Annotated in this window: 98 protein-coding genes and 1 tRNA gene (2 of these 99 cut by a window edge); 60 read left to right on the forward strand and 39 right to left on the reverse strand. The window is 68.5% G+C overall.

From position 1 onward, the window contains the following. The 6 genes from ABTV68_RS03760 to ABTV68_RS03785 form a co-directional block, all read right to left on the reverse strand. A protein-coding gene (locus ABTV68_RS03760; protein ID WP_433676288.1) for a carbohydrate ABC transporter permease crosses the window boundary here: on the reverse strand, window positions 1-730 show its 5' portion. It extends 221 nt beyond the left edge of the window; 730 of the gene's 951 nt are visible here — the first part of the coding sequence; the start codon lies at window positions 728-730; its stop codon lies beyond the left edge, outside the window. Window position 731: 1 nt separating this feature from the next. Continuing rightward, entirely contained in the window at window positions 732-1637 is a 906-nt protein-coding gene (locus ABTV68_RS03765) for a phosphodiesterase (RefSeq protein WP_433676289.1), read from the reverse strand. Between the two features lie 23 nt (window positions 1638-1660). Continuing rightward, window positions 1661-2413: a tyrosine-protein phosphatase gene (locus ABTV68_RS03770; RefSeq protein WP_433676290.1), complete on the reverse strand. Its 753-nt coding sequence runs from the start codon at window positions 2411-2413 to the stop codon at window positions 1661-1663. Next, window positions 2410-3756 (reverse strand): ABC transporter substrate-binding protein, encoded by a 1347-nt coding sequence (locus tag ABTV68_RS03775; protein ID WP_433676291.1) that lies wholly within the window; start codon window positions 3754-3756, stop codon window positions 2410-2412. Before ABTV68_RS03775 ends, ABTV68_RS03770 begins: the two co-directional genes overlap by 4 nt. 25 nt (window positions 3757-3781) lie before the next feature. Continuing rightward, complete coding sequence (locus tag ABTV68_RS03780; protein ID WP_433676292.1) at window positions 3782-4918, reverse strand: ABC transporter ATP-binding protein; 1137 nt, start codon at window positions 4916-4918, stop codon at window positions 3782-3784. A gap of 128 nt (window positions 4919-5046) precedes the next feature. Then, window positions 5047-5952 carry a MurR/RpiR family transcriptional regulator gene (locus tag ABTV68_RS03785; RefSeq protein WP_433676293.1) on the reverse strand — a complete coding sequence of 302 codons (906 nt, stop codon included), beginning with the start codon at window positions 5950-5952 and terminating at the stop codon, window positions 5047-5049. 237 nt (window positions 5953-6189) lie between these two features. Between ABTV68_RS03785 and ABTV68_RS03790 the strand changes: the two genes are divergently transcribed. The 4 genes from ABTV68_RS03790 to ABTV68_RS03805 all read left to right on the forward strand — a co-directional run bounded on the left by ABTV68_RS03790 (window position 6190) and on the right by ABTV68_RS03805 (window position 9135). Next, window positions 6190-6567: a hypothetical protein gene (locus ABTV68_RS03790; RefSeq protein WP_433676294.1), complete on the forward strand. Its 378-nt coding sequence runs from the start codon at window positions 6190-6192 to the stop codon at window positions 6565-6567. 188 nt (window positions 6568-6755) lie between these two features. Continuing rightward, complete coding sequence (sigJ, locus tag ABTV68_RS03795) at window positions 6756-7712, forward strand: RNA polymerase sigma factor SigJ (RefSeq protein WP_433676295.1); 957 nt, start codon at window positions 6756-6758, stop codon at window positions 7710-7712. 95 nt (window positions 7713-7807) lie between these two features. Continuing rightward, window positions 7808-8560 (forward strand): SDR family oxidoreductase, encoded by a 753-nt coding sequence (locus tag ABTV68_RS03800; RefSeq protein WP_433676296.1) that lies wholly within the window; start codon window positions 7808-7810, stop codon window positions 8558-8560. A 110-nt stretch (window positions 8561-8670) separates the two neighbouring features. Then, on the forward strand, window positions 8671-9135 hold the full coding sequence (locus tag ABTV68_RS03805; protein WP_433676297.1) for a hypothetical protein: 465 nt from the start codon (window positions 8671-8673) through the stop codon (window positions 9133-9135). A 158-nt stretch (window positions 9136-9293) separates the two neighbouring features. Here ABTV68_RS03805 and ABTV68_RS03810 read toward each other — a convergent pair whose 3' ends face one another. Continuing rightward, window positions 9294-10031 carry an SDR family oxidoreductase gene (locus tag ABTV68_RS03810; RefSeq protein ID WP_433676298.1) on the reverse strand — a complete coding sequence of 246 codons (738 nt, stop codon included), beginning with the start codon at window positions 10029-10031 and terminating at the stop codon, window positions 9294-9296. A gap of 310 nt (window positions 10032-10341) precedes the next feature. Further along, window positions 10342-11235 (reverse strand): TolB family protein, encoded by an 894-nt coding sequence (locus ABTV68_RS03815; RefSeq protein ID WP_433676299.1) that lies wholly within the window; start codon window positions 11233-11235, stop codon window positions 10342-10344. Between the two features lie 279 nt (window positions 11236-11514). On the opposite strand from ABTV68_RS03815, the gene ABTV68_RS03820 reads away from it, so the two are divergent. After that, entirely contained in the window at window positions 11515-18741 is a 7227-nt protein-coding gene (locus ABTV68_RS03820; protein ID WP_433676300.1) for a hypothetical protein, read from the forward strand. A 60-nt stretch (window positions 18742-18801) separates the two neighbouring features. On the opposite strand, the gene ABTV68_RS03825 is transcribed toward ABTV68_RS03820, so the two are convergent. After that, the gene (locus tag ABTV68_RS03825) at window positions 18802-19845 is read right to left on the reverse strand and encodes an NAD(P)-dependent alcohol dehydrogenase (RefSeq protein WP_433676301.1); all 1044 of its coding nucleotides are present in this window, start codon (window positions 19843-19845) and stop codon (window positions 18802-18804) included. Window positions 19846-19945: 100 nt separating this feature from the next. Continuing rightward, window positions 19946-21496 (reverse strand): DHA2 family efflux MFS transporter permease subunit, encoded by a 1551-nt coding sequence (locus tag ABTV68_RS03830; protein WP_433676302.1) that lies wholly within the window; start codon window positions 21494-21496, stop codon window positions 19946-19948. Window positions 21497-21660: 164 nt separating this feature from the next. Here ABTV68_RS03830 and ABTV68_RS03835 point away from each other — a divergent pair, with 164 nt between their 5' ends. Continuing rightward, window positions 21661-22110 (forward strand): MarR family winged helix-turn-helix transcriptional regulator, encoded by a 450-nt coding sequence (locus tag ABTV68_RS03835; RefSeq protein ID WP_433676303.1) that lies wholly within the window; start codon window positions 21661-21663, stop codon window positions 22108-22110. Window positions 22111-22112: 2 nt separating this feature from the next. On the opposite strand, the gene ABTV68_RS03840 is transcribed toward ABTV68_RS03835, so the two are convergent. Then, the gene (locus ABTV68_RS03840; RefSeq protein WP_433676304.1) at window positions 22113-22790 is read right to left on the reverse strand and encodes an NUDIX domain-containing protein; all 678 of its coding nucleotides are present in this window, start codon (window positions 22788-22790) and stop codon (window positions 22113-22115) included. A 49-nt stretch (window positions 22791-22839) separates the two neighbouring features. Between ABTV68_RS03840 and ABTV68_RS03845 the strand changes: the two genes are divergently transcribed. After that, window positions 22840-23592: a DeoR/GlpR family DNA-binding transcription regulator gene (locus tag ABTV68_RS03845; protein ID WP_433676305.1), complete on the forward strand. Its 753-nt coding sequence runs from the start codon at window positions 22840-22842 to the stop codon at window positions 23590-23592. A 25-nt stretch (window positions 23593-23617) separates the two neighbouring features. Next, entirely contained in the window at window positions 23618-24478 is an 861-nt protein-coding gene (locus ABTV68_RS03850) for a PhzF family phenazine biosynthesis protein (protein ID WP_433676306.1), read from the forward strand. A 184-nt stretch (window positions 24479-24662) separates the two neighbouring features. Here ABTV68_RS03850 and ABTV68_RS03855 read toward each other — a convergent pair whose 3' ends face one another. After that, on the reverse strand, window positions 24663-26636 hold the full coding sequence (locus ABTV68_RS03855) for a hypothetical protein (protein WP_433676307.1): 1974 nt from the start codon (window positions 26634-26636) through the stop codon (window positions 24663-24665). Window positions 26637-26718: 82 nt separating this feature from the next. On the opposite strand from ABTV68_RS03855, the gene ABTV68_RS03860 reads away from it, so the two are divergent. After that, entirely contained in the window at window positions 26719-27144 is a 426-nt protein-coding gene (locus ABTV68_RS03860) for a hypothetical protein (protein ID WP_433676308.1), read from the forward strand. Here the strand turns inward: ABTV68_RS03860 and ABTV68_RS03865 are convergent, their stop codons facing one another. Then, entirely contained in the window at window positions 27145-27990 is an 846-nt protein-coding gene (locus ABTV68_RS03865; protein WP_433676309.1) for a LysR substrate-binding domain-containing protein, read from the reverse strand. A gap of 85 nt (window positions 27991-28075) precedes the next feature. On the opposite strand from ABTV68_RS03865, the gene ABTV68_RS03870 reads away from it, so the two are divergent. The 3 genes from ABTV68_RS03870 to ABTV68_RS03880 all read left to right on the forward strand — a co-directional run bounded on the left by ABTV68_RS03870 (window position 28076) and on the right by ABTV68_RS03880 (window position 32421). After that, on the forward strand, window positions 28076-29410 hold the full coding sequence (locus ABTV68_RS03870; RefSeq protein WP_433676310.1) for an MFS transporter: 1335 nt from the start codon (window positions 28076-28078) through the stop codon (window positions 29408-29410). 200 nt (window positions 29411-29610) lie between these two features. Further along, window positions 29611-30411, forward strand: a complete 801-nt coding sequence (locus ABTV68_RS03875; RefSeq protein ID WP_433676311.1) for an SDR family NAD(P)-dependent oxidoreductase — start codon at window positions 29611-29613, stop codon at window positions 30409-30411. Between the two features lie 267 nt (window positions 30412-30678). Further along, window positions 30679-32421: a DEAD/DEAH box helicase gene (locus ABTV68_RS03880; protein ID WP_433676312.1), complete on the forward strand. Its 1743-nt coding sequence runs from the start codon at window positions 30679-30681 to the stop codon at window positions 32419-32421. Between the two features lie 801 nt (window positions 32422-33222). Here the strand turns inward: ABTV68_RS03880 and ABTV68_RS03885 are convergent. The 3 genes from ABTV68_RS03885 to ABTV68_RS03895 all read right to left on the reverse strand — a co-directional run bounded on the left by ABTV68_RS03885 (window position 33223) and on the right by ABTV68_RS03895 (window position 38736). Continuing rightward, window positions 33223-35418 carry an acyltransferase gene (locus ABTV68_RS03885; RefSeq protein ID WP_433676313.1) on the reverse strand — a complete coding sequence of 732 codons (2196 nt, stop codon included), beginning with the start codon at window positions 35416-35418 and terminating at the stop codon, window positions 33223-33225. A gap of 277 nt (window positions 35419-35695) precedes the next feature. Continuing rightward, window positions 35696-36811, reverse strand: coding sequence for a substrate-binding domain-containing protein (locus tag ABTV68_RS03890; protein WP_433676314.1), 1116 nt, complete (start codon window positions 36809-36811; stop codon window positions 35696-35698). Then, a complete protein-coding gene (locus tag ABTV68_RS03895) occupies window positions 36808-38736 on the reverse strand; it encodes a heparinase II/III domain-containing protein (protein WP_433676315.1) in 1929 nt (642 codons plus the stop codon). The genes ABTV68_RS03890 and ABTV68_RS03895 overlap by 4 nt, the downstream gene beginning before the upstream one ends. Before the next feature lie 191 nt (window positions 38737-38927). Here ABTV68_RS03895 and ABTV68_RS03900 point away from each other — a divergent pair, with 191 nt between their 5' ends. From ABTV68_RS03900 to ABTV68_RS03955, 12 genes are all read left to right on the forward strand, one after another. Next, the gene (locus ABTV68_RS03900; protein WP_433676316.1) at window positions 38928-40886 is read left to right on the forward strand and encodes a DUF2264 domain-containing protein; all 1959 of its coding nucleotides are present in this window, start codon (window positions 38928-38930) and stop codon (window positions 40884-40886) included. 56 nt (window positions 40887-40942) lie between these two features. Further along, window positions 40943-42271, forward strand: a complete 1329-nt coding sequence (locus tag ABTV68_RS03905) for an extracellular solute-binding protein (RefSeq protein WP_433676317.1) — start codon at window positions 40943-40945, stop codon at window positions 42269-42271. 70 nt (window positions 42272-42341) lie between these two features. Beyond that, window positions 42342-43280 (forward strand): carbohydrate ABC transporter permease, encoded by a 939-nt coding sequence (locus ABTV68_RS03910; RefSeq protein ID WP_433676318.1) that lies wholly within the window; start codon window positions 42342-42344, stop codon window positions 43278-43280. Further along, window positions 43280-44182: a carbohydrate ABC transporter permease gene (locus ABTV68_RS03915; protein ID WP_433676319.1), complete on the forward strand. Its 903-nt coding sequence runs from the start codon at window positions 43280-43282 to the stop codon at window positions 44180-44182. Before ABTV68_RS03910 ends, ABTV68_RS03915 begins: the two co-directional genes overlap by 1 nt. 2 nt (window positions 44183-44184) lie before the next feature. Further along, window positions 44185-44859 carry a ferredoxin-NADPH reductase gene (locus ABTV68_RS03920; protein ID WP_433676320.1) on the forward strand — a complete coding sequence of 225 codons (675 nt, stop codon included), beginning with the start codon at window positions 44185-44187 and terminating at the stop codon, window positions 44857-44859. A 42-nt stretch (window positions 44860-44901) separates the two neighbouring features. Continuing rightward, window positions 44902-46083, forward strand: a complete 1182-nt coding sequence (locus ABTV68_RS03925) for a glycoside hydrolase family 88 protein (protein ID WP_433676321.1) — start codon at window positions 44902-44904, stop codon at window positions 46081-46083. Between the two features lie 4 nt (window positions 46084-46087). Further along, window positions 46088-47008 carry a fumarylacetoacetate hydrolase family protein gene (locus ABTV68_RS03930; protein WP_433676322.1) on the forward strand — a complete coding sequence of 307 codons (921 nt, stop codon included), beginning with the start codon at window positions 46088-46090 and terminating at the stop codon, window positions 47006-47008. Next, window positions 47005-47769: a 2-dehydro-3-deoxy-D-gluconate 5-dehydrogenase KduD gene (gene kduD, locus ABTV68_RS03935; protein ID WP_433676323.1), complete on the forward strand. Its 765-nt coding sequence runs from the start codon at window positions 47005-47007 to the stop codon at window positions 47767-47769. Before ABTV68_RS03930 ends, kduD begins: the two co-directional genes overlap by 4 nt. Before the next feature lie 32 nt (window positions 47770-47801). Beyond that, window positions 47802-48632 (forward strand): 5-dehydro-4-deoxy-D-glucuronate isomerase, encoded by an 831-nt coding sequence (gene kduI / locus ABTV68_RS03940; RefSeq protein ID WP_433676324.1) that lies wholly within the window; start codon window positions 47802-47804, stop codon window positions 48630-48632. Then, on the forward strand, window positions 48629-50554 hold the full coding sequence (locus ABTV68_RS03945) for a glycoside hydrolase family 35 protein (RefSeq protein ID WP_433676325.1): 1926 nt from the start codon (window positions 48629-48631) through the stop codon (window positions 50552-50554). The genes kduI and ABTV68_RS03945 overlap by 4 nt, the downstream gene beginning before the upstream one ends. Before the next feature lie 237 nt (window positions 50555-50791). Next, a complete protein-coding gene (locus tag ABTV68_RS03950; RefSeq protein WP_433676326.1) occupies window positions 50792-51271 on the forward strand; it encodes a hypothetical protein in 480 nt (159 codons plus the stop codon). An 89-nt stretch (window positions 51272-51360) separates the two neighbouring features. After that, window positions 51361-52221, forward strand: coding sequence for a sulfurtransferase (locus ABTV68_RS03955; RefSeq protein WP_433676327.1), 861 nt, complete (start codon window positions 51361-51363; stop codon window positions 52219-52221). A gap of 87 nt (window positions 52222-52308) precedes the next feature. Here ABTV68_RS03955 and ABTV68_RS03960 read toward each other — a convergent pair whose 3' ends face one another. The 4 genes from ABTV68_RS03960 to ABTV68_RS03975 all read right to left on the reverse strand — a co-directional run bounded on the left by ABTV68_RS03960 (window position 52309) and on the right by ABTV68_RS03975 (window position 59678). Then, complete coding sequence (locus tag ABTV68_RS03960) at window positions 52309-52704, reverse strand: VOC family protein (protein WP_433676328.1); 396 nt, start codon at window positions 52702-52704, stop codon at window positions 52309-52311. A gap of 4 nt (window positions 52705-52708) precedes the next feature. Beyond that, window positions 52709-53704 (reverse strand): permease prefix domain 1-containing protein, encoded by a 996-nt coding sequence (locus ABTV68_RS03965; RefSeq protein ID WP_433676329.1) that lies wholly within the window; start codon window positions 53702-53704, stop codon window positions 52709-52711. A 1-nt stretch (window position 53705) separates the two neighbouring features. Continuing rightward, window positions 53706-54095 (reverse strand): PadR family transcriptional regulator, encoded by a 390-nt coding sequence (locus tag ABTV68_RS03970; RefSeq protein ID WP_433676330.1) that lies wholly within the window; start codon window positions 54093-54095, stop codon window positions 53706-53708. Window positions 54096-54245: 150 nt separating this feature from the next. Then, window positions 54246-59678 (reverse strand): fibronectin type III domain-containing protein, encoded by a 5433-nt coding sequence (locus ABTV68_RS03975; RefSeq protein WP_433676331.1) that lies wholly within the window; start codon window positions 59676-59678, stop codon window positions 54246-54248. A 164-nt stretch (window positions 59679-59842) separates the two neighbouring features. Here ABTV68_RS03975 and ABTV68_RS03980 point away from each other — a divergent pair, with 164 nt between their 5' ends. The 8 genes from ABTV68_RS03980 (at window position 59843) to ABTV68_RS04015 (ending at window position 68679) form a co-directional block, all read left to right on the forward strand. Next, window positions 59843-60937 (forward strand): substrate-binding domain-containing protein, encoded by a 1095-nt coding sequence (locus ABTV68_RS03980; protein WP_433676332.1) that lies wholly within the window; start codon window positions 59843-59845, stop codon window positions 60935-60937. 299 nt (window positions 60938-61236) lie between these two features. Further along, a complete protein-coding gene (locus ABTV68_RS03985; protein WP_433676333.1) occupies window positions 61237-62883 on the forward strand; it encodes a TIGR04028 family ABC transporter substrate-binding protein in 1647 nt (548 codons plus the stop codon). A gap of 5 nt (window positions 62884-62888) precedes the next feature. Beyond that, a complete protein-coding gene (locus ABTV68_RS03990) occupies window positions 62889-63863 on the forward strand; it encodes an ABC transporter permease (protein WP_433676334.1) in 975 nt (324 codons plus the stop codon). Then, on the forward strand, window positions 63860-64771 hold the full coding sequence (locus tag ABTV68_RS03995) for an ABC transporter permease (RefSeq protein ID WP_433676335.1): 912 nt from the start codon (window positions 63860-63862) through the stop codon (window positions 64769-64771). The genes ABTV68_RS03990 and ABTV68_RS03995 overlap by 4 nt, the downstream gene beginning before the upstream one ends. Next, window positions 64768-66426: a dipeptide ABC transporter ATP-binding protein gene (locus tag ABTV68_RS04000; protein ID WP_433676336.1), complete on the forward strand. Its 1659-nt coding sequence runs from the start codon at window positions 64768-64770 to the stop codon at window positions 66424-66426. The genes ABTV68_RS03995 and ABTV68_RS04000 overlap by 4 nt, the downstream gene beginning before the upstream one ends. Further along, complete coding sequence (locus ABTV68_RS04005) at window positions 66423-67448, forward strand: putative FMN-dependent luciferase-like monooxygenase (RefSeq protein WP_433676337.1); 1026 nt, start codon at window positions 66423-66425, stop codon at window positions 67446-67448. The genes ABTV68_RS04000 and ABTV68_RS04005 overlap by 4 nt, the downstream gene beginning before the upstream one ends. After that, entirely contained in the window at window positions 67445-68077 is a 633-nt protein-coding gene (locus tag ABTV68_RS04010; protein WP_433676338.1) for a CMD domain protein, read from the forward strand. The genes ABTV68_RS04005 and ABTV68_RS04010 overlap by 4 nt, the downstream gene beginning before the upstream one ends. Next, on the forward strand, window positions 68074-68679 hold the full coding sequence (locus ABTV68_RS04015) for an alkylhydroperoxidase domain protein (RefSeq protein ID WP_433676339.1): 606 nt from the start codon (window positions 68074-68076) through the stop codon (window positions 68677-68679). Before ABTV68_RS04010 ends, ABTV68_RS04015 begins: the two co-directional genes overlap by 4 nt. A 177-nt stretch (window positions 68680-68856) precedes the next feature. Here the strand turns inward: ABTV68_RS04015 and ABTV68_RS04020 are convergent, their stop codons facing one another. The 3 genes from ABTV68_RS04020 to ABTV68_RS04030 all read right to left on the reverse strand — a co-directional run bounded on the left by ABTV68_RS04020 (window position 68857) and on the right by ABTV68_RS04030 (window position 70565). Continuing rightward, window positions 68857-69216 (reverse strand): hypothetical protein, encoded by a 360-nt coding sequence (locus ABTV68_RS04020; protein WP_433676340.1) that lies wholly within the window; start codon window positions 69214-69216, stop codon window positions 68857-68859. 107 nt (window positions 69217-69323) lie between these two features. Then, window positions 69324-69950, reverse strand: a complete 627-nt coding sequence (locus tag ABTV68_RS04025) for a GTP pyrophosphokinase (RefSeq protein ID WP_433677538.1) — start codon at window positions 69948-69950, stop codon at window positions 69324-69326. 228 nt (window positions 69951-70178) lie between these two features. Next, window positions 70179-70565, reverse strand: a complete 387-nt coding sequence (locus ABTV68_RS04030; RefSeq protein WP_433676341.1) for a DUF3054 domain-containing protein — start codon at window positions 70563-70565, stop codon at window positions 70179-70181. A gap of 91 nt (window positions 70566-70656) precedes the next feature. Here ABTV68_RS04030 and ABTV68_RS04035 point away from each other — a divergent pair, with 91 nt between their 5' ends. The 4 genes from ABTV68_RS04035 to ABTV68_RS04050 all read left to right on the forward strand — a co-directional run bounded on the left by ABTV68_RS04035 (window position 70657) and on the right by ABTV68_RS04050 (window position 74197). Continuing rightward, complete coding sequence (locus ABTV68_RS04035) at window positions 70657-71625, forward strand: helix-turn-helix domain-containing protein (RefSeq protein ID WP_433676342.1); 969 nt, start codon at window positions 70657-70659, stop codon at window positions 71623-71625. A 69-nt stretch (window positions 71626-71694) separates the two neighbouring features. Next, complete coding sequence (locus ABTV68_RS04040) at window positions 71695-72111, forward strand: GreA/GreB family elongation factor (protein WP_433676343.1); 417 nt, start codon at window positions 71695-71697, stop codon at window positions 72109-72111. A gap of 320 nt (window positions 72112-72431) precedes the next feature. Then, window positions 72432-73778 (forward strand): NADP-specific glutamate dehydrogenase, encoded by a 1347-nt coding sequence (gene gdhA / locus ABTV68_RS04045; protein WP_433676344.1) that lies wholly within the window; start codon window positions 72432-72434, stop codon window positions 73776-73778. Between the two features lie 98 nt (window positions 73779-73876). Beyond that, on the forward strand, window positions 73877-74197 hold the full coding sequence (locus tag ABTV68_RS04050) for a hypothetical protein (protein WP_433676345.1): 321 nt from the start codon (window positions 73877-73879) through the stop codon (window positions 74195-74197). 34 nt (window positions 74198-74231) lie between these two features. On the opposite strand, the gene ABTV68_RS04055 is transcribed toward ABTV68_RS04050, so the two are convergent. Both ABTV68_RS04055 and purU read right to left on the reverse strand, forming a co-directional pair. Further along, complete coding sequence (locus tag ABTV68_RS04055; RefSeq protein WP_433676346.1) at window positions 74232-74645, reverse strand: hypothetical protein; 414 nt, start codon at window positions 74643-74645, stop codon at window positions 74232-74234. 43 nt (window positions 74646-74688) lie between these two features. Next, a complete protein-coding gene (gene purU, locus ABTV68_RS04060; protein ID WP_433676347.1) occupies window positions 74689-75540 on the reverse strand; it encodes a formyltetrahydrofolate deformylase in 852 nt (283 codons plus the stop codon). Between the two features lie 434 nt (window positions 75541-75974). Here purU and ABTV68_RS04065 point away from each other — a divergent pair, with 434 nt between their 5' ends. Further along, window positions 75975-76466 (forward strand): glutaminase, encoded by a 492-nt coding sequence (locus tag ABTV68_RS04065; RefSeq protein ID WP_433676348.1) that lies wholly within the window; start codon window positions 75975-75977, stop codon window positions 76464-76466. A 95-nt stretch (window positions 76467-76561) separates the two neighbouring features. Here ABTV68_RS04065 and ABTV68_RS04070 read toward each other — a convergent pair whose 3' ends face one another. The 4 genes from ABTV68_RS04070 to ABTV68_RS04085 form a co-directional block, all read right to left on the reverse strand. After that, window positions 76562-77359 carry a LysR substrate-binding domain-containing protein gene (locus ABTV68_RS04070; RefSeq protein WP_433676349.1) on the reverse strand — a complete coding sequence of 266 codons (798 nt, stop codon included), beginning with the start codon at window positions 77357-77359 and terminating at the stop codon, window positions 76562-76564. Window positions 77360-77542: 183 nt separating this feature from the next. Then, window positions 77543-77950, reverse strand: coding sequence for a transferase (locus ABTV68_RS04075; RefSeq protein ID WP_433676350.1), 408 nt, complete (start codon window positions 77948-77950; stop codon window positions 77543-77545). A 134-nt stretch (window positions 77951-78084) separates the two neighbouring features. After that, window positions 78085-78861 carry a DNA-formamidopyrimidine glycosylase family protein gene (locus tag ABTV68_RS04080; protein WP_433676351.1) on the reverse strand — a complete coding sequence of 259 codons (777 nt, stop codon included), beginning with the start codon at window positions 78859-78861 and terminating at the stop codon, window positions 78085-78087. Next, on the reverse strand, window positions 78854-83413 hold the full coding sequence (locus ABTV68_RS04085; protein ID WP_433676352.1) for an ATP-dependent helicase: 4560 nt from the start codon (window positions 83411-83413) through the stop codon (window positions 78854-78856). Before ABTV68_RS04085 ends, ABTV68_RS04080 begins: the two co-directional genes overlap by 8 nt. A gap of 151 nt (window positions 83414-83564) precedes the next feature. Between ABTV68_RS04085 and ABTV68_RS04090 the strand changes: the two genes are divergently transcribed. The 7 genes from ABTV68_RS04090 to ABTV68_RS04120 all read left to right on the forward strand — a co-directional run bounded on the left by ABTV68_RS04090 (window position 83565) and on the right by ABTV68_RS04120 (window position 89860). Beyond that, complete coding sequence (locus ABTV68_RS04090) at window positions 83565-84110, forward strand: hypothetical protein (protein WP_433676353.1); 546 nt, start codon at window positions 83565-83567, stop codon at window positions 84108-84110. Continuing rightward, the gene (locus tag ABTV68_RS04095; RefSeq protein WP_433676354.1) at window positions 84111-84314 is read left to right on the forward strand and encodes a hypothetical protein; all 204 of its coding nucleotides are present in this window, start codon (window positions 84111-84113) and stop codon (window positions 84312-84314) included. Window positions 84315-84399: 85 nt separating this feature from the next. After that, window positions 84400-84981 carry a DUF4956 domain-containing protein gene (locus ABTV68_RS04100; protein WP_433676355.1) on the forward strand — a complete coding sequence of 194 codons (582 nt, stop codon included), beginning with the start codon at window positions 84400-84402 and terminating at the stop codon, window positions 84979-84981. Further along, the gene (locus tag ABTV68_RS04105) at window positions 84978-85742 is read left to right on the forward strand and encodes a polyphosphate polymerase domain-containing protein (RefSeq protein WP_433676356.1); all 765 of its coding nucleotides are present in this window, start codon (window positions 84978-84980) and stop codon (window positions 85740-85742) included. Before ABTV68_RS04100 ends, ABTV68_RS04105 begins: the two co-directional genes overlap by 4 nt. Window positions 85743-85952: 210 nt before the next feature. After that, entirely contained in the window at window positions 85953-86987 is a 1035-nt protein-coding gene (locus ABTV68_RS04110) for a phosphodiester glycosidase family protein (RefSeq protein WP_433676357.1), read from the forward strand. Continuing rightward, entirely contained in the window at window positions 86984-88078 is a 1095-nt protein-coding gene (locus ABTV68_RS04115; protein ID WP_433676358.1) for a GtrA family protein, read from the forward strand. Before ABTV68_RS04110 ends, ABTV68_RS04115 begins: the two co-directional genes overlap by 4 nt. Before the next feature lie 24 nt (window positions 88079-88102). Next, entirely contained in the window at window positions 88103-89860 is a 1758-nt protein-coding gene (locus ABTV68_RS04120) for a carbohydrate-binding domain-containing protein (RefSeq protein ID WP_433676359.1), read from the forward strand. Between the two features lie 382 nt (window positions 89861-90242). Here the strand turns inward: ABTV68_RS04120 and ABTV68_RS04125 are convergent, their stop codons facing one another. Continuing rightward, complete coding sequence (locus tag ABTV68_RS04125; protein ID WP_433676360.1) at window positions 90243-90917, reverse strand: SDR family NAD(P)-dependent oxidoreductase; 675 nt, start codon at window positions 90915-90917, stop codon at window positions 90243-90245. A 120-nt stretch (window positions 90918-91037) separates the two neighbouring features. Between ABTV68_RS04125 and ABTV68_RS04130 the strand changes: the two genes are divergently transcribed. Next, complete coding sequence (locus ABTV68_RS04130; protein ID WP_433676361.1) at window positions 91038-91280, forward strand: hypothetical protein; 243 nt, start codon at window positions 91038-91040, stop codon at window positions 91278-91280. Window positions 91281-91547: 267 nt separating this feature from the next. On the opposite strand, the gene ABTV68_RS04135 is transcribed toward ABTV68_RS04130, so the two are convergent. Both ABTV68_RS04135 and ABTV68_RS04140 read right to left on the reverse strand, forming a co-directional pair. Further along, window positions 91548-93146, reverse strand: a complete 1599-nt coding sequence (locus ABTV68_RS04135) for an ABC-F family ATP-binding cassette domain-containing protein (RefSeq protein ID WP_433676362.1) — start codon at window positions 93144-93146, stop codon at window positions 91548-91550. Between the two features lie 293 nt (window positions 93147-93439). Continuing rightward, on the reverse strand, window positions 93440-94069 hold the full coding sequence (locus ABTV68_RS04140) for an alpha/beta hydrolase (protein ID WP_433676363.1): 630 nt from the start codon (window positions 94067-94069) through the stop codon (window positions 93440-93442). A gap of 62 nt (window positions 94070-94131) precedes the next feature. Between ABTV68_RS04140 and ABTV68_RS04145 the strand changes: the two genes are divergently transcribed. Beyond that, entirely contained in the window at window positions 94132-94746 is a 615-nt protein-coding gene (locus tag ABTV68_RS04145) for an NUDIX hydrolase family protein (protein ID WP_433676364.1), read from the forward strand. A gap of 106 nt (window positions 94747-94852) precedes the next feature. Here ABTV68_RS04145 and ABTV68_RS04150 read toward each other — a convergent pair whose 3' ends face one another. Continuing rightward, the gene (locus ABTV68_RS04150) at window positions 94853-95923 is read right to left on the reverse strand and encodes a threonine aldolase family protein (RefSeq protein ID WP_433676365.1); all 1071 of its coding nucleotides are present in this window, start codon (window positions 95921-95923) and stop codon (window positions 94853-94855) included. Window positions 95924-95988: 65 nt separating this feature from the next. Here ABTV68_RS04150 and ABTV68_RS04155 point away from each other — a divergent pair, with 65 nt between their 5' ends. Then, window positions 95989-96432 carry a YdeI/OmpD-associated family protein gene (locus ABTV68_RS04155; protein ID WP_433676366.1) on the forward strand — a complete coding sequence of 148 codons (444 nt, stop codon included), beginning with the start codon at window positions 95989-95991 and terminating at the stop codon, window positions 96430-96432. Between the two features lie 3 nt (window positions 96433-96435). Next, complete coding sequence (locus tag ABTV68_RS04160) at window positions 96436-97368, forward strand: phosphotransferase (protein WP_433676367.1); 933 nt, start codon at window positions 96436-96438, stop codon at window positions 97366-97368. A gap of 1 nt (window position 97369) precedes the next feature. Here the strand turns inward: ABTV68_RS04160 and ABTV68_RS04165 are convergent, their stop codons facing one another. Beyond that, window positions 97370-98209, reverse strand: coding sequence for an SDR family NAD(P)-dependent oxidoreductase (locus ABTV68_RS04165; RefSeq protein WP_433676368.1), 840 nt, complete (start codon window positions 98207-98209; stop codon window positions 97370-97372). A gap of 164 nt (window positions 98210-98373) precedes the next feature. Here ABTV68_RS04165 and ABTV68_RS04170 point away from each other — a divergent pair, with 164 nt between their 5' ends. The 5 genes from ABTV68_RS04170 (at window position 98374) to ABTV68_RS04190 (ending at window position 101201) form a co-directional block, all read left to right on the forward strand. Further along, the gene (locus ABTV68_RS04170; RefSeq protein WP_433676369.1) at window positions 98374-98982 is read left to right on the forward strand and encodes an asparagine synthase; all 609 of its coding nucleotides are present in this window, start codon (window positions 98374-98376) and stop codon (window positions 98980-98982) included. A gap of 116 nt (window positions 98983-99098) precedes the next feature. Beyond that, window positions 99099-99171: transfer RNA gene (locus ABTV68_RS04175), tRNA-Arg, on the forward strand. A gap of 109 nt (window positions 99172-99280) precedes the next feature. Continuing rightward, complete coding sequence (locus ABTV68_RS04180; RefSeq protein WP_433676370.1) at window positions 99281-99607, forward strand: hypothetical protein; 327 nt, start codon at window positions 99281-99283, stop codon at window positions 99605-99607. Further along, a complete protein-coding gene (locus tag ABTV68_RS04185; RefSeq protein WP_433676371.1) occupies window positions 99604-100773 on the forward strand; it encodes a DUF6973 domain-containing protein in 1170 nt (389 codons plus the stop codon). The genes ABTV68_RS04180 and ABTV68_RS04185 overlap by 4 nt, the downstream gene beginning before the upstream one ends. Then, window positions 100764-101201 carry a hypothetical protein gene (locus tag ABTV68_RS04190; RefSeq protein WP_433676372.1) on the forward strand — a complete coding sequence of 146 codons (438 nt, stop codon included), beginning with the start codon at window positions 100764-100766 and terminating at the stop codon, window positions 101199-101201. Before ABTV68_RS04185 ends, ABTV68_RS04190 begins: the two co-directional genes overlap by 10 nt. A 5-nt stretch (window positions 101202-101206) precedes the next feature. On the opposite strand, the gene ABTV68_RS04195 is transcribed toward ABTV68_RS04190, so the two are convergent. Further along, window positions 101207-101857, reverse strand: coding sequence for a TetR/AcrR family transcriptional regulator (locus ABTV68_RS04195; protein ID WP_433676373.1), 651 nt, complete (start codon window positions 101855-101857; stop codon window positions 101207-101209). A gap of 68 nt (window positions 101858-101925) precedes the next feature. Between ABTV68_RS04195 and ABTV68_RS04200 the strand changes: the two genes are divergently transcribed. Together ABTV68_RS04200 and ABTV68_RS04205 are read left to right on the forward strand one after the other, a co-directional pair. Next, window positions 101926-103299 carry an MFS transporter gene (locus ABTV68_RS04200; protein WP_433676374.1) on the forward strand — a complete coding sequence of 458 codons (1374 nt, stop codon included), beginning with the start codon at window positions 101926-101928 and terminating at the stop codon, window positions 103297-103299. Between the two features lie 63 nt (window positions 103300-103362). Next, window positions 103363-104103, forward strand: coding sequence for an SDR family oxidoreductase (locus ABTV68_RS04205; RefSeq protein WP_433676375.1), 741 nt, complete (start codon window positions 103363-103365; stop codon window positions 104101-104103). A 22-nt stretch (window positions 104104-104125) separates the two neighbouring features. Here ABTV68_RS04205 and ABTV68_RS04210 read toward each other — a convergent pair whose 3' ends face one another. Together ABTV68_RS04210 and pgi are read right to left on the reverse strand one after the other, a co-directional pair. Further along, window positions 104126-104803, reverse strand: a complete 678-nt coding sequence (locus ABTV68_RS04210) for a TetR/AcrR family transcriptional regulator (protein ID WP_433676376.1) — start codon at window positions 104801-104803, stop codon at window positions 104126-104128. An 80-nt stretch (window positions 104804-104883) separates the two neighbouring features. Then, window positions 104884-106566 carry a glucose-6-phosphate isomerase gene (pgi, locus tag ABTV68_RS04215; RefSeq protein ID WP_433676377.1) on the reverse strand — a complete coding sequence of 561 codons (1683 nt, stop codon included), beginning with the start codon at window positions 106564-106566 and terminating at the stop codon, window positions 104884-104886. Window positions 106567-106649: 83 nt separating this feature from the next. Between pgi and ABTV68_RS04220 the strand changes: the two genes are divergently transcribed. The 3 genes from ABTV68_RS04220 to ABTV68_RS04230 all read left to right on the forward strand — a co-directional run bounded on the left by ABTV68_RS04220 (window position 106650) and on the right by ABTV68_RS04230 (window position 109773). Next, window positions 106650-108137: an L-serine ammonia-lyase, iron-sulfur-dependent, subunit alpha gene (locus ABTV68_RS04220; protein ID WP_433676378.1), complete on the forward strand. Its 1488-nt coding sequence runs from the start codon at window positions 106650-106652 to the stop codon at window positions 108135-108137. Window positions 108138-108283: 146 nt separating this feature from the next. Beyond that, window positions 108284-109042, forward strand: coding sequence for an ABC transporter ATP-binding protein (locus ABTV68_RS04225; RefSeq protein ID WP_433676379.1), 759 nt, complete (start codon window positions 108284-108286; stop codon window positions 109040-109042). Beyond that, the gene (locus tag ABTV68_RS04230; protein ID WP_433676380.1) at window positions 109039-109773 is read left to right on the forward strand and encodes an ABC transporter permease; all 735 of its coding nucleotides are present in this window, start codon (window positions 109039-109041) and stop codon (window positions 109771-109773) included. The genes ABTV68_RS04225 and ABTV68_RS04230 overlap by 4 nt, the downstream gene beginning before the upstream one ends. A 146-nt stretch (window positions 109774-109919) precedes the next feature. Here ABTV68_RS04230 and ABTV68_RS04235 read toward each other — a convergent pair whose 3' ends face one another. Next, window positions 109920-111536 (reverse strand): SPFH domain-containing protein, encoded by a 1617-nt coding sequence (locus ABTV68_RS04235; RefSeq protein WP_433676381.1) that lies wholly within the window; start codon window positions 111534-111536, stop codon window positions 109920-109922. Window positions 111537-111638: 102 nt separating this feature from the next. Between ABTV68_RS04235 and ABTV68_RS04240 the strand changes: the two genes are divergently transcribed. Next, window positions 111639-112640 carry a DUF2804 domain-containing protein gene (locus ABTV68_RS04240; RefSeq protein ID WP_433676382.1) on the forward strand — a complete coding sequence of 334 codons (1002 nt, stop codon included), beginning with the start codon at window positions 111639-111641 and terminating at the stop codon, window positions 112638-112640. A 5-nt stretch (window positions 112641-112645) separates the two neighbouring features. Here ABTV68_RS04240 and ABTV68_RS04245 read toward each other — a convergent pair whose 3' ends face one another. Further along, window positions 112646-113083, reverse strand: coding sequence for a MarR family winged helix-turn-helix transcriptional regulator (locus ABTV68_RS04245; RefSeq protein WP_433676383.1), 438 nt, complete (start codon window positions 113081-113083; stop codon window positions 112646-112648). A 65-nt stretch (window positions 113084-113148) separates the two neighbouring features. Here ABTV68_RS04245 and ABTV68_RS04250 point away from each other — a divergent pair, with 65 nt between their 5' ends. Beyond that, window positions 113149-114681, forward strand: partial view of a DUF2207 family protein gene (locus ABTV68_RS04250; protein ID WP_433676384.1) — the 5' portion only. Its footprint extends 258 nt past the window's final position; the window shows 1533 of its 1791 coding nt (coding positions 1-1533); the start codon lies at window positions 113149-113151; its stop codon lies off the right edge, out of view.

Raw genomic sequence — 114681 nt, forward strand, 5'->3', positions numbered from 1 at the left:
GGATCGTCATGAGCGCGAGGAACACGATGGTCGGCGACAGCAGCGGCATCGTGATCGTTCGCGTGATCCGGGCGAAACCGGCACCGTCCAGCGATGCGGCCTGACCGTACTCCGGGCTGATCCCGGCGAAGCCTGCGGCGACCACCAGCACGCCGAAACCGAGCATCTGCCAGCCGACGATCACGATGACCGCCCAGATCGCCGTGGCCGGATCGCGGAACACGTTGGGCATGTCGATGCCGAACTGGGCCATCACCGTGGCGAAGGCGCCCTGCTCGGCGAACAGCCACCGCCACACCGCGCTGGTGGCGACCGGCGTGATGAGGAACGGCACGAAGATCAGTGCCTGGTAGATCGTGCGCGCCCGCCCCTGTACCTGCCGCGACACGAGAGCGATCACGATCGGCAGCACCAGGGAGAACACGAGGAACGCGCCGATGTAGACGACCGTGTTGATGATGGCGGTGTGCAGCTCGGGCAGCTGCACCACCTCGGCGTAGTTGTCCAGGCCGACGAAGGTCTTCGGGCTGGTGGGCAGCAGATTCCAGTCGTAGAACGACAGCGCGAAGGTCTGCACCAGCGGGCTGTAGGTCCACAGCAGCAGGAAAGCCACGCCGGGCAGCACGTAGAGGTAGGGCAGCAGCGTCCGAGGACGGAGGCGGCGCCGCGACTGCGACACCGCCTCCACCGGGACCGCCGCCGCTTTGGGGGCGGTGACGGTGACGAACATGTCAGCTCTGCAGCGACGCGTTCGCGGCTTCGAGGCGCTCTTCGGCGCTCATCTTCATGAACCCCTCAAGCATCTCCGGCGTCATCTCGTACACGGTCGGGAACTGTCCGATCGGCACGATCGAGTGCAGCACGCGGTCGCCGTAGACGTGCACGAGGTTGTACGACTGCGCGCCGTCCTGCCCGCGCGCGCCCGGGTAGGCAACCGTGAGGTCCTGCGTGTAGCAGGTGGCCGAGGCGACCGACACCGGCACTCCCGCGAACATGCTGTTCGTGGAGTAGTGCAGGTGACCGCCGAGGATGCCACGGACATCCGTTCCGCGGATCACCTCGGCGAGGCGATCCTGGTCCTTCAGCTCGACGAGGGCCAGCAGGCCGAGCGGGCTCGGCACTGGCGGGTGGTGCAGTGCGATGAGCGTGCCATCGGGAGCGGGGGTGGAGAGGACGTCGGCGAGCCAGGCCAGCTGCTCGTCGCTGATCTCGCCGTGGTGGTGGCCGGGGACCGTGGAGTCCAGGGCGATGATGCGGAGGCCATTGATGTCGAAGACGCGGTCGACCGGTTCGCTGTCGTCGCCGTCCTGATCCAGCAGCCCGCGACGGAAGGCCACGCGCTCATCGTGGTTGCCCATGACCCAGATCACCTGGGCGCCGAGTGCCTCCGCCGCCGGCCCGACCAGCGCACGCAGCCGTGCGTAGGCGTCGTCGCGGCCCGTGTCGGCGAGGTCGCCGGTGAAGACGATCGCCTCGGGGCGGGTGTTCGAACGCGCGAAGCCCTCGAACAGTTCGGCGAGATTCCTGTCCGAGTCGATGCGCTCGTGCAGCAGCTCGCCATCACCCACGAAGTGCGTGTCGGAGAGGTGGAGGATGAAGTGGTCGGGGGCGGGGAACTGCCCGTCGAAAGCGTTCATGTTCGTGTCCTGTTCTGGAGTTCTCAGCCGACCAGGAACGCGGTGAGGCGCTCCAGTTCGGCGGTGGTCAGTCCCTGCGCGAGCAGGTAGTCGCGCATCGATCCGTGTTCGCGATCGATCCGCTCGAGGAGGGCTGCGAGCACGGGGGCCGGGCTCGCCGTGATGAGCTCGACCACTTCGGCCGGCAGCTCCGCGGCACCGGCACCGTGCTGCGCCAGCATGGCGGTGGTCCACTCGCCGCGGAGGTTGTCCGCGGTCTGCGCGTAGTCGGCCACGACCTCGTCGCGATCGACACCCGCCGCGCTCAGCGCGAAGGCGATCACCAGGCCGGTGCGGTCCTTGCCTGCGGTGCAGTGCACGAGCACGGCCTCATCGTCGGCGGCCTCGGCGATCACGCGGATCGCGGCCACGAGGTTCGCGCCGCGCTCATCGACCATGTGGTCGTAGATCGGTGCGAGGCCGATGCTGAGGTCGAGCTGCGCCGTCGGCGCAGCCTCGTCGAACACCGGGAGGTGGTGCACGGTGAGGTCGAGCCCGTCCACGTTGCTCGGTGCCGCACCCAGCTCCGTCGAGCCGCGGAGATCGACGATGTGCGAGATACCGAGGTCGCGAAGCAGCGCGCGGCCGTCCGCATTCAGCAGGTGCAGCGCATCGGACCGGAACAGGCGTCCCCAGCGGGAGCTGCTCGCTCCGGCGGTGTAGCCGCCGGTGTCGCGGAGGTTGTAGACGCCGGGGGTCTCGTAGCGGCGGATGCCGCTCTGCTGTGCGGTGGTCACTTGATCAGTCCCTGCGCGCGCTCGGCGGCAGCCTGCATCGTCGCCGCCGGGTCCTTGCCGAAGAAGATGGACTCCTCGATGGCGGTGGCGAGCACCGTATCGACCTGCGCGTAGCTGTCGCCCGGGTAGGACACCCACGGCTGCAGGTCGTCGAGCTGCTGCAGGTTGGGCTTCACGAGCGGGTTGGCTTCGACCCACTCGTACAGCGGGCCGCCCTCCTCCGTCATCGTGTTCCGCAGCGGCAGGTAGCCGATGCCGGTGGAGATCGTCTCGTAGGCGTGCGGGCTGGTCATCCACTGGATGAGCTCCCAGGCCGCGGCCTGCTTCTTCGCGTCGGTGGAGAAGATGGCGAGGAACGATCCCGAGTTCGTGGGAATCACGTCCTTGTCGCCGAACGCGGGGAGCGTGCGGGCATCCAGCGTCCAGCCGGCCGCCTTCGCGCCGCCCATGAACGCGCTCTGCAGCGCGGAGGTGTTGACGTGGATCGCGGTCTTGCCCTGCGCGAACGCCTCGTACATCGACGCGCTGTCCTGGTTGGCGAGCACACCGGCATCGAACATGTCACGGAACGTCTGGACCGTGTCGACCGCGGCGTCCGAGCCGAACTCGATCGTGCTGCGATCGTCGCTGAGCACCTGTGCTCCGTTGGATCGGAACAGGCCCTGCATGCACCAGTTGCCGCCGGTGACCGTGCACGAGATGCTCACGGACGGACCACCCGTGCTCGCGCTGATCTTCTGGCCGGCGGCCTCGATGGCGTCCCAGGTGGACAGGTCGATCGTCTTCGGGTCGAGTCCCGCCTGCTCGAACAGCGACTCGTTGATCCACAGCACCGGCGTGGAGAACACGTACGGGATGCCGTAGGTGGCACCGTCCCAGTCCGCGAGCACGCGGGCGCGCTCGTGATACGGGTACTCGCCGCCGAACTCGTCGTCGAGACCCTGCTCGCCGACGAGAGCGGTGAGGTTCTGCGCGCCGAGCGTGGTGGCGGCGAAGTCCAGCTCGTTGAAGGTGAGCTGGGCGACATCCGGGGCGCCGCCGGCGAGCAGCTGCTGCTGCACGCTGCCCGCGGTGGACGTGGAACTGGAGGGCTGGGCGTTCACCGTGATGTTCGGGTGCTCTGCCATGAACTCGTCGATCAGACCGGTGATGGTGTCGCTCCAGGCACCGGCCTGAGCGAGGTTGTAGGACTCGAAGGTGATGGTCACCTTGTCGTCAGGGGTGAGCGTGGCCATGCTGCCGGCGGAGTCGACCGCGGAGGCGGTGCCCGCACAGCCGGCGAGTGCCGCCAGGGCGAGGACGGCGACACCGGCGAAACCGGCGCGACGGATACGGTTGTTCATCGTTTCTCTCTCGTGGGGGTGGGGGTTAGGAGACGAGGGCGGGTTCGGGGGAGCGGGTCGTGGCGTCGATGGGTTCGGTGACCCACTCGAGGCGGCGACCGCTGGAGCGCTCGAAGAGGTGGACGTGCTCGGCATCGGCGCGCAGCGTCAGCTCGGTGCCCGCGGCGACGCGGACATCCCGCGAGGTTCGCACGTGCACGCGGCCGGTGCCGGTGGTGCAGGTCAGGATCTGCTCGCCGCCGAGGTTCTCGACGATGTCGACGGTGACGGCCAGGCGCACGCCGCCGCGCCGCCCGTCCTCTGCTGCGATCTCCAGGTGCTCGGGGCGGATGCCGAGCACCACGTCGATCGGATCGGTCGAGCCCTCCCACAGATCGCCCGCCAGGTTCGGTGCGGTGACGGCGACGCGTCCGTCCTCGGACACGACCTGAGCGTCGAGCAGGTTCATGGCGGGGCTGCCGAGGAACCCGGCCACGAACACCGACTCGGGACGGTCGTAGACGTCCTCCGGGGTGCCGTACTGCTCGATCCGACCAGCGTTGAGCACCACGATCTTGGTGGCCATGGTCATCGCCTCGACCTGGTCGTGGGTGACGTAGACGAAGGTGGCGCCGAGACGCCGATGCAGCGCGGTGAGCTCCTGACGGGTCTGCGTGCGCAGCTTCGCGTCGAGGTTCGACAGCGGCTCGTCCATCAGGAACGCCTTCGGGTTGCGCACGAGCGCGCGACCGACGGCCACCCGCTGGCGCTGACCTCCCGAGAGCTCCTTCGGCTTGCGGTCGAGGAGGTGATCGATCTCGAGAGAGGCAGCCACATCCTGCACGCGGTCGGCGATCTCCGTCGCGCTCAGCTTCTGCACGCGCAGCGGGAACGCCAGGTTCTTGCGGACGCTCAGGTGCGGGTAGAGCGCGTAGCTCTGGAACACCATCGCGAGGTCGCGCTTCTTCGAGGGCAGCTCGGTGATGTCCTCGTCGTCCAGCAGAATGCGTCCGGTGGTCGGTTCGAGCAGGCCCGCGATCATGCGCAGCAGGGTCGTCTTTCCGCAGCCCGACGGGCCGAGCAGGACCAGGAAGTCGCCGTCGTCGATGTCCAGGGTGATGTCGCGGACCGCGGTGGTGCTCGTGAAGCTGCGTCCGATCCCGCGGAGCTGAATGGTGCCCATGGGTCGCCTCCCGCAAGCGATCCAGCGGCGGGACCTTCCCGCGTAATTCGCTTACCTAGGAAGCTTCTTCAGTGAAAGTAAATTGCGAGAGAACGTGAGGACAACGGCGCGCGCTCCGCGGGGAAACGTTATGACACGGTCGTGGCGGAGTCGTCGTCCGGGTCGCTCGGCTCGGCGACGATGGCACCCAGCTCATCGCGGATGGCCCAGCGCGCGCGTTCCGCGTCGTCGCCGTCCATGCGATCAGCGACGGCCAGCTGCAGCACCGACAGCAGCAGATACTGCACCAGCCCGGCACCCACCGCGCCCTGATCCCAGCTCTGGAACCGCGCGCCGCCGACCAGCAGGATGTCGGAGTGCTCCGCGAGGGCGGAGCGGGAGAAGCTGGTCACCCCGATCACCGTGGCACCGGCTTCCACGGCTGCGGCCGCCGCCGCCAGGGTGACGGCGTTGCCGCCGCTGGAGCTGACGACGATGCAGACGTCGCCCGGGCGCAGGACGCGCGCCGTGAGCTGCTGTGAGACGCCGTCGACGGGAGCTTCGCACGGTCGGCCGTTGATCGTCAGCTTCAGGGCGATCGCCTGTGCTGCCGGCCCGGAGGCGCCGGTGCCGACCAGCAGCACCCGCGGCGCGGCGACGATCGCGTCGGCCGCGGCCTCGAACGCGGCGACATCGACGGAGGCGAGCGAGGTGCGGAGGATGTCACCGGCACCTTCCGCGATGCTGTGCAGCCACCCCGCAGTCCCCGCCTCACGCGATCGTGTCGCACGGGCGGCCGCTCCGAGATCGCGCACGAGCAGCATCCGCAGGTGCTGGAAGCCCTGGAACCCGAGGGCCTGGCAGGTCCGGCTCACCGTGGCGGCAGACGTGTCGGCGGCTGCCGCGAGGTCGGCACCGGACATCTCGGCGACCTCTTCTGGGCGTTCCGCGCAGATGCGCGCGACCCGCTGCGCGCTCGGGATGAGCGAGGGCAGGACGGAGAGGATGTGGTCGATGGTGCCGCCGATCGACGGCTCCGCGGTGCGCGCGTTCATAAGGGACATCTATCACGTGCGGGTGCACGGATCGCGACGCCGAGGTGACGCGGTGATGCGGTGGCGCGGACGGCGATGGCGTCGTCAATCCATGATCGTGCGGCGAATCGATGAGAGATCCCCCATTTCGGTCCTGGATTCAGCCCATCATCATGCATTCACGACGGCCACCCGCGCGGGCGGACGCACGACGGCCGCGCGCGGTGACGGTGTCAACCCCTGCACTAGGGTGAGGGCATGTCGGCGGTGAGCGCACCAGTGCAGGGGAGTAAGCGAACGGCTCGCTTCGTCGGACGCTCGATCGCGGGGTCGCTGCTGTTCCTGCTGTATGCGGCGCTGCTGTGGTCTCTCTTCCAGCTCTCGCAGGTCGGGTCGTGGTGCTACACCACCGACACCTGCGACGACGCTCTCGCGTCGGCCGCGGACATCGGGATCGTGGTGAGCCCGATCGTGATCCTGATCGGCATCTGGTTGGTGGCGTATCGGGTGAACAACCGGCACCGCCGAGCCTGGCCGGTGTGGATTCTCGGATGCACGCTGGCCAGTATGTGCTTCTTCGCGTGGGCCACGGTGAAGGGGTACGCCCTGCACACGCCCTCGTGGATGGTCTTCTAGATGTTGTTCCCTGACAGGTTGTGAACGCGTGAGTGAGCGAAGCCTTCCGGTGGCCATGCCACGGAACCGCTCGACGGTTGGTGCTGTCCACCTCACGTTTTGGGGACCCGATCCGTCATATCTAGTGAGAGTGCCGTGGGTCGAGGTGGTCCGCCGGGGCCTCGAGGCGGCCCTCAGAGAGGTGAGAGATGTCGCACGACGAGCCGTCAGTGGCCCCAGTTGGGGGTGACACTGACGTGGTTGGCGAACGCCGCCGCCTAGTTTCCCTGGCATACCGGATGACGGGAACTCTGGCAGACGCGGAAGATGTCGTTCAGGAGACCTATATTCGGTGGTATCGGCTGACCGAACTGGAACGCGATGAAATCCGCAGCCCGGCGGCCTGGCTGACGCGAGCCGCCAGCCGGATCGCACTTGACGTGCTCAGTTCCGCCAAGGCTCGTCGTGAGAAGCAGATTGGGCAGTGGTTGCCGGAACCGATCCCGTCCGACCTCTTCCTCGGCACGGGTACCGTCTCACACGCCACTGTTGATGCGGCGGCGGATCCACTCGACCGGTTGACTCTTGACGATGCGGTGAGCACGGCGCTGTTGATGGTTCTGGAGTCCATGACTCCGCCGGAGCGCGTCGCGTTCGTGCTGCATGACGTGTTCGGCACTCCGTTTGATGAGATCGCAGACCTGGTGGGACGTTCGCCCGAAGCTGCTCGTCAGTTGGCTTCCTCTGCGCGGCGACATGTCCGTGAGCGGCGTACGACGGTGGTTGCCTCGAAGACACATGACGATGTGGTTCGTGCGTTCCTGGCCGCGAGTCGGGGCGGGGATCTGCGCCTGCTCATGACGACGCTCGCGCCGGAGGTCGAATTGCGCGCCGACGGCGGCGGAGTGGTAAGCGTCGCCCCCAACGTCGTCAGGGGATCGGATCGTGTCGCGCGTTTCCTCATGGGGGTCATACAGAAGCAGCCGGAGCTCGTTTTCGAGGAGCGGCGCACCGCGGACGGCTTGGGATACGCCTTGACCCTTGGCGGACAACTTTTCGGTATCGCCAGCTTCCACGTTGAAGGGGAGCAGATCACTGACGTGTGGCTCGTGCTCGACCCCCGCAAACTCACCGAGTGGGTTACCCCTGATCGGATCACCGAGTGAACCTCACATTCACTTGCCCTGTGCCGTCAAGTACATGAGGGTATCGAGCCGCTCGTGCTGTGGGAGGTTCCTGCTGCGCTGGAAAGGAGTTGAAGATGAGGATTGCAGTCGCGGGCGGAACTGGCACCGTGGGACGGTACGTCGTGCAGGCGGCGCGTCGTCGCGGGCATGAGGTGGTTCTCCTGACCCGTAGTAACGGCGTAGATGTCCTTCAGGGGAAGGGCATCGACAAAGCCATCGCAGGGGCTGACGCAGTCGTTGATGTGCTGAACGCGACCACCCTGTCGACCAAGAAAGCGGTCGACTTCTTCGAGTCCGCCTCGCGTAGGCTGCTGAGCGCGGAAATGCGTGCAGGAACGCCGCACCACGTGGCGTTGTCAATCGTGGGAATCGACAACATCGACACTTCCTACTACGCCGGCAAACTCGCTCAGGAACGACTGGTCGCCGCGGCAGATGTGCCCCACACCATCGCTCGCACAGGCCAGTTCCACGAGTTCGCTGAGCAGATCGTTGCACAGACCACCATGGGCGCGTTCACCTTGGTGCCCAAGACCCTGACCCGGCCGGTCGCGGCCGAGGAAGTCGGCGAGCACCTCATCACTGTCGCCGAGAACGAACCTGCGGGTCGGGCGACCGATCTGCTCGGGCCTCGGGATGAGTGCTTGGCCGATATGGTTCGCAGGATGTACGCGCACGACGGCACACGACGCCGAGTGGTCGAGCTGCGTTTCCCCGGCGCTTACGGACGCGGCCTGGGCTCCGGAGAACTCCGCGGCGGCGCCTCGAAGACGATCGCGCGTACGACATTCGACGAGTGGCTGCGCACCGCCCACCACGCCAAGTAGTCCGCCCGTTCGGTTCTTCCTCGCGCTCACGGCGCCACGCATGCACCGTCGTGCGTCAACCTTTCTTCCCACACGGTCTACCGACGCCCGGCGTCGAGGACGGATTTCTCATGAATGACCGCGCCCACCTTCCCGTTGATACCGCGAGCGATGATCGTCGCGTCGGCGGAGTTCAGCTAGCCGCTCTCATCGGCTCCATCGTCATCTCTGCCGTCGTCGGCACATGGGCATACTTTCTCCCTGAGCAGTTCTACGACCACTTCCCGGCAGCCCTGGGCGAGTGGATCTCGCAAGACGGGCCTTACAACGAGCACCTGATTCGCGACCACGGGGCTCAATACCTCGCGCTCGGGCTGGCCAGCGTCTTCGGCCTGTTCTGGCGCTCCCAGATCGGCTGCCGGCTTCTCGGCATTGCCTGGACCACGTTCGGGGTGCTCCATTTCCTTTATCACGTCACGCACCTCAGTCACATGTCCGCATCTGACCAAATCAGCCAGGTCATCGTTCTCGCCTTTGCGGTTCTCCTCGGTGTCGGCCTTTTTGTCCCGCCGCGGGGCAGGCCTCGCGCTGCGTGACGGATGCGCATCGGGCGCTCGGCGCCCGTAGCAGTAGCTGACAGCGCCATCCGCGGAGGAGCAGCAAATGCCGAAAAGAGCCTCACCCACCACCTCATAGATCGTGGTAGGTGAGGCTCGTGGTTCGCGATCAGTTCGCGCCGGGCGGTCGGAACGGGTCAGCTCGCGAGAGGAATGTCGCGGATCGGATACAAAATTGATCCCACGCGGTACTCGCCGCGGGGCACCAGTGCGTCTTCAGCGCCAGGGCTCTCGACCGTGACGACGTCTCTAGGGTCGCCGGCGGCGGCAAGCGTGCCGCGGAGCAGGTCGTCCATGTGGAACTGCTCGGGACCGGCGATCTCGACCTCCCCGAAGGGGCCGCCGGACAGCGTGACCTCGACCAGTAGGGCAACGAGTTCATCGAGCTCTACCGGCTGGATCAGATCCCGCGGAGCAAGGACCTTTCCGTCCACCGTGTGCTGGTCGGCCAGCACGGGAACGTAGCCCTGGAATTGCGTCGAGCGAACAATGGTGTACGGAATCGAACCCGCCTTGAGCGCACGTTCTTGCGCCACCTTTCCCAGGTAGTAACCGATGTCCGACCCGTCTTCGTCACCGACGCCCACGATGGACAGGAGGACGTGGTGCCTCACACCTGCCTCCTCACCGGCGGCCGTCAGCGCGCGCGTCGTGCCGTCGAAAAACCTGACCGCGCCTTCCTCGTCGAAACGATTGGTGTTGAGGACATTGATGATGGTGTCCACGCCCTCCAGAACCTCAGCCACTCTCGTGCCCTCGATATAGTCAACCCCGTCATCCAGGCCGCCGGACACGACCTCCACGCCGTGCATCTCAAGAAGAACCGCAACCTTTGATCCGACTCGACCTCGACCACCGGCAATGAGAACTTTCACTTCGATAGCTCCTTCACGTGGGTGGCGTCTCCACCCACTACATGAGTGACGACGCGAACGCTCCCAATGTGAGGTTCGGTCTGCTCACCCCAGGCCACAACCAGGCCTGCGGACCGACCACTTCCTGCGCCGTGGTCGGTGTACTTGGACATTTCGAGCAGTGCTCGGCGAGGCGAACGTGGACAATTCATCAGCGAACGCGCGTGCCTCGTCGGTGGACCGCGGACAACTCTTACCGGTTCCTACACGTCACTCGGCGCGGATGCATCAACACCCGCGAACGCGTTCACAACCTCACGGGGAACAACAACTAGAGCACCGGGTAGCTGATGTAGGCGAAGCGTGCGGAGTCGGGCGCCCAGCTGTTCACGTTGATCGTCCCCTGTCCGCCGAAGAAGCGGTCCACCGTGCGCGGGTGCGCCCAGTCATCGTTCGCGACGAGCTTCAGCTCCACGTCGGCGTTCTCCGGGTGTCCGAGCGTCCCGGCGGGGAAGGAGAGGTACACCGCGTGCCGTTCGTCGGGCGCGAGGTGGGGAAACCAGTTCACGACATCGTCGTGGGTGAGCTGCTCCAGATCGCCACCCGTGATGCTCATCCGGGCGATCTGGGCGTGACCCGGGACGTCGGAGAATGCCTCCGTGTTGAGGTAGATCAGCGGTGAGCGCGGTGCATACTCGCTGCCGTCCGCGGGCCCCGGGCCGTGGGTGAGGCGGGTGTCCGTGCCGTCGCGCAGGGAGAGGGCGAACACATCCGCACCGCCCCATCCCTGCGGGCCATCCGGTTCGATGCCGATGTATGCCAGTGCCTCACCGTCGGGACTCACGCCGTGCAGGAAGTGCAGACGACGTGGCTCCCGGTCGGGTGTGATCCGTCGCGCCCGTCCGCCGTCGAGCGGGGCTTCGTAGATGTGTCCGTCATATGCCGAGAGGAAGATGCGCTCGCCGTCCGGTGCCAGCACGTGGTCGTTGTTGAGCGCCGGAACGCCCTCCAACGGGATATGTGCGAGGGCCGGCGCGTCGAGTGCCAGCGACCACAGGTGTCCGTCGCCGTTCACGATGAGCCGCTCGCCGTCGAGGGGCCAGTTTGGTGCTTCGATCACCAGCTCGTCGGTCTCGAACAGCACCTCCGGCGGACGTCCGTCGGCATAGCCGATGTGTACACGGCAGATCTGGCCGGACAGGAGCTGTCGGAATTCCGGGTTCATCGGTGTCACCTCGCGCCCCATCCTGCCCTGCCACCCTCATCCGCCGAAAGCCCGGCGGCTGACGACCGGGGGCGCCGGTATTCAGCAGGGGCACCGACATCCGGGGAGTGTTCGATCTCCGCATTACCGGAGAACTACTGAAGTTGTCACCCGAACACTACTGAAACCGACGTGCAGCGACGAAGAGCCGTTGTCGGCGCATGAAGGCTCCACTAGCGTCCGGCTTGCGGTCATGGGTGATCGTCATCTGGACGGGGTGGTCCAGGGGGAGGGGCGATCATGCCTCAGTTTCAGCGTCAGCGTGCGACGACGAACCGATTCTCACGGATCATCGCGACACTCGCAGTCAGCGCGGTGCTCGTCACGAGCGGTGCTGTGGCCGCGACGGCCGCCACGCTGCCACAACCGATACCGACGCCCGCGATCCAAACCGCGTTCGAGATCGACGGCAACATGAGCGGCGCCAACGACTGGGACGGTATCGCCGCGACCCCGTACGGCCCCTACACCACCGCGAGTGGCAACGCGTCCACGGGCATCCTCGACAACACGAGCGGCAACGACGGCTGTACGGGCGCCGACGCCAGTGCGTTCCCGGGAAGCCAGACGATCAACACCAACCCCTGGACGATCGCGCCCGACACCGTCAACAACAAAGCAGACCTGTGCGCCTCGGGTGCCGCGTATGAGATCGTGCGCGTCGACGGGCAGCAGCACATCATTCTCTACCAGTACTGGACGCGCTCGCCTGACGGCACGGGGGACCTGACGATCTACCAGGTGCTCGAAGGTCCGCTGCCGGGCCGTTCGGACGATTACCTGATCCAGTTCGACTACGACTCTTCGGGCGGCGGCTCGATCTCGATCAGCGCACTCAGTTGGAATGGGTCCGGCTGGGTCGTCAACGTGGCCGGTGTCTACTACCAGGCCGCATACGGCCAGGTAGCGGCGACCGACCAGACCGGCACTTTCGGCGAGATGGCCATCGACCTCACCGCGTCGGGGCTCCTCCCCGAAGACGAGTGCGTGTCAGCGGACACCGGTGCCGTCCTCACCCGCACCGGTAACAGCTCCACGGCACAGCTTCAGGACTACTTCCTCGGCTCGCCGATCGAGCTCAGCACGTGCACGTCGCTGACGGTGACGAAGGCCGGCACCGGATTTCCCGACAACACGACCTTCCCGTACATCATCGATCAGGCGGATGGCGCGACGGTCCACGACGGCTCGCTCACCGGGACCGTCGCCGACACGGATGCCTCCCCAGCCAGCATCAGCGCGCAGATCGGCGTCGGTGAGACGCACACGTGGAACAACGTCATCGCTCAGCCGGACTACCGTGTCGCCGAGATCACGTCCGGTCTGCCTCCTGGCGTGTCACTCGACACCGTGGTGTGCACGTACACCGATCTGTACGCGCCGGAACCGAACGAACGGACAGCCATTCTCTACGAGAACGGCGCCTCCACCGGCAACACCTTCACGCTGTTCCCGAGCACCACAGGTGTCGCACCCACGCCGTCGTGCATCATCACGAACACCGCGACATCACTCACGCTGAACAAGAACCTGGTGAACGATCACGGGGGAACGGCGACGCTGGCGGACTTCGTCCTCTCCGCGACGCCCACGACCGGACCCGCGGTGGCCGTGCTCAGTGGTACCGACCCGTCCTCCGATCCCGCAGAGGGACTCGTGGGTTTGGTCGCGCCCGGGTCGTACACCCTGGCCGAGACCAACATGCCCGGCTACACCGCGAGCACCTGGTCGTGCACGGGCGCGGCCTTCGACGGTGCCACCGGAGTCGTCACGGTGCAGCAGGGCGAGAACGCCGTCTGCACGATCACGAACGATGACATCGCCCCGCGCCTCACTCTGGTGAAAGAGGTTGTCAATGAGTGGGGTGGAACGGCTGTCGATACTGATTTCACGCTGACGGCGACGGGTCCGGTGTCGGTGAGCGGTGTGGAGGGCTCCGCGGCGGTGACGGACGCGAGTGTGTCGGCCGGCAGCTATGTGATCGGGGAGGAAGCGCTCGCGGGTTACGAGCTCGATGGGATCACGTGCGTGGGTGGTTCGTTCGATGCGGCGAGCAGCACGCTCACGCTCGCGTCGGGTGAGGTCGCGACATGCACTCTGCGAAACAGCGACCTGCCCGCCAGCCTCACCCTCATCAAAGAGGTGATCAACGACAACGGTGGTCTGCTTGATGTTGATGAGGTGACGCTGACCGCGACGGGTCCGCAGACGATCACGGGTGTCACGGGTGATGCGGCTGTGACCAACGCGCAGGTCCTCGCGGGTGACTACACCCTGTCCGAGGTTGCTCCTGCGGGTTATGACCCGAGCGATTGGGTCTGTTCTGGCGCAACGTTGGCTGGTGATGTGGTGACTGTCCCGGTCGGTGGGAACGTGACGTGCACCATCACGAACGATGACATCGCGCCGCTGCTGACGCTGGTGAAGGAGGTCGTCAATGACGATGGTGGCACCGCGGCTGCAACGGATTGGACTCTGACCGCGGATGGCCCCACTCCCGTGTCCGGGACGACGGGTGGTGCGAGCGTCACGGTTGCACCGGTCAGTGCGGGTGAGTACACGCTGGGTGAGTCTGGTGGTCCTGCCGGATATGCGGCTGGTGCGTGGGACTGTGGGAACGCGGACCTCGCGGGCGACGTGCTCACTCTCGGTCTGGGGGAGAGCGTGACCTGCACCATCGTCAACGACGACATCGCCCCACGGCTCACCCTCGTCAAGGAGGTCATCAACGATGATGGTGGCGCTGCGGTTGCGACGGAGTGGACTCTGACGGCGGACGGTCCGAGCACCATCGCAGGTGTCACGGGTGATGCTGCCGTCACAGATGCACCCGTGACGGCCGGCACCTACGCCCTCACTGAGTCGGGGCCCGCCGGTTACACCGCCGGAGCGTGGAGCTGTGACGGAGGCGCCCTCACGGGATCCGACGTCATCCTCGCGCCCGGCGATGACGTCACGTGCACGATCGTCAATGACGACCAGCCCGCCACCCTCACCCTCGTCAAAGAGGTGATCAACGACGACGGTGGTCAGGAACTTCCGACCGCTTGGACTCTGACCGCTAACGGCCCCACGACCGGGGTCACCGGTGTCACCGGTGACCCGGCGATCACGAGCACTCCCGTCTCGGCCGGGGCTTACGTCCTCAGCGAGACCGGCCCCGCCGGGTACACCGCATCGGAATGGAGCTGTGAGGGTGGCACCGTCGTTCTCGGTGTCTCCGTCATCATCGCCAACGGTACCGATGTGACCTGCACGGTCACGAACGATGACGTCGCCCCGCGGCTCACTCTGGTGAAGGAGGTCGTCAACGACGATGGTGGCACTGCGGTCGCGACGGACTGGACTCTGACGGCGGACGGTCCCAGCACCGTGACCGGCGTCACGGGCGACGGCGCAGTCACTGATGCAACGGTGATCGCAGGCACCTACGAGCTCACCGAGGCGGGCCCCGCTGGTTACACGGCCGGGGCGTGGAGCTGTGTCGGAGGCACCCTCACGGGATCCGACGTCACTCTCGCACCGGGCGATGACGTCACGTGCACGATCGTCAACGACGATCAACCCGCCACGCTCACCCTCATCAAAGAGGTGAGCAATGACGACGGCGGTGAGGAACTTCCGACTGCGTGGACTCTGACCGCTACCGGCCCCACGGCGGGTGTCACCGGTGTCACGGGCGACGCGGCGATCACGAGCGCTCCGGTCATGGCAGGGGCGTACATCCTGAGCGAGACGGGCCCGTCCGGGTATGCCGCATCCACATGGAGCTGCGAGGGGGGCACCGTCGTCCTCGGTGTCTCCGTCATCGTCACCAACGGTGCCGACGTGACCTGCACGGTCACGAACGATGACATCGCTCCGCGGCTCACTCTGGTGAAGGAGGTCGTCAACGATGACGGTGGCACCGCGGTCGCGACGGACTGGACCCTGACGGCGGACGGTCCGAGCACCGCAACCGGCGTCACCGGTGACGACGCCATCACGGACGCGGCCGTCCTCGCAGGCACCTATGCCCTCAGTGAGGCAGGGCCCGCCGGCTACACCGCCGGAGACTGGGCCTGTGACGGAGGTGCCCTCACCGGATCCGACGTCACTCTCGCGCCGGGCGATGTCGTCACGTGCACGATCGTCAACGACGACCAACCCGCGACGCTCACCCTCGTCAAGGAAGTCGTGAACGACAACGGTGGTCTGATCGATGTCGGTGAGGTGACGCTGACCGCGACGGGCCCGCAGACGATCACGGGTGTCACGGGAGACCCCGCGGTAACCAACGCGCAGGTCGACGCGGGTGACTACACCCTGTCCGAGGACTCTCCCGCGGGGTACGACCCCAGCGCCTGGGTGTGCCCTGGCGCGACGCTGGCCAATGATGTGGTCACTGTCCCGCTGGGTGGGAACGTGACGTGCACCATCACGAACGATGACATCGCGCCGCTCCTGACCCTGGTGAAGGAGGTCGTCAACGACGGTGGCGGCACCGCGGTGGCGACGGACTGGACTTTGACGGCGGACGGCCCGACTTCGGTGTCCGGGACGACCGGTAGCGCGAGCGTCACGGCTGCACCGGTCACCGCGGGAGAGTACACGCTCGGTGAGTCTGGTGGCCCTGCCGGGTATGCGGCTGGTGCGTGGGACTGCGGGAACGCGAACCTGACCGGCGATGTGCTCACCCTCGGTCTGGGGGAGAGCGTGACCTGCACCATCGTCAACGATGACATCGCTCCACGGCTCACTCTGGTGAAGGAAGTCGTCAACGATGATGGTGGCGCTGCGGTTGCGACGGACTGGACGCTGACGGCGGCCGGGCCGAGCACCGCGACCGGTGTCACCGGTGACGATGCGATCACGAATGCGGCTGTTCTCGCAGGCACCTACGCCCTCACCGAGAGCGGTCCGGACGGCTACAACGCTGGGGACTGGGCCTGCGTCGGCGGAACACAAACCGGATCCGACGTCACTCTCGCACCAGGCGACGTCGTCACGTGCACGATCGTCAACGACGACCAGCCCGCCACCCTCACCCTCGTCAAAGAGGTGATCAACGACAACGGTGGCACCGCGGTCGCGACGGACTGGACTCTGACCGCTAACGGCCCCACGGCAGGGGTCACCGGTGCCACCGGCGATGCGGCGATCACGAGCACTCCCGTCTCAGCCGGGGCCTACGTCCTCAGCGAGACCGGCCCCGCTGGGTATGCTGCTTCGGCATGGAGTTGCGAGGGTGGCACCGTCGTCCTCGGGGTCTCCGTCATCGTCACCAACGGTGCCGACGTGATGTGCACGATCGTCAACGACGACATCGCTCCGCGGCTCACCCTGGTGAAGGAGGTCATCAATGATGACGGTGGCGAGAGCACACCGGCCGACTGGACCCTGACCGCAACGGGCGAGAACGCCATCGCGGGTATCACGGGCGACGACGCGATCACGAACGCGGCTGTCCTTGCCGGCACCTACGCGCTCACCGAGAGCGGTCCGGACGGATACACCGCGGGGGACTGGACGTGTGTCGGCGGAACACAAACCGCCGCTGACATCACCCTCGCACCGGGCGATGACGCCACGTGCACGATCATCAACGACGACCAACCCGCCACCCTCACCCTCATCAAGGAAGTCGTGAACGACAACGGTGGTCTGATTGAGGTTGATGAGGTGACGCTCACGGCGACGGGCCCGCAGACGATCACGGGTATCACGGGTGATCCAACCGTGACCAACGCGCAGGTCGACGCGGGGGACTACACCCTGTCGGAGGATTCCCCCGCGGGTTACGACCCCAGCGCTTGGGTCTGCCCTGGCGCGACGCTGGCTGATGATGTCGTGACCGTCCCGCTGGGTGGGAACGTGACGTGCACGATCACGAACGATGACATCGCGCCGCTGCTGACCCTGGTGAAGGAGGTCGTCAACGATGACGGTGGCACCGCGGTCGCGACCGACTGGACATTGACGGCGGACGGCCCGACTCCCGTGTCCGGGACGACCGGTAGCGCGAGCGTCACGGTTGCCCCTGTCGCCGCGGGCGAGTACACCCTGAGCGAGTCTGGTGGCCCTGCCGGGTACGCCGCTGGTGAGTGGGACTGTGCGAACGCGGACCTGACCGGCGATGTGCTCACCCTCGGCCTGGGTGAGAGCGTGACCTGCACCATCATCAACGATGACATCGCCCCACGACTCACCCTCGTGAAGGAGGTCATCAACGACGATGGTGGCGAGCGCACGGCGGCCGACTGGACACTGACCGCAACGGGCGAGAGCACCATCTCCGGGGTCACGGGCGATGGCGCCGTCACCGATGCACCCGTGATGGCCGGCACCTACGAGCTCACTGAGGCGGGGCCCGCTGGCTACACCGCCGGGGCGTGGAGCTGTGACGGAGGTACCCTCACCGGATCCGACATCACTCTCGCACCTGGCGACGACGTCACGTGCACGATCGTCAACGATGACAAGCCGATCGATCTCTCGCTCGACAAGTCGGACGGTGGGCTGACAGCAGAGGCGGGAACGGAGTTCGTCTACACCATCACCGTCACCAACGTCGGCCAACGCGACATGGACGATGACGTGGTGACCGTCACCGACCGCCTGCCGGACCACCTCGTCTACGTCGACGGGCCCGAGAGTTGCACGGCTGTCGACGCTGTCGTCACATGTGACATCGATCCATCGACCCTCACCGCAGGGGCCTCGATCACCCTCGAGCTCACGGTGCTCTTCGATGCCGATGCGCCGGCGGGCACGTACACCAACCTGGCGTACGTCACCACGGAGGACGACAGCGCACCCGAAACACCGACGTGCCCCGAGCCCGAGGCGCGCGACGCAGGCAACAACGTCGACTGCACGCATACCCCGCTGAAGCCAGTTACCAACCTCGTCGGCGTCAAGTCGGTGCAGGAACAGGTCGATGGCACCTGGGTGGCATCCGATGGAAAGGCCGCATACGGCGACACCATCCGATACGTCATCGCGGTGACCGCTGGCGGGAATGCGAACCAGGACGATGTGACCGTCACCGACACGCTCGCCGCCGGTCTCATCTTCGGAGCCTCGGAAGGATGCGAACCCAGTTCTCCCTGCGACGTGACCTATGACGCCGCAACGCGCCAGGTGCGCGCTGAGCTGGGAACGCTCGCCCCTGGTGAGACCGCGACCGTGACCTTCAGTGTCACCCTGCCCGCAGCACCGAAACAGGCAGCAGGCACGACGGTGACCGCGGAGTTCGACAATGTCGCGGCCGTGTCCTCGACGCAGGTGCCGCCGAAGCCAACGAACACCGTGACGACGACGGTCACTCGCACGGTGCCGCCCGTCGTCCCACCGGCACCGACGCGCCCGCCGCTTGCCGTGACCGGAGGAACCGATGTGCTCGGCGGAGTATGGATCGCCCTGGCCCTCCTCGTGATCGGCGCAGTCGCTGTCCGCGTGCGGCGTCGTATCGAGACGAGGCGATAGGGACTCGCGTACGCACGACGGCCGCCCACCCGGGGGTGGACGGCCGTCGTGAAATGCGGATCAGGAGTGCGGCACGACCACCGCGCGGCCCGACAGCTGACCGGCCTCGAGCTTGCGGTAGGCCTCCAGGGCGTTGTCCATGGTGAATCGCTCCACATCGGGAACGATCTGACCGGCGCGATACATCGCGGCCACGTCGTAGAGGTCCGAGACCGAGCCCCAGTAGGTGCTGTTCAACGTCGACTCGTACGGCGTGCCGAAGAAGTTCCACTCCACGGTGCCGTTGGCGATGCCCACGATGACAATGCGCGAGCCGATGCCCGCGGCGGCCTTCACGAGGTTCACGGTGGGGGCGACGCCCACGAAATCGAAAGCGGCGTCGACACCGCGGCCGCCGGTGATCGCACGGATCGCCTCCAGCTGGCCCTCGCCACCGGGAACGGTCACGGCGCCGTTGGCCTCGGCGCGCGCCATGGCGTCCGGCTTGGAGTCGGTGGCGATGATCGTGGCGCCGGTGAGGGCGCGGAGGATCTGCACGGCGATCTGTCCGAGTCCACCGAGACCGACGACCAGAGCGAACTTGCCGCCGCCGGCCAGGTTCGGCAGGGCCTGCTTGATCGCGTGGTACGGGGTCAGAGCCGCGTCGGAGAGCGGAGCGGCGTCGACCGGGTCGGCATCGCCGAGCGGGATGAGGTGGTTCGCGGGAACGGTCACGTACTCCGCCATTCCGCCGTTGCGCCCGAGCCCCACGGCCAGCGCCGGGTTGGTGGCGGCGTTCTCGCAGTACGTCTCGAGACCCTGGGCGCACATGCGGCAGCGGCCACAGCCGGTCGGTCCGTACACGAGGTACGCGTCGCCCTTCTGGAAGCCGGTGACACCCTCACCGAGCGACTCGATCCATCCCGACACCTCATGTCCGAGCACGAAACCAGGGGTGATGGAGCCCGGACCGTCGGCTGTGAAGTCGTGGTAGACCGCCACGTCGGAGTGGCATGCGCCGGAGCCGGCCACCTTCAGCAGAACCTCGCCCGGCCCCGGCGTCGGGGTGGGGACCTCCGTGAGGACGGGGAAGGTCTGATAGTTCTCGAAGACGACAGCGCGCATGGTTGAAACCTCCTGGTGCGGCGGATGCGGCCCGGTAGACCGGGGTACCGGATCCCGCTTTTTCACTCTATTCCTGGGATGAGGGGTGGTGGCCTGGTTCTCAGGCCGCACCGACCACGCCTTCCAGCGTCTCAGTGACGACGTGCTCCGCCGCGGGGCGTTGGCGCGTGCGCAGCAGGACGAACGCAAGTAGCGCGACGACGGCGGTCACCGCGGCGCCCACGGTCATCGCGCCGTGCAGGCCGCCGAGGAACGCGTCCTGAGCCATCGCGGTCTCCGCCGCGCTCAGCCCCGCCGGCACGGTGCCCTGAGCCAGAGCATCGGTTTCTGTGTGGGACAGCGTCAGGTCGGCGGTCCCGCCCGCGGCGCCAGCACCGACCACCGCGGCGAACACCGCGGTGCCCAGCGCGCCGCCGAGCTGGAGCATCGTGGCCTGGAACCCGCCGGCAACGCCCGCGAGGTGAACGGGCGCGCTGCCGACCACGGCGTCTGCTCCAGCGGTCATCGTGAACCCGACGCCGAGCGCGAGAGTGACGAACGGCACGGCCATCGCAAGGTAGGGGGAGTCGACGCCAGTGAAGGTGAGGGCCAGGAGCGAGAGCGCGACCAGGCCGAGCCCCACCGTCATGGTGATCCGCGGACCGATGCGGCTCACGAGCACCGCGCCGATGGGGGAGGCGATGATCGAGACCGCCGACAGCGGAAGCAGCATCACGCCGGCGAAGACGCCCTCGATACCGCGGAGGTTCATCAGGTACAGGCTGAGGAAGAACGTCACGCCCAACAGCGCGAAGAAGTTGGCGCCGACGGCGAGGCCGCCGATCGAAAAGCCCGGTTCGCGGAACAGCGACATCGGCAGCAGCGGATGGGAGCTGCGGCGCTCCACGAGAACGAAGCCGACGAGCACGATCACGGCTGCCGCCAGGATGAGCAGCGTGCGCGAGTCGCCCCAGCCCCAGTCCTCCGACTGCACGATCGCGAGCACCAGCCCGCCGAGTCCGAGCGCGAGGAGGAGCACACCGGGCACGTCGAATCGCACGCTCGCCTGGCCCGCGGTGGATTCGCGAACCACGATCGCCGTGAACACGACGGTGATCAGCGCGATGGGCGCGTTGATGAAGAAGATCGACTCCCAGCCGAGAGTGGCGACCAGTGCACCACCCACGATCGGACCGGCGGCGATGGCCACCGAGGACACTCCGCCCCAGATGCCCACGGCCATGCCGAACTTCTCGCGGGGGAATGTCGCTCGCAGAATCGACAGCGTCTGCGGCATGAGCAGCGCCGCGCTGATGCCCTGTAGCGCGCGGAACGCGATCACCCCGACCACGCTTCCCACGATCCCGATCGCCACGGAGGAGAGAGCGAAGGCGACCACGGCGATGAGATAGATCCGGCGGCGGCCGAAGCGGTCACCCAGTGTTCCGCCGAGGATCAGGCAGACGGCGAGCCCGAGCAGGTAGGCGTGGGTGATCCACTGCAGCTCGGTGAACGACGTGCCCAGGGATGCGGCGATCGCCGGGTTGGCGATGGAGACGACCGTGGCGTCGAGCCCCACCATGAACAGTCCCAGCGAGACGGCGATCAGGGTGGCGACGGGATTCCCGCGTCGGGTGCCGCGACGCGGCGGGGCGAGAGGTGTGGAGGTCATGGTGTGCTTTCGTCGGTGGCGGTCTGCGGCGCGACGAGCACAGGCTTCGCGAGGTGCGCCGTCGGATGCCCTGGGACGCGGGGTGGCAGCGACGACGGCTACACGAGCACGGCCGACCCTCGTGCCGGACGCACTCCCTCAGAAGCGTATGAAATAATACACTCATGACGAGCACGACGCCAGTGGCCGACGCCGACCTCGCGCGTTTCGCGGATGCCGTGATGTCGATCGCGCACCGGATCGAGCCGCGCGGGCTGGAGATTCCTGGCCGCCGCCATCTCACTCCGCGCGAGGTGCTGGTGCTGCATGAGGTGGCGGTGTCGCCGGGGATCACGGCCACCCGGATCGCGCGAGGGTTGGGTCTGCAGCGCAGCAACCTCAGTGCCACCCTGCACGCGCTGGAGCGCGAGGGCCTGCTGGCGCAAACCGCCGCCGCTGCCGGGCGCGGGGTCGGATTCCAATTGACCGATCTGGCGCAGGGAGAGCTCGCCCTCGTGCGCGCGCATCGTGCCGAGCGTCTGCGCACCGCCTCGCCGGACGTGCTGCGGGCCGTCGTCGATCAGGCGGCTGCTCTCGCCCGACTGGCCGAGAGCATCGGAGAGCAATCCGAGTAGTCTCAGGTTGTCACTCGCTGCAGCGCCCACCACTGCAGCAGCATGATCGTCTTGCCGTCCACGATGCGTCCGTCGGCGACCATGTCGAGGGCATCGAGCAACGACAATTCCACCACCTCGATGTCTTCGCCCTCCTCGCTGAGCCCGCCGCCCGCGCCGGTGCGATCCGCGCGGGAGTATGGGGCCGCGTAGAAGTGCACGCGCTCGGTCACCGAGCCGGGACTCATGTACGCCGCGAAGACCGGCGTCACGGCACCGACCTCGACCCCGAGCTCCTCCGCCACCTCGCGCCGGATGGCGGTCTCGGCGTCGTCTCCGTCGAGCAGCCCCGCCGCCGTCTCGATGAGCATGCCGTCGGGATGTTCGTTCACGTATGCGGGGAATCGGAACTGCCGGGTGAGCAGCACCGTGCCGCGCCGTTCGTCGTACAGGAGGATGGTCGCTCCGTCGCCGCGATCGTAGGTCTCGCGCTGCAGCGTGGACCAGGCGCCGTCGCGCCGCCGGTAGTCGAAGGTCGTGCGCCGCAGCACGTGCCAACCGTCGGAGGTGACCTCCACATCACGAATCCGCACGTCGGGATTTCGGGTGAGGTCGCGTCCGACCGTGTCGAGGCCGGTGCGTCCGCGTCCATCCGGGATGCCTACGCCCGGGGTGGCGCGGAGCTGTGTGTGATGAGTCATGGACCTAGAGTAAGATAAAACGTGCACAAACGTGAGAGAACGGATACGCATGCTCGCTGCAGAACGTCGTGACCACCTGCTGGCCGCCCTGCGCCGCGACGGCAAGATCGTCGCGAAAGACGTGGCCGCGCAGCTCGGTCTCTCCGAGGACAGCATCCGGCGCGACCTGCGTGATCTCGCCGCCGATGGACTGTGCCAGCGTGTGTACGGCGGTGCCGTCCCGATCTCTCCGGCCGCCACCGACTATGCCGGTCGCACGCGCATCGGCGCGGAGGGAAAGCAGCGCGTGGCCGCTGCGGCCGTGCGTCTCATCGACCCGGGCAGCACCGTGATCCTCGATGGGGGAACCACGGCGCTTGCGATCGCGGGGCTGTTGCCGCCGACGCTGGAGTGCACGATCGTGACGCACAGCCCGACCGTCGCGGCCGCGCTCGTCGATCACCCCCGTGCGGACGTGTTCATCCTCGGAGGGCGGCTGTTCAAACACTCCGCGGTGGCGAGCGGTGCGGCGGCGATCGAGGCCGCGCAGCGCATCTCGGCGGATCTGTTCCTGCTCGGCGTGACCGGCGTGCATCCGGATGCTGGCCTGACTACTGGAGACCCCGACGAAGCAGCCATGAAGCGCGCACTGGCCTGCCGGGCGGCGGAGACCTATGTGCTGGGATCAGCAGAGAAGATCGGCACGGCGTCCCCGTTCACCGTGCTCGACTTCGCGGAGGTGGCCGGCGTGATCACCGACGCCGATCCCGCCACCGACACGATGCGCCTGCTCGCCGAGCGGGTTCGCCTTCTTCCCGCATAACCGGTTCAACCAGAGAGCACCGACCATGACCGTGACCTACCGGCACGTGGACGTCTTCGCCACCCGCCCCTTCACCGGCAACAGCCTGGCCGTCTTCGCTGGCGGCGCGGATCTGTCCGCCGAGCAGATGCTCGTGATCACGCAGGAGCTGCGGCACTTCGAGACCATCTTCCTCGCGGAGCCGGACGCGGACAATGTCGTCGACGCGCGCATCTTCGACCTGTTCGAGGAACTGGATTTCGCGGGCCACCCGCTGCTCGGCGCGGCCGCCGTGCTGCATGAGTCGCACGGAAGCGCTGAGGAGCTGCCGTGGGGATTCCGGTTGCAGGAGCGCACGGTCACGATCACGACCCGCCCGACCGTGAACGGCTATCGGGTGGAGCTGGACCAGGGGGCACCGCAGTTCCTCGGGACTGTCGATGGTGATGATCGCGCCGAGGTCGCGGCCGCCCTCAACCTCGACGCGCTCGCTGATCTGCCCCTCGAAGTGGTATCCACGGGGCTCCGGTACCTCATCGTCCCGGTGCGCGGGGGACTGGACCGCGCGCGAATCGTGCGCGCCGACTTCGCGGAGCTCATCGGCCGCCACGGCGCGCAGTTCGCGTATCTGCTCGACGTCGATGCCGTCGAGGGTCGCCACTGGAACAACGACGGCGTGATGGAAGACGTGGCCACCGGAAGCGCGGCCGGCTGCGTGGGTGCCTACCTCGCCCGTCACGGCGTGGTGCCGGTGGGGGAGGAGTTCACGCTCCGCCAGGGGCGATTCACCGGTCGGCCCAGCCGCATCACGGTCAGCGCGGAAGGTGCGCCGGACGCGCTCACCAACATCCGCGTGGGCGGCGACGTGGTGATGGTGGCCACGGGAACGCTCGACGTGCTGCCCTGATGCTCGCGCTGCCGGCGCGGTGGGTCGCGATCGGTGACGACCGGTTCCGGCGGATCAACGGTGGTGCTGGTGGTGCCAGCTGCCGAGGTCGGCGGCCTCGCCGGCGGCGATCCCTGCGATCACCGGCTGTGTGCATCCGCGGTTTCGCCGCCCGGGCGACGATCGCGAGCCTGCGGCACGTTGATCAGCGGCGACGCCAGAACCCGCCGCGGGATGGCGCCTTCGGCAGGTGCGGCTGCGCTTCCGCGACGAGGCGAGCGAGTTCCGGATCGGGATGGTTCGCGTAGCGCTCGGCGAGTTGAGCCCAGGCCGCCGCGGCGTCGTCGGGACGGTTGAGCTCGTTCGCGAGGACCACGGCGCTGTTCTTCAGGGCCTTCGCCGCGCGTCGCTGCTGGGTCAGGGGCGCGTTGGCGGTCACGGAAGTGATGACGCGCGCATACGCCGCCAGCGCCTCCTGTGGTTGGGACCCGTCGTCCATGATCACCGCATCGTTCCACGCCGCCTGCGATCCCAGCTCCTCGACGGCGGCGCTCGGTGCATCCGCGGCGATCGCCATCACCTGCCGGAACGCGTGGCGAGCCATCGGACGATCCGCCAGACGGTTGACGGCATTGCCGAACTGCAGCCACGCCTGCGCGAGCAGTTCCGTTCCCACCCCGCCGTCCACGATCGCCGATTCGATGCTCAGCCGAGCGATCTCCGCGGCGCGTGCGTATTCGCGCGCGCCCAGAAGATCCACGGTCCAGTTCTGCAGGGCCGTCAGCCCCACGAGTCGTGTCGCGGCATCCGCGGACGGCTGTGCCAGGTCGAACGCGCGGCGGTACATGCGGGCGCTTTCCACGGTGTCGCCACGAGCGGACGTGGCATCGGCATCGTCGACGAGGGCGCGAACCACACCGAAGATCTCATCGCGTTCGCTGTAGTCACCGGCGCGCAATTGCAGAGCGAGGCGATTGCGTTCGGTGGTCTCACGGACGAAGTCGGGAACGGCCGGGGTGCAGAGCGCGAACGCCGCTTCGGCATCGGCGAGTGCGGACGCGTCGTCGCCGAGCTCGCTCTGGGCACGGGTGCGGGAGTTCAGCGCCATCACCAGAAGCGTGCGGATCTCGTCGGTCGTTGGAGACGGGAACCGGCTCAGGACCCGAGTGGAGCGTTCGCGGCGGGACTCGGGGTCCAACTCGTTCCAGGAGCGGGCGAGCGCGAGGCCCGCGAGGTGGGCGATCTCGTCGTGAGGCGCGTCGCCGAGGTCGCGCCAGACGGCCTCCCCCTCGCGCGCTCCGCGATCGGGTGCGTGCTGGATGAGGGTGTCGACGAGGGAGAGCCTCGCGTTCGCGAGAGCCAGGCGCTCATCGTGCGTGTGCGGCACGGTGGTGTCGCGAAGGTGCTCGAGTTCCCGGATCGCGATCTCCGGGTGGTCGGCGATACGCGCAGCCTGGACGCGTGCGGAGATCGCCGCGGCGAGTTCGCCCGCGGCCGTGGCGTCGTCGGCGAGCTGTAGTGATGCGTTGCGTGCGAGGGCGAGGTCACCCCGCGCGGTCGCGGCGGCAGTCAGGCGGTGACGCAGGCCGAGTCGCCAGTGCGGATCGTCGAGACTGGGCCACGCCAGCACGGCGGTGACCACGGCCAGGCGATCGTCATCGTCTTCGAGGTCATCCGTGCGATCCAGCACCCGAGCCACGATCAGGCCGCGGTCCTCGTCAGTCGCGGTGGGGAAGCGCGGCGCCGCCCACGGAAGGTAGGCGTCGAGGAAGGCGCGCGGGTGCCAGCGCCGGAACTGCGGATTCCAGAGCCGATTGCCGAGATGGGTGAGTTCGGGAGAGCGGTCGTCGCCGATCGTCTGGAGAAGGTGCAGATAGATCGGGACCGGGGTGTCGCCGGTGAGGTGGGCACGCGCGTGCTCGGCCCAGTACTCACCGAAGAGGCGCTCGCGGGTGCCGGCGTGCGGCGATGCGGCAGCCTGCGCGGCGACGGAGGCGAGCTCGGCGTACGAGTCCAGATCGTGAAGCAGCGGACAGAGGGAGAGAAGCACCGGGACGGCATCCTCCGCTGGCGTGGACGCGAGCAGCTCACGCAACCGATCGGCACCGTGCACCACGGAGGAGACGTCGTCGTGGTCGATCTCGGCCTCGATGCGGGTGATCCGCTCGTGAATCGTCATGGCGTCCCTTCCTGCGTCGCTATACAGACTTAAGCAGGTATCCGACCTTCCCCACTGGGCATAGTTAGGTTAGCCTTACCTTATGTACAGTGCGCAGGGAGATCACTTCGTTCTTGCCGGTGTCGCCGGTGACGTGCCGGTGCTGAACCGACTTCTCGCCGCGCTGCCCGACGACGGTTACGGGCAGGTGTTCCTGGAGAGTACCGGGCCGATCGTGCTGCGCGGGTGGCCCGGCCCCGCAGGTATCGTTCCGCTCTCGGTGCGACAGGATCTCGCACCCGCGTCCGGGGGCCGCCTCCCGGGCCCGGGGGAGGTGCTGGCCGAGGCCCTGCGAGCGTGGGCTGCCGAGTGGCTGCCACCCGTCGGCCATCCGGATCCGCTGCCGTACACGCTCTGGATCGGGGCTGTCGGGTATCCGCCCGTCGACGAATTCTGTGCCGAGTTGATGCGCGATTACCCGTGGCTGCACCTGCACCACGCGTCGATGGTTCCGAGCGGCGAGAGCTGATCAGCCCAGCGGGCTCGAGGTGATCGCGGCGCTCAGCGCCTCCACCGCCGGCCGCGAGGCTGCGGGGTCGTCGAGGAGTGCGAACTCCATCACACCCAGGGGTGGAAGCCGGAGCGCGCCATCCACACGCTCCAGGTCGCCGGGCATCATCGTGGCCGGGAAGACAGCCACGCCGAGCGCCGCGCGCACCGCCGCCAGCACCCCGGTGATGTCGCGAACGGTGCAGGCCGTGCGCCAGCGACGGCCGGCTTCCTCCAGCGCGTCGATCGCGGACTGCCGGGAGTGGCTCGGTCGCGGGTAGGTCACCAGCGGCACGGGGTCCTCGGCATCGAAGCGCAGCGACGGATGCGCGCCCCAGATGAGCTGCTCCCGACGAACCACGCGTCCCTCTTCGATCCCCGGCTCCCGACGCACGTAGACCAGATCCAGGCCGCCGGCCTTGAGCCGGCGCACCAGTGCGGCGGACTGGCCGACCGTCACCTCGACATCGACACGGGGATTGCGGCGGCGGAAGTCCCGAAGGATCCCGGGGAGGTGGGTGAGCGCGAGGTCATCGGCGGTGCCGAATCGGATGCGCGTGCGTTCGGCGGGACCGGCGAAGAACGCGTGCGCCTCATCCAACACGGCCAGGGCGCGGCGGGCGAAGCCGAGCATCGCCTCGCCGTCGTCGGTGAGGGCGACGCTGCGGGTGTCGCGGGCCACGAGCACGCGATCCACCTGCTGCTCCAGTCGACGAATGCGACCGCTCACCGTCGGCTGACCCACGCCGAGCTGGCGGCCGGCGGCGGAGAAGTTGCGCGTCTCGGCGACGGCCACGAAGCATCGCAGCAGCTCGGGATCGTACATTCGTGCCCTTTCATCATCGAACGTGATGACACATATCTATCTCATGCCGTTACGTGATGGAAGCGGAGCGCATACGGTGGAAGTCATGTCAGCCCCGACCGGCAGCTATCCCGGTGCATATCCCCTCACCGAACCGCTGCCGGTTCTCACCGCCCGGCCCACCCTGCGTGCGACGTTCGCTTCACTGTCCGTGCCGAACTTCCGCTGGTACGCCGCGGCGCTCGCCGTTTCCTCCGCGGGTGCGTGGCTCGCGCGCATCGCGACCGACTGGTTGATGGTGGAGCTCACGGGCAATGTGGCGCTGATCGCGCTCGTCGTGACGTTCCAGCTGCTGCCGCCGATGCTCCTCGCTCCGTGGGGCGGGGTGGTGGGTGACCGGTTCTCCGCGCGGCGCACGGTGATCGCGGTCCAGCTGCTGCTGGTCGCAGCGTTCCTCTCCCTGGCGATTCCCGCCGTGCTCGGGTCCGCGTCCGTCGGGCTCATCATCCTGACGTCCCTGCTCGTGGGGATCAGTGCTGCATTCGAGGGCCCGAGTCGTGCGGTGTTCGTCGTCGAGGTGGTCGGCACGCGCGGGCTCGCCAACGCGATGGGGCTCAATGCCGCCGTTCAGCAGTGCGCGGGGATCGTGGGTGCCGCCGTCGCGGGCATCGCGATCGCCGGCCTCGGTGCCGGGTGGGCGATGATCATCGGTGCGAGCGGACCCGTGATCGGCGTCATCGGGCTGCTGCTCATCCGCCGTGATCGACTGCACCCCGCCATCAAGGTGCCCGCCCAACGCGGCCAGATCCGCGAGGCGATCCGCTACGTGCGCCGTAAGAACGACATCGGCGCTTCGCTGGTGCTCATCACCGTCCTCGCCGTGTTCGGACTGACCGGATCGGTGCTGTTCGGCTGGGCGGCGCGTGACCAGTTCGATCTCGGCTCCGCCGGCTACAGCCTGTTCCAGGCGATGGCCGCGCTCGGCGCCTTCGTCGGGTCGCTGCTGGCGGCGCGTCGTCGCCGACTCCGGATGCGAGACAACGCGCTGCTGCTCGCCGTGTCCGGCGCCATCTGGGCGGTGACCGGGTTCGCGCCGACTCCCGCACTCTTCATCGTGGCGATGGTGGCGGCGCTCGTCATCCGGCTTATGTTCATGGTGGCCAACGACTCCCTCACGCAGCTGTCGACCAACGGCGCGATCCGTGCGCGCGTGGTGTCGCTGTACATGATGTGCGCCACGGGTGCGCAGGCGCTCGGCGCCGTGCTCACGGGGTGGGCGGTCGATGCGCTGGGCGGGCAGATGACGTTCCTCGTCACCGGGCTGGTTCCGCTCGCGGTGGCCGGCGGTATTGCAATCGCGGCGACCATCGGCCTGCGGCGGCAGCGCGGTCCACGCCCGCCCCGTTCACCCCGCAGCCGTGGAGTTCTGGCGGCGGACTGAGCCACCCTCCGCCGTCACGCCGCGCGTGCTGCCACTGGGGTCCCGTGCTCTCGTGGTCTCGTGCTGGGGCCCGTCGGCTTCGCCGTGGCCCGCGAGACTTCCGTCTGTGGGTGACAATCGCCGCTTTGCACGGATTCTCGCCCACAGACGGAAGTCTCGCGGGTGATGGGTTGCGGTCTCGGCGGTGCCAGGATGAGCGCATGACGCGTTGGCGGTGGGGCGGGACACACGTACTGGTCACGGGAGGATCGGAGGGGATCGGGGCGGCCGTGGCCGCTGCGGTTCGAGAGCGCGGGGCTCGGGTGACGATTCTGGCGCGTCGCCCCGGCCCGCTCGGCACGGTCGCGGCGCAGATCGATGCGCTCGCGGTTCCGGCCGATGTCACCGACGCTGGTGCTCTCCGTGCGGCGGTCGCGACGGCGATCGATGTGAACGGGCCGATCGACGTGCTCGTGCACTGCGCCGGGACCGCGCTGCCGGGTCGTTTCCTCGACGTGACGGAGCAGGAGTTCGCCGATCAGATGCGGCTGAATCACCTGGGGACCGTGAACGCTCTGCGCGCCGTGCTCCCGGGAATGGTCGAGCGAGGTGTGGGACGCGTCGTCGTCACGAGTTCCACGGCCGCCGTGCTGCCGGTGCCGGGCTATGCGGCCTACGGCGCGGCGAAAGCGGCCGTCGCCATGCTGGCGGCCGTGATCGGCACGGAGGTGGAGCCGCGGGGCGTGCGGATCGGGGTGCTGTATCCGCCCGACACGAAGACCCCGGGATTCGACGCCGAGAACCTGCGCAAGCCACCCGAGACGGCGGCGATCTCGGCCGGTATCGCACCGCAGAGTCCCGAGCGTGTTGCTGCGGTGGTGCTGCGTGGAGTGGAGCGTGGTTTGCGCAGCATCACGGCCGACTTCCTCACCCGCGCCCTCCTGGTGATGCCGGGAGTGCTGATTCCGGTGATGCGTCCGGTGCTGGCTCGCATCGCGCGCCGGGCGATCGCGCGGGCGTGAAGGAATCAGCGTCGCGAACGGAGGGGATTTCCTCGAACGGAGGATGATTCTTCAGCCCGTGCACTATTTCCGGTGAAATCTCCTCGTTCGGTGCACCGCGTGCGTCTGTCCGGACCGGCGGGGCTGTCGTTCAGGTGCGCGTGGTAACCTCGTGGGGTCTCCTCCGCCATCGCGGATGATCCCCTTCACTTTCCGGCCGCATTCGCGGGCCGGTTCCCGTGCGCCTGACGCACGATGACACCCGTGCGAATCGCACGACGAAAGCAGATGATGACTTCCTCCTTCCTGGAGCTGGGCGTGCCCGCTCCGCTCGTGGACGTTCTGGCCGCCGACGGCAAGGCTTCTCCCTTCCCGATCCAGTCCGCCACGCTCCCGCACTCCCTCGCCGGCCGCGACATCCTCGGCCGTGGCCGCACGGGCAGCGGCAAGACCATCGCGTTCTCGCTGCCCTTGGTGGCGCGCCTCGCCGAGTCGCGCCGTCCGCGCACGCCCGGTCGTCCGCGCGGTCTGGTGCTCGCTCCCACGCGTGAGCTGGCCACTCAGATCGCCGCGACTCTCACCCCGCTCGCCGACGCCGTCGGCCTGCGGGTCATGACCGTGTTCGGTGGCGTCAGCCAGAAGCCGCAGGAGCAGAAGCTTCGCGCCGGCACGGACATCGTGGTCGCCTGCCCGGGCCGTCTGGAAGACCTGATGAAGCAGGGCCACGTCGAGCTCGGCAGCATCGAGGAGACCGTGCTGGACGAGGCCGACCACATGGCCGACCTCGGCTTCCTGCCCGGCGTGACCCGCATTCTGGCGGCCACCCCCGGCACCGCACAGCGCCTGCTGTTCAGCGCGACGCTGGACAACGGCGTCGACAAGCTGGTGCGTCGCTTCATGACCGATCCGGTGCGCGCCGAGGTCGACGAGCTGAGTGTTCCCGCCGGCGAGATGACGCACCGCGTGCTGATGATCGCCGACGCCGAGGAGAAGACCCGCGTCGTCCGCGAGCTCGCATCGGGGACGGGGCGTCGCATCCTGTTCATGCGTACCAAGCACCACGCGAAGAAGCTGGCCAAGCAGCTCACCGCCGCGGGCATCCCCGCCGTGGACCTGCAGGGCAACCTGTCGCAGGGCGCTCGCGAGCGCAACCTCGCAGCCTTCGCCGCTGAGCCGGAGCAGGGTGGCGTTCGCGTGCTCGTCGCGACCGACGTGGCCGCACGCGGCGTGCACGTCGATGACGTCGAGCTGGTCGTCCACGTCGACCCGCCTGCCGAGCACAAGGCGTACCTGCACCGCTCGGGTCGCACCGCGCGCGCCGGTGCGTCGGGCACGGTGGCCACCCTCGTGCTTCCGACTCAGAAGAAGGACGCGAGCGACGTCCTTCGCGCCGCATCGATCCGTGTGCCGTTCGAGAACGTGGATGCATCGTCTGCCGTCGTTGCAGAGCTGGTCGGCGAGAAGGCCGCGTATCGCGCTCCCGAGCCCGTCGCGCCGAAGCAGCCACAGGGCAAGAAGAAGTCCGGTGGCCGTGGCGAGGCCGGTGGCACGCGCACGGTTGCGGAGGCGGCAGCGGCTGGATCGCGTCGTGGCGGTCGTGGTCGCACGGGTGGGCAGGGCGGCGACGCGCAGCGCGCCGAGAACACCGGTGGACGCGGTCAGTCGCGTCGTGGGCAGGGCGGCGATGCCGGTCGTGGCCAGGACGGCGGACAGCCGCGTCGTGGACAGGGCTCGGGCGAAGCTCGTCGTGGACAGGGCTCGGGCGAAGCGCATCGGGGACAGGGCTCGGGCGAAGCGCGTCGTGGTCAGGACGGCGGGCACGCGCGCGTCGGTCAGGGCCGTGGCGGAAACGCCGGTGGCCGCAGCGGTGGTCGTGGCGGCTCGTCCGCCGGCACCGTGTACTCCACGTCGACCCCCGGCTCTGCGCCGTCACGTCCGGTCGATGGCTCGCGTCGCGCTCAGCGCCCCGCGGGTGAGCCGCCGCGCACCGACGCCCCGCGTCGCCGCCGCGCCTCACGCCCGCAGGGCTGAATCTGCCCCAGCGATCTGACACCCCCACGGACTTCCGTGGGGGTGTCGTCGTCCGGCGGCGTGCAGCGGGGTGGCACTGGAGGTTCGGGCGTCGCGGCCTGAGGTCGGTGCTCCGAGACGAGGACGAAGACACCGAAATAGGGCCTCGCGGCTCCCGCAGTCCTATCGCGGCGACAGTCTCCTCATCTGGTGCAGTCGCTGGCGCGTATGCGTGGGCGAGGGACGAGGATCGGGGCGATGGACACCGCGGGGGCGGTAGGCGAGGGCTTCAGGTCCGTCGAGATGATCGGCGAGGTAGCCACGAGTCTCAACGGATTCTCATGGGGAGAGTTGTTGTCTCGACGATGTCGATGCTTCGAAACGAGGGGGCTCCGGCACGCGCGCCGAGTTTGCGCGGCCAAGCCTCGAAGGCGCGGCGCCTGAGTGGCACGAGATGAGGGCGATGACTCCGACGTAGCGTGGCGTGGCTGCCACCGTCCTATCGCGGCGACAGTCTCCTCATTTCGCGTACTCAGGTGTCACGGGGAGGTGGGCGCGCGGCCATGGTGCGGCGACGCGCGGCACGAGATGAGGGCGATAACTCCGACGTAGGGTGGCGTGGCCGCCTCAGTCCTATCGCGGCGACAGTCTCCTCATTTCGCGTACTCAGGTGTCACGGGGAGGTGGGCGCGCGGCCATGGTGCGGCGACGCGCGGCACGAGATGAGGGCGATGACTCCGACGTAGGGTGGCGTGGCTGCCACCGTCCTACCGCGGCGACAGTCTCCTCATCTCGGCGCACCCGCTGGCACGAACGCGCCGGTCAGAACCGAGGCTCGGGACGATGCACACCACGGGGGCGGTAGCCGAGGGCGTCGGACGCGTCGAGAAGATCGGCGAGGTACCAGACGATCGACAGCCACATCTCGGTGCCCTGCAGCCCCGGCGTCGCGATGCCTGCGGCGGGAGACTCGGCGAACGCGATCCCCGCGCCGTCCTGCCACATGCCGAGCGCCGCGTCGAGCAGCCGACGGGCAACAGAGGTCACATCATCCGAGCGGTGACCCGTGCCACGCGTGAGCCACAACGGGTGCGCCACGTCCAGCACGTTGCAGGCGTTCAGCATCCCGGGAGCGAAGAAGCGCTCATCCTCGACGTGCGTCAGCACGGTATCGATCACCGCACGCGGATAGGGGAGCGGACGACCATGCTGAGCGAAAGTGCCGCGCGATGCCCGATAGAACCCGTTCACGGGCTGGAGCAGACCGTCCGACTCCCGTGCCGAACCCCACAGCCCCGTGGTCGGATCGGCGATACGAGCGAGCGCGCCGAACAGGGCGTCGGAGGTGCCGGCCGGCACGTTCGGCTCCCACGCGAGCGCCGTCCCGTACGCGTCGATCCACGCTCCGGCCGTCCACGCGTTGGTCTGCCACGGCAGGCCGTCGACCAGCGCGGAGACTCGATCAGGAGTCAGCTCCGAGACGAGCCGAATCTCATGCGGGAAGGACGAACCCAGCAGATCCAGCGCGTAGCCGACGGCCAGCACGTGATAGGCGGCGTCCTCATCGGACCACAAGGCCTGACGCGGAACGCCGGAAGCGTCAAGCGGCGGAACAGCACCGGAGGCGGGATCCTGCCAGCCGCGCAACCGGGCCACGATGACGGCGCGATCCACGTGGGGTGGAGCGTCGGAGAGAAGCACGTCCGCGATCTCGACCGCATCGCACCAGGCACGGACCGTCGGGGATGCGCCGGGGCGATCGAGATACCGCTCACCGTCCCAGGCGCGATCCAGCACAGCCCGGGCCTGATCGCGGGCGCGATCAGCGAACGCCGCCAGTCGGGTTCGCAGTTCTGCGTCCGCGGGCGGATCCGACAGCGCGCGGAGAGTGCCGGTGATCCCGGGCGCTGCCGTCGTCGCGTCGGTGCGCAGGTCGGAGGCGCTCGTCGCGGGGCGGAGTTTCCCGCTGATGTGTGTCGTTGCTGCAGTTGTATTGCTGTGCGGCTCGGCGGAGGTAGCTTCGGCATGAAGATCTGCGCCGGACTCTGGGGTCGCCGTCATTGAGTCCGTGTGCGGGTCGGACGTGGCTCCGATGATGCGGAGCGTTCCGCTGATGCTCGGACGCTCGTCGGCAGGGATTTCTGTGGCCGGGCTTGCGTTGGCGCGGCTCGCATCCGCGGGGGTCGCTGCGGTGCGAACATGTCCTCCGATGCCGGGCACCGCTGTGGTCGCTTCGACGCGGGGTGCCGCGGAGCCGACAACTGAGTCAGTAGTCGCGTCCGCGGGGGAAGTCGGCCCGCCGACCCGCAGAGAACCACGGATGCTCGGTGCCGCCGCGACCGCATCGGGGGCTGCATCGGTCTCCGGGGCGATCCGCCACTTCAGGAATCGCGCCGGGTTGCCGCCGACGATCGCACCCTCGGGCACGTCCTTCGTCACCACAGCACCTGCCGCGAGCACGCTGCGCGAACCGACGCGTACACCGTCCAGCACCACCACGTGCGAGCCGATCCAGACGTCATCGCCGATCTCGATGCCGCGCGACACCAACGGCTGACGGAAGAACTCGACGGTGGGATCGGCCATCGTGTGATTGAAGCCGAGCAGGGACGTGTGGGCGCCGATGCGCGTGGCGTCGCCGATGCGGACATCGCCGCGGATCACCGTGTACGGATTCACACTGCAATCGCGACCGAGGGAGATGGTGCCCGTGATGTACGCGCCCGCGGCCACATAGGTACGATCACCGAGCGACAGCGCATCGCAGTCGACTGACGCGAGTGAGGACACGAAAACGTCGGTTCCGAGGTGCGTCTCAGGGCGCGCGGTGAGCGCCTCCTGCAGCAACCGCTGCGTCTCACGCGTGTGAGGTTGGGCCTTCGCCGCGAACTCCCACGGCGAGTACTCGACGGGATCGATGCCCCAGGCTGCGCTGCTGACGGGCGTTGCACCGGCTGCGTCGCTGTCGACGGGATGTGTATCGGCGGGTGGCTCAGCCGTGAAGTCGATTCCGGTCATGGTGCTCTCCGTTTTCGGATGGTTTCGGTGGTCAGCCGAGGAGCGGAACACCGCCCGATGGTCTCACGAAATGTCGATGCGGACCGGTGTGGGGGCCGTTTCTGAGACCGCTGGCCAGGGTGGTCTCAGTAACTGCGCCGTGGGCATCGCTGGGGCGCAGAAGCTGAGACCGGTCGGGCGTGAGACAGCGGGGCGCTTCGCTCGCTCAACAGCCGGGTAGTGGCGCTCAACGGCTGGGCGGCGGCGCTCAGCAACCTGGGTGTCGTTCGCCGGGGACTCAGACCGTGCGGGGCGGGGCGGTGGAGGCGCGGATGGACAGCGAAGGGCTGAGCTTCGCGCGCTCGACCGACACATCGGGCTCCGTGATGCGTCGGTGCAGGAGCCCCACCGCGGTGCGACCCACGGCGGTGCGCGGCGGGGCGACGGCGGTGAACGCCGGGGTGAACATGCGCGCCACCTCATCGTCGTAGGCGATCACCGACAGATCTTCCGGAACGGAGATCCCGCGGGTCATCGCCACGTCCACGAACGCCAGAGCCTCGGGGTCGGGGTGTACCAGCATGCCCGTCACGCCATGCGCCAGTGCGTCGTCGAGGGTGGCGGCGACCACGGAGCTGAAGTCGGGGCTGTTGCGGTCGGGGAGGTGCGCCGCGACGCCCATCGATTCCGGCAACCCGAGCTCGCGGCACGCCTCCGACCAGCCCGCGGCCACCTGTCCGGAGGTCGGGGAGGAGCGCGACAGGACGAGGGCGATGCGTTCGTGACCGAGGTCCGCCAGATGACGGGCCGCCAGCATGCCGCCGAGGGCGTGGTCACTGGAAGCGGATTCCATGGGCGACAGATCCGGCCCGCGACCCTCCCGCTCGACCAGCACCGCGGGAACCGGGGCACGGTGCAGCCACTCCAGAACCTCGTCCGCGTGCTCGGCGGCCGTGTTCGGTGCCACGATCAGGCCGACGACCCCGTCCTCCTCCACCAGACGCTCCAGCAGCGGACGCTCGTCCTGGAGCTCGTACGAAGCGCCGCGGATGAGCAGCCGATACCCGAGGCGCTCCGCCTCCTGTTCGGCGCCGCGCACCACGGTGGGCCAGTAGTAGTTCAACGACGGCACGAGGATGCCGATCGCGTCGCGCCCCGCGGCCGGCCGGACCGTCACGGGCGGCAAGACGGCTGCTTCGGGAACCTCGGACTCGTGGGCGGGAATCGCGCCGCCGTGGACGCGCAGTACCAGCCCGTCCACCTCCAACTGCGCGAGGTCGCGGCGCAGCGTGACCGGAGTGACGCCGAGCTCCTCGCTCAGCGACGTCACCTTCACGATCCCGTCGCGCGCGAGCGCGGCGAGGATGTGCACCCGGCGCTCGGGTGCCAGCATGCCGGACGACGGCTCTCTCATCGGACTTCCTCAGCTTCAGCTCGTACCAGTTCTACCGTGATCCGCGACGCGCCGCCGCTACCTGCGGGAACCTCGATTCGTGTCACGCTCTCGCCCCACACCTCGCGCAGCAGCGGATCATCGAGCGTGCGAACGGTCAGCTGCGCGGCCGGGCCGTCCCAGCGCACACGCACGTCTCCGGCGCCCTCGATCGGCGTGATGCGAACACCGCCGGGCTCCGCACACACCGTGCCCGCCACCAGCAGGTGCTGCACCGCGTGAACGCCCGGCGTCCAGGTGTCCGTAATCGTCACGGTGCCGCTGGAGCGATCCAGGCCTGCCGAGCGCACCCACGACGACACGGCCCCCGCGGGATACGCCCCGGCGATCTCCAGCGACATCGCGGAGCCGTCATCGCCGATCCGCGCGTCAACAGAGTCTGCCGCGAACGACGGCCCGTGCTCCTGCTCGTGCCCGTCGATCACGGGGACGCTGTGCCACCCGCTCTGCATCGGCCACAGCGTGTAGCGCTGCGGCGAGAACGTCACCGCCGTGTACGTCGGCCGGCCCGCGTCGATCAGCACGGGAACTCCGTCGCGCGCCACGATGATCTCGCCGATGTCGTCGTGATTGTGATTCTCGTCGTTGGTGCCGCCCTTGACGGCGAGCGTGAGTCCCGTCGCAGAACCGGCGGAACCGCGAGCCAGCAGGACCTCGGTCGACGGCCAGAACACGTCACGGGGGAGGGGAGACCCGGCGGAACGCGCGTCTCGCCAGAGCGGATCGGTGATCCCGCGCAGCAGGCGGCCGAGTCCGCTGATCTCCGTGGCCGCCGGCGTGTGCGGATCACGATGCGTCGCCGCGTGCGCCTCGGCGTCGCGATCGCCCACAGCCCGAGCCGCGCGGTGCAGTGCATGCCAGGGCTGATCGAGGGTGGGTCGTGCCTGGCCGTCGGCCAGGTTCAGGTACCAGTCGCCGCCGAGGTGGCAGCGGTGCGGGAACGCCACCGTCTCGCGCAGCGCAGCGATGCGCGCCGAGAGGGCAGCCCGCCCGCCAGTCGCGTGCTCCAACACGTCGAGGGCCTCGAGCGCGCGCAGCGCCCCGTTCCACCAGTACGCGTAGCCCTCATCGATGGCCCCGTCCTCCGGCAGTGCCGTGACGTAGCGATCCAGGCCGTCCACCACCAGCGCGATGACCCGTGCCTGAAGCGCGGAGTCATCGAGCAGACCAAGCGCGGCCACCAGCACGTTGCCGTGGATCCACGGGTTCCAGTTGTGCGGCGGACGATCCAGGCCGATCCAGTGCCAGTCCTGCCGCTGCAGGAACGGATCGAACACGCGCACGCGAGCCTCGTGCCGGATGCGGGCGCGCAATCCGGGATAGCGATCATCGAGGGCGTCGCCGAGAACATGATCCGCCCACGCCAGCTGCGCCACGAGCTCGCCCGCGCCCAGATCCAGGAACGGATCGGTCACGGTCGCCAGCACGGCACCGTGACGTGCACGGGTGTCGTCATGCGCCGGCCAGCACCACGTGCTCTGCTCGCACAGCAGCCAGAGACCGTCCGCGGCTTCGTCGAGCCACACGTCCGATCCGGTCAGCGCGGCGGCGACCACCGCGCGGCTCACCCGCTCCTGCCGACGGAACACCGCGCGCTCGTACTCCTCGCGGTTGCCGTCACGGTGATAGCGAGCGGCATCGCGCGCGAGCGGCGTCGGCCACGGCGTGCCGAGGTCGGCGGTGGCGGCGTCCAGCAGGGCGGCGCGGGTGACGGCATCGATCGCGTCCCAGACGACGCGGTCGGTGGCAGGGGACACCGGGAGGGCGTGCGGGGCAGGGAGAAGGAGATCGGTCAGCGTCTCCGCGATCCCGAGGTCGGTGAGCGCCTCCGTGATCCGTCCGCGAAACGGCGGTCTGGAGGCGGGGGGCTGCGCTGAGTCGGTCATTCGAACTCCCAGGGACGAGGTGCTGCGACGACACCGTCGCAGGAAGCGGTACTGATCATGTCGGAGATAAACGAACATCGCGAAACGATCAAAAACGATCATACACCCGCGTTGCAATGTTCGATTTGTATTGATAATCTCCGTTTTAGATCACAACGATCGTGACACGCCACACTCAATGAAGGAGCATCGTGGTTCCTCCCACCCCCGCCTCGACCGCCGCCGGTTCGCCCGACTGGACGCGCGACGAGTGGGTCGCGTTCGCCGACCGCCTCCTGGACGGAGCTCGTCGCCACGCGTCGCCGGGTGCGGGACGCATCACCCCTCCCGGAGCCGAGGGCGGCTACGGCCACGACGTCGACGGCCTGGAGGGCTTCGCCCGCACGTTCCTGCTGGCGGGCTTCCGCATCGCCGGTGCTCGCGGCGAAGGTGTGGATGACCTGATCGACTTCTACCGCCGCGGCATCATCACCGGTGTCGACCCCGAAGCTCCGGACCGCTGGGTGCGCCCGGACGAGCACGCGCAGGCCAAGGTGGAGGCGGCGTCGCTCGCGCTGATCTTCGATCTGACCCGCGAGTGGATCTGGGACACGCTCGACGCCGTCACGCAGCAGCGCGTCATCGACTACCTCGCCCTGGTCGTGGGAGACGAGACCTACCCGCGCAACAACTGGCTGTGGTTCCGCATCGTGGTGGAGACGTTCCTGCGTTCGGTGGGCGGCCCGTGGTCGCAGGCCGACATCGACGCCGATCTTGCCCTGCACGAGACGTTCATCCGCGAGGACGGCTGGCTCTCCGATGGCGACGAGCGCGCCTACGACCACTACGTGGGCTGGGCGCTGCACCTCTACCCGGTGCTGTGGGCGCGGATGGCCGGTGCCCGCGAGATCGGCGCCGACCGTGTGGACGCGGACATCGCCCGCCTCGATCGCTTCCTGCAGGACGCCGTCGCCCTCGTCGGTGCCGACGGCTCGCCGCTCATCCAGGGTCGCAGCCTCATCTACCGCTTCGCCGCCGCCGCTCCGTTCTGGATCGGTGCGATCGCCGAGGTTCCCTCGGTGTCTGCCGGTGCGCTGCGGCACGCCGCGGACCGCATCGTTCGTCACTTCGCCGACGCCGGTGCGCCGAACGCCGACGACCTGCTCTCGATGGGCTGGCACGATGAGTGGCGCGAGCTCGCGCAGTCGTACTCCGGCCCCGCTTCGCCCTACTGGGCCACCAAGGGCCTCGTCGGACTCCTGCTTCCCGCCGACCACCCCGTTTGGACGGCACCCGCCGAGCCCCTTCCGGCCGAACAAGGTGGCGACCTCCGCGCGGTCCGCTCGGCCGGGTGGATCGTCTCCACCACCGCCGAGGACGGCATCGTCCGCGTGATCAATCACGGCGCCGACCACGCGATCGGCGGCGGCGACCTCGTTGGAGACTCTCCGCTGTACACCCGCATCGGCTACTCCACGGCCGTGTCGCCGCTCGCAGATCAGCGCGCATGGACCGAGCCCTTGGAACAGTCGGTCGCCCTGGTCGACGCCACCGGCGCCGCCACCCACCGTGCGCCGATGATCCTTCGTCAGGTCGCCGTGCAGGGCGAGACCGGTGTGGCCTCGTCGTCGTGGACCGCGCACCTGCTCGGGGAGATCCCTGCGCAGCGCGCCCACGGATCGGGACTCGCCGGCGAGATGATCCCGGTCACCGGCATCGAGACCATCTCGATCGTCCGCGGGCGCTGGGAAGCGCGCCTCGTGCGAGTCCAGGCCAACGCGGGCTTCGAGCCGCAGGAATGGACCCTCCGCGTCGGCGGATGGGCGCTCGCCGGAACCGACGTGCACCACGTCTCCGAGGGCGCTGCAGCCTCGGCACTGCAGGACGATCTCGTCTCCCGTATCGCCGACCCCACCGGGACGGCCACCGCAGCCGTCGTGCTGCGCGAGGACGCGAGCCCCCTGGGCCCCGTCGCCGCGGTGCCCGTCCTCGAGTTCCCCGTGCGCCCCGGCGAGTGGGCCACCGCGGTGCTCGACCTCACCCGCGACGACCAGCCGGTCGGCGCCCCCGCAGACGTCCGGATCCCTGAATCCGGCAGCACCGTGACCGTGACGTGGCCCGATGGGGTCACCACCGAAACGGTGATCGAAGACATCCGCATCGTCGCGTGACGAGGCGGAACCCCCCGCGGATCCACCGGGTCCGTCTTGCAAAGGAGCAGCAACTCATGAACCGCAAGTTCGTAGCAGCAGCGGGACTGGCAACGGTCGCCGCACTCACCCTCGCCGGCTGCGCCGGTGGCGACTCGGGCAACACCGGCGGCTCGGGCGAATCGACCGAGGGCTCCTCGGGCTCGTCCGTCAAGCTCACGATGTCCGCCTGGAACGTCACGTCCACCCCGGAGTTCCAGACGCTGGTCGACGGCTTCGAGGCCGCAAACCCCGGCATCACGATCGAGCTCAAGGAGTACGACGCCGCCGAATACAACACCCTCATCACCACGGACCTCGCCGCTGGTTCGGGCCCCGACATCATCACGCAGAAGGAGGTCAAGTACCTGACCACCTTCCAGGAGGGCGGCCAGCTGGCCGACGTCTCCGACGTGGAGCTGCCGGACGGCATCGCGGGTGCGGACTCCTACAAGGTCGACGGCACCGCGTACGCCACCCCGTATCGCAACGACCAGTGGGTCCTGTTCTACAACAAGGCGCTGTTCGAGCAGGCCGGTGTGGCCACGCCCGACGGAACCTGGACCTGGGACGACTACCAGAAGGCCGCCGACGACCTGAACAAGGGTCTCGTCGCCGCCGGCTCCTCGGCCAAGGCCGTCTACCAGCACCGCTGGCAGTCCACCGTCCAGGGCTTCGCCAACGCGCAGGTCAAGGGTGCCGACATCCTCGAGGGCAAGATCGACCAGTTCGGGCCGTACTACGACCGCACGCTCGCGCTGCAGAGCTCGGGCGACCAGATCGACTTCAACACGTCGTCGGCCAACCAGCTCACCTACCAGGGCGAGTTCGGCAAGCAGAACGCCGCGATGGAGCTCATGGGCTCGTGGTTCGTCGCCACGCTGATCGCTCAGCAGGCGTCCGGCGACGCCGACACCTTCGAGTGGGGTATCGCGCCGGCACCGCAGGCCGACTCCTCCACCACGGGCCTGGACAAGACCCCGGTGACCTTCGGTGACCCGACCGGGTTCGGCATCAACGCCAACGCGTCCGCCGACAAGCAGGCTGCCGCGAAGAAGTTCCTGGCCTACGCCGCCAGCGAGGATGCCGCCGTCTCCCTGGCGAAGATCGGCATCACCCCCGCGCTGGTGAACGACACCGTTGTGGACACGTACTTCGCGGCCGACGGTGCCCCCACCGACGACCTGTCGAAGTTCACCTTCTCCACGCGTGAGATCGTCGCCGAGAACCCCACCTCGTCGAAGACCGCCGCGATCCAGGGCATCCTCAACGACATGCACTCCGCGATCCTCTCCGGCTCGACCACGGTCGAGAAGGGCCTCGCCGAGGCGAAGGACCGCCTGAAGAACGAGGTCGGCGTCGGCTGACGCCCCCGGTGGCCGGCCCTCGAGGGCCGGCCACCCCTCCACTCACCCGTTTCGCAACCCGGAGGTCTCCATGACGTCTCCCGCCGCCACCCGCAAGGGCGGCACCGGAAAGGGTGAAACACTGCCCCGTCGCCGTTCGCGCCTCGCGCTGCGTAACGCGTTGATCGGGTGGAGCTTCATCCTGCCGAACTTCATCGGCTTCGCAGCCCTCACCCTCGTTCCGGTGATCGTGCTGTTCTACATGTCGCTCACCAACTGGAACGTGTTCGGGGGCAGCCAGTTCGTCGGCCTCGCCAACTTCACGCGCCTGATGGGCGATGGGAGCTTCCAGATCGCGTTCTGGAACACCATCTACTACTCGGTGCTGCACATCCCGCTCACGATGATCGTGGCGCTGTCGCTCGCCCTGCTCCTGAACAACAAGATCCGCGGTGTCGCCTTCTTCCGCACCGCCGCGTTCTTCCCCTACATCACCTCGATCGTCGCGATCGCGCTGGTGTGGAACCTGCTCTTCAGCCCGGACGCCGGACCGATCAACGAGATCCTGCGCGCCATCGGCATCCAGAACCCGCCGGGGTGGCTCACCGACCCGGCCTGGGCGATGCCTTCCGTCGTCATCGTCAGCACCTGGCGTGACATGGGCTACTACATGATCCTGTTCCTGGCCGGTCTGCAGACCGTTCCGCGTGAGCTGCACGAGGCCGCTCGCATGGACGGCGCGAGCACCTGGCAGCGCTTCGTCAACGTGACGCTGCCCTCGCTTCGGCCCACCACGTTCTTCGTGACCGTCATGCTGACGATCAACTCCTTCAAGGTGTTCGACCTCATCCTCGTGATGACCAAGGGCGGCCCGGGTCAGTCGACCCTCGTGATCAGCCAGTTCATCTATAAGAAGGGCTTCGAGGAGAACCAGTTCGGCTACGCCTCCGCCGCGTCGGTCGCCCTGTTCTTCCTCTGCATCATCGTCACGATCATCCAGTTCTTCTGGAACAAGCGGAGGAGCGCCTGATGAGTGAGACCATGGCCGTCACCGTCGACAAGCGGAGCCTCCGCACCCTCGGCGATCGTCCCGTCGGCAAGAAGCAGGGCCGCCGCACCGTCGGTCGCGTGCTGCTGTACGCCGTGCTGATCGTGTTCGCGATCTTCCTGCTGGTGCCGTTCGCGTGGATGGTGCTGAGCTCCCTGAAGGCGCCGAATGACGTCTTCTCCGTCCCCGTGAAGTGGCTGCCCGAGATCTGGGTGTGGCAGAACTACGTGGACATCTGGACCAAGTCCAACATCGTGGTGTGGCTGCGCAACACGCTGTTGCTCGCGGTGGTCGTCACCACGCTGCAGATCCTGACCGGCTCGTTCGCCGCGTACGGGTTCGCCCGCATGCGCTTCAAGGGTCGCGACGCGCTGTTCCTGCTGTACATCGCCACCATCGCGGTGCCGTGGCAGTCGTACATGATCCCGCAGTTCATCCTGCTGTCCAACCTCAAGGTGTCCAACACCCTGTGGGCGATCATCCTGCTGCAGGCCTTCGGCGCGTTCGGCGTGTTCCTCATGAAGCAGTTCTACGAGACCATCCCCGAGGAGCTCAGCGAGGCCGCTCGTATCGATGGCCTCAGCGAGTACGCGATCTGGCGCCGCATCATGCTGCCGCTGTCGATCCCGGCCATCGCGAGCCTCGGTCTGCTGACGTTCGTGAACACCTGGAACGACTACCTCGGACCGCTCATCTACCTCCGCAGCCCGGACCTGTGGACCATGCAACTGGGTCTGAAGAACTTCGTCTCCAACCTCTACGACACCAACTACGCGCTGCTGTTCACCGGCCTCACCATCTCGGTCATCCCGATCGCGATCATCTTCATGCTCGGGCAGAAGTACTTCGTCGAGGGCATCGCCACGAGCGGTATGAAGGGCTGATCATGAAGCGCATCCCGCACGGAGTGTACGCGACCGTCTTCTCGGTGGCCGCGCTCGGACTGATCGTGAACATGCTGCTGCTCATCGGCGCTCTGCCGCTGGTGTTCCTGCTGATCACGACCGATCCGATGAAGTCGTGGCCGCTGCTCGCCGTCGCGCTGCCGCTGGCGGCGCCGGCGCTGGTCGGGGCGTTCACCGCGTTCCGCGAGTTCGGTCTCGGCGGCCTCGGTCCCGTGCGGGCGTTCTGGCAGGGGGTGCGCGCCGCAGGGCTGCGCGCCCTCGGCTGGGGCGTCGCGGTCACCGTCGTGCTGGTGGTGCTCCTCGTGGACGTGCGCGCGCTGTCGAACACCGAGTTCGCCGTGGTCCTCGTGCCGCTGCTGCTCGTGCTCGCGGTGCTCGTGACCGCGATCGGCATCGTCGGCCTGGTCGCCATCGCGGAGGTGCCCGGTGCCCGCTTCGGTGAGGTGCTGCGCTCGGCCACCGTGCTCGCGGTGCGGCGCTGGTGGCTGACGCTGGCCACCCTGGCGATGATCGCCGTCCAGTTCGCCGTGTTCACCACGGCCCCCGCCCTCGCCATCGGCATCACGGCAGCCCCGGTGCTGTACGTGGCCTGGTCCGGTTCCCGATACTCCCTGCGGCCCGTGCTTCCCGCCGAGCCCGCTCCCGCGTCGGCCTGACGCATCCGTCTTCGACGCCTCCTACAGAAAGCAGTTCCTCCCATGACGTCTCCGTCCCGCGTGAGCATCGACACCGACGCCGCGATCGCCACCGTGCTCGACACAGTGCGCCGCACCATCATCGCCTTCCCGCCCGCCGAGGGCGTCTTTCCTGACGACACCACCAACGACGGCGAGCACTACCCGCTGCGTCACGCCGAGAACGGCATCCCGGTCGGCGGCAACGGAGGATGGACCACGTCCTTCTGGCCGGGCATGGAGTGGATCGCGTACCAGCTCACCGGCGACGAGGAGTTCAAGACCGCCGGGCTCGCGCACCTCGCCGACTTCGCACGCCGCGTGGACGCCGAGGAGGACCTGGAGACGCACGACCTCGGCTTCCTGTACACGCTCGCCGCGGTCGCGCCGTACCGTCTGCTGGGCGACGAGGAGGGCCGCCGTGCCGCCCTGTCGGCCGCGAACCACCTGATGACCCGGTTCCTGGAGCCGGCCGGCATCATCCAGGCCTGGGGCACGCTGTCGGACCCGGAGCAGCGCGGTCGCACCATCATCGACAGCCTGATGAACCTGCCGCTGCTGTCGTGGGCCTACGAGCAGACCGGTGAGGAGCGCTTCGCCGACGCCGTGCGCCGTCACGCCACGCAGCTGCGCATCAACATCATCCGCGAGGACGACACCACCTTCCACACGTTCCACTGGGACCCGGTCACGGGGGAGCCGCTGCGCGGCACCACCGCTCAGGGTGCCGCGGACGACTCCTGCTGGGCGCGCGGTCAGGCCTGGGGCATCTACGGTTTCGCGCTGAACCACCGCGCCACGGGCGACGCCGAGCTGCTGGACGCCGCCTGGCGCTGCGCCGACTACTTCCTGGCTCACCTGCCCGAGGACAAGGTCGCGTACTGGGACCTGGTGTTCACCGACGGCTCGGGCGAGCCGCGCGACACGTCGTCGGCGGCGATCGCCGTGTGCGGACTGTACGAGCTGGCCGACATCGAGGGCCCGGGGGAGCGCGCCGACCGCGCCATCTCTGCCGCCGACGAGATCCTCGCCTCACTGATCGAGAAGTACCGTCCGGTGTCGCCGGACGCGCACACGGTGCTCACGCAGAGCGTCTACAACAAGCGCAACGATCACGGCGTCGAGGAGGGATCGCTCTGGGGCGACTACTTCTTCTTCGAGGCTCTCGCCCGTCACGCCGACCCGGCCTGGCGTCCGGCGTGGTGACGACATGCGCCTGATCCGTTTCACCACCGGCGGTGAGGTGCGCACCGGCGCCCTCACCACCGCCGGCGACGTCGTCGACCTCGCCGCCCACGGCCTGGCCGCCGACCTCGTCGAGATCCTCGGCTCGGACGAGCTCCTCTCGCGGGCAGCCGCCATCGTGGAGACCGCGCCGTCTCTGCCGCGCGACAGCGTCGCGTCGGTCCTGCCGGTGAGCCCCGGGAAGGTGCTGGCGATCGGCTACAACTACCGCGGACACGTCCCGCCGGGAGCCGATCCCACAGCCGACGACCCCGCGTTCCCGGATGTCTTCGTGAAGACGCCGAACACGCCGGCGTCCGCGTCTACGGGTGTCGTCGTGCCCGCCGTCGCCTCCGAGGTGGATTACGAGGGCGAGATCGGTCTGGTCATCGCCCGCCGCGCGCACCGGGTCCCGGTGGAGGACGCGCTGTCGCACGTCGGCGGGTACGTCGTGCTCAACGATGTCTCCGCGCGTGACTGGCAGCGCAAGGGATCGCAGATGACGCTCGGCAAATGCTTCGACGGCTTCCTGCCGATGAGCGACGTCGTCGTCACGCGCGATGAGATCGCCGACCCGCAGGACCTGCTCGTCGAGGTCGTCCGCGACGGTGAGGTGACGGTCTCGCAATCGACCGACTCGATGATCTTCCCGATGGCGTTCCTGGTGCATCACCTGAGCCAGGCGATGACCCTTGAAGTCGGCGACGTCATCTCCACCGGCACCCCGCAGAAGCTTCCGGCGGCGCAGGAGACGCACCGACACATCATTGCGGGCGACGAGGTCACGGTCCGCGTGACAGGGTTGGGGGAGCTCACCACGCGCTTCATCGCCGACCCCGAGTCCGCCGACAACACCGCTTCCGACACGAACACGGCTTCCGACATCAACACTGGAGTGAACGCATGATCCTGGACAGCTTCCGACTCGACGGGAAGGTGGCGATCGTCACCGGATCCAGCCGCGGGCTGGGCCAGGGCGCCGCTCTCGCGCTCGCCGAGGCCGGTGCCGACATCGCGCTCCTGAACCGCGGCGACGCCTCGGAGACCGCGGCCGCGATCGAAGCGCTGGGTCGGCGCGTCCACAGCGTGCACGCCGACTTCGCAACCGCCACGTCCGCCGACATCGAAGCGGCCGTCGCGGAGATCGAGCGTGAGCTGGGTCGCATCGACATCCTGGTGAACAACGCCGGCACGATCCGCCGCGCCCCGGCGAGCGAGTACTCCGAGGACGACTGGAACGAGGTGCTCACCGTCAACCTCGACAGCGTGTTCCACCTGTCGCGCGCTGTCGGCAAGCGTCTGCTCGCCCAGGGCAGCGGACGCATCATCAACGTGGCCTCGATGCTCTCGTTCCAGGGCGGCATCCTGGTGCCCGCCTACACCGCCTCCAAGCACGCGGTCGCCGGTCTCACCAAGGCGCTCGCCAACGAGTGGGCGACGTCCGGGGTCACCGTGAACGCGATCGCGCCCGGCTACATGGCCACCGACAACACGGCCGCCATCCGCGCCGACGAGGCACGCGAGGCCTCGATCGTGTCGCGCATCCCGATGGGTCGCTGGGGAACCCCCGCCGATCTGCAGGGTACGTTCGTCTATCTCGCATCCGACGCCGCCTCCTATGTCACCGGGACGATCATCCCGGTGGACGGCGGCTGGCTCGTCCGCTGACCCGCCGAGCTGACATCCCAGAAGGAGAAATCATGCAGCAGCGCTACGCCACCAACCCGGCCCAGATTCCGGGCATGACCACCGCGGATCTCCGCGAGACCTACCTCATCCCCGAGGTGTTCGTCCCGGGCGAGATCTCGCTCACCTACACGCACCACGACCGCATCGTGCTCGGCGGCGCGCAGCCCGCAGGACAGGTGCTGGAGCTGACCGGCTACCCCGAGATCCGCTCCGAGACGTTTCTCGAGCACCGCGAGCTCGGCATCATCAACGTGGGTGGGGAGGGCGTCGTGACCGCGGACGGGGAAGAGTTCACGCTCGTCTCCGGTGCGTGCCTGTACCTCGGTCGCGGGATCTCGGCGGTGTCCTTCCGTGACGCAGCCGAGGGATCCGGCGCGCAGTTCTACCTGTTCTCCGCCCCGGCGCACACCACCTACCCCACGCAGCTCGTCGCTCCGGGGGAGGGCACCGTGCGCGAGCTCGGCGACCAGCTCACCAGCAACCGCCGCACGCTCAACCAGTACATCCACGAGAACGGCATCCGCAGCTGCCAGATCGTGATGGGCGTCACCACCCTGCACCCCGGGTCGATGTGGAACACCATGCCGGCGCACACGCACGACCGCCGCACCGAGTGCTACCTCTACTTCGACCTGCCGGAAGACCAGCGCGTCGTGCACATCATGGGCGAGCGCGAGGAGACCCGTCACCTGATGGTCGCCGACCGGCAGGCCGTGATCTCCCCGAGCTGGTCGCTGCACTCGGGTGTCGGGTCTGCCTCATACTCGTTCGTGTGGGCGATGGCAGGCGAGAACCAGGCATTCGACGACATGGACGCGGCTCCGATCGTCGACCTGAAGTGACAGCGGAACCGCAGACGTTCGCGATCGGCGAGGAGGACTTCCTCCTCGCCGGTCGGCCGTTCCGGATCCTCGCGGGGGCACTCCACTACTTCCGGGTGCACCCCGACCAGTGGCGCGACCGCATCCGCAAGGCCCGGCTGCTCGGCCTCAACACCATCGAGACCTATGTGGCGTGGAACGCGCACGAGCCGTATCGCGGGGAGTGGGACGCCAGTGGCGGGCTGGACCTCGGCCGCTTCCTGGACATCGTGGCGGAGGAAGGGATGTACGCGATCGTGCGTCCCGGTCCGTACATCTGCGCGGAGTGGCACGGCGGCGGTCTGCCGTCGTGGCTCACATCGATTCCCGGGATTGGCCTCCGTCGCAGCGAGCCGCAGTACCTCGCGATCCTCACGGAGTACCTGCAGCGGGTCTACGACATCGTCGCGTCGCGACAGATCGACCGCGGCGGCAATGTCATCCTGGTTCAGATCGAGAACGAGTACGGCGCCTACGGCAGCGACAAGGAGTACCTCGCCGAGCTGGTCCGCGTGACCCGTGACGCCGACATCACCGTGCCGCTGACCACCGTGGATCAGCCGGAGCCGCAGATGCTGCGCGATGGATCGCTGCCGGGACTGCACCTCACCGGCTCGTTCGGCTCCCGCGCTGCCGAACGACTCGCCACCCTGCGCGAGCATCAGCCGACCGGACCGCTGATGTGCTCGGAGTTCTGGGACGGCTGGTTCGACTGGTGGGGCACGAAGCACCACACCACCGCCGCCGCCGACTCCGCGCGGGAGCTGGATGCTCTGCTCGCCGCCGGCGCGTCGGTGAACCTGTACATGTTCCACGGCGGGACGAACTTCGGCCTCAGCAACGGCGCCAACGACAAGGGCCGGTATCTGCCGATCGTGACGTCGTACGACTACGACGCCCCGCTGTCCGAGTCGGGGGAGTTCACGGAGAAGTTCTGGGCCTTCCGCGACGTCATCGCGAAATACGCCGACGTCCCGGCGCTTCCGGCGGGTGTGGGTGCTGGAGTCGGTGCGGGCACCGGCGGTGTCGGCGTCGGCTCGGAAACGGGCGATGCTTCGCTTGGTGCGGGTGCGGGTGCGGGTGCGGGTGCGGGTGCGGGTGCGGGTGCGGGTGCTGGTGCTGGTGCTGGTGCTGGTGCTGAGGCCGAGGGCGATGCGGTCGATCTGCGGGCGGCTTCTGCCCCTGCGCCGGCGTTCGATGTGCCGTTGTCGCCGGCTGGTTCGTGGATCGGTCTGTTCGGGGTAGGTTCCTTCCCGCAGCCGCCGACGTTCGATGATCTCCGCGTGCCGGGGGGAGTGCTCGTGTACGCGACCGCCCTGCCGGATGACGCGGCCGGCATCCTCACCTTCGCGGACGTGCGGGATCAGGCGTGGGTGTCGGTCGACGGTGTGCCGGTGGGCACGATCTCGCGGACGCGCTCCGAGCGCAGCATTCGCATCCCCGCCGGGCAGCGTCTGACGGTGGTCGTGGAGGAACAGGGCCGCACCAACTACGGTCCGCACATCGGAGAGGCGAAGGGGCTGATCGGTCCCGCGGTGCTCAACGGTGCGGAGCTCACCGACTGGGACGTCGAGGTGATCGCCGAGCGTGACCTGGAGGCGCGGGCTTCCGCGCCTGTGCCGGGCGAGGTCGCGGCGATCGCCCCGAGGTGGACGGGCGAGTTCGATCTGTCGGAGCCCGCCGACCTGTTCCTGGATCCCGCCGAGGCGCGGAAGGGCTTCGCGTTCGTGAACGGCTTCTTCCTCGGTCGGTACTGGCGTAACGGTCCGCAGCGGACGCTGTACGTGCCCGCTCCGGTGACGCACGCGGGTCGCAACATCGTGACGCTCCTGGAGCTGGAGCATCTCGACGCCCCCACTCTCGCCTTCGCCCCGCGCCCCCTCCTTGGCCCCACGGACGAGTAGGCCCGTCGACGGCGAACCCCGGTCTCAGAAGCTGTTGGATCTCCGCGTCGGACAGCCGTATGTGAGACCGGGGTTCGCCGTGGTCTCACAAGCTGTCGCCTCACAAGCTGCCGGCTCTCCGCCTCGGGACAGCCGTCACTGAGACCGGGCTCGCGCCGACCTCACCGCAGGCCCTGCTCGGCACCGACGCCTGCACCCGCAAAGAGCAGGACCAGCCGGCGGCGATAGGGTCGAGGGATGGCATCCGTCCCCGTGAGCGTCCCGGTTCCGGGGCAGTCGCCGATCGCCCTGCAGCGTCGGATCGACGGGTGGATGAACGCGACGCGCAGCGCGGGGACCTATCGGCGTCGCGGAGACCGGATCCGCGTGCTGCGCCGGATGCTCGGCGCCGGTGTGTACCAGCTGCCGAGCGGTGTCGTCCTGGAACTGCGCATGCTCGAGGCGGAGGACGGCACGGTTCTCACCGGCCGCGCACGCACACGAGTGATGGACACGATCCTGCTGCTGACCTTCGGCGTCGTTGCCGGTGGCATCTTCCTTCTCCCGCTGCTCGGCGTCGTGACCGGGCAGCTGCCCAGCGTGGCGGACATCGCATGGGCGACCGTGGGCCTCGTGATCTTCGGTGGCATCACGGTGGGGATCATGATCGCCGATGGCCGTCGACTGCGACGGACGGTGCCGGAGATGACGGAGTCACTTCTCGCCGACCTCGGCTGAACCCACCGCCGTCGTGAGCACATGACGTCGTGTGTCGGCGGGTGACGAAACACGGCCCTGACACGCCCGTGATTGTTCAGCATGGAATCATGGCTTCGCCTTTGATCTCTGTCACTCAGCTCGCGGATCTGCTGCGGGACGGTGTCGAGGTCTGTCTGCTCGATGTGCGCTGGCGCCTCGACCAGCCCGAGGGGCGGCCCGAGTACCTCGACGGACACCTGCCCGGCGCGGTCTACGTCGACCTCGAGCGCGAGCTCGCCGAACACGGCCATCCCGAACAGGGGCGACATCCGCTGCCCAGCGACGACACGCTGCGTGCGGCGGTGCGTCGCTGGGGGCTTCGTCGCGGGGCGCGCGTGGTGATCTACGACGATGTGCACTCCGTCGCGGCCGCCCGTGCGTGGTGGGTGCTGACCCACGCGGGCATTGCGGATATCGATGTGCGGGTGCTGGACGGCGGCTTGCGCGCCTGGGCGGCGGCGGGCCTCGGGCTGGAGACCGGCGACGTGCAGCCGCCGGTCGGCGACGCGGAGGTCGAGGGGTTCGGCGAGCAGCTGGGGATGGTGGAAACCGCCCGGTGGCCCCAGCACGGCGTGCTGCTGGACGTGCGATCCGCGGAGCGGTACCGCGGCGATCCGGACACGCATGACCCCGTGGCCGGTCACATCCCGGGGGCGAGGAACCTGCCGACGACGTATCACCTCACCGGCGGACGCTTCCGCACGCCGGCTGAGATCCGCCGGAACTTCGCGTCGCTGGGTGTCGACGAGACCGTCCCGGTTGCGGCCTACTGCGGTTCCGGTATCGCGGCGGCGCACACGGTGCTGGCCGGCGCTGTCGCCGGGCTCGACGTGGCGCTGTATCCGGGGTCCTGGAGCCAGTGGTCGCGCACTCGCGGTCGCGAGGTGGCCCTCGGGATGACCCCCGCTCAGCGTATCCGCCGCGTCTGAGTCCAGCCGAGCGACCTGCGTTCCGGTCCCTGAGCGCCCTTCGTCTCGCTGCGCTCGCTCAGCGACCGGGGCGGGTGAGGCCTCCGCTCAGCTCCCGGGATTGTGCATGAACTCGAGGCGGATGCCGGAGGGATCCTCCACGAACGAGGCGTAGTAGCGCTCGTTGAAGCGGGGATACAGCTTGGGTGCCCGGACCTCGCTCCAGCCGGCATCCAGCGCCACGCGATGCAGGCGATCCACCTCGTCGCGGGAGTCCATGGCGAAGGCGAGATGCTGCCAGCCGGACTCGCCGTGGCGATGGCGGTCGTTCGTCTCACGCGCCTGGAAGATGATCAGCTCGGTCTCGTCGCCTTTGTGCCAGGCGGCCGAGTGGTCGTCGGCCCCGCCGAACTCATAGCCGAGGGCCGTGAAGACCGCGCCGAACTGCTTCAGCGCGACGGGGAAGTCGACGACGGACATGCCGAGGTGGTCCACGAGTGCCATTGCGTCATCCTCTCACTCGTCCGGCGGACCGGCGGGCGTGGCGCCAGCCGTCGACGGCGTCCCAGGCGCAGACCGCGACGATCGCGGCGCAGAGGAGGACAGCGAGGATGCGGAAGATGCCGCCCTCATCGGCCGACTGGAGGTTGGCGTAGTGGAAGTCCTCCCCGCCGTGCAGCACGATGAGGGCGAGCACGTCGGGATTGATCAACTGGCCCGTGGTGATCAGCCACAGCGAGATGGTCGCGAACGCCACCGCCAGCAGCGTATTCACCGAGGCGGTGATCGCGGTCCACCGGCGCTGACGGAACACGGCGATCGCCACGGCCGCCTCGCCGAGCACGATCACGAGGAACATCAGCATCCACACCGGCCACAGCCTCGGGTACAGCACGGGGACGATGTCACCCTCGACGAAGACGAACCCGCGGAACCGATCCCACAGCACGGCCGCGATCGACGCGCCCAGGAAGACCAGCGATCCCACGAGATTCGACACACTGGCGCTCTCCTCCCGCGGTTCCGGCAGCTGATCCACCGTCCACGTCGGGACGGGACCGGTGCCCGCGCGCTCGAGCAGGAAGAACACCAGCGTCACCCAGAAGCAGAGGTGAACGATCACAGAGATTCCCACGCTCACCGCGTTGCCGATGATCTGCCCGGCGGGCGCGTTCGAGATCGCGAGCCCGAGGGCGACCGCCGCCATCACGCTGATCGGGACGATCCACAGCAGCAGCTTCAGCAGCCGCCACCATGTCATGAAGTAGCGGGGGCCGATGAGGAACAGCGGACGATCGGCGTAGCCAGCGGCGAGCACCCCCGGATCTCCCAGGCCGTTCAGCACGGCGCGCTCGGCGTCCTCCGCGGGTTCGCCCTGCTCCACGCGTGCCTCGACCGCGTCGGCGATGGAGGTTGCCAGTTCCTCGCGGACGTCGTCCTGCAGCTGCGGGCGGAGGCTCCGCACGGTGGCGTCGATGTAGCGTTCGGTCAGTGTTGCGGTCATGTCAGCTCTCCTTGTCGTGCGGGGTAGCACTGTCGTGCGGGGTGGCACTGTCGTGCGGGGTGGCACTGTCGTGCGTCAGTGCCGTGATGGCCTCCGTGAGCGTGAGCCACTCGCGGGTGAGGGTGTCGGCGAGATCGATCCCCGCCGCCGAGGTGCGGTAGAACTTGCGCGGTCGCGTCTCGTCGGTGTTCCACTCGCTGGTGAGGTGGCCCTGCTTCTCCAGGCGCCGCAGCAGCGGGTAGAGGGTGTTCGCGTCGGTGGGGAAGCGCGCGGCCTCCAGCTGCTCCAGCAGGGCGTATCCGTAGCTCGGAGTGCGCAGCAGCTGGAGGCAGGCCAGCACCACGGTGCCGCGGTGCAGCTCCTGCAGATGGATGTCGGTGGTCTCTCCCATAGCCACACAATACTGTGTGAAACACACTATTGTCACGCGCTCGCCTAAAACAGCGTCGCCCCCGAGAAACCCATCCAAGTCCGAGAAACCCCGCAACGCAGGGTTTCTCGGACTTGCTTGGGTGTCTCGGGGGCGAGACGTGACGTGGGACTACTTGGTGACCTTCACGGTGAGTGGCGCACTCGTCGTGGTGCCCGCCGCGTTGGTGAACTCCACGGTGTACACGTAGGTGCCCTTCGGCTTGCCCGACACCGTGGTGGTCGCCCGCTGCGCGGCCGGGGTCGCCGCAGTCAGCGTGCCCGCTGCGATCTCGCTGCCGTTCTCGAGGAAGCGGTAGGAGGTCGCGTTCATGCCCCACCACAGATCCGCGGTGAGCGTGAAGCTGCCGGCTCCGCCCTTCGCGTTCGACGACAGCGCCGGCTTGCCGGGATTGGCGTCGGTGACCTTCACGGTCAGCGGCTTGGTCGCCGTCGTGCCCTTCGAGTTCACCAGCTCACCCGTGAACACGTAGGTGCCGTTGCCGAGCCCCGCGATGTCCACGGTGGCGCGCTGCGCCTGCGGGCTGTTCATCGTGAGCGGCGCCGTGGCCACAGGCTCGCCGTCGCGGAAGAGGCGGAACAGCTGCGCGTTCTCGCCCCACCAGAGGTCCATCGTGAGGGTGAACGTGCCGTCCTTCAGCCCGGTGTCCCAGCCGTCGTTCGACGAGAGCACGCCCACGCCGGGCGCGGTGGCGGCATTATCCGGACCCACCTCGGGGAGTGTGACCTCCGCGGTGGCGGCAGACCGCTCGCTGGTGCCGATGGCGTTCACCGCGACCACCTCGAACGCGTGGGTCGAGCCGTGCTCCAGTCCGGTGATCGTGCACGATGTCTCGGTGGTCTCGCACACCACCGTGTCGGTGCCCGCCGCGAACACGCGGTAGCCGACGAAACCGGGACCGCTGGGCGACGCGGCGCTCCAGGAGACGCCGATCGACGTGTCGGACGCGGCGATCGCCACAGCATCCGCCGGTGCACCCGGCAGCGTCTGGTCGGCCACCGCGAGCCAGGAGATCACGGGCTTCTCGCCGCCCGCACCCTCGTTGGTGACCACGTACTCCACCGTGGCCGCGGCGTCGAGCGTGAAGGTGAGATCCGCCGTGAGGCGTGGTGCCGAACCCGACAGGGGAATGTTGCCCTTCGCCAGTTCGACCCCGTCCACCGACACCGTGTGGTTCATGGTGCGGTTGAGGTTCCACCACTCCGTGAACCCGCCCGTGAGCGTGTAGGTTCCGGCGTCCAGCGGCAGGCGGTAGATCAGGCGCGTCGTGTCCTGATACAGCCCGGTGGAGAACTTGTCGGTGATGTCGGTGGTGCCCTTGGTCTTCATGCCGTCGGCCACGTAACCCCACGATGTGGCGTCGGGGGCGACCCGGTCCACTGCATCGTTGCGCAGCGCCGCGGAAGCCGCCACCGCCGTGTAGGCGGGGGAGGCGACGCCGTTCGTGCCGGAGTCGATGAAGTACACCGGGGCTGCGGGAATCACCTCGTAGCGGGCGATGACCGTCTGCTCGCTGTCGGCGAGACGGCCGGTGACGCGCAGGGTGTCGTAGACCGCGCGCTTTGCGGTGACGGACGCCTCATCCCACACCACGGCGCGTGCCGTGCCGGCCACATCCACCGTCTCCGGCAGATCGCCGGCGACGCCGATCGCCCCCTGCACGCCGAGGTCGCGCGGCAGGCGCTGGACGGCCACCAGGGCGAGTCGCCCGTTGTAGCCGCTCGTGCCGTTCGTGCCGAACTCGACCGTGACCACACCGTCCGCGTCCAGCGTGATGGGCTGTGCGATCGGCGTCGCGGCACCCGTGGATGTGGCCGTCTTCGTCGTGGCGGCGACGCCCGGTGCGGACACCTTCGTGTACACGTTGGTGGTGAGTCCCGCGCGCGGCGCCTGCACGGCGACCACGCTGTAGGAACCCGCCGGCAGCGTCAGCCGGTACGTGACCGGCTTGTTGTAGTCCACACCGAGGTACGACGATCCCCAGTCCTGGGCGTTGCCGGCGTCGGCAGCGGTCGCCGTGGTGGCGTACCCCCATGTAAGCCCCGCGGCCGTGCCGTCCCACTTCTGGTCGGCCACCGCGTTGCGCAGCTGCGGGAAGGCGGCCAGAGCCGCAGCCTGCACCGAACCGGCCGCAGCTCCCGAGGATCCGGAGTCGATGAAGTACTCCAGGTCCGCGGGGATCACGATGACCCGCGCCGTGAAGCGCTGGTACAGGCCGTTGCCGAGCTTCGCGGTCGTGCGGCCGGTGGCGGTGAACGCGCCGAGTTCCGCCGTGCTGGCCGCGTTCTCGCGTGCGCTCAGCGCCCACGTCACCGGCAGCTCGCCCTCGGCCAGAGCCAGCTCGGCCGGCAGGGTTCGGGCACCCGCGGTGATCGCGATCACACCGAGGTCGCGGACGTCGGGACTGACGTCCTTCGGAACGAGGCGATCGATCGCGGCGGTCAGTCGGGCGCCGAGCGCGAGGGCGCCCTCGGCATCGAGGCCGAACGCGACCGGATCCGCCACGGCATCGCGGGCGTCCGTGAGGATCGCGGCGAACACCGCCCACGTCTCGGGGGAGTACTCGGCTTCGGTGATGTCCGCGGTGGCGTCGACCACGGCGGCGAGTGCCGCGGTGTCGACGGCGGCGGAATCGGCCGACGCGGTGACCACGCCGACGGCGTCCACGTTGATCGACGCGGTGTTCGCGGTGCGGATGGTGACGGTGTGCTCACCGTCGCGGAGCCCGCGCAGCTGGTACGCGGTGCGTTCGCTGCCCGCGCTCCACGTGGGTGCGCCGGTGACGATGTCCACACCGTCGACCACCACATCCAGCGTCGGCGACCCGGAGTTCGTGCCGATGATGTCGAGGCCCGTTCCGGTGAAGGAGTACGTCATGGACGCGCCCTTCGCCGTGGACTTCGAGGCGGTGCGCTGCCACTCGTACATGCCCTGGCCGTTGACGTGGCTCCAGTTCTGGTCGAACTGCAGCACGGGCACCGAGGTGTCGGCCCAGCTCGTCTGGTGCATCCCGTCGATCATCGCGGAGTACCAGGGCGTGTAGCCCGGCACCGTGGTGACCTTCAGGTTGTCGAACTGCACGAAGGTGAAGCCGGAACCCAGCTGGATCCGACCGGTCGCCTGCGGCGTGGGATCGGTGTAGCTGGCGATCTCGACGCCGTTGACGGATGCCGTGTAGACGGCGCCCGCGACACGCACCGCGATGGTGTTCCAGACCCCCGCCCCGGTGCGGAAAGCCGCCTGTGGAACCGAGGTCAGGGTGCCGCTCGCCACCGACGTGCCGAAGCGCATCAGGCTCCACGCACCGGTCGGGTCCACCCGCAGCTCGGCGGCGGAGACGTTCTGTCCGTTTGCCGTGCCGCCCTGCTCGCGCGCGCCGATCGTGGCGTACGCGGACGACGTGCTCTCGAACAGGACGTCGGCCGAGACGGTGTAGTTGGCCCAGCGGGCGTCGCCGATGGTGGTCTTCGGGTCTCCGCTGTTCCAGGCGCCGCCCGCCATGCCGGGACCGACCTGCTGGCGTAGCACGCGGCCGTGCGCAGCGTCCTCTGTGGCCACCGACTCGAACGCGCCGTTGGTGTCGTTCGTGTAGCGGGGGATCACGCCGGCGCGTGCCGCCGAGGTGGCGGGCGTGCCGTCGGGTGAGGCGCTGGCGCCACGAGCATCGAGGAACGAGGTGCCGGAGTCGACCAGCTGGCCGGTGGCGGGGTCGTAACCGGAGATGTTCGGCAGGCCCGCGTAGTCGAAGTCGTCGGCGTACAGGTAGTCGTCGTCGGTCACGCCGTTCACGGCACCGGTCGCGTCGGTGTCGAGGACGTCGCGACCACCGTCGGCGGCCGTGTACTCCGCCGATGTCGGAAGCGTGTTGCCGAAGCCCTCGCGCGGGGTGAGCGTGCCATCGGCACCGGCCGCCGCGTGGTCGAGGGTGGTGAGCGTGACGGTGGACCAGGGCTTCACCGTCACGGTGTACGCACCCGCGTTCGGGGTGAGTTCGGCGACGGGACGGACGTAGTTCGCGTCATAGCTCTGGCCGGCATCGGCGGCGCGGGTCTCCCAGACCTCCGCCGTCGCATCCTCGCCGAGCGCAAGATCCTGCGCGACGACGCGGTACGTCCGCGTGAAGCTGCTGTCGTTGACGATCACGGTCGAGAAGTCAGAGGCGTCGGGCGCGGCGAGCGTCGTGTACGAGTTGCCGCCGGCGCGGGCCCCGCTCGGCGGGTTGCCCGTGCCCAGCGTGCTTCCGGAAGCCTGCGGGATCGCGCGCCAGATGCCCGCGGTGTTGTCTGCGTTCTCCCACCCGAGGGTCGCGAACTGCGTGAACTGGGCGAGCACCGCCAGTCCGCCGTCGTAGTAGGTCCAGCCCGACCAGGGATCGCGGGCGCTGACCAGCTCCTTGGAGGAGTACTGGAAGCCGTCGTAGAAGGATCCGATCGCCGGCTGGAAGATGTTGAGCGTGCGTCGCGAGGCGGCGAAGCCGGTGGTGATCCAGTTGCCCATCTCCAGGGCGCTGTTCGTGCCGCCGAAGGAGGTTCCGAAGCCGCCCTGCTCGTCGCCCGCGTTGTTGTTCGGACGGTCGGCGGAGTTGGAGAACGTCGACTGGCCCTCCGAGTTCCACACCTCCTGATCGAACTGCTCCGCGAACTTCTTCAGGTTTCCGGAGCCGTCATCAGCGCTGGAGTAGTGGAAGCCGAGGATGTCGACGGCGTCGCGCAGTGACGAGTCTCCCGCTGTCAGCGCATTGCCGAACGACGTGGGCGGGGTTCCGACGGTGTCCGCGGCGACCGTGCGGATCGCACGGTAGAGGTCGCCCTCCTCGACGGACGCGAAGCCGTTGTTCGGGTCGTCCGCCGTAGCTCCCTCGTAGCCCTTCGTGTCGGTGCGCAGCCAGGAGGAGAAGTCCTTGTACAGCTGGATCTCCGGGCTCGACGTCTCGTTCGTGTCGGGGTTGATGGAGTCCACCATCAGGCCGTACTCGCGGTAGGCCGCCAGCACCGTGTTCTTGAACCAGACGTACTGGTCCTGGTGGGAGGTGACCCAGGCGGGGCGGTTCCAGCGCAGGATGCTGACGTGCACGTCGCCGTGGGCGACGAGCTGCGCGTCGGCGGCCAGCTGGAAACCCGGCTCACGCTGCACGTTGGGATACTCGTCCCGGCTCCGCATCGTCGCGGGGTTCGGACCCGTCGAGGTGTTGCGATCGTTGCCCATCTCGATCTTGACCGTGTTCATCAGCGGGTGATCGCCGCCGAACAGCGTCTCGATCAGCTCCCAGTACTTGTCGGGATGCTGCGCCTTGTAGTCCAGGAGCAGGGCGCTGGTGGAGTTGGCGCTGAGCACGCCGAAACCCTTGAACGTGAGTCCGTTGACGTTCTTCGCCGCTGCCGCGACGTCCGCGCCCGACACGGTCACCGTGACGGTGTCCGCGGGAGCCGCGATCGCGCTCGTGGGTATCAGCAGTGGCGCCGCGATCAGAGCGGCGCTCGTGGCGGCGATCCAGGATCGTCGCGGTCGGGCGCGACCTCGACGATCGTTCTGCGGACGGGGCATCCTCGCCTCCGACATGGGCACTCTCCCTTACGGTGCTCGCGCATGAGGGGCACGGCTGCGTGCCCTCCGCTGATCCTGGCCGGTCGCGTGGCCGAGTTCCATTCAAATGATCAGAAACGTTCATGCTTGATCGAATACATTCACGCCGCTACGCTGACGTCACCATGCCGCCCGCCTCAGACACTCCCGCCTTCGGCCTCTCGCGACGCGAACGCATCCTGGATGAGCTGCGTCGGACGGGGTCCGTGCGGGTCGCGGATCTCGCCGCGCAGTTCGGGGTCTCCGATCTCACCATTCGTCGCGACATCGGCCACCTCGCCGATCGCGGCCTGCTCACGCGCGTTCACGGCGGGGCGACGCTGCGCAGCAGCCTGGACACCACCGTCCCTGCGGCTGCCTCCGGCATCCGGTTCCGGGTGGGGATGGTGGTCCCGTCACTCAGCTACTACTGGCCGCACGTGATCATCGGCGCCCGCGCGGCTGCGACCGAACTCGGCGTGCAGCTCGTGCTTCGCGGGGCGAGTTACGCGGTGGCGGACCAGCGACGACAGATCGACGCGCTCGCCGCCGCGGGGGAGGTGCACGGCCTGATCGTGGCGCCCGAGACGAGTGGCGCCGACGGACGCGCGCTGCTGTATCGCCTGGAGACCCTGGCGACACCGGTGGTGCTGGTGGAGCGGCGCGCTCCCACCGCGCTCGCGCTGCCGAGCCTCGAGTGCATCACGACCGATCATGTCTTCGGCGGCGCGCTCGCGGCGGATCACCTCGCCGCGCGTGGTCATCGGCGCATCGGCATCATCACGTCATCCGGGTCGCCCACGTCCCTCCCGCTGCGGCACGGGTGGAATCGCGCGGTCGCCGACCTCGGGCTGGAGTGCGTCGTCGACGTGGACGCCGCCCTCGATGATCCGTCCAGTACCTCGCGGGAGTCGGTGATCGTCTCGATCCTGGAGCAGTGCCGGGCCACCGGAACCACCGCGCTGCTCATCCACAATGACCCGCAGGCCGTGATGCTCGAGCAGTACGCGATCGATCACGGCTGGTCGATTCCGGGTGACCTCGCGATCATCGCCTACGACGACGAGGTGGCCTCCAGCGGCACCCCGCCGATCACGGCGCTGCGTCCGCCCAAGCAGCACATCGGTCGCCTCGCCGTGGAGATGATGGTCGAACGCCTCACCGGCGGTCCTGATCTGCCGGTGCGCCGCACGTCGGTGCTCCCCGTCCTCCACCCCCGCGAGTCCACCGCGACCCCCTGACACGTACCCCATGACCCGCGAGACTTCCGTCTGTGGGCGACAATCGCCGCGGTGGGCGGATTCTCGCCCACAGACGGAAGCCTCGCGGGAGATGTAGTGACGTGAGGGGAGCCGCGCGAGGGGGACCGCGGGAGGGGGGGGACCGCGCGAGCCGGGAGAAATGTGACGCGGGACGGCGGCGTGTGACGGCGCATTGCGGAACGTGAACCGCGGTGACGCGAGCGTGCATCCATATCGCGCGGGGGTTCCTAACGTGGGGGAACGATCGGACTGACCCGATCCGTTCAGAAGGAGAATCCATGCCCCGTCATGCAGTACGAGCCACAGCCGCCGCTCTCGCCGCCGTGACCGCCCTGATGATGGCGGGCTGCTCGTCTCAGGGATCGTCCGGCGGCACGTCCGCGTCCGCGTCGGCAGATGCCGGCGAGCCGGTCCAGGGCGGCACCCTCACGTACCTCGAGTATCAGCCGTACACGAACCTCTACCCGCCGCAGGCCGGTTTCTACCCGAACGGCGCGCTGGTGGGAAACATCACCGACCGCCTCACGTGGCAGGACCCGGAGACGCTGGAGATCGAGCCGTGGATCGCCACGGACTGGACCGTGAACGCCGACGCCACCGAGTACACGTTCAACCTGCGTCCCGGAGTCACCTTCTCCGACGGCACGCCGCTGGACGCCGCCGTGGTCGCCAAGAACTTCGACGTCTTCGGCAAGGGCGACACGGCCAAGGGACTCACCATCTCCGAGGCCGTCAACAACTACGAATCCAGCGAGGTCGTGGACGAAGACACCGTCACCTTCCACTTCAGCGCCCCTTCGCCCGGCTTCCTGCAGGCGACCTCCACGATCACCTCCGGCCTGCTGTCCTCGGCCACCCTCGACCGCAAGCTCGAGGACTTCGGCGCGGGCAACGCCACCGACATCATCGGCTCGGGTCCGTTCGTGATCGAGTCCGAGAAGATCGGCACCGAGGTGCACCTGGTGGCGCGCGAGGACTACGACTGGTCCCCGGCCGAGAAGGAGCACCAGGGCCGCCCCTACCTGGATGACATCAAGCTCCTCGTGACCCCGGAGGACAGCGTCCGCATCGGCTCGCTGCTGTCGGGACAGGCCGACTACGTCCGCTACGTGCAGGCCTTCGACGAGCCGCGCGTGGAGTCGGCCGGCTTCCAGGTGTTCGCCCCGCAGACCCGCGGCGTGAACAACTCCCTCAGCCTGCGCTTCACGAACCCGCTGCTCAGCGACCTCAAGGTGCGCCAGGCGCTCGTCGCCGGTGTCAACGCGCAGGAGGTCGTTGACACGATCTTCACGAAGAACTACCCGGTGGCCACCTCCGTCCTCAGCTCCACCGCTCTCGGCTACAAGGACGAGTCCTCCTTCTACACCTACGATCCCGAGAAGGCGAAGGAACTGCTGGATGAGGCCGGCTGGACGGTCGGCTCGGACGGCATCCGCACCAAGGACGGCCAGCGACTGGAGCTGCCGGTCTACGAGGCGAAGCCGCAGCCCCTGTCGAAGCAGACGCTCGAGCTCATCTCCCAGCAGCTCAAGGCGATCGGTGTGGACCTGCAGGTGAAGTCCGCGGATGCCGGAAGCTACGCGGAGGACATCCTCGACCCGCTGAAGACCCCGCTGTACCACTCGATGGTCGGCCGCGCTGATCTCGACGTCATCAAGAGCCAGTTCTCCTCGAAGAACCGCAACGTGCTGCGCTCCGACGACCAGCACCTCGACGACCTCCTGAACGCGGTCGCCTCGGAGCCGGACCCGACGAAGCGCATCGCCGCCTCGCAGGCCGTGCAGGACTACATCGCCGAGCAGGCGTACGTGATCCCGCTGTTCGAGGAGCCGCAGGTCTACGGTGCCGCCACCTACGTCCACGGCATCGAGTTCGAATCCGTCGCCCGCCCCGTCTTCGCGGACGTCTGGCTCGAGAAGCGGTGATCTGAATGCCGTTCCTCGCACGCCGTGCGGCACAGGGGGTGATCGTCCTCGTCGTCGCCTTCACCGCCACCTTCATCCTCCTGCAGTTGCTGCCCGGAGATGCGGTGCTGATCAAGTTCCAGAATCCGGAACTGGGTCTGTCGGCGGAGCAGATCGCCTCGATCCGTGCGAGCTACGGCGCTGACCTGCCCTGGTGGCAGCAGTACCTGCACACCCTCGCCGGATACGTGGTGGGCGACTTCGGCTACTCCACGCAGTACGGCACCGCGGTGCTGACCCTGATCGGTGAGGCGCTGCCGGCAACGGCGGCCCTCGCCGGTCTCGGCTTCGCGCTGGCGATCATCCTCGCCATCGCGATCGCGGCCCTCGCGACGCTGGCCCCGTTCGGCTGGCTGCGACGGGCCGTGCACGCCTTGCCGCCGATCTTGGTCTCCGTGCCGGTGTTTTGGCTCGGCATCATCCTGATCCAGGTGTTCTCCTTCGGTCTCGGCTGGGTGCCGGTGGTCGGAGCCGATCCCGTGGTCGGTCTCGTGCTGCCGGTCCTGACTCTCGCGGTGCCGATCGCCGCTCCGCTCGCACAGACGCTGCTGCGATCGATCGACGACGTGCTCCCGGCTCCGTTTGTCACGGTGGTGCGTGCCAAGGGCGCCTCAAACGCCTGGGTACTCCTGCGCTCGGTGGCGCGCAATGCGCTGCTGCCGACCCTGACCATCGCGGGTGTGCTCCTCGGCGAGCTGATCGGCGGAGCGGTGGTGACCGAGACGGTGTTCGGCCGGACCGGCATCGGCCGCCTCACCGAGCAGGCCGTCGCGAGTCAGGACATCCCCGTGCTGCAGGGCGTCGTGGTGCTGTCCGCCCTCACCTTCGTCGTCGTGAGCCTCGTGGTGGACGTGATCGCCACGCTGATCGATCCCCGTCTGCGCAGCACACGCCGGGCGCGCGCGGCCGCGTCGGGCACCCGAGAGGCGGTGACGGCATGAGCGCCGGAATCACCGACCCGCTGACCGACACAGTGATCGACGTGTCCGCTCCCGCGGCGACGCCCGCCACCGCGGTGGCTGCGCCCGTGCCGGCGAAGAACCGTCGCCAACGTCGCTGGCCGGCACCGGGATTGATCGTCGCGATCGCGGTGCTCGCACTCGCGGTCGCCTGGGTCATCATCCCATCGGTCTTCGCTCCGGCCGACCCGCTCACCGGTGTTCCGGCTGACAAGCTGCAGGGCCCGAGCCTCGCGCACCTGTTCGGCACCGACCAGCTCGGTCGTGACGTGCTCACCCGCGTGGTTCATGGCGCGGTCCACTCGCTGACGGGCGCTCTCGTAGCGGTGCTTGTGGGCCTCATCGTGGGCACCGTCGTCGGTGTGGTGTCGGGCTCGATCGGCGGCATCGTCGACGACATCCTGATGCGCATCGTGGACGTGCTGCTGGCCATCCCCGGCCTGCTGCTCTCGCTGTCGGTGATCATCCTGCTCGGGTTCGGAACCGTGAACGCCGCCATCGCGGTGGGCATCGGATCCATCGCCTCGTTCGCCCGGCTCAGTCGGTCCGAGGTGGTGCGCGTGCGTCGCTCGGACTATGTCGAGGCGGCGTTCGGATCCGGCGGGCGATTCCTCACGGTGCTCCGTCGTCACGTGCTGCCCAACTCGCTCACGGCTGTGCTCGGCCTTGCGGCCCTGCAGTTCGGTACCGCGATCCTCGCGATCTCCACCCTCGGCTTCCTTGGCTACGGCGCTCCGCCGCCCACGCCGGAATGGGGACTGCTGATCGCGGAGGGCCGCAACTACGTGGCCACCGCGTGGTGGTTGACCGTGTTCCCAGGGCTCGTTGTGCTCGCCGTGGTGCTGAGCGCGAACCGACTGAGCCAGGCCATCTCGAGGAGGACCCGATGACCGCGCTCGATGTCTCCGGCCTGCGCATCTCCTACGACACGCGTCGCGGTCGTCGCGAGGTGGTGCACGGCATCGATCTCACGATCGACGAGGGCGAGGTGCTCGCGCTCGTCGGCGAATCCGGATCGGGCAAGTCGACCACAGCACACGCCGTGCTCGGACTGCTCCCGGAGGGTGGGCGCATCGAGGGCGGCACGATCCGCGTCGGCGAGACCGACGTGTCGGGCTGGTCCGACGCGCGGCTGCGGGCCATCCGCGGTGCGCGCATCGGTCTGGTGCCGCAGGACCCGGTCTCCTCGCTGGACCCGGTGCGTCGCATCGGCGTGCAGGTGGGGGAGATCCTGCGCCTGCACGGCGAGCGCGACCCGAAGGCCATTCGGCACCGCGTGATCGATCTGCTGGAGCGGGTGGGGCTCGATGACCCGCAGCTGCGGGCATCCCAGTACCCGCACGAGCTCTCCGGCGGCATGCGCCAGCGCGTGCTGATCGCCACCGCCATCGCGCTGAAGCCCCGGCTGATCATCGCCGACGAGCCCACCAGCGCGCTGGATGCCACGGTGTCGCGGCACATCCTCGACCTGCTCGACGAGCTGCGCGCGGAGGACGGCACGGCACTGCTGCTGGTGACCCACGACCTCGGTGTCGCCGCGGATCGCGCGGATCGGATCACCGTGCTGCGGGACGGAGAGGTGGTGGAGTCGGGTCGCACCGAGGAGATCCTCGCCGCTCCGACCGATCGCTACACGCGTCAGCTCCTGGCCGATGCGCCCGCGTTCCAGACCGTCGAGCCGCGGACCCCGCCCGCGCCGCTGTACCTGCGGGATCCGGATGCGGCGGGCGCGGAGGATCCGTACGCGATCGTCGCCGAGGGCATCGTCAAGCGCTTCGCCGCCCGAGGTCGGGATGCCTTCCTCGCGGTGGACGACGTGTCGTTCCGCGTGCGACGAGGCACGACGCACGCCATCGTGGGGGAGTCCGGATCGGGCAAGACCACCACGGCGCGCATCGTGACCCGTTTCCTCGACGCCGACGCCGGCAGCGTCACCATCGACGGCACTGATGTGCTGGCGCTGCGCGGTCGCGGACTGCGCGAGCTGCGCCGGGACGTCCAGCTGGTGTACCAGAATCCATTCTCCTCGCTGGATCCGCGTCAGAGCATCGGCTCGATCATCGCCGAGCCGCTCGTGAACTTCCGCATCGGCTCTCGCGCCGAGCGTCGCGACCGGGTGGCGGAGCTGCTGGAGCGCGTGGCGCTTCCCGCGGACGCCGCCGAGCGATCGGCGCGCGAGCTGTCGGGAGGGCAACGACAGCGTGTCGCGATCGCGCGAGCGCTGGCCGCCGGGCCGCGGGTCGTGGTGCTGGACGAGGCGGTCTCCGCTCTCGACGTCACGGTGCAGGCGCGGATCCTCGAGCTGCTGGATTCGCTGCAGCAGGAGCTCGGTCTCACCTATCTGTTCATCTCCCACGACCTCGCCGTCGTGCGTCGCCTCAGCCACACCGTCTCGGTGATGCGCCAGGGTCGCGTCGTCGAGGACGGCGACACCCGCGAGATCTTCGAACGCCCCGCACACGAGTACACGCGAGAGCTGCTCGCGGCCGTCCCGGGGCGCCCCTCCCACACCGTTTCCCCCGCACGAAAGGAGTTGGTCCCGTGACCGACACCCCGCCCACGCTGGCCTTCTTCACTCGTCTGCTCGACGAGGTGCCCGCCGCCCAGCGCTACGACAACGCCATCGAGCAGATCCGTCACGCGGAACGCTTTGGCATCGGTCGTGCCTGGGTCGCCCAGCACCACTTCCGCTACGCCGAGGGCGGGCTTCCGTCGCCGCTGGTGTTCCTCGCGCACGTGGCCGCGCTCACCACCGAGATCCGCCTCGCAACGGGCATCATCACGCTTCCGCTCGAGGACGCGGTGCGCGTGGCCGAGGACGCCGTCGTGGCCGACCTGCTCTCCGGCGGACGCATCGACCTCGGCCTCGGGTCGGGCGGCACGCCCTCGTCCTTCATCCCGTTCGGTCAGGATCCGAAGGAGAAGGCGCAGGTCTACGACGAGAAGCTCGCCGCGCTGCAGAACGCGCTGCGTGGCGGCGACGTCGGTGCCGGCAACACGCTGAACCCGGAGCCGGGCACGCTGGCGGACCGGATCTGGCAGGCCACGTTCTCCGCCTTCGGAGGCACGCGCGCCGGCGTTCCGGGCGACGGACTGCTGCTTTCGCGCACCCAGCCGCGCCCGGCGGATGCTCCCGAGACATCCCTCGCCGACGTGCAGAACCCGATCATCGACGCGTACCTCGCCGCACTGCCCGCGGACGTCGCCCCGCGCATCACCGCGTCACGCACGGTCTTCGTCGCCGACACTCGCGCGGAGGCGCTGCGGTGGGCGGAGCAGGGCCTGCGCAAGGGTGCCGAGGGGCTCCGCCGCAGCGGTCAGGTGATCCCGGACGGGTCGCTCGAAGACCTCATCCGCCATACCGACACGCACCTCGGCACGCCCGAGGAGGTGGCCGAGTCACTCGCCGCCGACGCGACCCTCGGACGGGTGACCGAGGTCGCCTTCCAGGTGCACTCGGTGGATGCCCCGCACGAGCAGGTGCTCCGTTCGATCGAGCTGTTCGCGTCCGAAGTGGCTCCGACCCTCGGATGGGGCACCCGCGTGGATGCGGAGGTGACGGCATGACCGAGGTGACCGTGACCGACGTCGTCGACGAACTCACCGGCGTTGAGCCGGACGCACGCACGGCCGCGCTGCGGGATCGCCGACCGGTGACCCGCGAGCAGCTGCAGGCGAGCTTCGACGCCCTGTTCTCGCCGGTGTCCGACGAGCACTTCTCGATCACCGATCGCGAGCTGGTGGCGGCTTTCGCGACGCGCCTGACCGCCGACGACGCCTCCGCGGCGTTCTACGCGGATCGCGCGCGCTCGGCGGACCCGGTCGCCGCGGACATCGTGCTGGCGGAGGCCGCGCAGGCCACCACCACGGGGCCGTTCGGCCTCTACCGCGAGGCCGGACTGCAGAACGAGAACACCGATGGTGTGCGATACGTGCCGTCGGAGGATGCCGCGATCGCCCTGGGTTCGCGTCTGGCCGCGGCGCTGACGCACACGCATCTGCTGGTCTCGCGCCCGCGTGAGGCCGACGATGCCGCGATCCAGGCGCTGCTCGATGCAGGCTGGGACGCCGACGGCATCATCACGCTGTCTCAGCTGGTGTCCTTCCTGGCGTTCCAGCAGCGCGTGGCCGCGGGCCTGCGCGCCCTGGCTCTGGCCGGCCCCGCTTCTTCTGACTCGACGGAGGCTTCCGCATGACCGGCACCACCCTCACTCACGACGCCGAGCACCCGCACGCGTTCACTCGCGCCGAGGTCGGCTGGCTGCCCTGGCTGGCGCCGGTCGCCGAGGACGAGCTCACCGAACGGCACTACGACGGACTGGTCGATCGTGGTCGTGCGTCGAGCGACTACTTCCGTCTGCTGGCCCGCGACCCGGAGGTCCTCCGCGCCCGCACGCTGGTGGACAAGGACATCTTCTACAACACGGTCGACGGCCTGCCACGTGGGGATCGGGAACTCGCCGCGGCGGCGGTATCGCGCGTCAACGGCTGTGTCTTCTGCGCCTCCGTGCACGCGCGTTTCGGTGCGCATCACGCCAAGCGACCCGAGGACATCGACCTGCTGCTCGCCGAGGGCACGAGCGCCGATCTCGGCGAGCGGTGGAACGCGATCGTTGCGGCGTCCGAGGCACTGACGGTGACGCCGGTCGCCTTCGGGCCCGCCCACGTGCACCGCCTGCGCGCCGCCGGCCTCGACGACGACGAGATCACCGACGTCATCCACGGCGCCGCCTTCTTCAACTGGGCCAACCGCCTGATGCTCTCGATCGGCCGCCCCGTCGCCCCCGCCGAGGCCTGATTCCAGCCTGTGTAACACCTCGCTGGCCCTCGTTCGTGTGACCTGGTCGGTGTGGCCTCGTCCGTTGGGCCTTGGCCGTACACCACTTCCCGCGAGACTTCCGTCCGTGGGCGAGAATTCCCGCAATGCGCGGATTCTCGCCCACATACGGAAGTCTCGCGGACTTTTTGGGGCGCCTCAGGTGTGGCAGTCGACGACCACGAGGCGGGCGTCGGGGTCGAGATCCCGCCAGGCCGCGTCAAACGCGGCTGACGTGTCGTCGAACGAGGCCCCATTCCACCGCTCCGCTGCGAACGCGCCGCCCGCGATCGTGATCAAGAGGGCTGGCCGGTGTTCATCGGCAAGGGAACCGCGGCGCGTCGAATCGCCGTCCACGAGGCCGGCCCAGCGACCACCGATCCGGTACCAGTCCCACAGCCCGGACTCGATGTGCTCGCCATCGGGTCCGAACTCACGGTACGGGGCGAGCGCGGTGGCGACCGCCGCTTCGACGTCCTGCGCCTCCGCGGGAATCTCGACCAGCGCGTACAGATGCATCGGTTCCCCTTTCACCGCCTTCCGCGAAACTTCCGTGCGCGGGTGAAAATCACCGCAATGCGCCGATTCTCACCCACAGACGGAAGTCTCGCGGGTCATGGGGTGCGTCAGATGGCGTGGATGGTGGGGGAGGGGGATGGCGGGACAGCGGCGGAGGGGGACGACGGATGCAGCTCGTCGTGCAGGCGCGCCATCCGCGAATCCAGCTCATCGGCGGTATCGGCGGCATCCTTGAGATCCGCCAGCAGACCGTCGGGCACCTGACCGTCGTACTTGTAATAGATCTTGTGCTCGAGGCTCGCCCAGAAGTCCATCGCGATGGTGCGGAACTGCACCTCGACCGGCACGGCCAGCGGACCCGTCGACAGGAAGACCGGAACCTCCACGATCACGTGCAGGCTCTTGTATCCGTTCGGCTTGGGGTTGCGAATGTAGTCCTTCACCTCACGAACCGTGATGTCGTGCTGTGCGGTGAGGAGGTCGAACAAGCGGTAAGCATCGCGTACGAAGCTGGTGGTGATGCGGATACCCGCCACATCCGTGATGTTCTCACGCACCATGTCGAAGTCCAGGCCGAGTCCGCGGCGTCGCATCTTGTCGGCCAGACTGTCCAGCGACTTCACGCGACTGGAGATGTGCTCGATCGGGTTGTAGTCGTGCATGAGCTGGAACTCGTCGCGAAGGATCGTGAGCTTGGTCTCGATCTCGCGCAGTCCGAACTCGTACTGCACCATGAACTCCGCGAATCGGTCGCGCAGGTCGCGGAGCTCCTCGGGCGAGTAGACCACGCTGCCGTCCACGCCCAGGAAGCCCTGGTCGGGTGAGAAGCGGGTGGCGCTGCGAATGTCGTTGGGTCGTGCACCGAGGGATCGTCCGCCGCCGAAAATGGGGTCGGGCAGGTCGTTGCTCATGATCGCGACGCTATCGAGCGCGGATTCGAACTGACTGAGAACCCGCCGCAATCAGCGCGAGCGTCGACGACCGATCAGCGCGGCGATCCCGCGCCAGCCCACGAGAGCGACGCCGAGCACGATCGTCGCCACGATGATGAACGGCAGCGCCGTGCCCTGACCCGATATCAATCGCAGCAGCATGCCGCCGGCCACGGTGATCAGCCAGAGCGGTACTCCCGTGCGACCGATCGCGAACGGTCGTCGCCACGCGAGGGTCGCGACCCAGCCGATGGCCAAGGCCGCCAGGAACGGCCACGCCGTCGTCAGCAGTCCGAGCCCGAATGCGGATTCCTCGTGACTGGCCCGCCCGGTGGCGGCGAACACGATCACCAGGATCACGTCGAGGGCGGCAGCGACGAGGATGGCGCGGGGGCGCGGACGAGAGGGGCTGGTCACCCTTCCATTGTCCCTCGCCGGAAGCGCCCAGAACGCCCCGGTTCCCTTCAGGTCCGCCTGGCACGATGGGAGCGGAGGAGGATCCCGATCCATGTCCGAAACACGCTTCCCGGGAGGCGCCACGCTTCGTGCGCGCCGGAACCGGCGTCTGTCGTCCGTTCACGATGTCGCCGAGGTCACCCCCGGATGGCGCGTCACCCCGGTGGGCAACGGACCTCGCAACACCACGTTCGAGAACTGGATCGGTCGGCGTCTGCGCTATACCGGCCTCACGGGCGGCGGCATCGCGTACACGCGCGACGCAGCCGATGTGAACGACGAGTACGGGCACCTGCTGCAGCTGGGCATCCTGCACAGCGGTCGTGTCACGGTCACGCGCGAGGGGCGCACCATGATCGGCGAGGCCGGCACGGTGATCGTGCTTCGCGTGGACACGCCGTACGAGACCATCACCGACGCGGGCTCCGCGCTCACCCTGCTGTACGTGCCGATCGACCAGGTGGAGGCGCGCGGAATCGACACGCGCCGCATGAACGGGCAGATCTGGCAGGCAGGACCGATCGAGGCAGCGATCACGGAGATCGCGCCCCGCGCGTTGGATCTCGACGAGCAGGACGGCCTGATCCTGGAGGGCGGTCTGTTCGAGCTGGTGATCGGCCTGCTCGCCCGTCACGATGACGCCGCCGGGGAAGACGTCGCCGCGCAGACGCGCAACCGTGTGCTGGCGATCATCGAAGAGTCCTATACGCAGGTGGATCTGGACGCCGCCACCATCGCTCGCCGACTCGGCGTCAGCCGTCGCTATCTCTACACCCTTTTCGAGGGTCGCGACGCTTCGGTGGCCGCTCTCATCCGCAACCGGCGAGTGACGCACGCGGAGAAGCTGCTCGTCGACGACACGGACCTCTCGCTGCGCCGGGTGGCTCAGCTGTCCGGGCTTGGATCCGAGGACCGGTTGCTGCGCACGTTCAAGACGGTGCTGGGCATCTCGCCGTCGGCGTACCGACGTCAGGCACACATCGACGGCGGCGAAGCGATCCTCGCGCGCGAAGTGCGCTGATCCGCGACTTCCCGCCGCTCTCCGCTAACCTGGAGTTTCTTTGTCATGAGCAGGGAAGGGGGAACACCCATGTCCACCACCGCAGATGCACTGTGGATGACGCAGGCAGCTCTGGAGCGACTCCAGAGCGAACTCGCCGAGCTCACCGCCCCGGGCGCCGAGCAGGATGACACGACCCAGGCACGGGTGCTGGAGCTGCGCGAGATGATCCGTCGCGCAGAAATCGGCTCCAAGCCGGACGACGGCGTCGTCGAAGCCGGAATGCTCGTCACCGTCCGATTCGACGCGGACGGCTCGGAGGAGACCTTCCTCCTCGGCAGCCGGGAGATCGTCGGTGCCGCCGACCTCGAGGTCGATGTGTACTCGCCCAGCTCGCCACTGGGGATCGCTCTGACGGGGAAGGTCGTCGGCGACAGTGCGGAGTACGAGACTCCCAGCGGCGCGCGAATCGGTGTCAGCGTCCTGGCGGCTGTGCCGTTCAACTGAGCGTTCGACATCGGGCCCGTCCTCTCGTGAGGATGGGCCCGATGCCGTATCGTCGCACGTTTTCTGCGCACGTGCGCGAGCGGAATCGGCATGTATGCTCGAAAGACCGCGGCCTCATTGACGACGCCAGAATCCGGTGGGGCCGCTTCACGGCTGATCCCGTCACGTCGTTTCACCGGACGTCATCTGGACCGAGTGATCCCCGGACAGCCGTCCTCTGAAGCCGCGTGGTCGCCGCGCGCGTGCACACTGATCGCGTGCGGCGGGATCGATCCCCCCGCGGCCGCGTATGACGCGCCCGCCCACTGAACGGAATTCTGATGACCGTACTGGATGACCGCCTCGTCTCCGTCTACGACGAAGTGCTGGCCCGCAACCCCGGAGAGGCCGAGTTCCACCAGGCCGTCCGCGAGGTTTTCGAGAGCCTGACGCCGGTCGTCGCAAAGCACCCGGAATACCTGGACTCGGCCGTCATCCAGCGACTGTGCGAGCCGGAGCGACAGATCATCTTCCGTGTGCCGTGGACCGATGACAAGGGTCAGGTGCAGCTCAACCGTGGCTTCCGCGTCGAGTTCAACTCGGCTCTCGGCCCGTACAAGGGCGGCCTGCGCTTCCACCCGTCGGTGTACCTCGGCATCGTCAAGTTCCTCGGGTTCGAGCAGATCTTCAAGAACGCGCTGACCGGTCTTCCGATCGGCGGCGGGAAGGGCGGGTCGGACTTCGACCCGAAGGGCCGTTCCGACGCCGAGGTCATGCGGTTCTGCCAGTCGTTCATGACCGAGCTGTACCGTCACCTCGGCGAGTACACCGACGTTCCGGCCGGGGACATCGGTGTCGGTGGCCGCGAGATCGGCTACCTGTTCGGCCAGTACAAGCGCATCACCAACCGCTACGAGTCCGGCGTCCTCACCGGTAAGGGCATCGGCTGGGGCGGCTCCCTCGTGCGCACCGAGGCGACCGGCTACGGCACCGTCTACTTCGTCGACGAGATGCTGAAGGCCACCGGCGACAGCTTCGAAGGCAAGAAGGTCGTCGTGTCCGGTTCCGGCAACGTCGCCATCTACGCCGTGGAGAAGGTGCACCAGCTGGGCGGCACGGTCGTCGCGATGAGCGACTCGTCCGGCTACGTCGTGGACGAGAAGGGCATCGACCTCGACCTCATCAAGGACATCAAGGAGGTGCGCCGCGGGCGCATCGCCGATTACGCCGCCGAGCGTGGAGCCACGTTCGTTCAGGGTGGTTCGATCTGGGACGTGCCGTGCGACATCGCCCTGCCGTGTGCGACGCAGAACGAGCTGGACGAGAACGCCGCGGTCACCCTCGTGAAGAACGGCTGCATCATCGTCGCCGAGGGCGCCAACATGCCCTCCACGCCGGAGGCCATCCGTGTGTTCGTCGAGGCCTCGACGCTGCGCTTCGCTCCCGGCAAGGCCGTCAACGCCGGTGGCGTTGCGACCTCTGCGCTGGAGATGCAGCAGAACGCCTCGCGCGACTCCTGGTCGTTCGAGTACACCGACCAGCGTCTCGCGAGCATCATGCGCGACATCCACGACTCCTGCCTGGCGACGGCCGACGAGTTCGGGGCACCGGGAAGCTACACCTCGGGTGCCAACATCGCCGGATTCATCCGCGTGGCCAACGCCATGCAGGCGATGGGCGTGATCTGAGCTGATCCGATCGAGGGGCGCGGACCATGCGGTCCGCGCCCCTCGTCGTTTCCGTCGGACCTGTTGCCAGCATGGCTCGTGCGGGGGATGATGTGCCCATGTTGGAGGCACACCAGACGACGCGGGCAGACCCCGCATATCAGCTCGCGTACCCGCGCTATCGGGTCGACTTCTGGCGTATGGGCGAGGATGCCTGGGATCAGGAGGCGTGGTACCTCACCGGCGTCGACTCCGTGCTGGAGGCGCTCGCGTGGGTGCACGCGCACGCTCACGGCCGCCGCTTCGAGCTCTTCGTGGAGGCGGACGATCACTCCGGTGAGTCCGGTCCACGCACGGCTCCGCTGGTGCGGCTCGCGGGTTCGGATCCCAACGAGCCCACGGCCGTCACGGGCGCCCTCCGGGTCATCCGTCGGCGCTGAACCCAGCTCGCGACAATCACGACCCAAGGTCGAGCTACACCGCCTCGCTGACGATCGAGGTGTGATCGCGGAGCCTCGTCGGCAGCAGAGCCGCGACGATTGACGCGACCGTGGCCGGGAGGAACAGAGCACCGATGGTCATCGCTCCGAGGATCGCGAACGTGCCGAGTACGACAGCGACCAGGAAGGAGGCGACAGCCCAGGTGGTGCCGCGGAGGAACAGCGGCCACGCAACGACGGCAGCCAGCGCTACAAAGAGGAGCAGGATGGCAGGGCCCTGCGCCTCCAGGAGCGTTCGGGACGCGAAGGTCGAACGCCCGGATGAATCGCTCTGCGCCCCGGCGAAGGTCGGCGCGGTGCAGGCGTATGCCGCGGCGCCGATGACGAGTCCGAGCGCGATGAACTGCAGCACGCGTTTCGCGTTCAGATACCCTCTTCGCTTCGTCATGATGCCCTCATCATGCGCCGCATCGGCACCGGGCGGAAGGGCCTTAGAGGATGACCGTGGACGCCCCGTCGACGATCACGCGATCCTCACAGTGCCACTGCACGGCGCGCGCGAGCACCATGCGCTCCACGTCCTGGCCCCGGCGCTGGAGGTCCTGCGCGCTCTCCGCGTGGGTGACGCGCGCCACATCCTGCTCGATGATCGGGCCTTCGTCGAGGTCCGCCGTCGCATAGTGCGCCGTTGCTCCGATCAGCTTCACGCCGCGCGCCTTGGCGCGGGCGTACGGGTTCGCACCGATGAACGCGGGCAGGAACGAGTGGTGGATGTTGATCACAGGCACACCGACCTCGCGAACGAAGTCGTCGGAGAGGATCTGCATGTATCGGGCGAGGACGATGAAGTCGACCTTGTCCGCCAGCAGGTCCAGCTGCGCGCGCTCCATCGCCGGCTTGTCACCGGACGGAATGTGAACGAACGGCACGTCGAAGTTGCGCACCGCGGCTTCGAGGTCGGGGTGGTTCGACACCACGCAGACGACCTCCATGTCCAGCTCACCGCGCTGGGTGCGCCAGAGCAGATCGAGCAGACAGTGGTCGTACTTCGAGACGAAGATGGCCACACGCTTCGGCTGCGCGCCGTTGTGCAGCGACCACTGCATCCCAAACTTCTCTGCGAGCCGCGCGATTCCGCGCTCGAAATCCTCACGGCGGTCGGCGAAGTCCTCGATGTGCAAAACCAGGCGCTGGAAGAAGCGGCCGTCCTCGGCGTCGGTGGAGTGCTGGGCCAGCGAGATGATGTTCGCGCCCTGCTCGGCGAGTGTGGCGGCGACCGCGGCGACGATGCCGGGCTGGTCGTCGCAGGTGATGAGAAGTCGGGCGGTGTCTTGCTGGATCATGCTTCTCCTGTCGCGGGCGCGGTCCTCCGATTCTCGCCCGTGGCGGCGTGTGGCGTCGAATCCGCGCCGTCATGCACCGTGCGGGGCGTGCGTCCCCCATGTATGAGCCGACGAGATTCTGACACCCCTTCGCCGATGTGGCCTCACCCACCCCAGAGCCCGCGAGACTTCCGGCTGTGGGCGAGAATCACCGCGACGCGCCGGTTGTCGCCCACAGACGGAAGTCTCGCGGATGACGGCGGCGGCGTTCCGGCGGGGGCGATTCGAGCGCCCGGCGTTGAGGAAACGACGCCCGTGCGCGAAGCGAGGGGATTGTCGCCGAGTGAGGGTCGGGGGCGATGGATCGTCCTTCCTCCGACGAACGCCCCTCGTTTCGCGACGGAGCGGGCTGGGCGGTGGGGCGAGCACAGGGCGGGCCGCCGTACCCTGGAAGGGTGAGCGATGTCGTCGATCTGTTCCGCGCGGCGCGCGGTCGACTTGCGGGAGCACCGCGCGAGACGCTGGGCGTGTGGCATGTGCCGAAGAAGGTCCTCGGGCTCGGCGGAACCCCGCGCATCGTGTCGGATGGTGAGGCCTGGCACGTCGGAGCACTCCTGATCGCGGATGGGTTCGTCGCGTCCGTCGGTGAGATCAGTCGAGTGCAGGATCCGGGGCGACGCGGCTACGCTGCGGAATCGGCCCGTCAGCGTGCCGAGATTCGCGCGGCGGCGCTGCGCGGTCGCATTCCGGAAGGGGCGATCGTCCACCTCGGGTGGGACGTCCTCGATCTGGATGCTGTCGCCGCAGGCGGGACATCGGGACCGCTCGTCGGCGGCGCCGAGCCGATGATCCGCTGGAGCGCGAGCGGCGGACTCATGCCGCTCGCCGCGTACCTGACGGAGCGCATCGACCTGCTCCTGACCCCACCTCGCGGGGCCGCGGGCTGACGATCGTCATCTGCCGGCGGGCAGATCGAGTGGCAGGCGGCAGAGACGATCTGCGGGTGCCGACTACGCGTTGCACAACGAGTGCGGCGACGGGATCAACCGCGTGACGAGTTCGCGGTGCGGCCGCGGATGATGCCGATGAAGGCATCCACGTCGGTCGTCTGCCGGTCTGCGTGCCAGGCGAACCCGACGGGGGCGACGGGGCCGTCGACGAACGGTCGGTAGACCACGTCCTTGCGATGGTGGAGCCGCGCCAGCGACATCGGCACGATCACGACACCGACGCCCGCGGCGACCGTCGCGATGGCGTCCTCCGTGGTCTCCGGAGGATCGAAACGCGGCGTCTCCGTACCCTCGATCGGTCCGACTTCCAGCACATCGTCCGCAGGGACGATGAGCACCTCGCCGGCAAGATCGACCGGACGCAGCTCGTCACCCGCGGACAGAGCGGAATCGGCGGACACGACCACGACGGGAACCTCGTCGTACAGCGCGATGACGTGGAGATCGTCCTTCTCGATGGGCAGGCGCACGATGGCCGCGTCCACGTGTCCGGCGACCAGCGCATCGCGCTGCGCTGCAACCGAAAGCGGGACCAACTCCAGGGTGACGTCCGAGAAGCGCTGCCGCCAGATGCGGATCCACTTTCCAGGCGTGGAGCCGGGCACCGCTCCGAGGCGGAAGATGCGGGGCTCCGCCGGCACCACCGCGGTCGGCGAAGTGTCCTTCTTCGCGCCAGCACTCGTCTGCTTCGCGTTCTTCTTCGGCCCGTTCTTCGTGCCGCCCGCGTTCGCCTTCTGCGCTCCTGACTTTCCGCCGCTGGGGCGCCCGGAAGATCGGCTGGGCCGCGACGATCCGCCGCGGGACGGCTGGCGGGACGACGATCGACTCATAGCTCCAGGCTACTCGGCATGCTGCGGGACCTCGGCTGTGAGCGACACGGGAAACAGGCCACGCGCCGGACCGAGCGACGCCGTCGAAACGACGAACCTCGCCGGAATCGGGCGCCGAAACGAATGATGCCCCAGACTCGGAAGTCCGGGGCATCGCGCCATCTCAGGCGTCGTGATGATGATTCAGGCGGCGAGGTGGAGTCCTCGTCGGTCGGTGGCGACGCGGGCGCCATCCGGGATGACCTCGTCATCTCCGATCAGGGCTCCGCGCGCGACGCGGGCGCCTCGGCCCACGCGCGTGCGAACGCCGATGTGCGCTCCTTCGCCGATGACGGCGGACGCCTCGACGTGTGCGTCGGCGTCGATACGAGCGTCGGAACCGATGGTGGCGTCACGTTCGATCCACGCGCCGCGGCCGATTCGGGCGCCGGCGGCGATGCGAGCGTGCGGTTCGACGTACGCTCCCGCTTCGATGAGAGCACCGGCGTCGACCTTCGCGCCGTGTGCGACCAGTCCGCGGCCGTTGGCGTGTTTGCGATACCGCAGGGTCTGCCCGCGGTCGTCTTCGATGTCGATGTAGTTCTTACCCACAGCTTCCTCCTACGATCCTGCTCGATCGTCAACGAATGCAACACGAGGGTGTCTTCGTTCATTCCCCAATCTCGTCCTTCCCGCTGTCCTCTCTCTGTGAGGCGCCTACGAGCCGCCCGAGTGCGGGGAAGTGCTCAGGATTGCTGGCAGGACGGACACCAGAAGACGCGGCGCGTGCGGGTGGGATCGGCCCCCAGCGCGCCCTCGCGAATCGGCGTGCCGCACCTCCGGCACGCCTGACCGGTGCGGGAGAACACCCAGTCCGTGCGACCGGGACGGGCGTCGCCGGTGAAGACGCGCCCGACTCGGGAGAGGTTCGCCCGCATCATGCGGGCACCGGTCTGGATGAGTGGCTGCACCTCGACGTCGGTGGCGGGCGTATGGGGATCAACGCCACGCACGAACAGCATCTCGTTCACATACTCGTTGCCGAAACCGGCGACGCTGCGCTGGTCGAGAAGGGCGACGTGAATGGGCCGCGGATCCGCGCCGACGCGCGCGATGGCCTCCGCTTCGTCCCAGTCGTCGGCCAGTGGATCGGGGCCGAGATGGCCGACCAGCGTGTGCTCATCGGCTGTGGGGATCACCGCAACGCCGGCGAGATCGAAGCCCACGGCGACCCGGTCTGCCGTGCCGACGATGGCGCGCGCCTGGAAAGCGGGACGCCGCCATCGAGCGTCGGCGCGGTAGAGCTGCCACGCCCCCTCCATCCGCAGGTGGCTGTGCAGGGTCCAGTCGCCGATGCGATGCAGCAGGTGCTTCCCGCGCGGCACGACCTCCTTCGTCACCTGACCGCGAAGGTCGGCGTTGGCGCTACCCGGCACCCGGATGTCGAAGCGCGTGATCTCGAAGCCGCTGAGGAATTCGTTCAACCGAGCGGCGGTACGAAAGACGGTATCGCCCTCAGGCACGGACACCTCCCGCCTGACGACGGAAGGTGAGCCCCTTCGGCGACTCCACGAACCCGGCGGCTCGCAGCGCCCGCCCCAGCTCCGTCTTGTAGACGAACACACCGTTGACCTGCTCGATCGTCAGCGTCTCGAGATTGCGGGCGCGCGCGGTGGCGACAAGATTGGTGGCAGCCGCCCGGTTCACGTCTTCATCGTCCGTGAAGCTCAGCACGGTGCGACCACCGCGCTCCAGGTACAGCACGAGTTCGCCATCGACCAGGACGACGATGCCGCCCGCCTTGCGACCCGGGCGATGCTTCACGGCGTCCAGAGCGGGCCACGCCAGGGCAGCACCGTAGGCGTTCGCGGGGTCTGTGGCCGCGAGCGTGATGGCACCGAGCGGCGCGGGTTCTTCGAGCGAGGCGAACTGACGCAGGCGATCCACGGTCGCCGATGCCGCGAACTGCGCGGCACCCAGCTTCTCGATGAAGTAGCCGCGTCGGCAATGCCCCGCATTCTCGAAACCGGCCAGTGTGCGATAAGTCTGCGCGAATCCGCCGGGGACTTCTTCCGCCACCGATGCGCCGCGGGTGACGACACCGTACCGATCGAGCAGCACGGAGGCGCTGGCGGTGGCACGGACAGCGGGATCGACCGACGCGGTCGGCAGCAGCGCCCAGCGTCCGCCGACGGCGGTGGGGCGTGGCGGTGCTGCCGTGCGCGGGATCGCGGCTCCGCGGTAGAGCCGGGCACGCGGCGTGCGGCGGGCGACGCGGTGTGCCTGACTCCCACCGCCGATGAGCGAACGCACGGGGGCGAAGGTGTCGTTGGAGACGCGTCCGGCCCAGGCCAGCTCCCACAGCGCTTCGACGACAGACTGCTCGTTCTCCGCGCCGGTCATCTCCCGCAGCTGTCCGGCGAAGTACGCGCCGCCGCCGGAAAGGGCCATCAGAAGCTGGTCCGGGAGCGAACCGGGGGATACCTCGCCCTCGGGATCGGGCAGGGTGACCGCGGCGGCATCGGCCAAGTGCAGGGCGATCCAGCCGTCGCGTCCGGGTAGCGAGCCGTGGCCGGACCAGAGCACTTCGCCCGTGGACGTCAGCTCGTCGAGCATCGCCGGGGTGTAGTCGCGCACGCGGGAGGGCAGGACCAGGGACTCCCACGCACTCGCCGGGATCGGCGTGCCGGCGAGCTGTTCGATCACCGCGACGACACCGTCGATGCCCTCCAGCGGGCGGACGAGGTGCTGCCAGTCGGGCAGGAACCGGGCGTAGGCGGCCTGCGCCACGGGCTCCACGCTGCCGCGCAGCGCCGCGAGCGAACGCATCCGCAGCCGCCGCAGCACCTCGGCATCGCACCACTCCGCCTCGTCCCCGGTGCCGTCGGGGAGGAAGAAGCCGCTCGCCAGGCGCCCTGCCGACTCGAGCCGCTGCAGGGTGTGACGGGCCACCGCGGCACCGATCCCGAGTCGCTCGGACACCTGCTGTGTCGTGAACGGACCGTGGGTGCGGGCATGACGAGCGACGAGGTCGCCGAGCGGGTCGGGCAACGGCTCCAGGAACGCCACGGGGATCCCGACGGGGAGCGCCACGCCGAGCGCGTCGCGGAGCCGGCCGGCATCCTCGATCGCCGCCGTGCGCTGTTGCCCGGCGATGACCACCTCGATCGCGCGGCGTGCATCGACCAGCGCCAGCAGATGTGCCCGGGCCTCGGCCGTATCCTGCGACTCGGATCGCGCTGCCACCTCGTCTGGGGTCAGCGGGCCGAGCACGCGCAGCAGATCCGCCACACCCTCGCGGTCGCGAATGCGGCGATCGGGGGCGAGTCTCTGAGCCTCGGCCTCGTACTGGGCGATGACATCGGGATCGAGCAGCTGACGCATCTCGACCTTGCCCAGCAGTTCGCCGAGCAGTGCGGGATCCACCGACAGGGCTGCCGCGCGGCGTTCCGCGAGCGGGGAGTCGCCCTCATACATGAACTCGCCGACATAGCCGAACAGCAGGTCGCGTGCGAACGGCGAGGGCACCGAGGGTTCCGTCTCCACGAGGCGGATCTTGCGCTCCGCGATGGAGCGGGTGATGCGAAGCAACGCGGGAAGGTCGTAGACGTCCTGCAGCACCTCGCGAAGCGTCTCCAGGATGATCGGGAAGGTCGGGTGACGGCGTGCCACCTCGAGGAGCTGCGCGGATCGCTGCCGCTGCTGCCACAGCGGCGAGCGCTTGTTCGGATTCGTGCGCGGCATCAGCAGCGCCCGCGCCGCGCACTCGCGGAACCGGGAGGCGAACAGCGCCGACCCGCCGACCTCCTCGGTGACGATCTGCTCGATCTCGTCGGCGTCGAACACGAACAGGTCCGCACCCGGCGGCTCGGACGTGGCATCCGGGATCCGCGCGATGATGCCGTCGTCGCTGGCCACCGCGGATCCCTCGACGCCGAGCCGCTCGCGGATGCGGGCGTTCACCGCCAACGCCCACGGGGAGTGCACGCTCATGCCGTAGGGGGAGTGCAGGATGAGTCGCCAGTCGCCGACGTCGTCCTTGCCGCGCTCCACCGTGAGCGTGCGATCCGTGGGCAGGGTTCCCGTCGACTCCTTCTGCTCCGCGAGATAGGCGAGCAGGTTGGCCTGCGCCTTGTCGTCGAGACCGGCATCAGCCAGGCGCGCCTCTGCGCGTTCGCGGGGCGAGGAGTCGAGGTCGCGGGTCATCCGCCCCAGCGCCTCGCCGAGCTCCGCCGGACGGCCCAACCCGTCGCCGTGCCAGAACGGGAGCTTTCCCGGTTGACCGAACGCGGGAATCACATTGACGCGGTCGTGCGTGATCTCGACGATCTTCCAACTGGTGGTGCCGAGAGTGAAGACGTCGTTCACGCGCGACTCGTAGACCATCTCCTCGTCCAGCTCACCGACGCGCGCATTGCGCGTCTCGCCCGCGACGAAGACGCCGAACAGGCCGCGATCAGGAATCGTGCCGCCGGAGGTGACCGCCAGCCGCTGCGCGCCGGGTCGGCCGGTGAGGGTGCCGGCGTCCCGATCCCAGACGACGCGTGGGCGCAGCTCGGCGAATTCGTCTGACGGGTATCGGCCCGCGAGGAGATCCAGGGTGGCCTCATACGCCGAGCGGGGCAGCGAGCGAAACGGCGCGGACCGGCGAACCGTCTCGAACCACTCCTCGACGTCGAGAGCATCGAGGGCGCTGGCGGCGACGGTCTGCTGCGCGAGGATGTCCAACGGGTTCTGCGGAACGGCGATCGCCTCGATCTGGCCGTTCAGCATGCGCTCGGTGACGATGGCCGTGTGCAGCACATCCGCACGGTGTTTCGGGAACATCGAGGCGACGGACACCTCGCCGACCTGGTGCCCCGCCCGGCCCACACGCTGGAGGCCGGAGGCCGCGCTGGGCGGTGCTTCCACCTGGATCACCAGGTCGACCGCTCCCATGTCAATGCCCAGCTCGAGCGAGCTGGTGGCGACCACGCATCGCAGGAGTCCGGACTTCAGTTCCTCCTCGACGATGGCGCGCTGCTCTTTCGACACCGATCCGTGGTGCGCCTTCGCGAGGAGGGCGGGCGCGCCCGCGCTGGAGCCGGCCTGCGCCATCATGCCCGCGGGGACGACGGGGTCGGGCAGCGTGAGTCCCACCCGCTCGGCGTGGATCTCATTGAGGCGTTCGGTGAGCCGCTCGGCCAGACGACGGGAGTTGGCGAACACGATCGTGGAGCGGGCGCCCTCGATGCGATCGACGATGGCCTCCTCCACGTACGGCCACACGGATCCGGTCATCTCGGTGTTCTGCGGCGAATCCGCGTCGAACCAGTCCGCGGAGTCGGATTCCGGAACGGGCGGATGAGCCATGTCGTCGAGGGGCACGACCACCGACAGATCGAAGGTCTTCGAGGCCTTCGGAGCCACGATCTCCACCGGTGCCGCGCCGCCGAGGAACCGCGCCACCTCGTCGATCGGCCGGACGGTGGCGGACAGTCCGATGCGCTGAGCGGGCTTCTCCAGCAGGGCGTCGAGTCGTTCCAGACTCACAGCCAGGTGAGCGCCGCGCTTGGTGGCGGCCACGGCGTGCACCTCATCGATGATCACCGTGTGCACATCGGTGAGAGTCTGCGCCGCGCGGGAGGTCAGCATCAGATACAGCGATTCCGGCGTGGTGATGAGAATGTCCGGAGGGTGGGCGAGGAGGGTGCGACGATCCTTAGCCGGGGTGTCGCCGGAGCGCACGCCCACCGAGATCTCGGGTGGCGTCACCCCCAGCCGACGGGCGGACTGTGTGATGCCCACGAGCGGGGATCGGAGGTTGCGCTCGACATCGACGCCGAGGGCCTTCAGCGGCGAGATGTAGAGGATCTTGGTGCGCTCATTGCCACCGCTGCCGTCGTGGAAGAGCCGGTCGATCGACCAGAGGAACGCCGAGAGCGTCTTTCCCGAGCCGGTGGGTGCGACCACCAGCGAGTGACGGCCGTGGGAGATGGCCTCCCACGCGCCTTCCTGCGCTTTCGTGGGGCGCGAGAAGGCCCCCCGGAACCAGTCGGCGGTCGCGGGGCCGAATCGATCGAGTACGTCAGCCATCGCATCCATTCTGCGCGCCCCCTCCGACATCGGGTGCGTGCGAGCGGCTGAAGACGCGCTGGCCGTGCGCGAGCGCCGCTGGCAGACTCGACGTGGGCCGTCGCTGCCCTGCACGCGGCCCCGATGACCATCGCTATCCGAAGGACCGGCCATGACCGACCTGTACATCGACGACCCGGACGAGGGGCTGGCTCCCGTCACCAGCCACCCGCGATTCGTGGAGGTCGCCCCGGAGGAGTTCTACGATGAGGCGAACGAGTTCGCGCCGTTCGGCAGCGATGACGGACATGACACCCTGCGTTCCCTCGAGGGGTGGTTCGAGGAGAACGGCGCGAACAGCGATCCGCGGACCTTCCTCGCCGAGCTGCTGGAGGACTGGGGGTTCGACCTTCCCCCGAACATCCATGAGGCGGCAGCCGACGAGCTGCGCGAGTGGAGCGCGGCGGAGGACATGAACGAGGTGCTGATCACGTCGGAGGCCCGCGCGCGGGTCGCGACAGCTCTCGGCACGCTGAAGATCGTGGGCACGGTGTCTTCGGAGATGTTGGCGGAGGGACGAGCGGGGGTCCGCGTGCTGCGCATCCTCGCCGAGGACACCACGCGCTATCCGGACTGGCCGTATCGGGGCGAGGCGCTGCGGGCTCTCGCGGACATTGCGACCGTGCTGGACCGCATCGATCCAGCGACGGAGGCCTGAATGCGCGCGCTCCAGCAGGCTCTCCTCGGTGCCGGAACTCTGTTCATCGTGCTGGGGATCGCTCTGATGTTGATCGAGGTGTCCCGCGCGATGGGCATCGGCCTGACGATCATCGGCGCCGCCGCGATGGGCGGCTCGATCGCGCTCTCGATGCGATCCCTGCGCGACCGCGACCATCGTGATCCGCGGGACCCGAATCCCTGATTCAAACGCCGCGCCTCACCCTGACATAGCAAGCGCATAGGCCGACGGGGTCGGATGGAAGTCGCTGATCCTGACAGGAGAGATGATGACTTCCTCGACCTTCGCCCTCATGGCCATCGACCTGGTGGCCGCCCTCGTGCTGGTGCTCGGACTGTACTACCCGCGTCACCACCGACGCGATCTCGTGGTCGCCTTCCTCGGCGTGAACGTGGGCGTGCTGGCAGTGTCCACCGTGCTCGGCAGCGCCGATGTCGCGCTGGGCCTGGGCCTCGGGCTGTTCGGCGTGCTCTCGATCATCCGGCTCCGCTCCAGCGAGATCAACCAGCGAGAGGTGGCCTACTACTTCGCCGCGCTCGCGATCGGACTGGTGTGCGGACTTCCGCAGACCGAGATCTGGATCCCCGCACTGCTCAGTGCGCTCATCCTTGCGGTGCTGGCGATTGCCGACCACCCGGCCCTGTTCGGTCGCGTGCGGCATCAGAACGTGCAGCTCGACCGCGCCATCCTCGACGAAGATGAGCTGGCCGGCGAGCTTGCCGAGCTGCTGGGCGGCGAGGTGCTCTCGCTCACCGTGCAGCGGGTCGACCTGGTGAACGACACCACGGTGGTGGATGTCCGCTTCCGCACGTCGGGCGTCGTGGCCCGTCACGAGCGGGTGAGCGCATGAGCGCCGTGGTGACGGAGGAGCTGGCCGCGCGGTTCGACGCTGTCGACCTCGACCAGCTGGTGACGGAAGCCGCGCTGCTCACCCGAGTGGACCGCAAGTACGTGGTGCCTCGTGTCGCGCTGCCGACGATCATCGGCGGACTCCAGACGGGAACGCGCGCTCTGGACATCGACGGTTCGCGAGACTTTGCCTATCGATCCGTGTACTTCGACACCCCGGAGTTGCTGAGCTTCCACCTGGCCGCGCGTCCTCGCCGGCGTCGATTCAAGATCCGTACCCGCTCGTACGAGGACACGGGTGGCGCGTTCCTGGAGATCAAAACGCGCGGCGCGAGGGGGACCACGGCGAAGGAGCGCGCGGAGTACCGCGCCGAGCTCGATCGACTCCCTGTGGAAGCGCGCGAGGAGATCGAACAGTCGCTCGCCGCCATCGGAGTGGCGGAGTCCGTGGCCGATCGGCTGCAGCCCACCCTCACCTCGAGCTATCGCCGCGCCACGCTGCTGGGGACCGACGGGGCGCGCGCCACGGTCGACACCGATCTCACGTGGCTCGACGTGAGCGGCCCCGAACTTCGCCTGCCCGAGGTCGCCATCGTAGAGACGAAGTCGGCAGCGCGGGCATCCGACGCGGATCGCGTGCTGTGGCGGCAGGGGTATCGCCCGGTTTCGGTGAGCAAGTATGCGACCGGTCTCGCGGCGCTGCGTCCGACGCTCCCGCGCAACCGCTGGTCCCGCCTCCTCCGCGGACCCTTCGTTCCCTGACGCGCTGAGCCTCATCGAGAAACCCGAGCAAGTCCGAGAAACCCCGCATCGCAGGGTTTCTCGGACTTGCTTGGGTTTCTCGCGTGCCGTGCGCGCACCCGGGCGGGCATAGCGGAGGCATAGGAAACGGAAAGGGGGATGGGGGCGATCCACCTGGTGCTCATAGGTGACGCAGGCGATCCGCCTCAAGACGGTCCGTAGACAGGGAACATGACCCTCAGAAACGACAACCAGCGCCCGCGCCGACGGCTTCGTCGCGGCACGGCGATCCTCCTCATCGTGACCGGCGTTCTGGTCGTCGCGGGCGGCGCCGGTGCCGCCTGGGCGGTCGATCGCTACCTCGTGGAACACGTCGAGATCACCGACGTCGCGGCCTACGAAGCCGCCGCCTCCGCGTCCGCTTCGCCCTCGGCAACGGCGGACGCCACGGCGGATGCGAGTGCGGAGCCCACGGAAACCACCGCCGCTGCTGCCGCCACCACCGTCTCGCTGACGGACGACTCCTACAGCGACGGCTCCACGTCGGTGAGCATCCGGACCGTCACCACCGGCTCCGGAGACGCGACCGTCACGTATTACGTGGCCGATGTCACGCTCAGTGACGCCACCGCGCTGCGCTCGGCCTTCGCCGAGAACCAGTTCGGCGAGAACATCACCGAGACCACGAGCGGCATCGCCGCCGACAACAACGCCGTGTTCGCCATCAACGGCGACTACTACGGCTTCCGCGACACCGGCATCGAGATCCGCAACGGCGTGGTCTACCGCGACGAGGGTGCCCGCGAGGGCCTCGCGTTCTACCGCGACGGATCGGTGAAGGTGTACGACGAGACCACCACCGACGCCGACACCCTGGTGTCCGAAGGCGTGTGGAACACCCTGAGCTTCGGCCCCGCCATCGTTGAGAACGGCGCCGTCGTCGACGGGATCGACAGCGTCGAGGTCGACACCAACTTCGGCAACCACTCGATCCAGGGTGAGCAGCCCCGCACCGCGGTCGGAGTGATCGACGACAACCACCTGGTGTTCGTGGTGGTGGACGGCCGCTCGCCCGGCTACAGCGCGGGAGTGACGCTGCCGGGCCTCGCCGAGATCATGATCGAGCTGGGCGCCCAGACCGCCTACAACCTCGATGGTGGCGGCTCCTCCACGATGTACTTCAACGGCTCCGTGATCAACCAGCCCTCCAACGGCGGCGAGCGCGGCACCAGCGACATCCTCTACATCGCGAGCGCGGCCTCATGATCGTCGTGATCCCCGCCTACGAGCCGGGCGGTCGGCTAGTCCCGTTGGTGGATTCCCTGGTCTCCGCGGGTCTTACGGTGATCGTGGTAAACGACGGCTCGGGGACCCCGTTCGCCGAGGTCTTCGCCTACGCCGAGGCCCATGGAGCCATGGTGCTGCGACACGACCACAACCGCGGCAAGGGCGCGGCCCTGCGGACCGCGTTCGCCCACATCGCCGAGCACCACCCCGACGTCGACGTGATCACCGCGGATTCGGATGGTCAGCACACAGCGACCGACATTCTGCACGTGGCGGCGGAACTGGCGATGGATCGCGAGAACCGTACCCCGGTGCTCATCCTCGGCTGCCGTCGGTTCGACGCGGACCAGGGCGGACGATTGATCCCGACGCACAGCCGGGTGGGCAACCGTGTCTCGGCCGCGCTGTTCCGCTTCGCGGCGGGTTGGGCGCTGAGCGACACGCAGACCGGGCTGCGAGGGATTCCTGCCGGGATGATCGGCTGGCTCCTTGAGGTACGCGGCGACCGGTTCGAGTACGAGCTGAACATGCTGCTGCACCTGCGTCGCTCCGGTTTCGGTGCGCGCGAGGTGCCGATCCAGACGGTCTATCTGGAGCACAACGCGAGCAGCCACTTCCGTCCGCTCGTCGATTCGATCCGCGTGATGACACCGCTGCTGGTGTTCCTGCTGGCGTCGTTCTCGTCATTCGTGATCGACACCGTGGTGCTGCTCGTGCTCACGGCCGCGACCGGCGCGATCGTGCCGGCGGTGATCGGTGCGCGCATCGTCAGCGGCACCGCGAACTTCTTCCTCAACCGCCGTCTGGTCTTCACGACCGCCGATCGGTCGCGCGCTGCCACGGCGCGAGCGGCCGTCCGCTACGCCGTCCTGGCCGGGGTGATGCTGCTGTCCAACGTCGTGTGGATGGCCTACCTCACCGACAACGGTGTGCACGTGCTGCTGGCCAAGGTCATCACCGAGTGCGCGCTGCTCGTGCTCGGCTTCCGCGCCCAGCGCTCCTTCGTCTTCCGCGAGTCCTCGCCCCGTGAGGCCCGCACCCTTCCCTCCCGCGTACCCGCGGGGATCTGACACTCGAACAGCAGGAGAAAGAAAATGCGAAACCGTCGAATCATCCTCAGCACCCTGCCACTCGCAGCCCTCGCGCTCGTCGTCTCGGGCTGCAGCGTCGCCGCAGCCAGCTCGACGGCCACGCCTACGGCTGTGGTTTCCACGGCCGCGAGCGCGGAGCCGACGACCTCCACCCAGACCACGGCCGAGACGGTCAGCACCACGGGAGGTGACCTCTCCGCCGTGACACTGGCGGGTGCGAACGCGGACATCACCGTCGTGCGTGATGACGAGTGGTCCGAAGCAGATGCCCAGGACATCACCCTGTCGGGATCCAGTGCCTCCAGCAGCGCGTCGGGTGTGAGCGTCAATGGATCCACGGTGACGATTTCCGCCGCTGGTGTCTATCGGTTGACGGGCACCCTCGAGGGAAGCGTCGTCGTGGCGGCGCCCGAGGATGCGCAGGTCGTGCTCATCCTCGACGGCGCGACCATCACCGCCACCAGCGGGCCGGGCATCTCGGTCACGAGCGCTGACGATGTGGCTCTTCACCTCGCCAGCGGCACCAGCAACAGCGTCACCGACGCCGCGGACACTGTCGATGCCGACGCGAACGCCGCGATCTACAGCACGGCCGATCTGACCATCTCCGGCGACGGATCCCTCACCGTGTCCGGGACCGGAAACGACGGCATCGCCACCACCGACGATCTCGCGATCATCGGTGGCACGGTGTCGGTGACGGCTGTCGACGACGGCCTGCGCGGGAAGGACGCGGTTCTCATCGAGGACGGCGCCGCGACCGTGGACGCGGGCGGCGACGGGCTCAAGAGTGACCAGGCCGACGACGCCACCAAGGGTGTGGTGCAGATCGACGGCGGCTTCGTGGACATCACCGCGGGCGACGATGCGATCACCGCGACCAGCGATGTGCTCGTCACCGGCGGGACCATCACGGCCGAAGCAGGTGGGGGAGCGGGCGCCTCGGTGACCCAGGACGCGTCGCCGCGGGGGATCGTGGCCGACGTCGCGATCGCCCTCGACGGCGGCACCGTCACGCTCAGCGCGGCAGACGATGGCGTGCACTCCAACGGCGCGATCGGCATCGGCGGAGCGACGGTGACGGTGGCCGCCGGTGACGACGGCGTGCACGGGGATGCACGCGTCTCGATCACCAGCGGAGCTCTCACCGTCTCGCAGTCGAACGAGGCGCTGGAGGGGGCCGCGATCAGCATCAGCGGCGGCACCGTGGATCTGACGAGCGACGACGACGGCATCAATGCGTCCGGCGGCTCGTCATCATCCTCCGGCGGGATGGGTGGCGGAATGTCCAACACGGGCGAGACGCTGGAGATCTCCGGCGGCACGGTCACCGTGACGGCTGAGGGGGATGGCCTCGACTCCAACGGGACGACCACGATCACCGGTGGCGAGATCGTCGTCTACGGCCCCACCGGCAGCGGCAACGGTGCGCTGGATTCCAACGGCGGCATCACGATCTCCGGGGGAACGCTGCTCGCGCTCGGCAGTGCGGGAATGGCGGAGACGCCCGAGGCCGATTCGCCGCAGGCGTGGGTCGCCGCGTCGCTGTCGGGCTCGGCGGGTGATGTGGTGACGGTCACCGATGCGTCGGGCACCGTGATCGCAACGACCACAGCGGCGAAGCAGTACTCCACCGTGGTGGCGTCGTCGGCTGCCGTGACGTCGGGCACCTACACGTTCACGAGCTCGTCGGGCTCCAGCGTCACGGCCGAGACCGGCACCGCCCTCGCCGGCGGCATGGGCGGAGGCCCCCGCCGCTAAGCCCGCGAGACTTCCGTCTGTGGGCGAGAATCGGTGCGTTGCGCCGATCCTCGCCCACATTTGGAATTCTCGCGGGGTATGTGTTTGGTGCACGGATCCCGGGTCACTGATTCGCAGCGGCCACAGCAGCGGCCACGGTAGCGGCACCGCAGCGACTACGGGAGCGGCACGATAGTCGTGGGGGGGGAGCGGCGACGGGAGCGGCACGGTGGCGGTGCGCCACGTGAGCGGCCACGGGAGCAGCCACGGGGAACGGACGCGGTAGGGCACCGCAGCGACTACGGGAGCGGCACGGTGGCGGCGCGGCAGCGGCTGCAGTGGGCGATCGGGTGCCGGCGTGATCGGGCCGGGAAACGATCCGTGCCGCGTGCTCGGCGCCGGTTCAGTGCCGGAAGGAGAAGGCGCCGTCGGCGAACAGCCGCTGGCCCGACACCCACCGACCCTCGGGCGACAGCAGGAACGAGACGACGGCGGCGATGTCGCGCGGCGTGCCGAGCCGACCCATCGGGGTCTCCGCGGCCAGCGCTTCGCGAGTCGGATCGTCCATCCAGCCGGTGTCAATCGGGCCGGGGTTCAGCACGTTCGCGGAGATCCCGCGCGGACCGAGCTCGCGCGCGGCGGAACGGACGAGCCGATCGAGCGCTCCCTTCGACGCCCCGTACGGCAGATTTCCCGTGGTGTGGTCACTGGTGAGCGCGAGGATCGCGCCGCCCTCTGCCGGTGCCTGCCGCGCAAACGCCGCGATCAGCAAGAGCGAGGCGCGCGCGTTGATCGCGACATGTCGGTCAAAGCTCTCCGCGGTGGTGTCCAGCAGCCCGCTCTCCACATCGTGCGCGTGTGAGAGGACCAGAGCGGTGATCGGGCCGTGCGTCGCCGACACCTCGGCGATGAGCGCGTCCGGCCCCGCCGGGTCCGCGAGATCGCAGGGATGATCTGCGTCGCGCAGGTCGCTGGTGACCACGCGCCAGCCGTCGGCGCGCAGGCGCGGCACGATGCCCGCGGCGATGCTGTTGGCGCGAGCGGCACCGGTGATGAGGGCGAGGGGTGAGTGGGTCATGTCGTCTCCAAGTCAGAGGTTGGTCAGGGGTTCTCAGGGGCGGCGTACATCGGAAGATGTACGCCCGAAGTCCGTCTCTCGGGCGATGTGCCGAGGTTGTGGGTTTTCTAGCGTTGAGGCATGAACATCACGAAGGAACCTGCCGGTCGTCGCGCCCGTCCCGCTCGATCGAGCGCACCGGTCCGCACCGCCGAGGTGATGATGTCGCTGCTGATCGGCATGCTCGCCGGCTGGCTGGTGGCGCTCACACTTCCGCGGGAGCCGATCGCAGCCGTCGTCGGCATCCCGGTCGCGATCGCGGTGGCGCTGCTCGCCGACTTCGTGATCTCGCGGATCCGCCGCAACTACCTCGCCAACGACTGACGCCGGTCCCGGGCGCGTCAAGCGGTCGATCGCGAGCCGTCGCACGGTCGCGCGCCCGCTCCCGCGGCTGGTCGTGGTTCCGCGAACCGTCGTGCTCCCGCCGCCGTCGGCTCCCGCCGCCGTCGGCTCCCGCGGCCGTCGGACCCCGTCACGCCTCCCACGGCACCCCATCACCCGCGAGAATTCCGTGTGTGGGCGAGAATCGCCGCGTTGCGCGGGTTGTCGCCCACAGACGGAAGTCTCACGGGTGATGGGTTCGGCGAGGGGTCAGGTGAGTTCGTCGAGGCGGCCGGCGTCATCGATGCGGAGGGTGCGGTCGATGCCCAGCCCGTCCAGGAACGCCTGGTCATGACTGGTCACCAGAATCGCGCCGCGATATCCCGAGAGCGCGGTGACGAACTGCTCCACGGTGTCGATGTCGAGGTTGTTTGTCGGCTCGTCCAGCACCAGAAGCTGCGCCGGGGGCTCGGCCAGCAGCAGTTGGGCGAGGGCCACGCGGAAGCGCTCCCCACCCGACAGCGTTCCGACCGGACGTTCTGCGGCAGCGCCCCGGATCAGGAAGCGGGCGAGGCGGTTGCGCAGCTCGCGATCGGGCACGTGCGGTGCGGCCGCCCCGACGTTCTGCGTGGCAGAGCGAGAGTCATCCAGCCCGTCCAGACGCTGTGACAGCAGACCGATCCGATCCGTGTGCGCTTCGGCCCGCAGATCCGGCAGCCAGTGCGCCGGTTCCCCGGTGACGAGAGAGCGCAACAGCGTGGTCTTGCCGACGCCGTTGGCACCCACCAGTGCGGTGCGCTCGGGACCCTGCAGGATCCACTCGCGCTCGCCGTCGGTCAGGGTCGCGATGCGGCGACCGGCCGCGACATCGGGATCGGGCAGATCGATGCGAATCGTGTCGTCGTCACGAATGCGACGCTCCGCCGCGTCGTGCGCAGCCCGCGCGGTGTCCTCCTTCTCTCGCATCTCGGTGCGCAGATTCCCCGCCGAAACCTGAGCGGCCATGCGGCGCCCGTGTGCCACGATCTTCGGTACGCGCTTCTCGCGTTCGGCCTTCTTGGCCATCTTCGACCGGGTGGCGAGCTTCAGGTCCGCCTCGATGCGCTCTCGCTTCTCGCGACGTACCACGTTCGCCGCTGTGCGCTCGGCAGCCTTCGCAGCCTCCTGCTCGGTGTCCAGCCACGTGCGCCACTCCGAGTACGGACCGCCGAAGACCGACAGCTCGCCGTCGTACAGTTCGGCGGTGTCGTCCATGAGGTCGAGCAGTTCGATGTCATGGCTCACCACGATGAGGGTGCCCGGCCAGGTCGCCACGAGCGCACCCAGCCGTGCCCGCGCCTCGCGGTCGAGGTTGTTGGTGGGCTCGTCGAGCAGCGTGATGTCGGGGCGACGCAGCCGCAATCCGGAGATCGCGGCGAGCATCGACTGACCACCCGACAGGGTGCCGACGGTGCGGTCCAGGGCGTCGGCGGGAAGTCCCGCATCGGCGAGCGCTGTGACCGCGCGCGCCTCGATGTCCCAGTCCGTTCCGATCGTGTCGAAGTGCTCGGGCGCGACATCACCGGACTCCACCGCGCGCACCGCGGCAAGCGTGTCGGCGATCCCGAGCAGCTCGGCGACGGGGCGACCCACCTCGCGGGTGAGGCGTTGGTCAAGCGTCGCCACGGTGCCGCGCGCCTCGACCCGGCCGCTCGTGGGTGTGAGATCGCCGACGATGAGCTTCAGCAGTGTGGATTTGCCGGAGCCGTTGCGACCGACGAGGCCCGTGCGGGCGGTGGAGAACGCACCGGAGACGTGGGCGAGCGCGATGGTGCCGTCCGGCCAGGCATAGGAAAGGTCGTCCAGGACGACGGATGGAGTCAATGGCATGAGAGGGACCTCCCGGTCAGTCGGAAGCGCTGACACGGGGGACCCGGCGTGAACACCGTCGGCAGAGCGAGGGCGGGCGCGGGTGCGACGTTCAGCGCGAGGGTTGCGCTGAACGTCGGCCGACAAGCCGCGAAAGGACGGCGTCTCCGGAAAGAGGAGCGGGTGGTCGACGTTCAGCGCGCTTACAGCGCGGAAGCGTCGGAAACAATCACCGCTGGATCCTCACGTCGGGGACAGGACGTCGTCCACCATACCGGACGTGCGCAGAATTCGCATCCCGGGCGTGTCGGAATCTACGCGTGTTTGGCGAGGAAATGGCGCAGATCATCCAGTTCCTCGCCACTGACGGCGTGACCGAGCCCCGGGTACACGCGCCCGGTCAGTGCGCTGTGCGCGGGCAGCCAACCGGCGGTGAAGTCGATCGCGGCGCGCGGGATGACCTCATCCATGCTGCCGCGACCCCAGAACACGGGTACGCGCAGGTCAGAGAGTCGGGCGTCCTCGTCGCGCTCTTCGGCCGCGGCGTAGCCGGAGAGATTGACCGCGAAACGCACGCGTTCGGGCGCGACGCGCATCGTCTGCAGCGCCACGGCTCCACCCTGGGAGAACCCGATCAGCCCGACCCGATCCAGGTTCCGCGCGTCGAGCCACGACAGGAGTGCGTGCGCCGCCCGTGTGATGCCTGCAGCATCCCGCGTTCCCGGCTCATCGATGTCGTACCAGGAGTGTCCGGACATCGGCCAACGCGGCACCAGCGGGGCACGCACGGCGGCATACACGGCGTCCTCGACGAGGTACGGCACCAGTCCGAACAGGTCGTTCTCATCCGACCCGTACCCGTGCAGCAGCACCGTCACCGGCGCTTCCGCAGGCGGCCTCGACCACCGCACCGCCGCGTCGTCGAGCGTCAGTTCCTCACTCATGCGCTCATCCTCGCAGAGGCCTCGGACACCTGCGCGACCGGGGCGTCGGGTATACAGGAAGCATGACCGTACGCACGCCTGACCCCGATCCCGCCGACGACGGCCGCGATCCCCTCGAGGGCCTCACCGGCATCGGCCACGAGCTGCGGGTGCCGGGGGCGAACCCGGGGTGGCTGAGCGACGTCGAACTGCTGGAAGCGCGGCGGCACCTGCCGATTCTCTACGTCGAGGCTGTGCCGGTGCGGACGGACGGGACGGGCGCGGTCACCGACGTCGGGATCCTGCTGCGTGCGACCCCGATGGGCGAGATCACCCGCACGATCGTCTCGGGCCGGGTGCGGTACGGCGAGACGGTCCGCGATGCGCTGTTCCGCCATCTCGAGAACGACCTGGGGCCGATGGCGTTCCCGATGCTTCCGCCGCAGCCGACGCCGTTCACCGTGGCCGAGTACTTCCCGATTCCCGGGGTGAGCGCCTTTCACGACGACCGTCAGCATGCTGTGTCATTGGCCTTCGTCGTGCCGGTGACGGGCACCTGCGAGCCGCGTCAGGACGCGCTGGAGGTCACCTGGCTCACGCCGGAAGAGGCCCAGAGCGCGGAGTTGTCGGCCGAGATGGAGGGCGGTCGCGGAACTCTCGTTCGCCAGGCCCTCGCCTCGGTCGGCGCCCTGCGCTGACGATCCGCGCGACGTCGTCCGATCACGCGACGACGGTGATCCGTCCGGCGTCATGCACAACAGTCGTCTTGCGCCGAAGCGTCCGCGAATCGACGCCGCGGGCGGGTCAGCGCGCGGCGGTCTCCGCGGCGAGCAGCTCGACGAGCGAGTCCACATCGGACTCCGCCGTGTCGAAGCTGCACACCCAGCGAACTTCGCGACGCGCCTCGTCCCAGTCGTAGAAGCGGAACGTCTCGCGGAGGCGATCGGCAACGCCGGCCGGCAGCGTCAGGAACAGCCCGTTGGCCTGCGTCGGCTGCGTGAACTCGACACCGGTGATCTCGCCCGCGGCGATCCGCGCGTCGATCGCCGTGCGCAGTCGTGCCGCCATGGCGTTCGAATGGCGGGCGTTGCGGAGGAACAGGTCGCCCTCGTAGAGCGCGATGAGCTGTGCGGAGACGAAGCGCATCTTCGATGCGAGCTGCATGTTCGTCTTGCGGAGGTAGGTGAGGCCCTGCGAGGCCTCGGGGTTCAGGACGACGATCGCCTCGGCGACCATCGCTCCGTTCTTCGTCCCGCCCACGCTCAGCACGTCCACGCCGGCGTCACGCGTGAAGGCGCGCAGCGGCAGGTCCAGCGCTGCGGCGGCGTTCGCGATGCGCGAGCCGTCCATGTGCAGGTGCATGCCGAGCGAGTGGACGTGATCGGCGATGGCGCGGATCTCCTCCACCGTGTACAGCGTGCCGAGTTCGGTGGACTGCGTGAGGGAGACCACCAGCGGCTGGGCGCGGTGCTCGTCGCCCCATCCGCGTGCCTCGATGTCGATCAGCTCCGGCGTGAGCTTGCCATCGTCCGTGGGCACAGTCCACAGCTTGATGCCGCCGACCTTCTCGGGCGCGCCGCCCTCGTCCACGTTGATGTGAGCACTCTGTGCGCACACGACCGCGCCCCAGCGAGGGAGCATCGACTGCAGCCCCACCACGTTCGCGCCGGTGCCGTTGAACACCGGGAAGGTCTCCACGCCGTCACCAAAGTGACCGCGGAACACCTCGGCCAGGCGGGCGCTGTACACGTCTTCGCCGTAGGCCACCTGATGGCCGTCGTTGGCAGCCGAGATCGCGCTCAGCACCTCGGGGTGGATGCCGGAGTAGTTGTCGGAGGCGAAGCCGCGGAGGTTGACGTCGTGGATCGTGGTCACTCCTCCAGCCTAGAACCTCGCCTCGCTTACGAGCGGTCGGCGGCACAGGGTCGTATGCTCCCGTCATGACGACGATGACCTTCACGACCGAGCTGTACTCCGCGGATGGTCGCAACACCGGGATCCGCGTGCCCGAAGAGCTCCTCGAGGAGTGGGGCGTCGGCAAGCGCGTGCCGGTGATCGTGAACGTCAACGGCTTCGAGTACCGCTCCACGATCGCGTCGATGCGCGGTCAGCTGCTGATCCCGCTCTCCTCCGATAAGCGCGCGGAGACGGGGCTGGGCGCGGGGGATGCCATCACCGTCACGCTCACTCACGACGCCGAGGAGCGTTCTGTCGAGATCCCCGACGATCTCGCGGGCGCTCTCGATGCCGCGGGAGTGCGTCCGGCTTTCGACGCGCTGGCGTTCTCCCACCGCAAGGAGCACGTCCGCGCGGTCGTCGACGCGAAGAAGCCCGAGACCCGGCAGCGGCGCATCGAGGCCGTCGTCACGAAACTCAGCGGCTGACGCATGTCGGATGGCGATCGAAGCACACCGGCAGACCTCCCGCTGATGCACGCGGATCAGCTGTCCATCGAGCCCGATCAGGTCGAGCGGCTTGTGGCGGCAGCGCGACCGGAGTGGGCGGGTCGGCCCGTCGCCGCGATCCGCTCGCAGGGCACGGTGAACGCGATCTTCCGCGTGGGACGCTCCGTGGCTGCACGCTTCGCGCTGCAGCCGGACGAGCCGGTCGCGCACCGTACGGCGCTCGAGCGCGAGTCACATCGTTCCGCCCGCTTCCTGCGCGTCTGCCCGGTGGCGGCCCCGGAACCGCTGCTGATCGGCGAGGCGGGTGCGGGGTACCCGCTGGCTTGGACGGCGCAGAGCTGGGTGGATGGCGATGTGGTCGATCCGCGTGCGTTCGCCGCCTCGCGGGACCTCGCGGACGACCTCATCGATCTGCTCGCGACCCTGCGGGAGGTGGATGTGGTTGGCGAGGCGTTTCGGGGGTACGGCCGCGGCGACGAGCTCGCCCCCTTCGACGACTGGGTGCAGGAATGTCTGCGGCGTAGCGTCGGGGTGATCGACACCGCACGGATCGACGAGCTGTGGACTCGGCTGCGCGAGCTTCCGGCACCGGCCGGTCGAAGTCTCAGCCACACCGACCTGGTGCCGGGCAACGTGCTCGTGCGCGACGGGCGGCTGGTGGGGCTCCTGGATACCGGCGATGCGTCGGCCGCCGACCCGGCGCTGGATCTTGTCATCGCCTGGCACCTGTTCGATGCCCCGATGCGGGAGCGGGTGCGGCTCGGGCTCGAATCATCCGCGGAGGAGTGGACGCGCGGTGCCGGATGGGCGCTCGTGCAGGCGATCGGACTGGTCTGGTACTACGAGACGAGCAACCCCGTGATGGCGGCACTGGGGCGATCCACGCTCGCTCGCCTGGCCGCATCGGACCTGTGAGTCAGGCGATCGGAGTGGTGGTGTCGGTCGCCTCGCGCAGGGGGCCGCGCATGAAGTTCCAATAGCGCACGGGCATCGCGCGGGTGATCCAGTCCACCAGGTACGCCTTGCGTCCGATCATCGTCCGCGCTCGCCGCTCGATCGTGGCGCGGATGATGATCTCTGCTGCCTCTTCGGGCTCGGTCTCGTACATGTGCGCCTGGGCCTCGGCCGCACGCGCGGCGATGGCGGGATCGATCGCGGCGGCGTAGCGGCCGTGCAGGATGATGCCCGTCTTCACGCCGGCGGGATAGATCGCGCCCACGGTGATCGTGGAGCCTTCCAGCTCGTGTCGCAGCGCCTCGGAGAAGCCGCGCACGGCGTACTTGCTCATCGCGTACGGGATGCGACCGGCGGGAGCGCCGAGCGCGTAGATCGAGGCGAGGTGCGTGATGTGCGCTGCAGGGGATCGGCGCAGCGCCGGCAACAGCGCCTTCGTGATCGAGACGGTGCCCCAGAGATTGACATCCATGAGCCAGCGCATTTCGGCCATCGTGAGCTGGTCGAGATTTCCCAGCATCGACGATCCGGCACAGGTGATGAGCGACTGCACGGCACCGTGCGCGCGTTCGATCTCAGCGGCGGCCTCTGCGACCGCGTCATCGTCAATGAGATCCACCGTGTGGGTGGTGACCATGTCTGTCGGCAGGTCCGCGGCGAGACGGGTCAGGCCGTCGGCGTCACGATCAAGGAGGGCGAGCCGGGCACCGCGCGCCGCGAGCCCGCGCGCCACCTGTGCGCCCATGCCGCTCGCTGCTCCCGTGATGACCGTCACGTTCCCGGCCACGTCGAGTTTCGCCATGCTGACCTCCGTCCGTCCGCGCGCCGATGCCGGACCTCTCGATTCTGCCGTGCGGTCTCTCCAGCGCACCGGACCCGGTGCATCGAAAGCGGGCGTGTCGGACGGGGGCGGCTACGCTGAGAGGACCGGTGTCGCGCGGCTCCGGGCTGCGACGGCGCAGATACATGGACGGCAGGGGAGGCCCGGTGGGAGCGAAGCTCAATGAAGCGATCGCCGAGGGCATGTCCATTGCGCTGGCGGCCGGTCGGCTGTCGTTGAAGAACCAGATCCTGGTGGACACGATCGCGGGCGATGCGGCCTTCGAGACCGACCGCTTCATGGAAGCCGCGCGCGAGATCCTGAGCGACCTGGCCGATGAGTCCGAAGACGCCGCGAATCGGCTCAAGCGTCAGGGGCGCAAGGCCTGGGGCAAGTACTCGCAGTCCGACGGCACCCACGACTACCGTGATCGCGACGTGAAGAACCTGCGTCGCCGTCGCAAGCAGTCCGCGGGCGTCGCCGTGCGCCTGCGCCAACTTGCGGCCGACGACGATCAGGTTCGCGAGCTGGTGGAGGAAGCGCGCGAGGCGGCCTGGGGTGATGTGTCGTCCAACCTGGATCGACGGCTGCGTGCCGAGAGCATGCGCCCGGATGCTGACCCCGACTACGCCAAGATGCGCGATGCACGGATGCAGGCGTTGCGACTGGTCGACCTGCAAGCCCTCGAGTCTCAGGTGCGCGCCCGCAAGAAAGCGGAGAAAGCCGAACGCAAGGCGTCGCAGGGGAAGTCCTGATCGGCACGGAGAACGGCCGCTCGACGCGCCCGGGCGAACCCTGCCGATTCGCGCTCCGCGACCGAGTGCGTTAGGCTGATCTACGGCCGCCGCGCGAAAGTGCAGAAGCCGAAAATGCGCCCGTAGCTCAATGGATAGAGCATCTGACTACGGATCAGAAGGTTAGGGGTTCGAGTCCCTTCGGGCGCACACTGTGTTGAGACAGTAGACGAAAGCCCCGGTGCGAACCGGGGCTTTCGTCATTTCCGCCGTGGATGGTTCGGGAGCCAACTCAACGAATCCGCGTAGCATTCGCCGTGTGAGGATCGCAGTGAACGGGGAAGAGCTCGCCTCGACGGCTCGCACGCTGCGCACAACCGCCGCCCGGTGCGGTCGGCGGTCTGCGCTGTCTGACGAGGCGGGTGGCGGGGTTCCCGCGACAGCCGGATTCGATGCAGCCCTGAGGGCATGGATCAGCGCCTGCCTTCGGCGAGACGAGCTCGAGGGGAATCTGCTCACTGGCGCGGCCGACAACATCGAAGCCACACTCAGCGACTTCCGTGCCTGCGGTGAGGTCGCCGAGGAGCGCATCGCCGCACTGAGTGGGGGCCTGGCGCTCGCTGCGGATCTGGTCGTGCGGGGATGACCGCACAACGACAACTCGAGCTTCTGGCGAGTGCTCCGAGATATGACTACCCGCACCGGGCGGGTGTGCTGGAGGAAGTGTTCGCCGGAGCGGCAGAGCGATGGCATGAGGCGCGCTCCACGAGCGGGTGGGAGGGCGGTGCGGCGGATGCCGCTCGTGTCGCCTTCGCGAGAAACAGGCAGGGAGCGGAGGACGTTCAGCGAGCGATCGCACGAAGCATTCGGATCGTCGAGAACGCCAACGACGCGATCGATCTCGCGGCACAGCGCTTTGCCGCGCTGCCTTCACGCGACATCCCACACGATCTGATCGCCGCCATCGCCCGCGGGGCCGCGGTGAATGTCATCGGATACGGAGTGCTGACGGATCCGCTCGACGTTCGAGCGTACGCCCGTTGGCTGTTCCAGCAGTGCGAGACCGCCGCGCAGGCTGCGCTCGATGAGTTCCGCCGAGCCATCGATCCTCTGACCGAGCAGCTGCGAGACCTGACGGGCACGATGGCTCAGGTCTCCGTGCGACTGGCTGCCCAGCATGATGATCGTCCGTCCCTGGACGACATTCTCTCGGACTATCAGGTGTCCGATGACCCGGACGGCATGACCGAGTGGCCCGCGTGGCCGTTGAGTCTGGCCACTGAGCCGAGGACGATGACTCAGACCGAAGCGGACATGCTGGATCGCCTGGGACTCTATTGGCTCTTCCAGCTCAATGACATCCAGAACGAGGCGTTCACCGAGGCGGATTCGCGTTACGTGACCGACGATCGGAACGACGACCATAACGATGCGTTCCGGCACGCGTACTGGAATGCGCGCATGGCCGACCTGATGGGCGAGGATTGGGCTGCGGAGTTCGCGACCGCACACGAGGGATCGCCGGACAACATCTACTCCGCGCGAGAGGCGATGGATCTTTACAACAACGAGGTGGGGCGAAGTATCGCGGTCGCCCATCCGGACGCATCCCCTGACGAACTCGCCGACCTCGTGTCAGAGGCGGTGGAAGACGGGCGCCTTATCGTGATCGATGAGGACGGAAATCTGCGCTGGTCCGACCAGCGCCCGGTGGGTTCACCGGGTGACGCCGGGAACGGTGGTGGCCCCCTCCCCGGCAACGAGGAGCTCGACGAGCTCCGTGATGACGCGGGAGACAGCTCATGGGGATGAGGGTTGGTCGACGGGCCGCGGTGCTCGCTGGCCTCGCGCTCGCGGCCGCCGCCGTCCTCGTCGCGTGTGCGCCGGCAGATCCGGGCGACGCTGTCGTCGAAGGCATCGTCGCGCTCTCCGACGGGGATGAGAATGCGACGACGCTCGCCAGCATGACAACCTTCGACTGGGACGAGGTGTACCTCTTTCCCGAGAGCACGCCCGTGGGAGAGATCACCGAGCGCACGGGGATCGAGCTCTCCGGTGGACTGATCTCGGGCGATCACCTTCTCAACACCACCCTGGTGTTCCGCCACGAGGGCCATGTCGTGGCGAAGGTCCAGACCACGGGCGCGCCGCTCGCGTTCGACTCGGCGCATACCTGGCAGCCCTACCCGTACCCCGGGGAGCTCGAGGTGGTGGGAGCAGCCGTGCGTCTGCGCGGCTGACCCGCTCAGTCGGCGCTGTTGAAAGACACCCACTCCGCCCACGTCATCGTCTCGCCACGCACCGACTCCGGGTGCTCCACGCTGTGCTGCAGGCCCAGGAGGTAGTGGTCGAGCTGGCGCAGGTGCAGCTGGATGGCGCGCTCTCGATCCGTGGGGATTCTCGGGCGGAGGTGGGTGATGGCGATCATCAGCTCGCCGGGGCTGAAGTCCGCGGGGACGAATCCCCGTTCGCGGTCGCGCTCGATCAGCTCCTCGAGCGTCGCTCGGAGCTCTTCGGCGGCGCTATCGACCTCAGGATCGCGGAGCACATGTCTGCCGAAGGTGGTGGCGAGGGGGCTCGCTGCTTCGCGCAGGTGTCGCTCGAGGAAGGCCCGCACGACGGACGGATCGGGCGAGGACATCGCCTCGCGGGCGATCTCCGTGACCTGGCGCAGCGCGCGCAATCGAAGATCCAGCGTGAGTGCGTCTTTGCTGGGGTAGCGGCGGTAGATGCTGGCCACGCCGACTCCCGCACGCTCGGCGATGGCCGACATCGGTGCATCGAAGCCGCGCTCGGCGAACACCTCGCGTGCCGCCGTCAGGACGGCGTCGTCATTGGTGCGCGCCTCGGCCGCGCGACCGCGCAGCGGTGTCGCGCGGGGTGAATCGAACGTCATGCGGACACGATACCGACCGGATGGTGTTTAATCGGAACGAAGCATTCCGTTCCGATTAAAGAGAACTGATGACCGCTCCCGTCCGCACGATCGAACAGGCCGAGGAGGTGCGGCGCCCGATGGTCCTGGCGCTCGCGGTCTCGGTCCTCGGCTTCTCGCTGATGCAGACGCTGCTGGTTCCGGCATTGCCGGAGCTGGCTCGCTCATTCGATGTGGAGCCTGCGATAGCCGGATGGGTACTCACCATCTACCTGTTGGCAGGGGCGGTCGCCGCACCCATCCTGGGTGCGCTCGGCGACCTTCGCGGGCATCGGCTGCTGTTGCTCGTGGCACTCGGCCTGTTCGCTGCGGGAAGCCTGCTCGCGCTGTTCGCCCCCAGCCTGACGGTGCTGCTCGTGGCCCGCGTCCTGCAGGGCGCGGCTACGGCCACATTCCCGCTGTCGCTGGCCCTCGTGCGGTCGCATCTCCCGGCGCAGCGACAGGGCGCCGCCATCGGGTGGCTGAGTGGAATGCTCGGGCTCGGGGCGGGATCCGCGCTGGTGATCGGGGGTGTCCTCACGGATGCGGTCGGCTGGCGTGGGCTGTTCGGATTCGGTGCCCTCGTGGCGCTGCTGAGCCTGATCGCGGTCGTCTGCTGGGTGCCTCGGACCCGCCGCGGTCGCGGTGAGGGGCGCCTGGATCTCGCCGGCGCGGTGCTGCTTGCCGTCGGTCTCGCCGCACTGTTGCTCGCGATCTCTCAGGGTGCCGGCTGGGGATGGGGGTCGCCTGCCGTGCTGGGTCTGCTGGCCGTCGCAGTGATCAGCTTCACCCTCCTCGTGATCCTGGAGCGACGCGCGGCTGTCCCCATCGTCGACGTGCGCTCGCTGCGGAACGTTCGGCTCGCGCTCGTCAACGCCGTGACGATGTTCCTCGGCTTTGTGCCCTACCTGTTCTACGTCGGGCTTCCGATCCTGCTGGAATCGACGGCCGGAATCGGGCACGGCATGTCGGTCACCGTGGCCGGGATCGCGATGCTGCCGAGTGCGGTGCTCGTCTTCGTGGGTGGGCGACTGGCTCCCGTGCTCCTGGCTCGCCTGCGCGGCGGCGTGGTGATCACCCTCGCCCTGGTCGCCATGCTCGCTGGCAGCACCCTGTCGGCTGTGGCGCCGGGCTCGCTCTTCGCCGTCGTGGTCGGGTTCGCGGTGGTGGGGCTCGGCAATGGCATCGGCTTCGCGGTGGCATCCGATCTCGTGACCCGCATGGCGCCGCGCGCGGAGGTTGCTGCTGCCGCCGGGCTCAATGGCGTGCTCCGCACCATCGGCTCCGCCGTCGGCATCCCGGTGACGGGGACGATCCTCGCCGCCTCGACGGTGGACGCGGGGAGCTTCCGGGTGCTCTTCCTGGTCGCCGCCGGTGCGAGTGTTCTCGCCGCTCTGCTGTGTGCCCTCATTCGTCGCGACTAGCGCTTATCGCTGATACGTGACGTGAGTATCATCGATACATCCATCGCGTATCAAGGAGAGAGCATGAACGTCGAGTCAGCGGAACGCATCGCACTGGTCACCGGAGGGTCGGGAGGCATCGGCCGCGCGATCGCGCTACGTCTCGCGGCCGACGGGTTCGCCGTCGCGGTGCACTACGCCGGGAATCAATCGCGGGCTGACGCCGTCGTCGCAGAGATCCGCGGCAGCGGTGGTCAGGCGATTGCCGTCGGTGGCGACATCGCCGACGAGCAGGCGATGCAGACGGCGTTCGACGCGGTCGAGGCCGAGTTCGGAAGTGTGGACGTCGTGGTGAACACCGCGGGCATCATGCAGCTCGGACCCATCGCGGACTTCTCCCTCGACGACTTCGATCGCATCGTGCGCACGAACCTCCGCGGCACATTCGTCGTGGCGCAGCAGGCCGCTCGCCGGGTGCGCCGTGGCGGAGCCATCATCGCCTTCTCCACCAGCGTCACCCGCACGCAGTTCCCGACCTACGGTCCCTACGTCGCTACCAAGGCGGCCGTGGAAGGCCTGACGCTCATCCTCGCGCGGGAGCTGCGCGGTCGCGACATCACGGTCAACACGGTGGCACCGGGACCGACGGCGACACCGCTCTTTCTTGACGGGAAGTCGGCGGAGACGATCGAGAGCCTCGCGCACGCGACCCCGCTGGAGCGACTCGGCGCGCCGGAGGACATCGCCGAGACGGTGGCCTTCCTGGCGGGGCCGGCGCGCTGGGTCAACGGTCAGACGATCTTCACGAACGGTGGGCTCGCGTAGCGACGTCTCGCGGTGACCGTCGTCAGCCTCGGAAACGGTCCAGCCACTCGCGCATGAGCGCCGATTCGGCGGGGGAGAACGCCCGCGCCGGTTCATCAAGAGCCGCGCTCAGCATGATGGCCGCGGCCGATCGGTGAGCAGCGCCGCCGTCGACGTCGTCCTCGATCAGGATCGCCCGGAGCACGGCTTCGCGCACCTCGGCAGAGGCATCCGCGTGACCGAGTGTCTCCGGTCGCAGCAGCAGAGTGAGAGCAACGCCGCTGTTCGCGCTCATCACGATCCGGGCGGCGGCATCCGGGGCCATGACGAGGCGGCCGGACGCGGCCACGCGCTGGAGCACGTCGGTGAGGAGTCGCATCGCCTCGTGGGCTGCAGCGATGCGTGAGCCCAGGGGCGATGCGAACACCAGCCGATAGGCGTGCGGGTTCTGAAGCGCGAACGCGGTGTGCGCGTCCCATCCGGCACGCACATCCGCGATGGGATCGTCCGAGGCCTCGGACTGCCGCTTCCCAGCGAGGTACGAGTCCCACGCTGCGTCGGCGACGGCGGCGAGCAGACCATCCTTGTCGCCGAACAGCCGGTACAGCACCGGCTGCGTCACGCCGGCGGCTTCGCAGACGGCGCGTGTCGAGATGTCGCCGTCGGCGGAATCGGCGAGCAGCGCAGAAGCGCGCGCGATGATCAGCGATCTCGTGTCCACGTATCGATGGTATCTGCGGGCGCAGAGATGGAAAACGCCGCCCGGAGCGGCGTCCGAGCGGCGTTTTCCAGCTTTCGGCGTCAGGCGTTACGGTGGGCGTGGTAGTACGCCAGGAGCGCCTGCGTCGAGGCGTCTTGCGCGGCGATCGCGTCGGCGTCACCCTCGATCGCGGGGGCGATCTGCAGCGCCAGCTGCTTGCCGAGCTCCACGCCCCACTGGTCGAAGGAGTTGATGCCCCAGATCGTGCCCTCGGTGAACGTGATGTGCTCATAGAGCGCGATCAGCTGACCGAGCACCGCAGGGGTGAGAGCGGGAGCGATGATCGAGGTGGTCGGCCGGTTGCCGGCGAACGTGCGGGCGGCGACGAGAGCGCCAGTGGTGCCCTCCGCCTCGACTTCCTCGGCCGTCTTTCCGAAGGCGAGAGCCTTGGTCTGCGCCAGGAAGTTCGCGAGGAACAGGCCGTGCACGTCGCGACCGTCGTCCTGCAGCGGGTAGCCGGGGTTCGCCACCGCGATGAAGTCCGCCGGGATCAGTCGGGTGCCCTGGTGGATCAGCTGGTAGAACGCGTGCTGACCGTTGGTGCCGGGCTCGCCCCAGAAGACCTCGCCGGTGGCGGTGGTGACGGGGGAGCCGTCCCAGCGCACCGACTTGCCGTTGGACTCCATCGTCAGCTGCTGCAGGTAGGCCGGGAAGCGGTGCAGGAGCTGCGCGTAGGGGAGCACCGCGTGCGTCTGCGCATCGAGGAAGTTGGTGTACCAGACGTTGAGCAGACCCATGAGAACCGGAACGTTGCTCTCGATCGGCGTGGTGCGCACGTGCTCGTCGACCGCGTGGAAGCCGGCGAGGAGGTCGGCGAAGGCATCCGGTCCGAGGGCGATGTTCAGCGACAGACCGATGGCCGAGTCCACCGAGTAGCGACCGCCCACCCAGTCCCAGAAGCCGAAGGCATTGGCGGGGTCGATACCGAAGGCGGCGACCTTGTCCAGCGCGGTGGAGACGGCGACGAAATGGTGCGCCACGGCGTCCTGCTTCGCGTCGTCGGAGCCGTCGATCGCACCGGCCGCGCCGAGCTTCTCCCACAGCCAGTCGCGTGCGAGACGTGCGTTGGTCAGCGTCTCCAGCGTGGTGAAGGTCTTCGACGCCACGATGAACAGCGTGGTCTCGGGGTCGAGGTCGGCGGTCTTCAGCGCGATGTCGGTGGGGTCGATGTTGGACACGAACCGCGCCTGGATGCCCGCGGTCGCGTACGGCTGCAGCGCTTCGTAGACCATGACGGGTCCGAGGTCGGAGCCGCCGATGCCGATGTTGACGACGTGGGTCACCTTCTTGCCGGTGATGCCCGTCCACTCACCCGAGCGGACGCGATCGGCGAACACCCGCATCGCGTCGAGCACGGCGTGCACGTCGGCGTCGACCTCCTGGCCGTCGACCACCAGCGCGGGGGATGCTCCGGCCGGACGACGCAGCGCGGTGTGCAGGACGGCGCGGTCCTCGGTGGTGTTGATGTGCGTGCCGTCCAGCATCGCGGCGAAACGGGAGGCGACTCCCGTCTCTTCGGCGAGCTTCACGAGAGACGCGAGGATCTCGTCGGTGACGAGGTTCTTCGACAGGTCGACGTGGAGATCGGCGAGCTCGAAGCTCAGCCGCTCCACGCGTCCCGGATCCTGCGCGAACCAGGCGCGCAGATCGGGGGCGAATCCGTCGCGTGCGGCGGAGAGCTCGGCCCAGGCGGACGTTGCGGTTGCATCGATGGGAGTGGTCACGCCCTCCACGGTAGTGCTGTCTGCGCCGATCCGGGCGTGGTGTGTCAGATGCCCCGCCTGCGTTGCGGGATTACGCTGGACTGGTGAGCGCTTACGTGTCCGCATTTGATCTGTTCTCCATCGGTGTAGGACCCTCCAGCTCCCACACCGTCGGACCCATGCGCGCGGGCGTTGACTTCGCCCGACGGCTCGCCGCGTCCGAGATCCTGCCACGCACCGCCCGCGTGACGTGCTCGCTATACGGCTCGCTCGGCGCCACGGGCCTCGGCCACGGGACGCCCGATGCGGTCGTCGCGGGGCTGCGCGGCCAAGAGCCGGAGACGGTGGACCCGGCCGCGGTCCGCGAGGCATGGTCGCACTATCCCGAGGGGGAGCCGCTCGTGCTCGCGGGTGTTCACGCGGTGCCGTTCGGTAAGGACGACATCACGTTCGAGGCCCGCACGCGCCTGCCCGGGCACCCCAACGCGATGACCCTGCGTGCCTTCGATGAGGCGGGCAGCATCCTCACCCAGGAGACCTACTATTCGGTGGGCGGCGGATTCATCCGGCGCGACGGCGAGAGCGCCGAGGTGTCCTCGACGGCCTTCCCGTTCGCCTACTCCGACGCAGCGACGCTGTTGGAGCTGTGCGACGAGCACGGTCTCACCATCGCCGAGCTCGCCCGACTCAACGAGGAGTCGCTGCACGGCGAAGCGGAGGTCGCGGCCGGACTCGACGCCATCTGGGACGCGATGAGCTCCTGCGTGAACGCGGGCCTGCACACCGGCGGAGTGCTCCCCGGGGTTCTCGGGGTGAAGCGTCGCGCATCGACCATCCGCGAGCAGCTGGAGAACGTCGAATCCGGCGGTCACCGGGAGTTGCCCGGCGAATGGCTGGGGGCGTTCGCGCTCGCGGTCAATGAGGAGAATGCGGCCGGCGGTCGTGTTGTTACGGCTCCCACGAACGGAGCAGCCGGCATCCTTCCCGCTGTCGCCATGTACTGGTGGCGGTTCCTGGCGGACTCCGGTCTCGGCGGAGGCAACGCCGTCACACCCTATGGCGAGCTGGTCGGCAGCGCCCTGCTCGGCTTCGGCGGAGAGCCGGCCGAGGTGCCCGACGACGACTCCGAGGCGATCGCTGAGGCCAATCGCCGCCGCGGTATCCGTCGCTTCCTGCTCACCGCCACTGCTCTGGGATCGCTCTTCAAGGCGAACGCGTCGATCTCCGGTGCCGAGGGCGGCTGCCAGGCAGAGGTCGGCTCGGCGTGCGCCATGGCCGCGGGCGGACTCACCGCGGTGATGGGCGGCACCAACCGGCAGATCGAGAACGCCGCCGAGATCGCGATGGAGCACCACCTCGGTCTCACGTGCGACCCGGTGGGAGGCCTCGTGCAGATCCCGTGCATCGAGCGCAACGCCATCGCGGCGTCGACCGCGGTGACCGCAGCCCGACTCGCCCTGCGCGGCGACGGCAACCACTTCGTCTCGCTCGACATGGTGGTCGAGACCATGCGCCAGACCGGCATCGACATGTCCACCAAGTACAAGGAGACCAGCGAGGGCGGCCTCGCGGTCAACGTCATCGAGTGCTGATCACCGTCTCGAAACGAGGACATTTCGCCCGTGGCGGGCCGGAATCCGTGTTCTGATCCTCGTTCGGCGGAAATGTCCTCGTTTCGGGGCACGACCCGACTTCCGACCCCTGTCGCGCTCCGGCACGCGGGTCCATAATTCATGCCATGAACAGCACGGATGCCGTCGTGGTCGACGGGCTGCGGGTGCGGCGCGGGCGGCACGAAGTGTTCGATGCGCTGTCGCTTCGCATCGAGCAGGGGCGGATCACCGGCCTGCTCGGCCCATCGGGGTGCGGCAAGACCACGCTGATGCGCGCGATCGTCGGCGTGCAACGGATTCAGGGTGGCACTGTCAGCGTGCTCGGGGAGAGCGCAGGGTCTGCAGCGCTGCGGCGTCGCGTGGCCTACGGCACCCAGGGGTCGGCGGTGTACGCCGATCTCACCGTGCGGCAGAACCTCACCTACTTCGCGCGCGTGCTCGGTGTGGGCCGCGATCAGGTGGATCGGGTCATCGAGCAGGTGGGTCTCGCCTCGCACGCGTCGCGCACGGTTGCCGCCCTCAGCGGTGGGCAGGCGAATCGCGTCTCGCTCGGCGTCGCGCTGCTCGGGGAGCCGGAGCTGATCGTGCTCGACGAGCCGACGGTGGGACTGGACCCCGTGCTGCGCGCCGAGTTGTGGGACCTGTTCCGTGCCATCGCGGAGCGGGGAACCACGCTCCTGGTGTCGAGCCACGTGATGGATGAGGCGTTGCGCTGCGATCGACTGCTGCTGATGCGCGACGGTCGGCTCGTGGCTGACACGACGCCGGTCGACCTCCTCGCTGACACGGACCGCTCCGATCCGGAGCAGGCGTTTCTCGAGCTCATCGCGCGCGACTCCGCGGCGCATCCGCAGCTGCGCCGCGATCGGAGGGAGGCATCATGAACCCGCGCCGGATGTTCGCCACCGCGGGCCGGGTGCTCACACAGCTTCGCCACGATCCGCGCTCCATCGCGCTCATGGTGGTGGCCCCGAGCCTGCTGGTCGGGCTGTTCGCCTGGCTCTTCACCGACACCACCGGGGTGTTCGATGCGTTCGGCGGGGCGATCCTCGCTCTCTTCCCGTTCATCGTGATGTTTCTGGTGAGCTCGATCACAACGCTGCGCGAACGCCGCTCAGGAACGCTGGAGCGGCTGATGACCACACCGCTCGGCCGCGCGGATTTCGTGCTGGGCTACGCTCTCGCCTTCGGACTTCTGGCCGTGCTGCAGGCGGTCGTGACGGTGAGCTTCGCCGTCTACGTGTGCGGTCTCACGGTGTCGGGCGAACTCTGGCAGCTGGGTCTCGTGGCGGTGGTCGATGCGCTGCTCGGCACCTCGCTGGGACTGCTGGCGAGCGCGTTCGCGCAGTCGGAGTTCCAGGCGGTGCAGTTCATGCCGGTGCTGGTGTTCCCGCAGATCATCCTCGGCGGGCTGTTCATGCCGCGCGATCAGATGCCGGACGTCCTGTACGCCATCTCCGACTGGCTGCCGCTGAGCCACGGGATCGATGCCGTGCAGGCGGTGACGGCGGGTGATGACGGCTGGGACCTGTGGCGTCCGGTGCTCATCGTTGCGGCGTTCGCCGTGGCGTTCCTGGTGCTCGCCCCGCTCACGCTCCGCCGCCGCACGTCGTAGCGCCCTGGTCGTGGTCGCGAGAAACCCAAGCAAGTCCGAGAAACCCTGCGTTGCGGGGTTTCTCGGACTTGCATGGGTGTTTCGATGACGGGACGGACGACACAGCGCCCGCCCCGGATCGGGACGGGCGCTGCGGGAGTGGGGGATCAGCTGTCGGCGGCAGCGGCCTTGGCCGCGTTGATCGCCGCCTCGGCCGCGTCGCCCAGCTTCTCGGCGGGCTGGCGCGCGGCCGCCTGAGCGACACCCTCACCGATGCCGCGACCGACGGCCTGCCCCTGGATGATGCCGGCGAGGTCGAGACCGGTGGCGGCGCTGACGCTGTCGAACACGCTACGCAACGCGGTGGCGCTGTCGGCACCCACGAGGCGCGACGCACCCTCCTCGCTGGAGCCGCCGACAATCGACACGTTGCCGATCGCGGAGTAGCCCTTCGCGAACTCCGCCATGATCGCGGGGAGCACCTCGAGCACGCGCTGCGACAGGAACGCGTCCTGGTTCGAGGCGATGGCTTCGGCCTCGGCCTGTACCGCGGCGGCGCGAGCCTCACCCTCGATGCGGATGGCCTCGGCCTCGGCGGCCGCCCGCAGGCGACGAGCCGCGGCTTCGGCATCCGCCTGAGCGCGCAGGGCGTTGGCGGCACCGGTGGCCTGGGCCTCGGCGGCTGCAGCCTCACCGGCGGCGCGGGCCTTGTCGGCCTCGGCCTGCTGCTCGGCGATGCGGGTGCGCGCCTCGGCCTGCTTGACCTGCTCGATCGCGGCAGCCTCTGCGGCCTTCTCTCGGGCGTACAGATCGGCTTGGGCGCGGGTCTCCGCCTCGTACTTCTGCGCGTCGGCGACGCGCTTGATGTCGGCGTCGAGCTGGGCCTGCTTGTTCTCGGCCTGCTGCTGGAGCACGGCCTGCTCCGCCTGTGCGCGGGCCAGCTGTTCGGCCTGCTCGGCCTGTGCACGCGCACGACCGATCTCCGCCGACGCGTTGGCGGTGTTCTTGTCGAGCGCGGTCTGCTCGATGAGGTTGGCCTCGTTGTTGGCGATGTTCTTCTGGTTGATCGCGCGATCGGCGTTGGTCTGCGCGATCATCGCGGACTGCCGCTTGGCCTGGATCTCGGGGGCACCGAGGGACTGGATGTAGCCCACCTTGTCGGTGATGCCCTTGATCTGGAACGAGTCCAGGATGAGGCCCTGCTCGGCGAGCTCCTGCGAGACCTCGAGCGCGATCTGGTCGGAGAACTTCTTGCGCTCACGCATCAGCTCCACGACGGAGAGCGTCGCGACGATACCGCGCAGCGCACCCTCCAGCTGCTCGGTGGTGAACTGCTCGATGGCCTTGTCCTGCGAGGCGAAGCGCTCGGCTGCGCGACGCACGAAGAGCGGGTCGGAGCCGATCTTCACGATGGCGACGCCGTCGACGTTCAGGGTGACGTTGTCCAGCGACTGCGCCTCGGCGTTCAGAAGCACCTGGCGCGAGCGCAGCGAGATGATCTCGTGACGCTGCGTGATCGGGTTGACCAGCGACTTGCCGTTCACGATGACCGTGACAGGCGACTCCTCGATCTGCGACTGCGGGACCACCTGACCGTCCGCCCCGCGAGTGGCGACGGTGATCTGGACCTTCTGCTTGCGTCCCGAGATGACCAGCGCCTCATCCGCGCGAGCGACCTTGATCCAACTGCGCGCGAACAGCAGCACGATGAGACCGATCACGACCAGCGCGACGAACGCCACACCGACCACGATCAGGATGCCGATTCCTGCGGCTACCTCCATGGGAACCTCCCCCTTCGATCGGCCCTGTTGCCGATCCGCTACCTTCGACTATTCCAGAAGGCGCCGACAGTGCCAAAGGAGGCGCATGCCAGGATGGTGCGCATGATCGAACGCGAGCTGCGTCAGCGCGTGCCCCTCGTCGGTGCCGACGGGGTCTTCAATCCGGCCGCGCACGGCTGGGCTCGCCAGCCGATCGTCGACACATCCGGCATCGACGGTCGGCGTTCGTGGGGCCGCAACAAGCGTTGGGAGTACTGGTGCATCACCACTCCCACACACCTGCTCGCGCTGACCGTCTCGTCGCTGGACTTCGCCGCGGTACACGAGGTGTGGGTCTTCGATCGGGTGACCGGGGAGTCGATCGGGCGCGGTGCGACTGGGATCGGGGCGCGTTCCGCCACTCTTCCGGCGAATCTCGAGGGCGGCCCCGCGCGCGCCCGCGTCGGGGCGCTGTCGATCGACATCGAGGAGGTGCCCGGTGGCACCCGGGTGCGCGCGGCCATTCCCGACGCGGCCTTCGACGTGATCGCGGAGCATCCGGCGGGCCACGAGCGGCTCGCCGTCGTGGTGCCGTGGAACAGGAAGCGCTTCCAGTACACGGTGAAGGACGTCGCCCGTCCAGCGACCGGAACCGTGACCGTGCGCGGGGCGGTCTCCGAGGTGCCGGCCGGGGAGTCGTGGGCGGTGCTGGATCACGGCCGCGGTCGCTGGCCGCACGATGTGCGCTGGAACTGGGGTGCCGGGTCCGGTCGGCTGGACAACGGGCGCGTCATCGGCATCCAGGTGGGTGGTCAGTGGACCGACAGCACAGGGTCGACCGAGAACTCCGTGCTGCTCGGCACCCGGCTGCACAAGATCAGCGAACAGCTGGTGTGGGATTACGACACCGCCGACTACCTGCGCCCGTGGCGGATCAGCGGCGGCGGGTTCGATGCCGAGTTCGTGCCCTTCTACGACAAGCGCTCGCGGACGAATCTGGGGCTGCTGTCATCGTCCACCGATCAGTGCTTCGGGCACTGGAGCGGAACGTTCGACTCGGGGGAGGAGACCGTCCGATTCGACGACGTGCTGGGTTGGGCGGAGGACGTCCACAACCGCTGGTGACCTGATCAGTCCCCGGTGGCGGTGCGCAGCTTCGTGGTGAGCGCGAGCAGCACCTGCTGCTCCTCCGGCGTGAGCACCGACATGCGCTCGGCGATCGAGGTGCCGTGGCGCGTGCCGAGCACGCGGAACCGACGCTCGCCCTCCGCCGTCGCGGTGATGAGCGAGCCGCGACCGTCGTCCGGGTCGGTGCGCTTGGTGACGAGGCCGCGGGCGGCCATCCGATCGACCAGACGCGACACGCTGGGCTGCGAGATCAGGGATCGGGAGGTGACGTCGCGCAGGCGCGCGGTCATGTCGGGGGAGCGGACCACCGTGAGCAGCACGTCGTACTCCTGCTGGGACAGCAGGCTTCCGTCGAAATCGCGGCTGATCTCCTCGAACACGCGATGCTGAGCGCGAAAGAGACTCTCCCATGCCTCCATCGCGAGCCTGCGGTTGTTCATTCGTCCAGGGTACCGGGAGGCCGTGCGTCTGCGTGCGACAGCAGGCCGTGACGTAGCCTGGCCGCATGCGAAACGTGCTCATCCGGCCGTTGCTCCTTCTCCTGCTGGTGCTAGGGGCGTTCGGATTCGCGTCGCCGGCGACGGCCGCTGACACCGGCGTGGACGACTTCACCTTCAGCAGCATGTCCGCCGACATGACGCTGTCGCGCGATGACGACGGTGCCAGCGAGCTGCGCACCGTGGAGACTCTGGTGGCGCAGTTCCCCGAGATCGATCAGAACCGCGGCATCCGCCGCATGATCCCCCTGGACTACAAAGGCATCCCGACCAACATCGACGTGGAGTCGGTGACCGACGAATCCGGCACCTCGCGCCCGTACGAGGCGGAGGAGACCGACGGATTCCTCGCCATCACGATCGCCGCCGACGACTACGTGCACGGCGCGCAGACGTATGTGATCACCTACACCTCGCACAACGTGGCGAAGTACTTCGCCGACACCGACGTGGACGAGTTCTACCGCGATATCAACGGAACGGGCTGGGCGCAGCCCTTCGGATCCGTGACGGCGACGCTGCACGTCGACGCCGAGATCGCCGATGCGCTGACCGGGGACATGGCCTGCTATCGCGGTGTGCAGGGATCCCGCGATCGCTGCGACATCTCCCGCGCCGACGACGGCACGATCACCGCGTCCACGGGAGACCTGGGCGTCGGCGGCAACATGAGCATCGCGGTCGCGTTCACGCCGGGAACATTCACCCCCTACGACACGAGCTACTTCGCGACCCCCGCCGGCCCCCTCCAGGTGGGGTTGAGTGCCGGGGTGCTCGCGATGCTGGGCTGGGCGATTGGCCTGCGTCGCACCCGGCTGAAGGATCAGCCGGGATACCCGACGGTGATCCCGCAGTACACGCCGCCACCCGGCGTCGACGCCCTCGGCGCGGCCGTGCTGCTGGGCAAGAAGGACAAGGGAACGGCCGCGGAGGTGCTGGAGCAGGCCGTTCGCGGTTCGATCGTGATTCTCGACGGTGGTCGTCGGAGCCTGACGATCCGCCTGGTGCGACCGGACCTGGCCGGCGACGCGGATGGGCGCGCGCTGCTACGGGGCATCTTCGGCGACAACCCGCGGATCGGTGAGGAGTACACGTTCGGCAAGCAGGACCCCGCGCTGGCTCGATCCGTGACGGCGATCCTCAAGGCCGCCGATCGCGAGCAGGTTGCGCGCGGGTTACGGCGCGCGGTCCCCGGATGGGTGCGGGCGGTTCCGATCCTCGTGGCGATCCTGCTGGCGATCGCGAGCTTCGTGGCGAGCATCCTCATCGCCCGTCATGCCGGGGGAGTGACGATCGGCAACGCCATCGCGGTGGCTTCGGGCATCATCGTGGTGGTGATCGGTGTGCTGGTGGCCAAGCGTCCGCTGTCATCACCGGGTGCGGAGCTGCGCGACCATCTGGCCGGACTCAAGCAGTTCATCGAGTGGGCCGAGGCGGATCGCATCCGCATGCTGCAGTCACCACAGGGAGCGGAGCGCGTCGCGCCGGTGGACGTTCGTGACCCGCGTCGGGTGCTGCGCCTGTACGAGCCGCTCCTTCCG

The sequence above is a fragment of the Microbacterium gorillae genome (genome assembly GCF_050990725.1).
Taxonomy (GTDB): domain Bacteria; phylum Actinomycetota; class Actinomycetes; order Actinomycetales; family Microbacteriaceae; genus Microbacterium; species Microbacterium gorillae_A.

What these genes read in the sequence shown, in the direction of transcription:
- ABTV68_RS04035 (WP_433676342.1), top strand. Translation starts at nt 70,657, where the DNA reads ATGTCCGAAACACGCTTCCCGGGAGGCGCCACGCTTCGTGCGCGCCGG.
- ABTV68_RS04185 (WP_433676371.1), top strand. Translation starts at nt 99,604, where the DNA reads ATGACCGCACAACGACAACTCGAGCTTCTGGCGAGTGCTCCGAGATAT.
- ABTV68_RS04120 (WP_433676359.1), top strand. Translation starts at nt 88,103, where the DNA reads ATGCGAAACCGTCGAATCATCCTCAGCACCCTGCCACTCGCAGCCCTC.
- ABTV68_RS03815 (WP_433676299.1), bottom strand. Translation starts at nt 11,235, where the DNA reads ATGAACCCGGAATTCCGACAGCTCCTGTCCGGCCAGATCTGCCGTGTA.
- ABTV68_RS04160 (WP_433676367.1), top strand. Translation starts at nt 96,436, where the DNA reads ATGTCGGATGGCGATCGAAGCACACCGGCAGACCTCCCGCTGATGCAC.
- ABTV68_RS04235 (WP_433676381.1), bottom strand. Translation starts at nt 111,536, where the DNA reads ATGGAGGTAGCCGCAGGAATCGGCATCCTGATCGTGGTCGGTGTGGCG.
- ABTV68_RS03820 (WP_433676300.1), top strand. Translation starts at nt 11,515, where the DNA reads ATGCCTCAGTTTCAGCGTCAGCGTGCGACGACGAACCGATTCTCACGG.
- ABTV68_RS03955 (WP_433676327.1), top strand. Translation starts at nt 51,361, where the DNA reads ATGGCTTCGCCTTTGATCTCTGTCACTCAGCTCGCGGATCTGCTGCGG.
- ABTV68_RS03910 (WP_433676318.1), top strand. Translation starts at nt 42,342, where the DNA reads ATGACGTCTCCCGCCGCCACCCGCAAGGGCGGCACCGGAAAGGGTGAA.
- kduI (WP_433676324.1), top strand. Translation starts at nt 47,802, where the DNA reads ATGCAGCAGCGCTACGCCACCAACCCGGCCCAGATTCCGGGCATGACC.
- purU (WP_433676347.1), bottom strand. Translation starts at nt 75,540, where the DNA reads ATGATCCAGCAAGACACCGCCCGACTTCTCATCACCTGCGACGACCAG.
- ABTV68_RS04105 (WP_433676356.1), top strand. Translation starts at nt 84,978, where the DNA reads ATGAGCGCCGTGGTGACGGAGGAGCTGGCCGCGCGGTTCGACGCTGTC.
- ABTV68_RS03960 (WP_433676328.1), bottom strand. Translation starts at nt 52,704, where the DNA reads ATGGCACTCGTGGACCACCTCGGCATGTCCGTCGTCGACTTCCCCGTC.
- ABTV68_RS04170 (WP_433676369.1), top strand. Translation starts at nt 98,374, where the DNA reads ATGGACGGCAGGGGAGGCCCGGTGGGAGCGAAGCTCAATGAAGCGATC.
- ABTV68_RS04115 (WP_433676358.1), top strand. Translation starts at nt 86,984, where the DNA reads ATGATCGTCGTGATCCCCGCCTACGAGCCGGGCGGTCGGCTAGTCCCG.
- ABTV68_RS04140 (WP_433676363.1), bottom strand. Translation starts at nt 94,069, where the DNA reads ATGAGTGAGGAACTGACGCTCGACGACGCGGCGGTGCGGTGGTCGAGG.
- ABTV68_RS04070 (WP_433676349.1), bottom strand. Translation starts at nt 77,359, where the DNA reads ATGAGTCGATCGTCGTCCCGCCAGCCGTCCCGCGGCGGATCGTCGCGG.
- ABTV68_RS03835 (WP_433676303.1), top strand. Translation starts at nt 21,661, where the DNA reads ATGACGAGCACGACGCCAGTGGCCGACGCCGACCTCGCGCGTTTCGCG.
- ABTV68_RS04240 (WP_433676382.1), top strand. Translation starts at nt 111,639, where the DNA reads ATGATCGAACGCGAGCTGCGTCAGCGCGTGCCCCTCGTCGGTGCCGAC.
- ABTV68_RS04200 (WP_433676374.1), top strand. Translation starts at nt 101,926, where the DNA reads ATGACCGCTCCCGTCCGCACGATCGAACAGGCCGAGGAGGTGCGGCGC.
- ABTV68_RS03925 (WP_433676321.1), top strand. Translation starts at nt 44,902, where the DNA reads ATGACGTCTCCGTCCCGCGTGAGCATCGACACCGACGCCGCGATCGCC.
- ABTV68_RS03845 (WP_433676305.1), top strand. Translation starts at nt 22,840, where the DNA reads ATGCTCGCTGCAGAACGTCGTGACCACCTGCTGGCCGCCCTGCGCCGC.
- ABTV68_RS04000 (WP_433676336.1), top strand. Translation starts at nt 64,768, where the DNA reads ATGACCGCGCTCGATGTCTCCGGCCTGCGCATCTCCTACGACACGCGT.
- ABTV68_RS03780 (WP_433676292.1), bottom strand. Translation starts at nt 4,918, where the DNA reads ATGGGCACCATTCAGCTCCGCGGGATCGGACGCAGCTTCACGAGCACC.
- ABTV68_RS04135 (WP_433676362.1), bottom strand. Translation starts at nt 93,146, where the DNA reads ATGCCATTGACTCCATCCGTCGTCCTGGACGACCTTTCCTATGCCTGG.
- ABTV68_RS04010 (WP_433676338.1), top strand. Translation starts at nt 67,445, where the DNA reads ATGACCGAGGTGACCGTGACCGACGTCGTCGACGAACTCACCGGCGTT.
- ABTV68_RS03965 (WP_433676329.1), bottom strand. Translation starts at nt 53,704, where the DNA reads ATGACCGCAACACTGACCGAACGCTACATCGACGCCACCGTGCGGAGC.
- ABTV68_RS03775 (WP_433676291.1), bottom strand. Translation starts at nt 3,756, where the DNA reads ATGAACAACCGTATCCGTCGCGCCGGTTTCGCCGGTGTCGCCGTCCTC.
- ABTV68_RS04085 (WP_433676352.1), bottom strand. Translation starts at nt 83,413, where the DNA reads ATGGCTGACGTACTCGATCGATTCGGCCCCGCGACCGCCGACTGGTTC.
- ABTV68_RS04050 (WP_433676345.1), top strand. Translation starts at nt 73,877, where the DNA reads ATGTTGGAGGCACACCAGACGACGCGGGCAGACCCCGCATATCAGCTC.
- ABTV68_RS04245 (WP_433676383.1), bottom strand. Translation starts at nt 113,083, where the DNA reads ATGAACAACCGCAGGCTCGCGATGGAGGCATGGGAGAGTCTCTTTCGC.
- ABTV68_RS03920 (WP_433676320.1), top strand. Translation starts at nt 44,185, where the DNA reads ATGAAGCGCATCCCGCACGGAGTGTACGCGACCGTCTTCTCGGTGGCC.
- ABTV68_RS04110 (WP_433676357.1), top strand. Translation starts at nt 85,953, where the DNA reads ATGACCCTCAGAAACGACAACCAGCGCCCGCGCCGACGGCTTCGTCGC.
- ABTV68_RS03785 (WP_433676293.1), bottom strand. Translation starts at nt 5,952, where the DNA reads ATGAACGCGCGCACCGCGGAGCCGTCGATCGGCGGCACCATCGACCAC.
- kduD (WP_433676323.1), top strand. Translation starts at nt 47,005, where the DNA reads ATGATCCTGGACAGCTTCCGACTCGACGGGAAGGTGGCGATCGTCACC.
- ABTV68_RS04195 (WP_433676373.1), bottom strand. Translation starts at nt 101,857, where the DNA reads ATGACGTTCGATTCACCCCGCGCGACACCGCTGCGCGGTCGCGCGGCC.
- ABTV68_RS03825 (WP_433676301.1), bottom strand. Translation starts at nt 19,845, where the DNA reads ATGCGCGCTGTCGTCTTCGAGAACTATCAGACCTTCCCCGTCCTCACG.
- ABTV68_RS03890 (WP_433676314.1), bottom strand. Translation starts at nt 36,811, where the DNA reads ATGAGAGAGCCGTCGTCCGGCATGCTGGCACCCGAGCGCCGGGTGCAC.
- ABTV68_RS03885 (WP_433676313.1), bottom strand. Translation starts at nt 35,418, where the DNA reads ATGACCGGAATCGACTTCACGGCTGAGCCACCCGCCGATACACATCCC.
- ABTV68_RS04165 (WP_433676368.1), bottom strand. Translation starts at nt 98,209, where the DNA reads ATGGCGAAACTCGACGTGGCCGGGAACGTGACGGTCATCACGGGAGCA.
- ABTV68_RS04205 (WP_433676375.1), top strand. Translation starts at nt 103,363, where the DNA reads ATGAACGTCGAGTCAGCGGAACGCATCGCACTGGTCACCGGAGGGTCG.
- ABTV68_RS04020 (WP_433676340.1), bottom strand. Translation starts at nt 69,216, where the DNA reads ATGCATCTGTACGCGCTGGTCGAGATTCCCGCGGAGGCGCAGGACGTC.
- ABTV68_RS03980 (WP_433676332.1), top strand. Translation starts at nt 59,843, where the DNA reads ATGCCGCCCGCCTCAGACACTCCCGCCTTCGGCCTCTCGCGACGCGAA.
- ABTV68_RS03985 (WP_433676333.1), top strand. Translation starts at nt 61,237, where the DNA reads ATGCCCCGTCATGCAGTACGAGCCACAGCCGCCGCTCTCGCCGCCGTG.
- gdhA (WP_433676344.1), top strand. Translation starts at nt 72,432, where the DNA reads ATGACCGTACTGGATGACCGCCTCGTCTCCGTCTACGACGAAGTGCTG.
- ABTV68_RS03915 (WP_433676319.1), top strand. Translation starts at nt 43,280, where the DNA reads ATGAGTGAGACCATGGCCGTCACCGTCGACAAGCGGAGCCTCCGCACC.
- ABTV68_RS04190 (WP_433676372.1), top strand. Translation starts at nt 100,764, where the DNA reads ATGGGGATGAGGGTTGGTCGACGGGCCGCGGTGCTCGCTGGCCTCGCG.
- ABTV68_RS04145 (WP_433676364.1), top strand. Translation starts at nt 94,132, where the DNA reads ATGACCGTACGCACGCCTGACCCCGATCCCGCCGACGACGGCCGCGAT.
- ABTV68_RS04015 (WP_433676339.1), top strand. Translation starts at nt 68,074, where the DNA reads ATGACCGGCACCACCCTCACTCACGACGCCGAGCACCCGCACGCGTTC.
- ABTV68_RS03950 (WP_433676326.1), top strand. Translation starts at nt 50,792, where the DNA reads ATGGCATCCGTCCCCGTGAGCGTCCCGGTTCCGGGGCAGTCGCCGATC.
- ABTV68_RS04095 (WP_433676354.1), top strand. Translation starts at nt 84,111, where the DNA reads ATGCGCGCGCTCCAGCAGGCTCTCCTCGGTGCCGGAACTCTGTTCATC.
- ABTV68_RS03970 (WP_433676330.1), bottom strand. Translation starts at nt 54,095, where the DNA reads ATGGGAGAGACCACCGACATCCATCTGCAGGAGCTGCACCGCGGCACC.
- ABTV68_RS04090 (WP_433676353.1), top strand. Translation starts at nt 83,565, where the DNA reads ATGACCGACCTGTACATCGACGACCCGGACGAGGGGCTGGCTCCCGTC.
- ABTV68_RS03880 (WP_433676312.1), top strand. Translation starts at nt 30,679, where the DNA reads ATGATGACTTCCTCCTTCCTGGAGCTGGGCGTGCCCGCTCCGCTCGTG.
- ABTV68_RS03930 (WP_433676322.1), top strand. Translation starts at nt 46,088, where the DNA reads ATGCGCCTGATCCGTTTCACCACCGGCGGTGAGGTGCGCACCGGCGCC.
- ABTV68_RS04125 (WP_433676360.1), bottom strand. Translation starts at nt 90,917, where the DNA reads ATGACCCACTCACCCCTCGCCCTCATCACCGGTGCCGCTCGCGCCAAC.
- ABTV68_RS04155 (WP_433676366.1), top strand. Translation starts at nt 95,989, where the DNA reads ATGACGACGATGACCTTCACGACCGAGCTGTACTCCGCGGATGGTCGC.
- ABTV68_RS04225 (WP_433676379.1), top strand. Translation starts at nt 108,284, where the DNA reads ATGAACAGCACGGATGCCGTCGTGGTCGACGGGCTGCGGGTGCGGCGC.
- ABTV68_RS04025 (WP_433677538.1), bottom strand. Translation starts at nt 69,950, where the DNA reads ATGGTGCAGTACGAGTTCGGACTGCGCGAGATCGAGACCAAGCTCACG.
- ABTV68_RS03765 (WP_433676289.1), bottom strand. Translation starts at nt 1,637, where the DNA reads ATGAACGCTTTCGACGGGCAGTTCCCCGCCCCCGACCACTTCATCCTC.
- ABTV68_RS04040 (WP_433676343.1), top strand. Translation starts at nt 71,695, where the DNA reads ATGTCCACCACCGCAGATGCACTGTGGATGACGCAGGCAGCTCTGGAG.
- ABTV68_RS03830 (WP_433676302.1), bottom strand. Translation starts at nt 21,496, where the DNA reads ATGACCTCCACACCTCTCGCCCCGCCGCGTCGCGGCACCCGACGCGGG.
- ABTV68_RS03855 (WP_433676307.1), bottom strand. Translation starts at nt 26,636, where the DNA reads ATGACGATTCACGAGCGGATCACCCGCATCGAGGCCGAGATCGACCAC.
- ABTV68_RS03995 (WP_433676335.1), top strand. Translation starts at nt 63,860, where the DNA reads ATGAGCGCCGGAATCACCGACCCGCTGACCGACACAGTGATCGACGTG.
- ABTV68_RS03865 (WP_433676309.1), bottom strand. Translation starts at nt 27,990, where the DNA reads ATGTACGATCCCGAGCTGCTGCGATGCTTCGTGGCCGTCGCCGAGACG.
- sigJ (WP_433676295.1), top strand. Translation starts at nt 6,756, where the DNA reads ATGTCGCACGACGAGCCGTCAGTGGCCCCAGTTGGGGGTGACACTGAC.
- ABTV68_RS04230 (WP_433676380.1), top strand. Translation starts at nt 109,039, where the DNA reads ATGAACCCGCGCCGGATGTTCGCCACCGCGGGCCGGGTGCTCACACAG.
- ABTV68_RS03860 (WP_433676308.1), top strand. Translation starts at nt 26,719, where the DNA reads ATGTACAGTGCGCAGGGAGATCACTTCGTTCTTGCCGGTGTCGCCGGT.
- ABTV68_RS03840 (WP_433676304.1), bottom strand. Translation starts at nt 22,790, where the DNA reads ATGACTCATCACACACAGCTCCGCGCCACCCCGGGCGTAGGCATCCCG.
- ABTV68_RS03990 (WP_433676334.1), top strand. Translation starts at nt 62,889, where the DNA reads ATGCCGTTCCTCGCACGCCGTGCGGCACAGGGGGTGATCGTCCTCGTC.
- ABTV68_RS03800 (WP_433676296.1), top strand. Translation starts at nt 7,808, where the DNA reads ATGAGGATTGCAGTCGCGGGCGGAACTGGCACCGTGGGACGGTACGTC.
- ABTV68_RS04130 (WP_433676361.1), top strand. Translation starts at nt 91,038, where the DNA reads ATGAACATCACGAAGGAACCTGCCGGTCGTCGCGCCCGTCCCGCTCGA.
- ABTV68_RS03975 (WP_433676331.1), bottom strand. Translation starts at nt 59,678, where the DNA reads ATGCCCCGTCCGCAGAACGATCGTCGAGGTCGCGCCCGACCGCGACGA.
- ABTV68_RS03850 (WP_433676306.1), top strand. Translation starts at nt 23,618, where the DNA reads ATGACCGTGACCTACCGGCACGTGGACGTCTTCGCCACCCGCCCCTTC.
- ABTV68_RS04055 (WP_433676346.1), bottom strand. Translation starts at nt 74,645, where the DNA reads ATGACGAAGCGAAGAGGGTATCTGAACGCGAAACGCGTGCTGCAGTTC.
- ABTV68_RS03805 (WP_433676297.1), top strand. Translation starts at nt 8,671, where the DNA reads ATGAATGACCGCGCCCACCTTCCCGTTGATACCGCGAGCGATGATCGT.
- ABTV68_RS03875 (WP_433676311.1), top strand. Translation starts at nt 29,611, where the DNA reads ATGACGCGTTGGCGGTGGGGCGGGACACACGTACTGGTCACGGGAGGA.
- ABTV68_RS03870 (WP_433676310.1), top strand. Translation starts at nt 28,076, where the DNA reads ATGTCAGCCCCGACCGGCAGCTATCCCGGTGCATATCCCCTCACCGAA.
- ABTV68_RS04100 (WP_433676355.1), top strand. Translation starts at nt 84,400, where the DNA reads ATGACTTCCTCGACCTTCGCCCTCATGGCCATCGACCTGGTGGCCGCC.
- ABTV68_RS03895 (WP_433676315.1), bottom strand. Translation starts at nt 38,736, where the DNA reads ATGACCGACTCAGCGCAGCCCCCCGCCTCCAGACCGCCGTTTCGCGGA.
- ABTV68_RS03790 (WP_433676294.1), top strand. Translation starts at nt 6,190, where the DNA reads ATGTCGGCGGTGAGCGCACCAGTGCAGGGGAGTAAGCGAACGGCTCGC.
- ABTV68_RS03905 (WP_433676317.1), top strand. Translation starts at nt 40,943, where the DNA reads ATGAACCGCAAGTTCGTAGCAGCAGCGGGACTGGCAACGGTCGCCGCA.